73 protein-coding genes and 5 pseudogenes are annotated in these 85173 nt (G+C 60.5%); 32 read left to right on the top strand and 46 right to left on the bottom strand.

The window, feature by feature from the left end; all coding sequences use genetic code 11:
• Positions 1 to 303 (top strand): annotated as a pseudogene (locus tag HFO71_RS36100) (PIN domain-containing protein); the annotation flags it as partial.
• A gap of 680 nt (positions 304 to 983) precedes the next feature.
• On the opposite strand, the gene HFO71_RS34425 reads toward HFO71_RS36100, so the two are convergent.
• The 7 genes from HFO71_RS34425 to HFO71_RS34395 form a co-directional block, all read right to left on the bottom strand.
• On the bottom strand, positions 984 to 1856 hold the full coding sequence (locus HFO71_RS34425; protein WP_221989056.1) for a sugar phosphate isomerase/epimerase family protein: 873 nt from the start codon (positions 1854 to 1856) through the stop codon (positions 984 to 986).
• 72 nt (positions 1857 to 1928) lie between these two features.
• Positions 1929 to 2909, bottom strand: a complete 981-nt coding sequence (locus HFO71_RS34420) for a zinc-dependent alcohol dehydrogenase (protein WP_206113841.1) — start codon at positions 2907 to 2909, stop codon at positions 1929 to 1931.
• Between the two features lie 495 nt (positions 2910 to 3404).
• A complete protein-coding gene (locus HFO71_RS34415; RefSeq protein WP_245007081.1) occupies positions 3405 to 5609 on the bottom strand; it encodes a methyl-accepting chemotaxis protein in 2205 nt (734 codons plus the stop codon).
• A gap of 221 nt (positions 5610 to 5830) precedes the next feature.
• Positions 5831 to 6661 carry an N-acyl homoserine lactonase family protein gene (locus HFO71_RS34410; RefSeq protein ID WP_168340953.1) on the bottom strand — a complete coding sequence of 277 codons (831 nt, stop codon included), beginning with the start codon at positions 6659 to 6661 and terminating at the stop codon, positions 5831 to 5833.
• A 9-nt stretch (positions 6662 to 6670) separates the two neighbouring features.
• Positions 6671 to 7666 (bottom strand): ABC transporter permease, encoded by a 996-nt coding sequence (locus HFO71_RS34405; RefSeq protein WP_168340952.1) that lies wholly within the window; start codon positions 7664 to 7666, stop codon positions 6671 to 6673.
• Between the two features lies 1 nt (position 7667).
• Positions 7668 to 9215 carry a sugar ABC transporter ATP-binding protein gene (locus HFO71_RS34400; RefSeq protein WP_168340951.1) on the bottom strand — a complete coding sequence of 516 codons (1548 nt, stop codon included), beginning with the start codon at positions 9213 to 9215 and terminating at the stop codon, positions 7668 to 7670.
• A 32-nt stretch (positions 9216 to 9247) separates the two neighbouring features.
• On the bottom strand, positions 9248 to 10189 hold the full coding sequence (locus tag HFO71_RS34395) for a sugar ABC transporter substrate-binding protein (protein WP_168340950.1): 942 nt from the start codon (positions 10187 to 10189) through the stop codon (positions 9248 to 9250).
• Positions 10190 to 10368: 179 nt separating this feature from the next.
• Here HFO71_RS34395 and HFO71_RS34390 point away from each other — a divergent pair, with 179 nt between their 5' ends.
• Entirely contained in the window at positions 10369 to 11379 is a 1011-nt protein-coding gene (locus tag HFO71_RS34390) for a LacI family DNA-binding transcriptional regulator (protein ID WP_168340949.1), read from the top strand.
• A 43-nt stretch (positions 11380 to 11422) separates the two neighbouring features.
• On the top strand, positions 11423 to 11725 hold the full coding sequence (locus HFO71_RS34385; RefSeq protein ID WP_245007080.1) for an enolase C-terminal domain-like protein: 303 nt from the start codon (positions 11423 to 11425) through the stop codon (positions 11723 to 11725).
• Between the two features lie 193 nt (positions 11726 to 11918).
• On the opposite strand, the gene HFO71_RS34380 is transcribed toward HFO71_RS34385, so the two are convergent.
• From HFO71_RS34380 to HFO71_RS34370, 3 genes are read right to left on the bottom strand one after another with little or no spacing between them, the layout of a single operon-like run.
• Positions 11919 to 12929: an aldo/keto reductase gene (locus HFO71_RS34380; RefSeq protein ID WP_221989055.1), complete on the bottom strand. Its 1011-nt coding sequence runs from the start codon at positions 12927 to 12929 to the stop codon at positions 11919 to 11921.
• A complete protein-coding gene (locus HFO71_RS34375; protein ID WP_168340947.1) occupies positions 12926 to 13801 on the bottom strand; it encodes an amidohydrolase family protein in 876 nt (291 codons plus the stop codon). The genes HFO71_RS34380 and HFO71_RS34375 overlap by 4 nt, the downstream gene beginning before the upstream one ends.
• A 12-nt stretch (positions 13802 to 13813) precedes the next feature.
• Entirely contained in the window at positions 13814 to 14800 is a 987-nt protein-coding gene (locus tag HFO71_RS34370) for an aldo/keto reductase (protein ID WP_168340946.1), read from the bottom strand.
• Positions 14801 to 14943: 143 nt separating this feature from the next.
• On the opposite strand from HFO71_RS34370, the gene HFO71_RS34365 reads away from it, so the two are divergent.
• From HFO71_RS34365 to HFO71_RS34340, 6 genes are all read left to right on the top strand, one after another.
• Positions 14944 to 16155, top strand: a complete 1212-nt coding sequence (locus HFO71_RS34365) for an ABC transporter substrate-binding protein (RefSeq protein ID WP_168340945.1) — start codon at positions 14944 to 14946, stop codon at positions 16153 to 16155.
• Positions 16156 to 16258: 103 nt separating this feature from the next.
• Positions 16259 to 17128 carry an ABC transporter permease subunit gene (locus HFO71_RS34360; RefSeq protein ID WP_168340944.1) on the top strand — a complete coding sequence of 290 codons (870 nt, stop codon included), beginning with the start codon at positions 16259 to 16261 and terminating at the stop codon, positions 17126 to 17128.
• A 19-nt stretch (positions 17129 to 17147) separates the two neighbouring features.
• Complete coding sequence (locus HFO71_RS34355; protein WP_168340943.1) at positions 17148 to 18167, top strand: branched-chain amino acid ABC transporter permease; 1020 nt, start codon at positions 17148 to 17150, stop codon at positions 18165 to 18167.
• On the top strand, positions 18164 to 18886 hold the full coding sequence (locus tag HFO71_RS34350) for an ABC transporter ATP-binding protein (RefSeq protein ID WP_168340942.1): 723 nt from the start codon (positions 18164 to 18166) through the stop codon (positions 18884 to 18886). The genes HFO71_RS34355 and HFO71_RS34350 overlap by 4 nt, the downstream gene beginning before the upstream one ends.
• Positions 18883 to 19611 (top strand): ATP-binding cassette domain-containing protein, encoded by a 729-nt coding sequence (locus HFO71_RS34345; RefSeq protein WP_221989054.1) that lies wholly within the window; start codon positions 18883 to 18885, stop codon positions 19609 to 19611. The genes HFO71_RS34350 and HFO71_RS34345 overlap by 4 nt, the downstream gene beginning before the upstream one ends.
• A 2-nt stretch (positions 19612 to 19613) precedes the next feature.
• Positions 19614 to 20900, top strand: a complete 1287-nt coding sequence (locus tag HFO71_RS34340) for a nickel-dependent lactate racemase family protein (RefSeq protein WP_245007079.1) — start codon at positions 19614 to 19616, stop codon at positions 20898 to 20900.
• Between the two features lie 4 nt (positions 20901 to 20904).
• Here the strand turns inward: HFO71_RS34340 and HFO71_RS34335 are convergent, their stop codons facing one another.
• Positions 20905 to 21651, bottom strand: coding sequence for a FadR/GntR family transcriptional regulator (locus tag HFO71_RS34335; RefSeq protein ID WP_168340940.1), 747 nt, complete (start codon positions 21649 to 21651; stop codon positions 20905 to 20907).
• 121 nt (positions 21652 to 21772) lie between these two features.
• On the opposite strand from HFO71_RS34335, the gene HFO71_RS34330 reads away from it, so the two are divergent.
• From HFO71_RS34330 to larB, 4 genes are read left to right on the top strand one after another with little or no spacing between them, the layout of a single operon-like run.
• Positions 21773 to 22681 carry an NAD(P)-dependent oxidoreductase gene (locus HFO71_RS34330; RefSeq protein WP_168340939.1) on the top strand — a complete coding sequence of 303 codons (909 nt, stop codon included), beginning with the start codon at positions 21773 to 21775 and terminating at the stop codon, positions 22679 to 22681.
• Positions 22682 to 22691: 10 nt separating this feature from the next.
• Positions 22692 to 23969, top strand: coding sequence for a nickel pincer cofactor biosynthesis protein LarC (gene larC / locus HFO71_RS34325; RefSeq protein WP_221989052.1), 1278 nt, complete (start codon positions 22692 to 22694; stop codon positions 23967 to 23969).
• Positions 23966 to 24757 (top strand): ATP-dependent sacrificial sulfur transferase LarE, encoded by a 792-nt coding sequence (larE, locus tag HFO71_RS34320; RefSeq protein WP_168340938.1) that lies wholly within the window; start codon positions 23966 to 23968, stop codon positions 24755 to 24757. The genes larC and larE overlap by 4 nt, the downstream gene beginning before the upstream one ends.
• Positions 24754 to 25416: a nickel pincer cofactor biosynthesis protein LarB gene (larB, locus tag HFO71_RS34315; RefSeq protein ID WP_168340937.1), complete on the top strand. Its 663-nt coding sequence runs from the start codon at positions 24754 to 24756 to the stop codon at positions 25414 to 25416. Before larE ends, larB begins: the two co-directional genes overlap by 4 nt.
• 34 nt (positions 25417 to 25450) lie before the next feature.
• Here larB and HFO71_RS34310 read toward each other — a convergent pair whose 3' ends face one another.
• The 4 genes from HFO71_RS34310 to HFO71_RS34295 are packed head-to-tail and all read right to left on the bottom strand — an operon-like array spanning position 25451 to position 29254.
• Positions 25451 to 26296: a fumarylacetoacetate hydrolase family protein gene (locus tag HFO71_RS34310; RefSeq protein WP_168344178.1), complete on the bottom strand. Its 846-nt coding sequence runs from the start codon at positions 26294 to 26296 to the stop codon at positions 25451 to 25453.
• 28 nt (positions 26297 to 26324) lie between these two features.
• Positions 26325 to 27068, bottom strand: a complete 744-nt coding sequence (locus tag HFO71_RS34305; protein ID WP_221989050.1) for an SDR family oxidoreductase — start codon at positions 27066 to 27068, stop codon at positions 26325 to 26327.
• Between the two features lie 17 nt (positions 27069 to 27085).
• Positions 27086 to 27805, bottom strand: coding sequence for a FadR/GntR family transcriptional regulator (locus HFO71_RS34300; protein ID WP_168340934.1), 720 nt, complete (start codon positions 27803 to 27805; stop codon positions 27086 to 27088).
• A gap of 3 nt (positions 27806 to 27808) precedes the next feature.
• Positions 27809 to 29254: an FAD-binding oxidoreductase gene (locus HFO71_RS34295; RefSeq protein ID WP_168340933.1), complete on the bottom strand. Its 1446-nt coding sequence runs from the start codon at positions 29252 to 29254 to the stop codon at positions 27809 to 27811.
• Positions 29255 to 29414: 160 nt separating this feature from the next.
• Between HFO71_RS34295 and gloA the strand changes: the two genes are divergently transcribed.
• Positions 29415 to 29828, top strand: coding sequence for a lactoylglutathione lyase (gene gloA, locus HFO71_RS34290; RefSeq protein WP_094087919.1), 414 nt, complete (start codon positions 29415 to 29417; stop codon positions 29826 to 29828).
• 77 nt (positions 29829 to 29905) lie between these two features.
• Here the strand turns inward: gloA and HFO71_RS34285 are convergent, their stop codons facing one another.
• The 4 genes from HFO71_RS34285 to HFO71_RS34270 all read right to left on the bottom strand — a co-directional run bounded on the left by HFO71_RS34285 (position 29906) and on the right by HFO71_RS34270 (position 34623).
• Positions 29906 to 30874 (bottom strand): ABC transporter permease, encoded by a 969-nt coding sequence (locus HFO71_RS34285; RefSeq protein WP_168340932.1) that lies wholly within the window; start codon positions 30872 to 30874, stop codon positions 29906 to 29908.
• A gap of 10 nt (positions 30875 to 30884) precedes the next feature.
• Positions 30885 to 32387 (bottom strand): sugar ABC transporter ATP-binding protein, encoded by a 1503-nt coding sequence (locus tag HFO71_RS34280; RefSeq protein ID WP_168340931.1) that lies wholly within the window; start codon positions 32385 to 32387, stop codon positions 30885 to 30887.
• Between the two features lie 5 nt (positions 32388 to 32392).
• Complete coding sequence (locus HFO71_RS34275; RefSeq protein WP_245007078.1) at positions 32393 to 33433, bottom strand: ABC transporter permease; 1041 nt, start codon at positions 33431 to 33433, stop codon at positions 32393 to 32395.
• Positions 33434 to 33543: 110 nt separating this feature from the next.
• The gene (locus HFO71_RS34270; protein ID WP_168340930.1) at positions 33544 to 34623 is read right to left on the bottom strand and encodes a sugar ABC transporter substrate-binding protein; all 1080 of its coding nucleotides are present in this window, start codon (positions 34621 to 34623) and stop codon (positions 33544 to 33546) included.
• 221 nt (positions 34624 to 34844) lie between these two features.
• Here HFO71_RS34270 and HFO71_RS34265 point away from each other — a divergent pair, with 221 nt between their 5' ends.
• The 3 genes from HFO71_RS34265 (at position 34845) to HFO71_RS34255 (ending at position 39002) form a co-directional block, all read left to right on the top strand.
• On the top strand, positions 34845 to 36455 hold the full coding sequence (locus HFO71_RS34265; RefSeq protein WP_168340929.1) for a GMC family oxidoreductase: 1611 nt from the start codon (positions 34845 to 34847) through the stop codon (positions 36453 to 36455).
• Between the two features lie 26 nt (positions 36456 to 36481).
• Entirely contained in the window at positions 36482 to 37750 is a 1269-nt protein-coding gene (locus tag HFO71_RS34260) for a glycerate kinase type-2 family protein (protein ID WP_168340928.1), read from the top strand.
• A gap of 220 nt (positions 37751 to 37970) precedes the next feature.
• Positions 37971 to 39002 (top strand): aldo/keto reductase, encoded by a 1032-nt coding sequence (locus HFO71_RS34255; RefSeq protein ID WP_221989048.1) that lies wholly within the window; start codon positions 37971 to 37973, stop codon positions 39000 to 39002.
• A gap of 182 nt (positions 39003 to 39184) precedes the next feature.
• On the opposite strand, the gene HFO71_RS34250 is transcribed toward HFO71_RS34255, so the two are convergent.
• From HFO71_RS34250 to HFO71_RS34210, 9 genes are all read right to left on the bottom strand, one after another.
• Entirely contained in the window at positions 39185 to 40696 is a 1512-nt protein-coding gene (locus HFO71_RS34250; RefSeq protein WP_168340926.1) for an FGGY-family carbohydrate kinase, read from the bottom strand.
• Positions 40697 to 40716: 20 nt separating this feature from the next.
• Positions 40717 to 41733 carry a galactitol-1-phosphate 5-dehydrogenase gene (locus HFO71_RS34245; RefSeq protein WP_221989046.1) on the bottom strand — a complete coding sequence of 339 codons (1017 nt, stop codon included), beginning with the start codon at positions 41731 to 41733 and terminating at the stop codon, positions 40717 to 40719.
• A 30-nt stretch (positions 41734 to 41763) separates the two neighbouring features.
• Entirely contained in the window at positions 41764 to 42882 is a 1119-nt protein-coding gene (locus tag HFO71_RS34240) for a glycerol dehydrogenase (RefSeq protein ID WP_168340924.1), read from the bottom strand.
• 89 nt (positions 42883 to 42971) lie between these two features.
• Positions 42972 to 43730, bottom strand: a complete 759-nt coding sequence (locus HFO71_RS34235) for an SDR family NAD(P)-dependent oxidoreductase (protein WP_168340923.1) — start codon at positions 43728 to 43730, stop codon at positions 42972 to 42974.
• A 15-nt stretch (positions 43731 to 43745) separates the two neighbouring features.
• Positions 43746 to 44519 carry an SDR family NAD(P)-dependent oxidoreductase gene (locus HFO71_RS34230; protein ID WP_138331017.1) on the bottom strand — a complete coding sequence of 258 codons (774 nt, stop codon included), beginning with the start codon at positions 44517 to 44519 and terminating at the stop codon, positions 43746 to 43748.
• A 7-nt stretch (positions 44520 to 44526) separates the two neighbouring features.
• Positions 44527 to 46047: a xylulokinase gene (locus HFO71_RS34225; RefSeq protein ID WP_168340922.1), complete on the bottom strand. Its 1521-nt coding sequence runs from the start codon at positions 46045 to 46047 to the stop codon at positions 44527 to 44529.
• A 19-nt stretch (positions 46048 to 46066) separates the two neighbouring features.
• Positions 46067 to 47062 (bottom strand): ABC transporter permease, encoded by a 996-nt coding sequence (locus HFO71_RS34220; RefSeq protein ID WP_168340921.1) that lies wholly within the window; start codon positions 47060 to 47062, stop codon positions 46067 to 46069.
• Positions 47059 to 48570, bottom strand: coding sequence for a sugar ABC transporter ATP-binding protein (locus HFO71_RS34215; protein ID WP_338150509.1), 1512 nt, complete (start codon positions 48568 to 48570; stop codon positions 47059 to 47061). Before HFO71_RS34215 ends, HFO71_RS34220 begins: the two co-directional genes overlap by 4 nt.
• Positions 48571 to 48652: 82 nt before the next feature.
• Positions 48653 to 49582: a sugar ABC transporter substrate-binding protein gene (locus HFO71_RS34210; protein WP_372353430.1), complete on the bottom strand. Its 930-nt coding sequence runs from the start codon at positions 49580 to 49582 to the stop codon at positions 48653 to 48655.
• A 282-nt stretch (positions 49583 to 49864) separates the two neighbouring features.
• On the opposite strand from HFO71_RS34210, the gene HFO71_RS34205 reads away from it, so the two are divergent.
• The 7 genes and pseudogenes from HFO71_RS34205 to HFO71_RS34175 form a co-directional block, all read left to right on the top strand.
• Positions 49865 to 50491, top strand: coding sequence for a glucose-6-phosphate isomerase (locus HFO71_RS34205; protein WP_168340918.1), 627 nt, complete (start codon positions 49865 to 49867; stop codon positions 50489 to 50491).
• A gap of 15 nt (positions 50492 to 50506) precedes the next feature.
• Complete coding sequence (locus HFO71_RS34200; RefSeq protein ID WP_168340917.1) at positions 50507 to 51460, top strand: shikimate dehydrogenase family protein; 954 nt, start codon at positions 50507 to 50509, stop codon at positions 51458 to 51460.
• Between the two features lie 3 nt (positions 51461 to 51463).
• A complete protein-coding gene (locus HFO71_RS34195; protein ID WP_168340916.1) occupies positions 51464 to 52411 on the top strand; it encodes an NAD(P)-dependent oxidoreductase in 948 nt (315 codons plus the stop codon).
• Between the two features lie 3 nt (positions 52412 to 52414).
• On the top strand, positions 52415 to 53269 hold the full coding sequence (locus HFO71_RS34190; RefSeq protein WP_168340915.1) for an MBL fold metallo-hydrolase: 855 nt from the start codon (positions 52415 to 52417) through the stop codon (positions 53267 to 53269).
• A gap of 23 nt (positions 53270 to 53292) precedes the next feature.
• Entirely contained in the window at positions 53293 to 54186 is an 894-nt protein-coding gene (locus tag HFO71_RS34185) for an SIS domain-containing protein (RefSeq protein WP_168340914.1), read from the top strand.
• Positions 54187 to 54281: 95 nt separating this feature from the next.
• A pseudogene (locus HFO71_RS34180) lies at positions 54282 to 54410 on the top strand (IS6 family transposase); the annotation flags it as partial.
• Positions 54411 to 54417: 7 nt separating this feature from the next.
• A pseudogene (locus tag HFO71_RS34175) lies at positions 54418 to 55102 on the top strand (IS3 family transposase); the annotation flags it as partial.
• Here the strand turns inward: HFO71_RS34175 and HFO71_RS34170 are convergent.
• Positions 55087 to 56175: a LacI family DNA-binding transcriptional regulator gene (locus HFO71_RS34170; RefSeq protein WP_245007077.1), complete on the bottom strand. Its 1089-nt coding sequence runs from the start codon at positions 56173 to 56175 to the stop codon at positions 55087 to 55089. The pseudogene HFO71_RS34175 and the gene HFO71_RS34170 overlap by 16 nt on opposite strands.
• A gap of 191 nt (positions 56176 to 56366) precedes the next feature.
• Here HFO71_RS34170 and HFO71_RS34165 point away from each other — a divergent pair, with 191 nt between their 5' ends.
• Positions 56367 to 58556: an alpha-amylase family protein gene (locus tag HFO71_RS34165; RefSeq protein WP_168340913.1), complete on the top strand. Its 2190-nt coding sequence runs from the start codon at positions 56367 to 56369 to the stop codon at positions 58554 to 58556.
• A gap of 96 nt (positions 58557 to 58652) precedes the next feature.
• Here HFO71_RS34165 and HFO71_RS34160 read toward each other — a convergent pair whose 3' ends face one another.
• The 9 genes from HFO71_RS34160 to HFO71_RS34120 all read right to left on the bottom strand — a co-directional run bounded on the left by HFO71_RS34160 (position 58653) and on the right by HFO71_RS34120 (position 70826).
• On the bottom strand, positions 58653 to 59450 hold the full coding sequence (locus tag HFO71_RS34160) for an IclR family transcriptional regulator (protein WP_338150508.1): 798 nt from the start codon (positions 59448 to 59450) through the stop codon (positions 58653 to 58655).
• A gap of 83 nt (positions 59451 to 59533) precedes the next feature.
• A complete protein-coding gene (locus tag HFO71_RS34155) occupies positions 59534 to 60529 on the bottom strand; it encodes an ABC transporter ATP-binding protein (RefSeq protein ID WP_130794883.1) in 996 nt (331 codons plus the stop codon).
• A complete protein-coding gene (locus tag HFO71_RS34150) occupies positions 60529 to 61536 on the bottom strand; it encodes an ABC transporter ATP-binding protein (RefSeq protein ID WP_168340911.1) in 1008 nt (335 codons plus the stop codon). The genes HFO71_RS34155 and HFO71_RS34150 overlap by 1 nt, the downstream gene beginning before the upstream one ends.
• Entirely contained in the window at positions 61533 to 62417 is an 885-nt protein-coding gene (locus tag HFO71_RS34145; RefSeq protein WP_168340910.1) for an ABC transporter permease, read from the bottom strand. The genes HFO71_RS34150 and HFO71_RS34145 overlap by 4 nt, the downstream gene beginning before the upstream one ends.
• Positions 62417 to 63394, bottom strand: coding sequence for an ABC transporter permease (locus HFO71_RS34140; RefSeq protein ID WP_221989043.1), 978 nt, complete (start codon positions 63392 to 63394; stop codon positions 62417 to 62419). The genes HFO71_RS34145 and HFO71_RS34140 overlap by 1 nt, the downstream gene beginning before the upstream one ends.
• A 74-nt stretch (positions 63395 to 63468) precedes the next feature.
• Positions 63469 to 66036 (bottom strand): hypothetical protein, encoded by a 2568-nt coding sequence (locus tag HFO71_RS34135; protein WP_168340909.1) that lies wholly within the window; start codon positions 66034 to 66036, stop codon positions 63469 to 63471.
• A gap of 192 nt (positions 66037 to 66228) precedes the next feature.
• On the bottom strand, positions 66229 to 67845 hold the full coding sequence (locus tag HFO71_RS34130; protein WP_168340908.1) for an ABC transporter substrate-binding protein: 1617 nt from the start codon (positions 67843 to 67845) through the stop codon (positions 66229 to 66231).
• A gap of 244 nt (positions 67846 to 68089) precedes the next feature.
• Complete coding sequence (locus HFO71_RS34125; RefSeq protein WP_168340907.1) at positions 68090 to 69688, bottom strand: ABC transporter substrate-binding protein; 1599 nt, start codon at positions 69686 to 69688, stop codon at positions 68090 to 68092.
• A gap of 25 nt (positions 69689 to 69713) precedes the next feature.
• Positions 69714 to 70826 (bottom strand): enolase C-terminal domain-like protein, encoded by a 1113-nt coding sequence (locus HFO71_RS34120; RefSeq protein WP_168340906.1) that lies wholly within the window; start codon positions 70824 to 70826, stop codon positions 69714 to 69716.
• Positions 70827 to 71330: 504 nt separating this feature from the next.
• On the opposite strand from HFO71_RS34120, the gene HFO71_RS34115 reads away from it, so the two are divergent.
• Positions 71331 to 72365: a LacI family DNA-binding transcriptional regulator gene (locus tag HFO71_RS34115; protein ID WP_168340905.1), complete on the top strand. Its 1035-nt coding sequence runs from the start codon at positions 71331 to 71333 to the stop codon at positions 72363 to 72365.
• 114 nt (positions 72366 to 72479) lie between these two features.
• Here HFO71_RS34115 and HFO71_RS34110 read toward each other — a convergent pair whose 3' ends face one another.
• A complete protein-coding gene (locus HFO71_RS34110) occupies positions 72480 to 73391 on the bottom strand; it encodes a nucleoside hydrolase (RefSeq protein WP_168340904.1) in 912 nt (303 codons plus the stop codon).
• Positions 73392 to 73409: 18 nt separating this feature from the next.
• On the bottom strand, positions 73410 to 73712 hold the full coding sequence (locus HFO71_RS34105; RefSeq protein WP_338150507.1) for a TOBE domain-containing protein: 303 nt from the start codon (positions 73710 to 73712) through the stop codon (positions 73410 to 73412).
• A gap of 195 nt (positions 73713 to 73907) precedes the next feature.
• Here HFO71_RS34105 and HFO71_RS34100 point away from each other — a divergent pair.
• Positions 73908 to 74483, top strand: a pseudogene (locus HFO71_RS34100) (LysR substrate-binding domain-containing protein); the annotation flags it as partial.
• A gap of 156 nt (positions 74484 to 74639) precedes the next feature.
• Here the strand turns inward: HFO71_RS34100 and HFO71_RS34095 are convergent.
• From HFO71_RS34095 to HFO71_RS34085, 3 genes are all read right to left on the bottom strand, one after another.
• On the bottom strand, positions 74640 to 75803 hold the full coding sequence (locus HFO71_RS34095; RefSeq protein WP_168340903.1) for an SMP-30/gluconolactonase/LRE family protein: 1164 nt from the start codon (positions 75801 to 75803) through the stop codon (positions 74640 to 74642).
• 339 nt (positions 75804 to 76142) lie between these two features.
• The gene (locus HFO71_RS34090; RefSeq protein ID WP_168340902.1) at positions 76143 to 76442 is read right to left on the bottom strand and encodes a hypothetical protein; all 300 of its coding nucleotides are present in this window, start codon (positions 76440 to 76442) and stop codon (positions 76143 to 76145) included.
• Positions 76443 to 76761: 319 nt separating this feature from the next.
• The gene (locus HFO71_RS34085; RefSeq protein WP_168340901.1) at positions 76762 to 77325 is read right to left on the bottom strand and encodes a TetR/AcrR family transcriptional regulator; all 564 of its coding nucleotides are present in this window, start codon (positions 77323 to 77325) and stop codon (positions 76762 to 76764) included.
• 102 nt (positions 77326 to 77427) lie between these two features.
• Here HFO71_RS34085 and HFO71_RS34080 point away from each other — a divergent pair, with 102 nt between their 5' ends.
• Entirely contained in the window at positions 77428 to 78837 is a 1410-nt protein-coding gene (locus HFO71_RS34080; protein ID WP_221989042.1) for an amidase, read from the top strand.
• Positions 78838 to 79033: 196 nt separating this feature from the next.
• On the opposite strand, the gene HFO71_RS34075 is transcribed toward HFO71_RS34080, so the two are convergent.
• From HFO71_RS34075 to HFO71_RS34065, 3 genes are read right to left on the bottom strand one after another with little or no spacing between them, the layout of a single operon-like run.
• Positions 79034 to 79423 (bottom strand): limonene-1,2-epoxide hydrolase family protein, encoded by a 390-nt coding sequence (locus HFO71_RS34075; protein ID WP_168340899.1) that lies wholly within the window; start codon positions 79421 to 79423, stop codon positions 79034 to 79036.
• A gap of 21 nt (positions 79424 to 79444) precedes the next feature.
• A complete protein-coding gene (locus tag HFO71_RS34070; RefSeq protein WP_168340898.1) occupies positions 79445 to 80047 on the bottom strand; it encodes an NADPH-dependent F420 reductase in 603 nt (200 codons plus the stop codon).
• 29 nt (positions 80048 to 80076) lie between these two features.
• Positions 80077 to 80835, bottom strand: coding sequence for an SDR family oxidoreductase (locus HFO71_RS34065; RefSeq protein ID WP_168341018.1), 759 nt, complete (start codon positions 80833 to 80835; stop codon positions 80077 to 80079).
• Between the two features lie 108 nt (positions 80836 to 80943).
• Between HFO71_RS34065 and HFO71_RS34060 the strand changes: the two genes are divergently transcribed.
• The 4 genes and pseudogenes from HFO71_RS34060 to ampC all read left to right on the top strand — a co-directional run bounded on the left by HFO71_RS34060 (position 80944) and on the right by ampC (position 85051).
• A complete protein-coding gene (locus HFO71_RS34060) occupies positions 80944 to 81873 on the top strand; it encodes a LysR family transcriptional regulator (RefSeq protein WP_168340897.1) in 930 nt (309 codons plus the stop codon).
• Between the two features lie 441 nt (positions 81874 to 82314).
• Positions 82315 to 83166, top strand: a complete 852-nt coding sequence (locus HFO71_RS34055; RefSeq protein WP_168340896.1) for an SDR family NAD(P)-dependent oxidoreductase — start codon at positions 82315 to 82317, stop codon at positions 83164 to 83166.
• A 93-nt stretch (positions 83167 to 83259) separates the two neighbouring features.
• Positions 83260 to 83388 carry a zinc-binding dehydrogenase gene (locus tag HFO71_RS34050; protein WP_312883676.1) on the top strand — a complete coding sequence of 43 codons (129 nt, stop codon included), beginning with the start codon at positions 83260 to 83262 and terminating at the stop codon, positions 83386 to 83388.
• A 467-nt stretch (positions 83389 to 83855) separates the two neighbouring features.
• Positions 83856 to 85051: pseudogene (gene ampC / locus HFO71_RS34045) on the top strand (class C beta-lactamase).
• The last annotated feature ends 122 nt before the right edge of the window (positions 85052 to 85173 follow it).

The raw sequence follows: 85173 nt of genomic DNA, 5'->3' as shown, positions 1-85173 counted from the left end.
CGGATTGTCGGCAACCCCAAATATCCCAACTCTCCCGGTTCCCCGTCACTCGTGATGGAAATTGTCCGCAAATTGCGGTCGCTCCCCGGTCACAGTTTTTGGCCGGACGATGTGAGCCTTGTCGGGTGAGGTGATATCGCTCCCACGAAAATTCTAACATCGGGGCAGGTAACTGACACCTACCTGCTTGCGCTAGCCAAGGCGCGTGAGGGCCAGCTGGCGACATTCGATCGCAAGCTGTCAGCCGCAGCGGTTACAAGGGGCAATTCTGCCTTGCACCTGATCACCACGAGTAGATCGTGAGTTCCCGTCGATCCATTATGCGATCTGCCTGGCTTAAAACGTGAATCCCATAGCAACAAGTCGGACGCTGGCCTCGAAGCTCTCGCCCTGCCAGAATCATTGACCCGCTATTTTCAGGGTCAGTGGCGTAAAGGGTATTTATGGAACCCTTGATAATAGGGCTCCTGCTAGGGGACAATATCGTCCGACAGTCAACTCGCCCCGTCAGCAGGTTCCCGCCTACAAAACGGTACCATGGTACCTGCTCAGTACGGTTGTTTGGGGCGGTACATTCGATTGTTAGCGCTAAGGCGAGCGACTTCGATGGTACCCGTCGCACGCGCCAACCGAGCGTCTGAATGACGAGGGGACGATCGGAGGCGCCCTGAAGTTCATTTCTACGACGGCAACCGCGGTCCGCTCTACCATCTTGCTGCCAAGGTGGATGGTTTCGGACGAGGAAGTGCAGAGGCAGAAACCGGAATCGTGGTGGTAGACGGCGGAGTCTAGGTATTCTTGACGGTCCAGGATCGAAAAGAGCAATGAGATTGGTGTGATATGAGCTTTCAGCCGGCATCGGCCTGCCGCTCGTTCAGCGTGCTTCTCGATGCGTTCGGGTGTAAAAGCGAACGCTGGCGCGCCTAGTGGAGCACGGCCAGTCCAAGGGGAGTTGTCACGAGAGCTTTTGCAGGTCACCGCTTCTAAACAACCCCTGCGCTGCGTGCGATCGTCTTGATGTGCGCAAGGCCACGCCGATAGCCGGGCACATCGAAATGCTCGAGCATGAGCGGAACTTCGCGCCCGAGTTTGGCAATCTCGGTGACATAAGCCGTGTAGTCGAGATTACCTTCGCCAGGCACGACTTCATCCAAATGGAAAGAGATCGTTCCAGGTCCGCCTTTCATCACCAGATCCTTCGCGTGGCACGAAACGATCCAGGGTCCAAGAAGGGCGAAACAATCTTGGATCATCGTTCCTGTATTGAAATAGAGCCGCGGCGAGATGACCATATTTGCCGCATCGATATGGGCTCCGAATTGCGGCCGATCTATCGCCTTTAGCAATCTGAGGTAATTTTCGGGTGTATCCGTCACCAGCCACGGCACCATCTCTAACGAAAACTTGGTGCGTTTGGGCTTTACCATATCGATGACATAGCGGGCCGTATCGACCGCACGCTGGAATCCAGCCTCACTTTGATTGTCTGGATGGGGTCCATAGTCGTAATTGTCGCTCAGCTGCCACGGGTCACCTGGATGGCCGACGGTTCCGTGGTAGGCGACGATGGCGCCTGCTCCCATTTCGTCCCCTAGAGCCAATTGATGCACGGCATATTCAAGATTGGCTTTCCGCGTCACGTCATCATGGGCAATCAGGTTTTTCCAGGCACCTCCCTCGGCAATGACGAGATCGGCGGCGGCGAAGCTTTTCACCAGATCGGCGATTTCTTCGCGGTTCTCGAGCTTGATGTTCGGCATGTATGCCGCGTTGTACCCGAATTCCACATGTGCGCGTGCATAGGCTTCGGGATCACCCCCGTATTCAATCCCATAGCCACCGAGTCTGAACGTCATGAATAGTCTCCCAAATTGATTCTGTTGGCGGGCGGCGGCCGCTTCTCCGGCCGCATCTTGTCTCTGAGGCCTTCAAGCCTGAGCAATTTTGCCCGGATAGAGCAGCACCTTTCCGCAATTGCCGGTTTCCTGAAGAGCAAAGGCAGACGCGACCTCCGAGATGGCGAAACGATGCGTGGTCAATCTGTCGAGAAGCGGCCTGGCATCGCGCACGCGCTGCAACAACTCCTCGGCGAAGACGTCATGGTTCCAGTGCCAAGCGCCAAAGATGTCGATGCCCTTGCCCGTGATGCGGTTGACCGGTAGCGAACCGCTCCATGTGACGAAGGCAAGCCTTCCCCGCGCCCGCAACAACTCCAAGACAACCGCTGGAGCACCCTCATTGTTACTGGTGTCGAGGGCCGCATCCACGCCATAACCGCCGCTCGCGGCCCGCACCTGCTCGATAAGGTCCGGCGCGCGGGGGTCGATGACCAGCTCTGCTCCCAACTCCTGTGCCAGTGCAGCGCGATAACCGTTCAGTTCGAGCGCGATGACGCGCGCGCCAATTGTTCGCGCATTAATGATCGCCCCAAGGCCGACGGCGCCGCAGCCGGAAATCAGCACGGTATCCTGTGCGCTTACCTGCATGCGATGCATAGCGGTGAAGCTCGGGCCGAGAGCACACATCGCCATTGCGGCGTGATGCGTCTCGATGTCATCGGGAACCGCTTGCAATAGATAATCCGGCTTCAACAGGAATTCGGCGTAACAGCCGATGCCGGACGATGAACCCGTCTCGTCCAAAAGATCGCGCTGCGACGTGCAGTGGATATGTTCCCCCGAGCGGCAAGCCGGGCAGACGCCACAACCGGCATGCGGCATGACGATGACGCGGTCGCCGACCTTCAAGCGCTTTGATTGTGCGGCATCGACAACAACGCCGACCGCCTCATGACCGAGCTCACACGAAAGCTTGCCAGAACGCCAGGATTGCCATTCCGTGCACATCGGCGCGACCAGGACCTGGATCTTGACGATGTCGCCGGACGCTTGCGGTTCCGGCCGTTGCAAGACCTGCGCCTGGCGCGGCCCAAGAATTTCTACGCAAAGAATGTCCGTTACTCCTGCTTTTGAAAATTAGTGAGGACGCGGGTTGAGGCTAGCACTTGGCCGCGCCATCGGAAATCCGACCTGAAAGTGTTTTCTAAACAGAAGTAGAGGAGGAGCAGCGGTAAGCGGCCTCGATTGACTCGTTCGGGGTCGCCCACATGGGTTGCCGAACGGCTTCCAAACGCCCGACGTATCGCGGTGTCAGTGTCAAATAGGATCTGAGGATACTTAATCTTTCCCGTGCGCTGAATTCTGTCAAAAAGGCTGCCGCGGTCCGACGAAAACAAGAAAAAAAGGGCCCGAGAACAACTCTCAGGGCCCAAATTTTGCTTCGACAGCGTAGGGAGGAGAACGCGCCGATCTTTTCGTTTTATCCGCTTATGGTTAATGAAGCGTAACCGCGCGATGCGGTCGCAAGGCAAGCATGACCCTTTTTATCCTCTGGCATTCCTCGTTTTAGAACTCCTGCCAGTCATCCTTAGCGGCATTTGATCCGAACGAGCTCGCAACCCGTTTCATCATCGTGCGCACAGGCGATTGCTGAGGCTTTGTTTGACGCGGATAGACGGGCCCCGCGGCTGCGCTGAACGTTTCAGCTTTGAAGCGTGCTACGAGGCTCCTCAGGTTGCCCGCCTCGTTTGCCAGAGTGCAGCTGGCTGCGTTCGCCTCCTCGACCATGGCGGCATTCTGCTGGGTTACTTGATCCATCTGGTTCACAGCAGTATTGACCTCTGAAAGACCAATCGACTGCTCGCGCGCCGAGGTTGCGATCGAGTCCATGTGCTGGTTGATCGTAACGATAAAGGCTTCGATTGCCTTGAGCGCATCGCCAGTTTGGCTGACCAGCGTTACGCCAATTTCCACTTCCGCGCTGGAATTGCGGATAAGTTCCTTGATTTCCTTTGCAGCCTTGGCTGAACGCTGAGCCAGTTCGCGGACTTCCTGGGCAACGACGGCAAAGCCCTTTCCGGCCTCGCCGGCCCGCGCCGCTTCGACACCGGCGTTGAGCGCCAGCAAGTTCGTTTGGAAGGCGATATCGTCGATCACGCCGATGATATTGGAAATCTGGCCGGACGATTGTTTGATCTTGCCCATGGCGTCTACGGCGGAAGCAACGACAACGCCTGATTGGCGGGCATTCTCATTGGCTTGTATGGCGACGCCTCGCGCCTCGTAGGCGCGCTTGGTCGAGTTCGCGACATTTGTGGTGATCTGATCGAGAGCAGCGGCAGTTTCCTCAAGCGACGCTGCCTGTTGCTCGGTGCGCTTCGAGAGGTCGTCGGCGCTCGCACTGATTTCTCGCGAGCCGCTGTCAATTGCGGTAGTCGACCGCGCCACCGCGCTCAGTGTCTCGCGAAGCTGTCCGACAGCCTGATTGAAGTCCGAGCGGAGCGCCTCGAAATCGGCCGGAAGAGGATTTACGATCTGATAGGTCAGATCCCCGAGCGAGAGGTGCCGAAGCCCCTCGGCGAGCGACTGTGTCGCTAGAGCCATTTCCGCGGCCCGCTTGCGATCGAGTTCCGCTGTCTTCTGACGCTGCTCCTCCGACTGTTGGCGGTTTGCGGTTGCCTCGACTTCAAGATTGCGGGCCTTTTCAGCATTTTCCTTGAACACCTCGACGGCTGATGCCATTGCGCCAATTTCATCCGGGCGATCCTTGCCCTCGATGGCGACATCGAGATCATTTTCAGCGAGACGCGACATCGTGCCGGTCAGATTACCGATGATCTTGGAAAAATTGCGCGCGAACAGGAGGAAGCCGACCAGAGACAAAAGAGAGACGACCACGCTTCCTACAACAGTCGCCCACAGGGCGCTGGAGCTTGCAGCGAGTATCTCTGTTGAGTCGGCGCCGATTTCCAAGACGCCGAGCGGATCGCCGGAAAAGTTTGTGAACGGCACGGCCTGGACCAGGATATCCCGGCTGCCGGAGGAAATCTCATCGAATACCGGTTTGCCGGCGAACGCGGATTGAATCTGTTCGGGAGTCAGCATTGACTTGCCATCGAGGGTTGATGCCTGAAGCTGCAGTTTGCCATCCGCGATCACATTGACCGCGATCTCACCGCCTATACGATCGGCGATCGGCCCGAAGTATGGATTGGACAATTCCGTGCCAACATCGACGACGCCGACGACCCTGCCGTCCTGGATCACCGGTGCGGAAGCATACATGCCAATGCTCGCACGGCCCGGTTCAACTCCTGCCGCCACCTTGCCAGTCGATAGAGCCTTTACAACCATCTTGCGGCGTCCGGTCATGTCGTCGCCGAATTTATCAGGAGCATGGAGACGCGCCACGGCCGAGCCCTTCACATCGACGAAGGTCACAAACTGCAAACCGCCCTCCTTCGAGATCGCTGGCAGACCAGAACCATACTTGGTCAGGATGGCTTCTCTCTCCTTGCCTAGAATGAGTTTTGCGGTATCCGGATCGCTTGCGAGCGCCAACGCAAGAGCGGCGGCCGCCCTCTGGGTCGCGCCCATGTCAGTCTGGATCAGGGAGAGGTCGCTGCGAGCCCTGCTTTGGAGGGCATCGTCGTTCGCGATCGACTGCCGATACCATGCCTGCCCACCGATGGCGGCGCTCGCGAACAAGACAGCTCCGAACCCGTAGCCGGTCATTTTTACCCAAATAGGTCTGCGGACTTTAACGCTCATCTGGCCCTCTCGATAATCGTCGATAGAGGAGCGATAGAGGCAAAATTTTCAATTTTACTTAACAGCAGGCTATCAGGTCTCGCTCGGCGAGGCCTCAGTCGATCTGGGCGCTTGGCAAATATCGCCAAAGCTCAAGCTCTTTGACTGATCGTCCTTTTCCCTGGATTAGTAGCCGCAGGAGCAATCCAGCGACATCGGGATTTAGCCGCTATTCCCGAAGGTCAGGATGCCTTGAGGATCTTAAAGCCCTCGATTTCCCTGACGAGCGGCAAATGCGCCCAACGATCGTTGTCGTGCATCATGATCAATCGCGACATGTCGCCTGCTATCTCCTCGTTGATGCGATCCATGGTCTCCAACTGTTTCCAGATGCTGCCAATACCGTTGTTCAGGGGCGCAAAGACGCCGTCGTGCCTATGGCCGGTCAGGTTGAGCTTCGAATAGATGCAGTCGCCCGCCGCCAGCAATCGTCCGCGCGCCGTTTCGACAATTACGAACTGCTGGCCGAGCGTGTGGCCTTCGCCAAGGCGGACATGGATTCCAGGCAGGATATTGTCCTTGTCGCCATCGACCAGCATCAGCCGATGTTCGACGGCCGCGTCAAAAGCCGAGCGCATATTGTCAGGATTGATGATGGCGGTCAGGAAGCCGTATTGTGGCGGTAGCGCCATGGCCTCGTTCCAAGAGAGCCATTCGCGCTTCTGGATGAAGATCCGCGCCTTGGGGAATGCCGAGATCGAGCCCATATGGTCGAAATGGGCGTGGCTGAGGACGATATCTGTGACATCCTCTGCCTTGACGGCAAGCTCCTCGAGCATCCGCACCGGCGAGATCCAGTCGGGAATGCCAAACTTCTTCGAAAACTCCGCGCCACTGCCTTCATTGAGAAAGCCGGTGTCGATCAGCACATTCCTTTCGCCGTTCCGGGCCAGGACGAAACCGAAAGGCAGGTCGATGACCGCTGACGGCGGGGCTCCGTTGACAAGATCGATCAGCGGCTGGCCTTTCGACCGTGCAAATTCGATGACGTGGACCTCCCATTGATTGGACATCACTTGCTCCTAACGCTGTGAGAGAATGCGGCCGAGGCTGGAGAGCCCGACGGCGATGATCAGGATGGCGCCCTGGAAGATATACTGCGAGTAGGTCGGTGCGCCGAAAATATTGAGGCCATTGAAGCCAAAGGCGATGATCAGTGCACCGATGAAGGTACCGAAGACATGGAACTCGCCGTCGCGCAGCGTCGCCGAACCGAGGAAGACGGCGGCAAACGCGGTCAGGAGATAGGGATCGGCTGCACTTGTCGTGCCGCTGCCAAGCCGTGACGCAAGCAGGATGCCAGTCAGCGCCGCGCACATGCCCGATATCATGAAGCCTAGGATTTTGATGCGGTCGACATTGATCCCGGCGAGGCGCGCAGCCGAAGGATTGCCGCCGACCGCCTGAATTTCCTGGCCGAGCGCGGTTCGCTCGACAAGAAGCCAGAGAGCGCCAAGCACAATGACCATGATGACGATGTTGTTTGGAATCCCGAACAGCCAGCGGCCGAGCGAAACCTGCAGAAATGCTTCCGGCACCCCGGCGGTAATCGGTACGCCGGCCGAATAGGCGAACGACAGTCCTGTCAGGATTGTGCCAACGCCGAGCGTCGCGATGACCGAGTTGACCTTGACCTTGGTGACGATCAGGCCGTTGACGAGGCCAATTAGGCCACCCAGCAGGACGACGATCAGGATAGCCGCCCCGATCGGCAGTTTGCTGGAGACGATCAGGCCTGTCACCAATACTCCGTGCAAGGAGGCGGCAAAACCGATCGAGAGATCCAGCTCGCCGACAATGACGGCAAGCGTCAGACCGCCGGCGATGATCATCGCAAGCGAGGTCTGGTTCAACACGTTGGTGAAATTGTAGATAGTCGGAAAGGCGCGCGGCGACAGGATCGAAAAGGCGACGATCATCGCCAAGAGGCCTATGATCGTCGCATAGCGGGCAAACGCCCCGAGCGCCCGTTTCGTTGCCGGTGAAAGACGTTTGGTGGAGACGGTCAGGTCGCTCATCTCAGTTCCTTTCGGTGCCTTCGAAAGCATAGCTTGCTTCGACTAGCGCATTGCGGGTTATACCTGCGCCTGTCAGTTCGCGGACAACGCGACCTTCCGCCATGACGAGAACGCGGTCGCAAAGATCGGGCAGCTCGTCGGGCTCCGACGAGACGACGATAACCGCCATGCCACCTGCCGCGAGATTGCGGATCAGCCTGTGTATGTCAGCTCGGGCGCCGATGTCGACGCCTCGCGTCGGCTCATCGAGAACGAGGACCTTCGGCTGGCGCAGAAGCCAGCGGCCGATGACCACTTTTTGCTGATTGCCGCCGGACAGAAGGCCGACCGGGGTTTCGATCGATTGCGTCCTAACCGAGAGATCGCGAACGATCCGCCATGAAAGATTTTCGCGGCGACGATCATCGATCAGAGGCACCGCCGGGCTGCGGACGATATTGGCGAGGTTGGAGAGTTGAAGATTGAAGGCGACGCTCTTCGTCAGCACCAATCCGTCTGCACGCCTCTCTTCCGGCACAAGCCCCAACCCCGCCTTGACCGCGTGGGCGGGTGTCTTCGGCAGGAAGGCTTTGCCATCAAGGGTCATCAGCCCGGCATCAGCGCGATCGGCGCCGTAGATCAGCCGGATCAGCTCCGTGCGCCCGGCACCGACAAGTCCGCCAATGCCGAGGACTTCGCCGCGATGCAGTTCGAAAGAAACGTCTTTGACTTTCGGCAGCCGTGTCAGCTCTGCGACAGAGAGGATCACATCCTTGCGCGTATTGTCCTTTTCATGGCTCAGATTTTCGACCACGCCGCCGACGATCGCCTCGACAAGCGCAGCACGCGTGAGATCCGGCTTATCGATAACAGTGATGAAGTTGCCGTCGCGAAAGACTGTAACTTTGCCACACAGCCTGAGAATTTCGTCGAGCCGGTGCGAGACGTAGAGGATCGATACACCGGAATTTCGGAGGTCTTGGATGATCTTGAACAGCTTTTCGCTTTCGGCCGCGGATAATGATGCGGTCGGCTCGTCCATGACGATCAGTCGCGCCTTGCGCATCAGCGCCCGGCAGATGTTGATCAGCCAATTCTCCGCCGTCGAAAGATCTTTCACTTTGGCATTGAGCGGAGCACTGATGCCGACACGTCTGGCGAACGGCTCGACATCCCTGGCGATCGCCTTCCAATCGACGATTCCAAGCCATGTCCTTTTCGGCAGGCCCAGCATGATGTTTTCCAGGACCGTCATCCCGGGTACGAACGCGAGTTCCTGATGAATGAAACTCATGCCGAGATCAGCGGCGACGGCCGGCGTGGCGATGGTGACCGGATTGCCGTCTATCAGCACCTCGCCGGAATCGGCATGAGTCAGTCCTGCCAGGACCTTGATGAAGGTCGATTTGCCGGCGCCGTTGGCGCCCACAAGTCCATGGATTTCGCCAGCGCGAAGCGTCATCGAGACGCCCTTCAATGCCTGGGCGCCGCCATAGGCTTTCCGAACGCCACGGGCAACAAGAAACGGAGGCGTGACCGAAGCCTCCTTTTCTGGATTGGACGCAAGCATTGCTTCTCTTCCGATCTAAGGTTCAAGCCTGCTTACTGGACGGCTTCCGGGTGCTGTTTCAGGAAATCCTCCACCGTATCGCTGGTAATCAGGACGGCAGGCACTTCCACAGCCTGAGGCTTCCAGTCCGCACCGGCCTTTTTGATGTCCGCCAGCAGCTTAATCATATTGTAGCCCTCGCTGTAGCTGTCTTCCCAGGCCGTCGCGGTCATGTGACCGTTCTTTATATTTTCGATTGCCTGCGCGTTTCCGTTGACGCCATAGACAAGGACGTCATCGCGTGCCTGTGAGCGGAGCGATCCGATCGCACCGATGGCCGGATCGTCCCAGCAGCCCCAGATCGCCAGCTTTTCATCTCCCGGAGGATGCGAGGCGAGCCAAGCATTTGCATATTGCGCGCCGTCCTCGAAATAGCCTGGAATGCGCACCTCGTTCTTGGTCACCTTGATGTCCGCGTGGCTCTCCAGCATCTTGTCCATCAGCGCTTCACGATTTCGGCAGACTTCACCGGTGCGGTAGGTCAGCGCCAGAAGCTCGCCCTTGCCGCCCATATCGTCGATCATCTTTTTGATGACCGGCTCGGCGATCGGCGCTCCAGAACCGTTGGTTGCTGCCACGCTCAGTCCTAGCCCGCCTCCCCAGGTCACGACAGGGATATTGGCCTGCTTGGCCGCGTCTAGACCGGCTCCGATCGATGACGCCGGAAAAACGAGATCGACGATCGCAAAGGCGCCACGCTGGGCGAAGTTCTGGATAGCTGCGTTCGCCTGGTCGGCGCTACCCGCGGCGTCGACGACTGAGACCTCATAACCGAGCTCTTCGGCAGCCTTCTTGGCGCCATTGATGTAGCGGACATTGTTGGCCTCGGTTGCCGCGATCGAAACGAGACCGATCAGCGGCTTATCTTGCGTGTGCGCCGGCATTGCCGCCAAGATCGCGCCCGCGATCAACAAACTCATCCTAGTGAAATTCATAATTTCCTCCTCCATGCCCAATTTACCACCTTCGCCTGGCGAACAGCAGCTAACCGTTTTGCTAACATTCTCGATTTCGGCAAGCTCCGCAAGTAATTTTCCTTGCCATATGGACAAAACTCATGATTTGTCGCATCGATTCTGGCGAAACGATTAGCTAGTTAAACTGTGGATGGGCAATGGCGACCATTAGGGATGTGGCAACTCGGGCACGGGTGTCGACGGCAACGGTCTCGGCAGTTGTCAATGACTCTGCCTATGTCAGCCCGGAATTGCGCATCCGAGTGCTGGCGGCGATCAGCGAACTTAACTACGCACCCTCACAAGCCGCCCGCAGTCTGAAGCGCGGTCGCAGCCAACTGCTCGCGCTGGTCGTTTCCGACCTTGCGAACCCGTTCTTTGCGCGGCTTGTCTGGGCGGCAGAGGCGGCAGTGGCTGCTTGGGGTTATTCCCTCGTCCTGTTCAACAGCGACGAGAAACCGGAAAACGAGCGGCGCATCCTTGCCCGGATCCGAGCCCTGTCCTGCGATGGGATCATCCTGGTTCCGGTCGACGTCGCCTCCACCCAGCCGCAGCGCGACAGCGAAGGCGAAGCCATCCCGACTGTCCTTTTCGGCCGCACCGTCGAGGGGCAGAACACAGATACAATCACCATCGACAATGTCGCCGCCGCCCGGCAGGTCACAAACTACCTGATGGATCTTGGCCATACGCGGATCGGGACCATCACCGGCCCACTGCATCTGACAACAGGCCGCGGCCGTCTTGAGGGCATGCTGGAAGCCATGCGTGTGCGCGGATTAACCCCGACACCAAACCACGTTCGCGCCGGCGAATTTCGGGAAGATACCGCTTATTCCGTCGCTCGTGAGCTTCTGACCCAGCCTGAGCCCCCTACGGCCATCTATATCGCCAACGGCGTTATGGCTCTCGGCGTGATGAGGGCGCTGGCCGATCTCGGCCTTAAATGCCCGGATGATATTTCGATTGCGTCTACGGACACCATTCCCGGAATCGGGGGCTTGCGCCCACGTCTGACGCGTACGGAGCATCCGGTAATCGATATGACCAACGAAGCACTACGTTTGCTGGTTGACCGGATCAATCGCGGGTCTGGTACCGGCGCCCGCAACATAGTCTTCCAGCCCTCGCTCGTTGTCGGAGAGAGTTGTGCGCCCCACAAGAGTTGATCACTGTAGGTTAGCCTGGAATTCCAAGGAGGCGCTCGTCAAATTGACGGCGATCCACGATGCGGGCCATGACCTGCTATGGGTAGAGGATCCTATTCTTCGCCATGACTTCGAAGGGCTGCGGACACTCCGTCACGCCGTAAACTGGACGCAGATCAACAGCGGCGAATATCTCGATGCCAGTGGAAAGCGTCTCCTCATGGAGAACTTCGGAACCGATCTGCTCAATGTTCATGGCCAGGTCACGGACGTCATGCGCATCGGATGGCTGGCTGCCGAGCTTGGCATCCCTGTGAGCTTGGGAAATACCTTTCTGGAAGTGGGCGTTCACATGGCCGCTGGATAGGGCGCAACTTGGTGAACCACCTGAAAATTCACGCCTTCCTTGTTTAAATGGAATATGATGCGAAAGATCGCTGGACCGTGCGTATGCGGTAGTGTCTCCTGGCAAAGTTCTGACCTGTGGCGAGCCGTCGGCCGCGCACGATTCCATCGAAGCCCGCCATATCTGAGAGTGCCTGCACAGCGGAGGAGACGAGCTATTCCTGTTTCAGTTGTCGACGGACTGGCTCGAAAAGTTGCTCGATCTCGCCCCAGAGTGCTTCCGGGATCGACAGCTCGGCCCAGCCGAGGTTCTGCGCGATCCGTTCCGGGCGGCTCATGCCGATGACGGCGGCGGAGACTTGCGGATTGCGGAAGGGAAACTGGATCGCCGTTGCCTGCAGAGGCACGCCGTAGCGATCGCAGATCGCCTCGATTGCCTTCGCCCTGATGACGACATCTTCGGGCGGAGCACCGTAATCGAATGTCGTCCCTGAATTGCCCGGCCCGACGGCAAGAATTCCCGAGTTGAAAACGCCGGCAACAACGATCTCGACACCCTGACGCCTGGCCTCCGGCAGCAGATCCGCTTCGGCACCCCGATCAAGCAGTGTGTAGCGCCCGGCCATCATCAGGGCATCCAGGGAGCAGGCCTTGATGAAGCGCGTTGCCACATCGCCCTCGTTGACGCCAACGCCGATCGCCTTAATGTGCCCAGCCTTGCGCAGGTCATCGAGTGCCCGGTAGCAGCCTTCGATTGCCTCGTTGAAGCGCCGCTCATAGGCATCGCCATGCGTGAAGCGGTCGACGTCGTGGATGTAAATCAGATCGAATTCAGCAATGCCGAGGCGGCTTGCCGACTGTTCCAGCGAGCGCATCGTTCCCGCGTAGCTATAGTCGAACACCGGCTTGAGGCGCAGAGGCGAGGCCCATAGCCCATAATTCACCGTCTCTCCGTAGGGTGGCACCAAATAGCGGCCGACCTTGGTGGACACGGTGACGGTCTTCCTGTCGATCGTCCGCAGAAAGCTGCCGAGACGATGCTCGCTGAGACCATGACCATAGAGCGGTGCGCTGTCGAAATAGCGCATCCCACCGTCATAGGCCTCTGCAAGGACCTCCGCCGCCTGGGCTTCGCTGACGTCACGGTAGAGCGTACCGATGCCGCTTGCTCCGAAGCCGAGGCGAGAGGCAAAGCCGATCCGGCCTTGGGAAAGAGTGACGCTCATGCCTTTTGCTCCTGAAATCCCGGCAGGCGATAGACCTCGATGGCATTCACGCCAAAAATCCGCTGCTGCTCAGCATCGGAAAGATCCCTTAGGCATTCGCGAAGCGCATCGACCACCCTGTCATAGCTCGCGGCCACGAGGCAAACGGGCCAATCGGTGCCGAACATGCAGCGGTCCGTGCCGAATACGTCGAGCACTTCGTGAACGTAAGGCTTGAGATCCTCAGCCGTCCACGTCTGCCAATTGGCTTCCGTCACCATGCCCGATAGTTTGCACCAGACGTGATGGCGCTGACCTTTGACCTTACGGATCAGCGCCGCCCACTCGTCGAAGCCGCGATTGCGGATCTCTGGCTTCGAGATGTGATCGAGGACAAAGCGCGTTTCGGGGAACGCCTCGACGGTCGCGATGCAGGAAGGCAGCTGCGGCAGGTTCGGTACAAGGTCATAGACAAGCCCGGCCGCTTCGACTGCTTTCAGGCCCTTTTTGACATCATCGCGCAGCAGCCAGTTCGGATCGCTTTCCGTCTGGATCAGATGCCGGACACCAACCAGCCATTTGCCTTGCGGCGATCCCTTCAGATCTGCGAGCGTCTGACCGAGCTGCGGATCGGTCAGATCCACCCAGCCGACCACACCGGCGACGAAATCCGTCGCCTCTGCCGTCCTGATGAAATCCAAGGTCTCGCCAAGGTCGTTCCACGTCTGAACCAGAACGGTCCCCGAGACGCCATTCTTCTGCAGGGCCGGCTGCAGGTCATTGGGCTCGAATACCCTGTTGATCGGCGCGAAGGGTCCGCTCAACCAGCCATAGTCGCCACCGCTGGACGGATCCCAGAAGTGATGATGGGAATCGATGATCGGGCTTGTCATGTATAAATCTCCCTACCAGCGCTGATGTACGTATTGTTTGATGTAGGTGTCGTAGATCGCCTTGATCTCTTGCATCGCGTCACCCGGGATCGCTGGGAGAGCGGCAGCCTCGGCATTCGAACTTGCCTGTGCCGGATTGCGCGCGCCGGGAATGGCGACGGTCACCGCGTCGAACATCAGGATCCAGCGGAGCGCGAATTTTGCCATGGTGGTGTCGCCCGAAACCAACGGCCGAATCCTCTCCACCGCGTCGAGACCGATTTCATAGGGAACGCCCGAAAAGGTTTCGCCGACGTCGAATGCTTCGCCGTTGCGATTGAACAAGCGGTGGTCATTAGCCTCGAACTTGGTGTCCTTCTTGAATTTGCCCGAGAGCAGTCCGCTTGCCAGCGGGACACGGGCGATGACAGCGACCTGTTTTTCGCTGGCTTGCTTGAAGAAGTGTTCGATCGGGCGCTGACGGAAGGCATTGAAGATGATCTGGATGCTGGCGACGCCAGGGTATTCGATCGCCTTCAGCGCCTCCTCGACCCGCTCGACGCTGACGCCGTAGTTGCGGATCTTGCCTTGCTCCACCAGACGATCGAGCTGTCCGAAAACTTCCGGACGGTAGTAAAGATCCGTTGGCGGGCAATGCAGCTGCAGGAGATCAAGGCAGTCTGTTTCGAGGTTCTTCAAGCTCCGGTCGATCCAGTTGTTCAGGTTCTCGGCGGTGTAACCCTCCACGGACTGCTCGGGCAGACGTCGGCCTGCCTTGGTGGCGATGAAGGGCCTTTCGCCACGGCGTTGCTTCACGACCTTGGCGATCAATTGTTCGGAATGGCCGTCACCATAGACATCGGCCGTATCGATGAACGTTACGCCGGTGTCGAGCGCTGCGTGCAACGCGGCAAGCGCCTCCTCGTCGTTGACCTCACCCCAGGCCGCGCCGATCGCCCAGGCGCCAAAACCGATTTCGCTGACCTTCCGGCCCGTCCGGCCGAACTCCTTGATGCGCATTTCTCACTCCCTCTACGGTGACGGGACGGCCCGGTTCACCCTCGTTAGACTTGCTTGACATTATCCGTCAACCCAATTAACAGAAAACAGGGTTGTACGACAACCCGGTAAGTACGCAAAAATCTGATTGGGAGGATGAGATCGTGCGATCGCTTGTTTTCGGAGGCATTTCTCTAGCGCTGGGCCTCGGCGCGTCTGTGCAAATGGCATCGGCCGAAGACACCATCAAGATCGGTGTCGTGGCCGCCGAATCCGGCGCCTTCGTCTCGGCCGGTCATACCTTGCCGGCTGGCGTCGGCCTCGCGGTCAAGGAAATCAATGACGCGGGAGGCGTGAAGGTTGGTGACAAGACCTACAAGGTCGAGATGGTAAAACGCGACGATCGCACCGACATATCGACGGCAATTGCCGCGACCCAGGAATTGGTTCGCGACGAAAAGGTTTCGGCGATCTTCGGTTCGGAAACCCACGACTTCACCCTTGCCATGACAAAGATCACCCAGCCTGCCAAGGTGATCCAGTTTGCCGGGAACAGTACATTGGCAAAAATCCTGAACCCACAATCGATCGCTCCCGGCGCCGAAGATCATTACCTCTTCCAGTCCGAGCCGCAGGAATTCCAGCGCTCCGGCTCGACTGCTCGCGGCGTTCTCAGCCTGCTGACGCCGCTTGTCGGCCATCCGCTGAAGAAGTCCATCGTCATCGTCGGCAACGACGCGACCGGCCAGTTCCTGACCTCCTACTACGTCAAGGCGCTGAAGGCCGAAGGCCAGGAAGTGCCTGAGGTCATCTCCTATCCGCCTGACACGACCGACTTCTCGCCCTTCCTCACCCGTGCCAAGAGCCTCAATCCTGACGTCGTGCACTTCTGGTACAATGGTGACTCAACGCTGACGGCTCTGCCGCAGGCGCTCGAACTCGGCGTCGCGCCGAGCTATTTTCTGTTCGGCGTCGACCCGGGCATCTGGAAGGAGCGCAACCTCACCGCCGACGTTCCGGTTGCCATGAGCTGCGTTCCGATCTGTTGGGGAGAGTCCTCCAACGCCAATGCGAAAACCTATTTCAAGAACTACTTCGCAGCCGGCGCGCCGAAGGGCGTAACGTCCTCTGTCTCGCTGCTCTACTACGACTATGTCCACATGCTCGCCGAAGCCTGGACGAAGGCCGGTTCGCTTGATCCGGACAAGACCGTCGCAGCACTCGAATCGCTACACCATAAGGGCGTGGTCTCCGACGATCTCTCCTTCAACAAGAGCCACCAAGTGACACACGCGACCGAAGTCTGCGCCGCAGCACCCGGCGGCGACATCTCCTGCGCGATGCAGCAGCCACCGGCGGAAGCCCCCGCGGAATAAACTTCCGATGCATGCTTCCCGCCGGCCCCTGCGCCGGCGGGGCTTTCGTCATCGAAAACAGGCGGGCCGCCTCGTGTGGTCCCTGCAACAGCGGGATAGAGCTGTGGACATTCTCATTCAGCAAATCCTCAACGGTCTGTCGATCGCCAGCGTCATCACGCTGATCGCCGTCGGAGTGACTTTAATTTTTGGTCTGACCGGCATCATCAACTTCGCGCACGGCGAGTTTCTGATGGTCGGCAGCATCGTCACATGGCTTGCCGTCCAGGCCGGCCTCGGCTTCTTCGTGGCACTCATGCTTGCGGTTATGGCCGTCGGCGTCATGGGCTTCGTGCTCGAGCGCGGGCTATTTCGCTTCACGCTGACGCGCCCAACCAACGGCTTCATCGTCTCTCTCGGCCTGATCGTCGTGCTGCAGCACATCGTTATCTTCTTCTACGATCCGAACCAGAAGAGCATTCCACGCCCGCTGACCGGGATCTGGGACATTGGCGGCGTGCGTATCGCCTCGGTGCGGGTCATGGTCATTCTGGTCACCATCGCCGTCGTTGCGCTGACCATCGCAATGGTAACCCACAGCCGCTACGGCCGGGCGCTTCGTGCTGCGGTCGACGATCGCGATACCGCAGCGCTGATGGGCATTCCCGTTCGCCGCTATATCACCGGTGTTTTCGTTCTCGGCAGCGCCCTTGCCGGTCTCGGCGGCGCCCTGCTCATCGCGCTGTTTCCGATCACGCCGTTCACGGGTGGAACGATGGTCATGAAGGGGTTTGCCGTGGCGCTGATCGGCGGTCTCGGTAACCTGACGGGTGCGGTCGTTGCCGGCCTCATTCTCGGCATCGTCGAAGGCTTCAGCGCCGGCTACGGCTTCTCCGCGTGGACCGACGCCTATTCCTTCGCCCTGATGATCCTGGTTCTGCTCTTTCGCCCGAATGGTCTGTTCGGCGGCACGAGCGGGCCGAAAATGGCCTGACGCGCGAAAGGCACATGCTATGAACACCTCACTTTCGTCGCTCCGCTCGCTCCTCCCGGCCCTTGTGGTGCTTGCGATCCTTGCCTTCGTCCCGGCTCTCGGCGCCAGCAACCGCATGCTGTCACTGGCCATCTCGGCGGGCATCAACATCGTAGCCCTCTACGGCCTTTCGGTGCTTTTCGGCCAGACCGGCATCCTCTCTATGGGCCACGCTGCACTCGTCGGCGTCGGCGCCTATGCAGCAGCATTGCTTGCCCGCGACACAGGCATCGGTTTTTGGGTGGCGCTGCCGCTCGGCGGCATTGCCGCGGCAGCTTTCGCGGCGATCATCGGCGTGCCGTCGCTACGCGTCAGCGGCCACCACTTCGTCATCATGACCTTCGCCTTCGGTCAGTTGCTGACTATCGTGCTGACCAATGGGGGAGACTTCACCGGTGCGGCGACCGGCCTCGACCTGCAGCTTCCGGTGAGCTTCTTCGGCATGCGCGCCGATGACCTGACCGCCTATTACTTCGTTGTCCTGGCATTCGTAACGCTGAGCGCCATCGCCAGCTGGGGGATCATCAATTCCCCCTACGGCCGGACGCTGCGCGCCATCCGCGAAAACGAGAAGCTCGCCGCTTCGCTCGGCATCAATGTCGGTCGCCACAAGATCGGCGCCTTCATCGTTAGCGGCGTCTTTGCCGGCGTGTCCGGCGTGCTGCTTGCCTATTTCCTACGGCATATCTCGCCGACCCAATTCGGCTCTTACCCGAGCATCTACCTCGCCCTGATGGTGATGATTGGCGGGGCGCGTCTGCTGCTTGGGCCGATCGCCGGCGGCATTCTCGTCTCCTTCCTGCCTGAGGTCCTCAATCTGGATCCCGTCGAATCCCGCATTCTCTACGGTGTTTGCCTGATCGCCGTCATCCTGCTGCTGCCGAACGGCCTGATAGCCGGTCTGGCTGACGGCTGGAACAGGCTCGTTCGCGGCTCCGCACGAAGCCAGGCGTCGCGTCAGGCAGCAAGTGCCGAGCATGCTTCGGAGGCAAGCCGATGAATGCCATTCTCGAAATCAGCGGACTGAAGAAACTTTTCGGCGGCGTAGCGGCGCTTTCCGGTGTGGATCTTTCAATCGAAGAGGGGGAAATCCTCGGCATCGTCGGTCCAAATGGCTCCGGCAAGACCACGCTCTTCAACGTGATCACCGGCGTCTACAGGCCGACAGAGGGCCACGTGCGCTGGCGCGGGCGCGACATTACCAGTCTCGCCGCCCATGAAGTATCGGGCGCCGGCATCGGCTACACTTTCCAGCAGGCAATGGCCTTTCCCGGCCTTTCGGTCTGGGAAAACGTCCAGATTGCCTGCGAGCATGCGCACAACACGAGCCGCCCTTATCCGTGGACGACACCGGCGGCGCTGCTCGACTTCGTCGGCCTCACCGCACTGGCGAGCGAACGGGCGGGCGTTCTGCCCTTCGGCAATCTTCGTCTTCTCGGCATCGCGCTTGCCCTGGCGACGCGGCCATCGCTGATCCTGCTCGACGAACCGGCTGCAGGCCTGAATGACAGGGAAACCGCAACGCTGGTCGGTCTGGTCAAGCAGTTTCCCGACCACGGCATCAGCGTCTGCGTCATCGATCACGACATGAAGCTGATGCAGATGCTCTGCAAGCGCCTCGTCGTCCTCGACTTCGGCTCGAAAATCGCCGATGGTCCGACACAGGACGTTCTCTCCAATCCGAAGGTGCTCGAAGTCTACCTTGGAGGTGCGCTGTGAATCTGCTCGACATTTCCAATGTGACAACAGGATATGGCGCAACCGTCGTCAATCGCGACGTCTCCATGGCTCTTGGCGAAAACGAGGTGATCACCATCCTCGGGCCGAACGGCGCCGGCAAATCGACATTGCTGCGCACCATCGTCGGGCTAGTCAAACCGCGCACGGGGACAATCACTTTCGCCGGCGAAAATCTGACTGGCCGCACGCCTGATATCATGGCCAAGCGTGGCGTTGTCCTCGTGCCTGAGGGACGGCGGATCTTCGGCGATATGACCGTCGAGGAAAACCTTCGTCTCGGCGCCTACGCGCGGCGCGACACCGAATCCGTCGAAGCCGACGTGAAGACGATGGAACGCTTTTTTCCGATCCTCGCAGCCAAGCGCCAGCAGAAGGGCGGATCTCTGAGCGGCGGACAGCAGCAGATGCTGGCAATCGCCCGCGGCCTGATGGCGAGGCCGCGCGTGTTGCTCCTTGATGAACCATCGCTCGGGCTTTCGCCGCTGCTCGTCAAGGAAATCCAGGCAATTATTCTCGATATCGGCAAGACCTTCAACGCGTCGGTTCTGCTCGTCGAGCAGAATGCCGGTCTGGCTCTGTCCGTCGCCACCCGCGGCTATCTGATGCAGAACGGCCGTATCGCCACCTCCGGGCCGATCTCGGATCTCAAGGACATGTCGCTGATGCGCGAGCTGTATCTTGGCGGCGTGGCGCAAAAGGTATGACGATGGACACGATCGCTCTTTCCTACGGCCGCGGCCATCTCGACATCACGCTTCCACCCGGCGCGCGGCCGACCGTGATCCGTAAGCAGCAGCTTCCGAAGCTTGCCGACAGCAAGGAAGCGATAATCGAGGCGCTGCACAATCCCGTTGCATCGAAACCTCTGGCCGACCTCGCGAAGAACCGCGAAAGCGCCTGCATCCTGATCTGCGACATCACCCGGCCGGTGCCGAACGGTCTGTTCCTGCGTCCGATGATCGAGACGATGATCTCATCCGGCATCCCGCAAGAGAAGATTTCGGTGCTCGTCGCCACCGGCCTGCACCGGCCAAATCTCGGCGACGAACTGGCGGAGCTCGTTGGCGATCCCTGGGTTCTGGCAAATGTCCGTGTGGAAAACCACTATGCCCGTGACGAGGCGGCCCATGTCGATTTCGGCTTTACCAGGACGCGCCACACGCCCGTCAAGCTCGACCGGCTGTTTGCCGAAGCCGATCTGCGTATTGCAACTGGCCTTGTCGAGCCGCATTTCATGGCGGGCTGGTCGGGCGGACGAAAAGTCATTGCTCCCGGTGTTGCCCATCACGAGACAATCCGGACTTTTCACTCGGCGCGCTTCATGGAAGATCCGCTGGCGGTCCAGTGCAACCTCATCGGCAATCCGCTGCACGAGGAGCAACTGGAAATCGTTCGGATGCTCGGTGAGGTCTATGCGCTGAACACCGTGCTCGACGAGAACCGCGACCTCGTCTGCGTCACCTTCGGCGAGATCATCGCCAGCCATCAGGCGGCCGTCGATTTCGTCAGCAGCGCGACGCAGATCCCGCTCAGCCGGAAATTCTCCACAGTCGTCACCTCTTCGGCCGGTTATCCGCTCGACAAGACCTATTACCAGACGATCAAGGGCATGGTGACACCGCTCGATATCCTGAAACCCGGTGGCACGCTGATCATTGCCTCGGAATGCTCGGAAGGTTTCGGTTCACCGGAATTCCGCGAGGCACAGGCGCGGCTGGTCGAACTCGGCCCCGAGCGTTTCCTGGCGACCCTGACGGCAAAGAGCCTCGCCGAGATCGACGAATGGCAAACGGAGATGCAGTTAAAGCCGATGCGGCTTGGCAGCGTCGAACTCTATACGACGGGCCTTGCCGGCGAAGACCGCAGGCTGACCGGCGTCGGCATGATCGACAACCTGCAACATGCCATTGCTCGGAGCATCACGGCAAGCGGAGACCCGGATGTCGCCGTCATCCCGGAGGGGCCGTATGTCGTACCGCGATACGCCGCATAAGCGACTAGCGTTTAAGGTTGGCGTCGCGCAGCTTCTCAAAGCGCGCGGTGCTCCTCGACAGGTGATTGCGCAGCGCCTTGCGGGCGGCGGCTTCGTTGCCGTCGCGGATCGCGACAAAAATCGCGTAATGTTCCTTGCGCATTCGCTCGCCATGTTTCTGACGTTCGGCCGCCGTCATCTGATCGAGATGCGCCCACTGACGCGGTACCATCGTCGTACCGAACGTGTCGAACAGCCGTCCGTAATAGGAATTTTGCGTGGCGACCAGAATGGAACGATGGAAGGCAAAGTCTTCGTCCGCCCCATAGCCGCCTGCTGCGATTGCTTGGTCGAGGGCGTCAAGCCGATCCTGCATGCGGACAATGTCCTCCGGCGTCCGGCGCCGTGCTGCAAGCCCGGCGGCCTCGTATTCTACACCGAGCCGCAATTCGAGAACCCGCAGCACTTCGTCGATCGATTCAAGATCGTTCGGAATGATGGAAAAGGAGCGCGGAACCGAATTGCTCGAAACAAACGCGCCGAGGCCTTGGCGCGTGGTGATCAGGCCCTGGGCGCGCAGAGTCGCGAGCGCTTCGCGAACGATCGTCCGACTGACGCCGGTTGCTTCCATGATCTCCTGTTCGGTGGGCAAGCGTTGGCCGGGCTTCAGATCGCCGGACTCGATATGCGCGATCAGACTCTCGGCAAGTCCGCTGCGCAGGCTGGACGTCTGCGGGATCATGTTGAAAATGGCCTTATCCCTGTCCTTCATTCGGTCTCGAAGTCCAATCTCGCCGTCCGGCGGCGGCCTGCCAATAGTGCCGTTGCTACCCCATACCAGTAGAAAAAGCAAAGCCGCGCGCAGCGGCGTCGAAAGCAACCGGGAGGAAAGCATGAAAGAGAAAATCGGATTCATCGGTATCGGCGCAATGGGCTCCGGCATGGCAGCTAATCTTCTGAGCAAGGGCTGGCCCCTGACGGCTATGGCGCACCGCAGGCGCGAAGCGGTCGACCGGCTGAGGGAGCTCGGCGCCACCGAAGCATCAACGCCGAAGGCAGTGGCACTGGCATCCGACACGGTGATCCTCTGCGTGACCGGATCCGAAGAGGTGCAGCAGCTCATTTCTGGCACCGAAGGTTTGCTCGCTGCTCGCAAACCGCTGCTGCTCATAGATTGCTCGACGTCCAACCCTGCCATAACGATCAAGCTTGCCGCCGAACTTTCACAACAGGGCATCACGCTCGTCGATGCGCCGCTGGCCCGTACGCCGAAGGAAGCGGCCGAAGGCAAGCTGGACGTGATGGCGGGCGGATCTCCCGATGGTATTGCGCGTGCCCGGCCGATCCTCGAAGCTTTCGCCGCCCGCATCATCGAGACCGGCCCTGCCGGAACCGGCCATACGATGAAGCTGCTCAACAATTTCGTGTCGATGGGTTACTCGGCGATCTACTCGGAGGCATTGATGATCGCCGCCAAGGCAGGCCTGACGCCCCAAGTCTTCGACAGCGTGCTGCGCGGCAGCCGCATGGACTGCGGTTTCTACCAGGCTTTCTTCGAATTCGTGCTGAACCGCAATGAGAACGCCCAGCGTTTTGCCATGGCCAACGCGCTGAAGGATATGTCCTATCTGGCATCGCTGGCCCAAGCCCTCCAGGCGGTCAACCCGGTCGGCGCGGCCGTGCGCAACAGCTTTGCGACGGCGGTCGCCGCTGGCCACGGCCAATCCTTCGTACCCGCCCTTTCGGATGTCATCGCGACCGCAAACGGTGTTTCGCTGACCGAAACGGCGAACAAGAAATAGGATGGATGACGTGCTGGAACTTCATCTCGATCCCGTTGGCGGCGTTGCAGGCGACATGTTCGTTGCAGCTGTGCTCGATCTCAGGCCGGAGCTGAGTGCCGGCTTGCAGGCGGCGCTGAAACTCTGCCCGCTGATCGAACATGTCGAGTGCAAACTCCTGCCGCATCACGACGGCGTGCTGACCGGCAGCCGTTTCACGGTGCATCATGCCCTGCTCGGCGCGGATGACCCGCATGACCATCATCATGACCCTCACCACCACGTTCATCGTACCCATGCGGAGCATGATCACGGTCATGCGGACCGTCACCGCCACGTTGCCTGGGAGGACATCCGCAGTGCGCTGAGCCGTTCCGCGCTCGACGGTGACACCATCCGCCATGCGACCGGCATCTTCGAAAAGCTGGCGGAAGCGGAAGCGAGGGTCCACGGCACGACGCCCGAAGACGTTACCTTTCACGAGGTCGGAGCATGGGATTCGATCGCCGATATCGTCTCCGCCGCCTGGCTGATAGCGCAGCTTGGCGCCGCGCATTGGAGCGCTGGTCCCGTTCCCCTTGGAAGCGGCCGGGTGAAGACCGCCCATGGGCTGTTGCCCGTTCCGGCTCCGGCGACAGTGCATCTGCTGAAGGATTTCGATGTCATCGACGATGGAATCGGCGGCGAGCGCATCACCCCGACGGGCGCTGCCATTCTCGCCTATCTTTGCAAGGGCACGGCGTTGCCGGGCCGGCGGGTGCTGAAAGCGTCAAGCCATGGCTTCGGCAGCAGGCGCCTGCCCGGCATCAGCAATTGCCTGCGCCTGCTGGCCTTCGAACGTCGTGAAGAAGTATCCGCTTTCAACGATGCTGTTGCCGTGCTCGAATGCGAGATCGACGATCAGACCGGCGAAGACATCGCCCAGGCGGTGGACCGGCTGCGCGACCGCCCGGATGTGCGCGACGTCGTGCAGATGCCCGTCTTCGGCAAGAAGGGCCGGATGATGACGCATCTCCAGGTGCTTGCCGACCCATCGAAAGGCAGGGATGTCGCCGCCGCAATGCTCGACGAAACGACAACGATCGGCGTCCGTGCCATGACCGCGGAGCGGATGACGCTGAGCCGCGAGCAGGAAACAGTCGAACACGCGGGAAAGATCTACGCCTTCAAGCTCGTCGACCGCCCCTCGGGTCGCACCGCCAAGCTCGAAGCCGACAGCCTGACATCGACCCCGGGTGCCGCGGCACGCCGCAGCCTGAGGAGACTTCTCGAAGGCCTGTTGAAACAGAAGAGAGGAGACCTGTTGTGAGAAAGGCTCTGGAGGAATGTCTCGCCTCGCTCGGCGACGTCTCGATCGCCGTTAGTGGGGGTGTCGACTCGCTGACGCTGGCGGTTATTGCGACGCGGCTCCTCGGACCAGCGTGCGTCGAGATCATGCATGCAATATCGGCGGCGGTGCCCAGGGAAGCCACCGAGCGCGTCGCGATGCTGGCACGAAGCGAAGGCTTTGACCTGACGATCATCGATGCCGGTGAATTTTCCGATCCGGATTATCTCAGAAACCCCGTCAATCGCTGCTTCTTCTGCAAGGGCAATCTCTACGGCGCGATTGCCGCCCGCTCCAGCCGTCAGGTGCTTTCAGGGACCAATCTCGACGATCTCGGCGAGTACCGTCCGGGTCTTGAAGCCGCGAAGAACTTCGCCGTCCGCCATCCCTTCGTCGAGGCCGGCATCGGGAAACAGGGCGTGCGCCAGCTGGCGCGCGATGCAGGTCTCGGCGCGCTCTCGGAAATCTCCGCCTCCCCATGCCTGTCCAGCCGCATCGAAACCTCGATTGCCATCCAGCCGGAAATGCTGGCGGCCGTACACCGGATCGAGACGTTTCTGACCGAGACCCTCAAGCCGCAGACCGTGCGCTGCCGCGTGCGGCGCAGTGGTGTCGCGATCGAGCTTGATCGCGAAGCGCTGGCAAGGGCAAGGGGCATGACTGATGTCGGCAGGGACCTTCGTGGCATGCTGCCCGGCGCCTACAAGAACTGCCCAGTGACCTTCGAGCCCTATCGCAATGGCAGCGCGTTTGTCGGAGTCCGGCCATGAGTGGCGATGTGGTCTTTGATTTCGCCCGAGCCGACCGCATCGGCCTCAGCGAGGCTGTCTTCTGCGCCGGCAAGACGCCGCAGCAGATTGCGACGATCCTTCAAAGCGCGAGCCAACGAAAGGCCGGTCTGCTTCTGACTCGTCTCGATAGCGAAAAATTCGAAGCACTTCCGGCCGAGCTGAAAGCCGCCATAGAGTGGTGTCCCCTGTCGCAATGCGCATTCTTCGGAGAGGTTCCGCCGGTATCGTCTACCGGGGACATCGCGATCGTTGCCGCAGGGACGTCGGATGCACCGCCCGCCCGGGAAGCAGAGCGTACACTTCGGCACGCAGGCGTCGAAGCGTCAGTTATCATCGATGTCGGTGTCGCCGGCCTCTGGAGACTGATGGACCGCATCGAGGAAATCCGTCGCTTTCCTATTGTCATTGCGGTCGCCGGCATGGACGCAGCGCTCGCAAGCGTCCTGGGCGGTCTTTACGGCGGCAGCCTGATTTGCGTGCCGACCTCTGTCGGCTATGGCGCGGCCGAACAAGGCCGCACCGCGCTCAACGCCATGCTTGCAAGCTGCGCCCCTGGCCTGCTCGTCACCAATATCGACAACGGCTATGGCGCAGCCTGCGCGGCGCTGCGGATAATAAAGCTCAAGAACTATCGCTGATCAGGGAGCCGCCGGGGCGGCTCCCTGTATTTCCTCAGGCAGCGTCAACAGTCAGCTGCGTCTGTTCTCCGAGACCCTCGATACCAAGCTTGATCGTCTGCCCGGCCTTCAGGAACAGCGGCGGCTTCATGCCGAGGCCTACGCCCGGCGGCGTGCCTGTCGAGATGATATCGCCCGGCTGCAGGCTCATGAACTGCGAGATGTAGTGAACGAGAAAGGAGACACCGAAGATCATCGTCTTCGTCGAGCCGTTCTGGCGCATCGTCCCGTCGACGGAGAGCCACATCTTCAGGTCCTGGGGATCGGCGACCTCGTCGCGCGTCACCATCCAGGGGCCGATCGGGCCGAAGCTGTCGGCCGACTTGCCCTTGGTCCACTGTCCGCCGCGCTCGGCCTGGAATTCCCGCTCCGAAACGTCGTTGATCAGGCAATAGCCGGCAACATGTTTCATTGCGTCGGCTTCTGTGACGTAACGGGCTTCGTCGCCGATGACGATGCCGAGCTCGACTTCCCAGTCGGTCTTCTTTGACTTGCGCGGGATAATGACGTTGTCGTTGGGGCCGGTGATAGCGCTGGTGGCCTTCATGAACAGGATCGGTTCTTCGGGAATGGCCGCACCGGTCTCGGCGGCGTGGTCGGCATAGTTCAGGCCGACGCAGATGAACTTGCCGGTGCGCGAAACGCAGGGACCGAGACGGCCGGGTTCTGCAACGACGGGCAGGCTCCCGACATCGATCGCGGCGATTTTTGCCAGGCCGGCGGCCGTCAGGCTCTCACCGGCAATGTCGTCCACCTGACCGCTCAGGTCTCTCACCTTGCCGCTCTTGTCGAGGATGCCGGGCTTTTCGGCGCCGCGCTGGCCGTATCTCAGAAGCTTCATATCGATTGTCCGATTGTGAGGTTTGTCTTCAAGCGTTCGCCCAGCCACCGTCGATGACGATGGCGTTGCCGGTCATGAAGGCTGATTCCTTGCTGGCAAGATAGACCGCCAGCTCGGCGACCTCCTCGGCCGTCCCAAGGCGCCCCATCGGCTGTCGGGCGATAAAACCGGCCCGCGCCTGGTCATAGTCCCCGAACGCGCGCATGCGATCCTGCAACGAAGGGCTTTCGACCGTACCGGGGCAGATGGCATTGGCGCGAATACCCTGCCCGACATAATCGAGCGCCACCGATTTCGTCAGCCCGATCACCGCTGCCTTCGTCGTGCCGTAGATGAAGCGGTTGGGTGCGGCGATAACCGTGGAGGCGACCGACGCCATGTTGACGATCGAGCCGCCGCCGCGGGCGATCATGCCCGGCAACAAGGCGCGGATCATCCGATACATGGCGCGGATGTTCAGATTGACGGAGAAGTCGAAGGCGTCCTCGTCGCATTCGAGGATCGAACCGTGGTGGACGAAGCCAGCGCAGTTGAAGAGGATATCCGGCGCATCGATGTCTTTGGCAAATGCGCTGATCTCTGCCGGGTTCAGCACGTCGAGCTTGCGTGTGGTGACGCCAGCCTGATCGCGCAGCGTATCGAGCTTTGCAGCATCGATATCGGTTGCGCAGACGCGGGCACCTTCACGCAGAAAGGCCAGCACGGTGGCGCGCCCCATCCCCTGTCCGGCTGCCGTCACGACAGCGGATTTTCCCTCAAGTCTTCCAGTCATGTGAGATCCTCAACAGATTATTCGGATTGTTCTCCGGCCAGCCCGACGCGGTTTGCGGCACCATGGAGGTGCGCTCGCATGGCATCGCGGGCTTTGTCGCCATCGCCCGCTTCGATGGCGTCGAGAATGCGTTGATGTTCGCCGAGCGTCACGGCAGCAAGATCCTCGGAGCGCTGCTGGTTGCCTGACGCCAGGATGCTTTCGCGCACCCGCTCGGAAACGAAGGTCAGAAACTGGACCATGTAGAGATTGCCGGTCGCGGCGGCGATAGTCTTATGGAATTCGAGATCGGCCTTTAGCCACATGACGCTGCCGTATGGCGCGTCACCCATCGTCACCAGCGCATCCTTCATCGTCATCAGGTCGTCGCCCGTCCGGCGCTTGGCGGCAAGTGCTGCCGCCTCGACTTCAAGGATGCCGCGCAGCTCGAACAGCGACTGGAAAGCCGCAGCCTGCTGCAAGGCTTCGTAGTCGATCGTCAGCGTTGTGGCATTCGGCTGGTCGGCGACGAAGGCGCCGCGACCCTGCTGCGACCAGATCCGGCCCTCGGAACGCAACCGCGCAATCGCCTCGCGCACTACGTTGCGGCTGACGCCGAATGTCTGCGCCAGCTGCTGCTCGGTCGGAAGTTGGTCGCCCGGCCTCAAGCGTCCCTGCGCAATTTCACGCGAGATCGAGCTTGCGACCAGCGTGGACAGATGCGGGCTCCGATTGACCTTGTCGAGTTTCAGCGTCATTCCCTACCCCTCTGCCATGCCATCTGCACTTGCCAGTATACGCCCCGCGCTTAACAGGTGCTTCGGGTCGAATGCATCCTTGATCCGTCGCGAGAGCTCCAGCGTCAATGGGTCGGCACGTTTCAGAAACGCCTCCTGCTTGACCCGGCCGATCCCATGTTCGGCGCTGATCGAGCCGCCATGTTTGTCGACGACGTCGAAGATCACCTCTTCCGTGGCATGAAACAGACCGTCGAACTGGTCGGCCGGCATGCCGTCCGGCGGGACGATGTTCAGATGAATATTGCCGTCGCCGACATGGCCATAGGTGACAGCGATCGCTTCGGGGTGCGTCTGCGACAGGGCCTCGAGCGTGTCGCTCACGAAGGCGGCGAGGCTCGATATCGAGACCGAGACATCGGTCCTGAGATATCGCCCACCGCGGCCCTGGGCCTCGACCATCATCTCGCGCAGCAACCAGAGCCGGTCGCCCTGCGCCTTGCTGCTGGCAATCACGCCATCTAGAACCAGATCAGAAGCATCACCGAGAAACCCTTCGAGCAAGGCGCGAAGATCGACGCGTCCGGCTGCCGAAGCTTCGATTAGTACATAGACGGGATAGGCTTTGCTCAGCGGGTCTGGAAGATCGTCGCGGGCATTAATAGCGATCTCGATGCCGCCCCGTAGGATGAGCTCGAATGCCGTCAGCAGATCGCTGCATTGGCGCCGCGCCCGCGCATAGAGCTGCATGGCGTCGTCCACCGAGGCGAGCCCGACCAGCGCCGTTTCCACTTGCTCGGGCTTCGGAAACACCTTGAGTGCAACGGCGGTGACGATGCCGAGCGTGCCTTCGCTGCCGATGAAAAGCTGTTTCAGATCGTAGCCGCGATTGTCCTTGCGAAGGGTGCGCAGGCCGTTCCAGATACGGCCATCGGCAAGCACGACCTCTAGGCCGAGCACCAGATCGCGCGTCATGCCGTAGCGCAGTACGTTGAAACCTCCGGCATTGGTCGAGACGTTGCCGCCGATCCTGCAGGTACCCTGCGCGCCGAAAGTGATCGGCAGGATACAGTCGGCCGCATCCGCATGGCGCTTGGCATCTTCGAGAATACAGCCGGCCTCGACGACCATGGCGAAATCGATCGGGTTGACGGAGCGCACCCTGTTCATCCGCTCGAGCGAGACCACAAGCTCGCCGACCGGGTAACTCGGCACCGCTGCGCCGACGAGACCGGTGAGGCCGCCCTGCGGAACGACATGGATCTTCTGCTCATGGCAAAATGCCATCAACAGGCTGAGCTCGTCGGTCGAACGCGGTCTCGCGACTGCCAGTGGACGGCCGTAATGCTCTCCTGACCAGTCGCGGCTATAGCGCTCCAGCGCCTCGCCTTCCGTTAGGATCAGGTCCGCCGGCATTGCGGCGCAAAGGGCTGCAAGCGCTCGTTCCTGAAGGGGGGGGAAGGCATTCATTCTGTTGCTCCGGTTAGGCGGGAAACATCTGGACAACTGGGACGGTTACATGGTTATCATACAACACTGGTCTCGAACATCAAGTGCGGCGAACTTTTCCAATGCTCGCCTCTCGCTAAAAACCAGTGTGAAAACGATAACTTGCAGGAGGATCCGTATTATGACCGCCGCGTCCGGCCAATTTCGAAATATGCACACCATGATCCGCGTGTTCGACCTCGACAGGTCGATCAAGTTCTACACCGAACTGCTCGGCATGACGCTTCTCCGCAGGGATGATTATCCGGGCGGAAAGTTCACCAATGCCTTCGTCGGTTACGGTCCCGAGGAGACGGACACCGTCATCGAACTGACCTACAATTGGGGCCGCGAGGAACCTTACGAACTTGGCACCGGATTCGGCCATCTGGCACTCGGCGTCAACGACATCTACGCCGTCTGCGCCGCGCTCGAGAAGCAGGGTGCCAAGATCCCGCGCCCGCCAGGCCCGATGCAGCACGGCACCACGCATATCGCGTTCGTCGAAGATCCGGATGGCTACAAGATCGAGCTGATCGGTCTGGACACAATGTGACAGTCGCTTCGTCTTTCGAAGGCCGCGCTGCAATGCGCGGCCTTTTTTGTGTGCTGGTGCCGTCTGCGCGCGGCCCATCATTTGATGATCGCAATCTTGCTGCGGTCGATGGTGATGGCGACGGCGAGGATCAGCACCGAACCGAAGACGACGTTTTCGGCGAAGATGTTGATACCGATGAAGGTCATGCCGATACGCACGATCGAGATGATCAGCGCGCCCACGGCCGTGCGGGCGACACCGCCGAGACCGCCGGTGATGGCGGTACCGCCGACGATGACGGCGGCGATTGCCGGCAGCAGCAGCTGATTGGCAAGATTGGGCGAACCGCTCGATAGACGCGCAGCCAGGATGACCCCGGCAATTGCGGCCAGCATGCCGGAGATCGCAAAGGCGACGATCTTCGTGCGTTCGACGTTGATGCCCGCGGCAATCGCGGCCGGTTCACCGGCGCCGATTGCCAGGCTATGACGGCCAAAGCGCGTGTATCTGAGGCCGAAAAAGGCGAGGATCCCAATGATCGCGGCAATCCAGATGACGGTCGGCAGCCCGGCAAACGTCCCGTTGATCCAGGCGGTGTTTTCGCGTCCGCCCTCCTCGATGGTGATCGCCCGGCCGGCAGCGGCCCACAATGCGATACCGGCCACGACGCCGCCCGTCGCCAGCGTCGCCACGAAGGACGGCACCTTGAGGCGGACATGGACATAGCCACTCAGCGCTCCGAAAACGAGACCCGACAGGATTGCCACGGGAAAGGCGAGCATGCCGATCTGCGGCAGAAGCTGTGCCAGGATGACGCTCGACAGCGACGCCACCGATTGGATCGACAGATCGATGCCGCCGATCAGGATAACGAAGGTGACACCAGCCGCCAGGATGAAAAGCACGGCGGTATTGGAGAGCAGAAGTAGCAGCGTGTCGCCGGTCAGGAAGCCCGGTGCCGCAAGCTCGATGATCAGCACCAGCACCACCAGCAAGGCAGGCGGTATCGCCCCTTGCGTCCAGCCCGCGGCGAGGAGAGTTTTCATGTTGTTGACGCTTGTCATGACGCTCTCCTCACACCATTGCCCGAACGAGATCGACCTGATCCGGTTTGTTTCCCGGCACCGCATCGAAATGAGCGGTAACGACGCCGTCGCGCATCACCAGCACGCGATGCGACAGGCCGATCGTTTCCTCAAGCGTATCGGAAATCAGCAGGATCGCGACACCCTGGGATGAGAGGTCACGGACCAGCTCGTAGACTTCTTCCTTGGCCCCGACATCGAGCCCGCGCGTCGGGTGATCGAGGATCAGGATCCGCGATCCCGCCGTCATCCAGCGCGCCAGAACCACCTTCTGCTGATTGCCGCCGGAGAGTTTCCGGCAGGCGATATCGGGTCCCGGCGCCTTGATGCGCAGGCGCTTGATCCAGTCGGCAGCCAGCTGCCGCTCACGGCGGTAGTTGATCGCGCCGCCGCGCATCACCGAGGATAGATCGGCAAGCGTGATGTTTTCGGCGATCGACAGGAACATCACCAGCCCCTCGACGCGACGCTCGCGCGGGACGTAGCCAATGCTTTTGCGAACCGCCTGTTCCGGGGTGCGGAAATGCACCGCCTCGCCGTTGATCTTCAGGGTTCCGCCGGTATGGGGCATGAAGCCGCCGATCGTTCGCGTCACCTCTTCGCGGCCCGAGCCGACTACACCAGCGATGCCGACGATCTCGCCCGCATGGATCTGCAGATCGACGTCGTGAAAGGCGCCAGCGATCGCCAGCCTGCTGGCATCGACGACGATCTCGCTCTTCGGCGGCAACTGCTTGTCTTCCTTGTAATAGGCCGATTGCAGGCCGCGACCGACCATGATTTCGTGCAACTCGGGACCAGTGACATCGGTTGCCAGATGCTCGGCCACCATCTGTCCGTCCTTCATCGTGTAGACGCGGTCGGAGATACGCAGCACTTCATCCAGCCGGTGCGAGACGAAAACGAAGCTTGCCCGCGATTTCAACGAGCGGACGCGCTTGAACAACACGTCGATATCGCTGCCGCTCAAGACCGAGGTCGGCTCGTCGAGCAGGATCACCAGCGGTCGCGAGACGGCCTCCTCCAGCGTCAGAGCCTTAGCGAGTTCGACCATCTGGCGCGCGGCAAAGGTGAGTTCCGACGTCCGTGCGGTCACGTCGATATCGACGCCGATCTTGTCGAGCTGGCGCTTTGCCGCTGCTCGCATCGCTTTCCAGTCGACAATGCCGAAGCGGACGAACTGGCCTTCCTGGCCTAGATAGATGTTTTCGGCAACGGAGATGTTGAGCAGCAGAGACTGCTCCTGAAACACCATGCCGATGCCTTGGGCGGCACCATCGCGGGCATTGCGCAGCTTCAACGGCTGGCCGTCGAGCTTAAGCGTTCCGCTGTCGGGCTGATGTGTTCCCGCAAGAATGCGCATCAATGTCGATTTGCCGGCACCGTTTTCACCGATGAGGCCGACGACCTCGTTCGGTCTGATTTCAAGCGAGACGTTCTTCAATGCGTGAACGCCGGCGAAGGATTTGCTGATCTCGTTGACTGAAAACATGCCGGTCACTTCACGATCTGGAGGCGCAGGCGGTCGAGCGACAGCGCTACGGCAGCGATGATCATCACTCCCTGCGCGGTCTGCTGCACGTAGGGCGAGACGCCGAGCAGGATCATGCCGTTGCTGAGAACCGTAACGATCAGCACTCCGACGAGGGTATTCACGACACCACCTTCACCGCCTGTCAGGGCCGTGCCGCCGACCACGACTGCGGTGACCGCGGCGAACAGGCGCCCATCGGCAATAACGGCATCTGAGCGGCCGAGTTGGGCGGCCGCAAGGACGCCGGCAATACCGAAGAAGAAACCGGCTAGGCCGAAGGCCATGATACGTACACGGCGAAGATTGATTCCGGACAGTTCAGCGACGTCCTCACCGCCGCCGATCGCGATGATGTGACGGCCGAGGCGGGTGTAATATTGGACGGTGCAGGCGATGAGGAATGCCGCAAGCGCCACCCAGACGGCGAAGGGCAATCCGAGAAAGCGCGAGAGCGCCAGATCGCGGATCGCGGGATCCATGAGGCGTACGGCGGAACCGCCAAGCATATAGACGGAAATGCCGAGCCCGATAAACCACACGCCGAGCGTCGCCATGAACGACGGTATTCTAAGATATGTCTGGATGATGCCGGTTGTGAGACCCATTGCAGTGCTGGCGGCGATCGCCGCGATGACCGCAAGCCAGCCATAGGCGTTGGCATTTGCATCATTGGTGGCGAGCAGGACAGTCACCATAGCCGCTACCGAAAGCGAGCCTTCGACCGAGAGATCGATGCTGCCGAGTAGGATGATGAAGGTTAGGCCCATCGCCAACGTCAGCGGCACCGAAGCAGAATTGGCAATGCGCACCAGATTGCGGGGCTCGATAAAATTGGGATTGGCGATAGTGATGAGAATGCACAGGGCGATCAGCACCAGCGCCGGAGCGTAGGCGCGCAAGCGCTTGAGCATCGGCCCGCTGAAGAGGCGGCTTCCAACAGTCGGCATGGCACCTGCCCGCTCGCTTTTTGTCATAGTCTTGATGTGTTCGGCATTGATGGTCAACAGACGGCACCTCGTTGCGTCATCCGGAAAAGCTGGCAGGCGCGGTTAGGCCTGCCAGCGAGGAGGCAGCCGCGGGAGGAGCCGCCGCTGCGGGGGAGACATGATACTTGTTATGCGCGGATGGCGCCCGTCACGCGACCCCAAAGATCGTTCCAATCGAGCGTCGGATGTGCTTCGATATTGGTCTTGTAGTATTCCTCGACGTTCTCCTTCGCGATCAGCACGGCCTTGCCGTAGAATTCGCGATGATCGGCCGGCTCCTTGGCCGGGTCGAACTTCTTCTGGAGAGCCGCGAGGCCGATGGCGAGACCCATGCCGCCCTGCCAGTATGGATCGGAGGTGACGGTGCAGGCGAATTCGCCCTTGCGCACGGCATCGACCGCGGCCTTGATACCGTCGACGCCGACGACCGGGACCTTGCCGGCGAGATTTTCGGCGCGCAACGCTTCAAGCGCACCGGTGCCCATATCGTCGTTGGCCGCCCAGATGCCCTTCACGTCGTCGCCGAAGCGCGTCAGAAGGTTGCTCGTCAGATCGTAAGCCTCCGACGACTTCCAGTTGGCAACCTGGAAATCCAGGAGCTTGATGTTGGTATTGGCCGCAAGTGCGTCTTCAAGACCCTTCTTGCGCTCGATTGCCGCCGTGTTCGAGATCTGGCCGCCCAGCGCGATGATGCCGCCGGAACCGCCGATGCTCTTGAAGAGAATCTCGGCGATCTGCTTGCCGCTCGAGACGCCGTCGAATTCAATATGCGATACGTAGTTGGGGTTGAAGTCCTTCGGGTGCAGATCTTTCGGCTTGTTCCACTGGGTGACGACATAGGCGCCTGCCTTGGCGCAGGCCTCGACGATCGGGCGCGCATCCGGCGTGTCGTTGGGGTCAGAGTTCAGCACCATGTTGCCGCCGGTCTTGGCCAGCATCGCCTTGATGTCAGCAATACCCTTTTCACTGTTGCCTTCAGAAACCAGGGTGACGTGATCGAGGCCAATCGCAGAGGCAAAAGCTTCGGCGCCGGTTTTCCAAACGGCGTGATAGGGGTTGGAGAGAGAGCGGATGGACGTGACAAGCGTCGGCTTATCGGCTGCAAAGAGCTGCCTGGGCAGAGCGGCCACAGTTGCACCGGCTGCCACAGTTGCGAGAAACGATCTGCGGTTCATGCCGCCGAAACGCGAATTTATCCTATCGATCATTCGAAAACCTCCCGTTGAATGACGAAGATGGCGATGCCGTCCTTCTTTCCCCGGCATCTCCATCTGAAGCGACGTCGTCATAGCATTTGTACGACAACCCTTCAAGACGATAACCGTACCCTTTCTCTTGACGGGGGGCAATAGACTTGAGATTGTGATGATGAATTGATGCCGGGACGACGAGGAGATTCCGGTTTCAGGATTTTTTTACGGAGGAGAGAATGCCCGATTACATCATCGTCGGGGGCGGCTCGGCGGGATGCGTGCTTGCTGCGCGCCTGAGCGAGGATCCGGATGTATCCGTGACCCTGCTGGAGGCGGGCCCGCGCGACAGCAACATGTACATCCATCTGCCCGTTGGCTTTTTCAAGATGACGGCAGGTCCGTTGATCTGGGGTTACGAGACGGTCGCCGGGCGCGAGATTGCCGGGCGCAAGATGGTCTATCCGCAGGCCCGCGTACTGGGCGGCGGCAGCTCGATCAATGCCCAGGTCTTCACCCGCGGCTGCCCCGAAGATTATGACGGATGGCGCGATCTCGAGGGATGCACGGGGTGGGGCTATGAGGATGTGCGTCCCTATTTCCGCAAATCCGAAGGTAACGACACGTTCGGCGGCGCCCATCACGGCACCGAAGGGCCGCTCGGCGTCAGCTCGCAGGCCCCGCACGCCTTGACACGCGTTTTCGTGCGCGCCGCGCAGGAGGCTGGCCTGCCTTTCAATCCCGATTTCAATGCGGGCTCGCAGGCCGGTGCGGGCTTTTACCAGACGACGACGAAAAACGGTAAGCGCAGCAGCACGGCCGTCGGCTATCTGAAGCCCGCCGCGCACCGCAAGAACCTGACTGTCCGCACGGACACCGCCGTCAATCGCATCGTTATCGAAAATGGCTGCGCCGTCGGCATCGAGATCATCGAAAACGGCCGGCCGGTGCTGTTGCGCGCCGAGCGCGAAGTGATCCTGACATCGGGCGCCATCGGTTCGCCGAAGATGCTGATGCTCTCGGGCCTCGGGCCCGCCGATGAACTGCGGGCACTCGATATCGACGTGATCAGAGATCTGCCGCAGGTGGGCAAGAACCTCCAGGATCACATGGATGTCGACGTTCTTGCCGAACTCACCGGCTCCCACGGCATCGACCGTTACAAGAAGCGTCATTGGCAGGTGGCAGCCGGTATCGAATACGCGCTGTTCGGCAAAGGGCCGGTGGCATCCAATATCGTCGAAGCTGGCGGGTTCTGGTGGGGCGATCGCGCCGAGACGACACCTGACCTGCAGTTCCATTTCCTGCCCGGGGCCGGCGTCGAGGAAGGTATTGGCGGCGTGCCGGGTGGCAACGGCTGCACGTTAAATTCCTACCACGTGCGGCCGCGTTCGCGTGGGCAGGTGACGCTGCGCTCAAAGGATCCGGCTGTGCCGCCGGCTATCGATCCGAACGCCTTTGCCGAACCCTACGATCTCGAACGCGCCGTCGATGGCATCAAGATCAGTCAGGAGATCCTATCGCAGCCTGCCTTCCGGCCATTCGTCAAACGGCTGCATCTGCCAGACGGCAACATTCGCACGCAGGAGGAATACCGCCAGTTTGCCCGGCAATATGGCCGCTCCGCCTATCATCCCGTCGGGACCTGCCGAATGGGTGGCGGCGAGGACGCCGTCGTCGACCCGGAACTCAAGGTGCGCGGCATAGATCATCTCAGGGTCTGTGACAGCTCCGTCATGCCACGGCTGATTTCCTCCAACACCAACGCCGCAACGGTCATGATCGCCGAAAAGTCGGCCGATATTCTCAAAGGCGTCCTGCAACTGCAACCGCAGCACGATTACGCATGACGATCCTTCCCAGGGCAAATCATTCCATGACCCATTCCATCCCCTCGCCCCGTATATTCCTGACCTCGCTTTTCAATGCTGCCGTCAAGGCAGCCGATCCGCTGACCGGGATCGCGGCGCATCTGCCGGAAAGGCCGAAAGGCAAAACCGTCGTCATCGGCGCCGGCAAGGGGGCAGCACAGATGGCCCGAGCCTTGGAGAGCCTTTGGGACGGCCCGCTCGAAGGCGTCGTCGTCACCCGCTACGGCTATGGCTGCGAGACAGAACACGTCGAGATCATCGAAGCCTCGCATCCTGTGCCCGATGAAGCAGGCCTTGCCGCGTCGAAGCGGCTGGTCGAGACAGTGAAGGATCTTTCCGCTGATGATCTCGTCATCGCACTCGTCTGCGGCGGCGGCTCGGCGCTGCTGCCATCTCCACCGCAAGGACTGACGCTCGAAGACGAGATTGTGCTGAACGAGATCCTGCTTGCCTCGGGCGCTCCGATCTCGGCGATGAATGTCGTGCGCAAGCATCTCTCGACCATCAAGGGCGGCCGGCTGGCGGCGGCGACCGAGGCCCGCGTCGTCAGCCTGATCGTCTCCGACATCCCCGGCGACAACCCCGCCCATGTGGCATCGGGACCGACGGTGCCGGATCGCTCGACCCGGCACGAAGCGCTTGAAATCGTCGCCCAGTACGGCCTCGAGCTGCCGCAGGCAGCAATCGATCACCTCAATTCGGCCGCAGCCGAAGCGCCTCTTCCCGACGATCCGGCCTTTGCCCGCAACAGTCACCACATCATTGCCTCGGCCGGTGTATCGCTCGAGGCCGCAGCCGCGCTTGCCCGCGCGCGCGGCATGGAGGCGGCGATCCTGTCGGATGCGATCGAGGGCGAGTCCCGTGACGTGGCTCTCGTCCATGCGGCCATCGCCAAGGAAGTGTCCGGCCGCAACCGGCCGTTCGCCAAGCCCGTCGTCATCCTTTCCGGCGGCGAGACCACGGTGACATTGCGCTCAAAGGGCGGCAAGGGGGGACGCAACGGCGAGTTCGCGCTGGCAGCAGCACTTGCCTTCGACGGTTACGATATCCATCTGCTCGCAGCCGACACGGATGGTATCGATGGCTCGGAAAACAATGCCGGAGCCTTTGCCGACGGTTCGACCGTCAAGCGGCTGCGCGCCGCCGGTCTCGATCCGCGCCACATTCTCGATGCTAATGACAGCTATTCCGGCTTCAGGGCGATCGGCGACCTGTTCGAAACAGGGCCCACCGGGACCAATGTCAACGACTTCAGGGCGACCCTGATCCTTTAGTCGATAGCGGCCATGCAACATCTACTCTTCATCGGTACGCTCAACCAGCCGACCTCCTATTTCCGTAACACCCACGGCGATTTACAAGAACGGCTCGGCGCAATGTGTATGGTTACAGTGTTGTACGACAAGTAGTTTACATCTATGATGATCGCTATGGGCCGTGGCGGGTCTTTAAACAGAAACCCAAGCCGTACAAAAAAGAAGGGGCAGGAGATCAATGTCGAAGATGCAGACGAGAGCGGTGACCGCTCAGGGATTGCAGATCACCACGATGGGGTTGGGAGGAACTGGCCTCGGCAACATGTATCGCGCCACCGACCCAAAGGCTGCGCATGATACGGTCCATGCCGCCTTCAACAATGGTCTGCGTTACTTCGACACCTCTCCCGTCTACGGCTTCGGCTTGGCCGAAGCCCGTCTTGGCGACGCCATTCAGAGCCTTCCGCGCTCGGAGATCGTCATATCCTCAAAGGTCGGCTATGATCTGGTCCCTATTCCCGATAGTGAAGTAAAGCCGGTCCTGTGGGATGGGGCACCACCATTTCGCGCCGATTTCGATTATTCCCGTGATGCGGTGCTGCGCTCCATCGAGGGGTCGTTGAAGCGCCTGCAGACCGATTACATTGATATGCTCGCCGTCCATGATCCCGATGAAGCAATCCATTTTCAGCCGGGCGAAGACCCCTTTGCCCGCAGCCGCTTCAAGGAAGCGATGGAAGGAGCATATCCGACGCTTGATGACCTGCGATCCCAAGGCGTCATCAAGGCGATAGGCGTCGGCATCAACCAATGGCAGATGCTGTCCGACTTCGTCGAAGCAGGCCGTTTCGACTACTTTCTTGTGGCCGGGCGTTACACCCTGCTTGAACAGGAGCCGCTGGCGACCCTCTTTCCGGCCTGCGAAAGGAAAGGAACGAAAATCGTCATCGGCGGACCCTACAATTCCGGAATTCTTGTCACCGGGCCTGTCAAGGATGCGACATTCAACACCAAAATCGCCCCCCCGGCGGTCCTGGATCGCGTCGCCCGCCTCCATGCTGTTTGCGAGAAGCACAATGTTCCCCTCCCCGCTGCCGCACTTCAGTTCCCTCTGGGGCACAAGCAAGTCGTCAGCGTCATTCCGGGCGCGCGTTCCGTCGCCGAATTGGAGCAAAATCTCGAATTTATGCGATGGCCTATCCCGACAGCGCTATGGTCCGAGCTGAGGGAAGAGAACCTCATCGACCCGGCAGCGCCGCTGCCTAGTTGAGAAGCCGGCATAGACTTTAGGAGATAAGTACTGGTTGCAAGCCCGAGCCCCACATAAAGGCAATCGGCGCGCCATGACGCTTGAGAGGTGGCTGCCGTTCATGTGGCGAAGAAAAACGAGCTACCCGGTAGCGAGCGAGCGGGACTCGAAGTCGCGTTCGATGCAGTCGGGTTTCATTCGGCCTACCCCCTGAGCTGGCTGGCCGCCAGCCGCCGCGATTGCGGCATCAGCAGTTCTGTAGCCTCAAGATATTCGCCGAGCAATTGCTTGTAGATTTCATGCGCCGCGAGATCGGGCGCGATGACCGTCGCTTCCTGTTGAACTGCTTCGGCCGCCGCGAAGAGATCAGGTACGAGGCCGACGCCGGTGGCAGCCGCTGCAGCCGCGCCGATGATGGTGAGATTGGCCTCGCGGGGCAGCTCGACCGGCATACCGATCGCATCGACCGTTGCCTGCAGCCAGAGCCGATTCTTGGCATAGCCACCGGAGGAGACGATGCGTTCGACAGGGACCTCCAGTTCAGCCACGCGCTTGAGAACATTGGCCGAGGCGAGCGCCACGCTTTCGATCGCCGAGCGATAAAGGCTCGCCCTGTCATGGCCGAGCGACAGGCCAATGACGGCGCCGCGCAGCAGCGGCTCGCGATAGGGCGTGCGGTTGCCCATGAAATAATCGAGCGTCACGAGACCGGTGCCGCCGACGGGTATTGCGGCAGCTTTCTCGCGGAGTGCTGCACTACCAGCCGCATCGAGTTCGAACAGGTTCTTCTCAAACCAGGTCAGCACCGATCCGGCGGAGACCTGGCCGGCTTCAACCAGCCAGTGATCATCGACCAGCGCATGCGGATATGGACCCCAGAAACCATCCATCGGCCGCTGGCTGTCGAGCTGGAAGAGCTGGACGATGGAGGTACCGCCGATCATCAGCATCTCGCCGGGCTTCATGGTGCCGGCGGCGACCATGCCGATATGCGCATCGACGCCGCCCTGCGACAGGATCGGGCGGTTGGCAAGGCCGAGATGTTCGGCGGCGGCGGCGCTGACGATCTCGACCGGCGCGCCGACAGCGAAGATATCGGGCGGCAATTTCGCCTCCAGCCCCTCGACGCCGAATTCGGCATAGAGTTCGGCGGGAAACCGCCTCTGGACGGAATCGTAGTTCCATTTGCAGGTGGCGTTCATGCGCGAGCCGACCCAGCGGCCCGTCAGCATGAAATTGATATAGTCGAGGCATTCACAGATAATGTCGGCATCGGCATAGACCGCCGGCTCGTGACGGGCCAGCCACATGGCCTTGGAGATCAGCCATTCCGAGGCATTGGCACCGCCGACATAATCCATGACCGGGTTCTTCGACCGGCTGCTACGCTCGGCTTCGTCCGCGGCGCGGCAATCCATCCAGAGCAGTGCGGGGCGAAGCGGCGCGCCATCGCGCTTGCAAGCCACCACGGTCGATGCGGTGGTGGCGGCGCAGACGCCTAATATCTCGGGCGAACCGAGGTCGCGCATCAGGGCGCGACAGGCCCGGCCCAGCGCCTCCCACCAGTCGAGCGGCGATTGCTCGGCCCAGCCGGGGCGCGGATACACGGTCTGGTACTGCTGTTCGCGTTCGCCCAGCATGCGCCGCGTTTCGAGATCGAACACGCCGACCCGGATGCCGCCGGTGCCGAAATCCAGGCCGAGGAGTTTGGCCATATGCGCGGGACTCCCTTGGCTTACGGCCGGAACATGATCTTCGAGAAGAATTCGCTTCTGTTCTTGATCTTCTCGAACATTCCCGGCAGCGCCTCCAAGCCAAGCTCATGGGTGATCATGAACTCCCACTTGAGCCTGCCGCTCGCGAGACTGTCAAGCGTCACCGTCCATTGCTTGCCGGGATAGGGCGCGCCGAAGGAATTCCATGCGCCGTGCAGCGACACCTCCTGGCGGAGGAAATGCTGGAAGGTCTTGTTCTCTAGCGTGATGTCGCCGACCGGAATGCCGATGAAGACGACATGGCCGCCGGGTGCCGCCAGCTTGGCCGCGACGTTGATCGAGGAGTTGTGCCCGGCCGCCTCGACGATGATGTCGCATTTGAGATCGGCCGGAATCTGGTCGGTCACCAGGAAGGTCTGGTCGGCTCCGGCCTCGCGTGCCTGGGCGAGCTTCTCCTCCGAGATGTCGATCGCGACGACTTCCGTGCAGCCCATCAGCTTCATCCACTGGATGGCGAAGAGGCCGATCGGGCCACAGCCGATGACCGCACCGCGCTGGCCGGCGGTCGGCGGCGCTTTCCAGATGGCGTGGAGTGAGATGGAGGCCGGGTCGATCATCGCCGTGGCGCGCGGGTCCATGCCTTGCGGCGCGCGGAGCAGGTTGCTGAAGGGAACCGCGACGAACTCGGTGTAGGCGCCGTCGCGGCGCGAGCCGAAATAGTCGTAATCCCGGCAGCGGGAGAAATTGCCGGTCATGCACTGGTCGCATTTGTAGCAGGGCAGCATGGGCGGCACACCCATCAGCTCGCCGACCGAGAAGCCTTCGACGCCCTCGCCGATCTCGGTGATGTGGCCGGAGAATTCATGGCCGCAGACGATCGGCATCTTGTGGGCGCCCTTGATCAGCATGCGGGGGATGTCGGACCCGCAGACGCCGACCGCCGCGACCCGGAGCATGACATGGCCGGGCTTGAGTTCGGGCTTCGGGATATCTTCGAGGCGGATGTCGCCGGGTGAATACATGACGGCTGCGCGCATGGGTTTGGTCCTGTCTTCCAAGAAATTTCGTCAGCCCTTGAAGCTGGTGGTGAAGGCGTCGGTGGCGATGATCGCATCGCGGACGATGGCTACGGAGAGCGGCACCGCTACTTTCCAAGTCGGCGAACCCTCGGCGAGGGCCGCTCCCGCCACCCGCTCGATGTCGGCCCGGCTGACATTAGCGAGGTTGAGATCGGCGAGGCGGGTGGGAAGTCCGAGCGCCCGGCAGAATGCTGTCATCTCGCTGATCTCGGCGAGCGGCCGGCCTTCGAGCATCAAAAGGCAAAGCACGCCGAAGGCGACCTTTTCGCCATGGAAGAAGCCGTGGGTCTCATCGAGCACCGTCAGGCCGTCGTGGATGCCGTGGGCGGCCGAGACGCCGCAATTCTCGAAACCGAGACCGGAGAGCAGCGTGTTGGCCTCGATGATGTTTTCGACGGCTGATGTCAGCGCGCCCTTCTCGGCCGCGAGCTTGGCGGCCAGCGCATCACGCATCAGCACGTCATGGCAAGCGCGCGCGATGGCGATGCCGGCGGCGGGCGGCAGCATATTGGGCCGGACCAGATTGTTCGAGTTCGAGTCGAGATTGGACCGGGCCTCGAACCAGGTCGAGAGGGCGTCGCCGATGCCGGCCACCAGAAAACGCACCGGCGCACGAACGACCACGGCGCTGTCGACCACGACGATATCGGGATTGCGGCCGAGAAAATGCGCTTCTTGATAGACGCCCTCATCGCTGTAACGGACGGCGATGGCGCTGCAGGGCGCATCGGTGGAGGCGATGGTTGGGACGATCGCGATGCGGCCACCAGTGGCGATTGCGGCCATCTTGGCGGTGTCTGCCGTCTTGCCGCCGCCGATGCCGACGACGACACCCGCACCGGAGGATTTCACCAGTGCGGTAACACGATCGATCTCGCCCTGCGAGCATTCGCCATTGAAGCGTTCGAGTTGGTAGGCGAGGGCTGCCTTCTCCATGCTTTCCTTGAGAGTCGGGCCATACTGATCGAGCACGAACGGATCAGCGAGCAGGAATGCCTTGTCGCCAAGTCCCGATACATGTTCGCCAAGCCGGGTCAGTCCGCCAGCGCGCTGGATGTATGTGTTCGGTCCTCCGAACGATCGGCCACCAGCGTTTTCCCTGGACATGGAGATGCATCCTTTATGCACAATCGTATGTGAACTTTACATTTGTAGACGAGCAGGCGTGGTTCGCCCGCTCGGCTGTCGTTTCGTGGTTACCAGCCGCCATTCACGTATCCGCCATCGACGGGAAGCGTGGTGCCGGTGACGTAGAGCGCGGCAGGCGATGCAAGGAAGAGGCATGTGCCGACGAGGTCATCGACGGTGCCCCAGCGCTTGAGCGCGGTGCGATGTTCGATCTTGCCGGCATATTCCGGTACTGACCAGAGATCCTGGGTCATCGCGGTCTTGTGGTAGCCGGGCGCGATGGCGTTGACGCGGATGCCGTCGGGTCCGAACTTGTGCGCAAGTGCCCGTGTCAGGCCGACGATGCCCGTCTTGCTCGCGCAATAGGCCGGCACCCGGTCATCGGCGAGATAGGAGAGCATCGAGGCCGTATTGATGATCGCGCCCTTGGATTGCTTGAGCAGCGGGTGCGCTGCCATGGCCAGTCGCATGGCGCTGTTCATGTTGATGTCGATCACTTCGAGATAGGCGTCTTCGTTGAACTCCTCGTCCGGCTTGACGATGCCGGCGGCATTGACGAGGACTTCGAGCGAGCCGAGCGCCGGCACGAACTTGTCGATCGCCGCCCGATCGCGCACATCCAGATGCTCGAACCGGATGCCGGAGAGCGCGGGATCGTTCTTGATCTTGTCCAGCTTCGCCTGCGACGTGCCGGTGGCAATGACGTCTGCACCCATGCCGGCAAAGCCCTGTGCGATCGCCAGGCCGATGCCGCTCGTGGCGCCCGAGACCAGCACCTTCTTGCCGGCATAGAGATCCTTGCGGAACGTATCCAATATCTCTTTCATGAAATCCTCCTTGAATTACCAGGCAGTGTAGCCGCCATCGGCCGTCACGATCGAGCCGGTCATCAGGCTCGACGCGTCGGATGCGAGGAACAGGATGACAGCGGCGACTTCCGGCGGCTGGCCCATCCGGTTCATCGGCGTGTTGCCGACCCAATGTTTCATCATTTCGGAGTCGTCATAGACATAGCGGGTCAGTTCGGTCTCGATGTATGTCGGGGCCACGGCGTTGACGCGGACGTTGCGCGTCGCCCATTCGGCGGCGAGCGAACGCGTCAGGTGGTGCACGCCGGCCTTGGAGGCATTGTACTGTGCCTGCTCCTGCGGCCGGTTGACGATCTCGGCGGACATTGAGCCGACATTGACGATGTTGCCGCCGCCCTGCTCCAGCATCGCCTTGCCGAATGTTCGGCAACACCAGAACAGGCCGTTGAGATTGACGTCGATGACCTTGAGCCAGGTCGGGTCGTCCATGGTCTCGGCCGGACGGTTGGAAATCGCGATGCCGGCATTGTTGACGAGGATATCGACGCGACCGTGTTTTGCGACGATCGCCGCGTGCACGCGTTCGACCGCGCGGGGATCGGTGACGTCGAGCGTTTCGCTGTCGATCGACCGGCCCTTGGCGCGGAGTTCCTCGGCGGCCTTCGTGGCCGCCTCTCCGTTCATGTCTGTGATGATGACCGTGGCGCCGGCCTCGCTGAGCGCATCGGCCGTGGCAAAACCAATGCCGCGCGCGGCACCCGTGATAACCGCCGTCTTGGCCTTGAGGCTGAACAATTCGAGATACATGCTTTCCTCACCCGTCCTGCAATGATGGATCGGCCAGCGCATCGAGATCATCATAGAGCGACTGGCTGTTGAAATAGAGCTTGTCGAAAATCGGCTGCATCCGGCTGTAGCGCTCCTGCCAGGCTGGATCGGGCCGGATTTCGTCGGTATAGCGGACATAGACGGAGATCGCCTCGTCGAGCGAAGACCTTGCGCCCGTGGCGACCGCGCCCATCGCGGCGCAGCCGAGGATGCCGCACTCCTGTTCCTCTGGCACCACGATCGGCACGCCGTAGATGCTGGCCTTGATGCGGAGCCAGAGTTCGGTCTTGGCACCGCCGCCGGATGCGATGACGCGTTCGATCTTTTGTTCGGATGCGTTTTCCATGATCTTCAGATGGCGGGCGCCGGCAAAGGCTACGCCTTCGAGAATGGAACGATTGAGATGGCTCAGGCCATGCGCCGCACCGAGTCCGAAGAACTGGCCGCGGGCATTGCGATGCGCGCCGAGCCGTTCGCCGGTCAGGAAGGGCAGGAAGAACAGGCCGTCGGAGCCCACGGGCGCAGCATCAGCGCGGGCGACGAGTTGGTCGTAGCTCTCTTTGCCCTCGTGCAGTGCACGGCGTGCCCAGCGCATGGCATCACCGCCGGTTTCGAGCAGCACGAAGGGACCCCAATTGCCTTCGACCGTCGCAACATTGGATATATCGGGGTCGAGCAGCGGTGCGCGGGCGATCAGGGTCAGGATGCAGGATGTGCCGGTCACATCTGAGACGAGGCCGGGTCGCGACGTGCCGGAACCGAGAAGTGCCACGGGATAATCCGCGCCGCCGACCAGCACCGGCGTGCCGCTGGCGAGGCCGGTCTCGGCGGCAGCGGTCTCGGTGATAGTTCCAAGGATTTCCAGCGGGTTGCGGATCGGCGGCAATTTCGATGCGTCGAGGCCGAGGCGCTTCACCATGACAGGGGACCAGGCCCGCGTGCCGGGATTCATCAGGAAAGAACAGGAAGCATCGCCCTCATCCATGGCGATCTCGCCGGTCAGCCGGAGATTGATGTAATCCTTCGGCATGATGACATGGGCGGCCCTGGCATAGGCTTCCGGATCATGATCGCGCAGCCAGGCGAGCTTGAAGCCGGGCCAGGCCGGCGTCGGCGGATTGCCGCTTTCGGCGAGATAGGTCACGGGCGCGTTGTCGCGTTCGAAATCGCGGACGAGATCAATCGTGCGCTTGTCGTTCCACAGCGGAACCGTATCGCGCGTCAGGCGGCCATCGGAATCAACCAGCACCGTGCCGTGCATCTGGCCGCAGGCGACGATGACGGAAATGCGGCTCTTCGCGTCTGGCACTTTGGCGAGGACGCTGCGGATGGTCGCCACCACACCTGTCCACCAATCCGCCGGGCGCTGTTCGGCCCAGCCGAAGCGCGGCACGATCTGGTCGTGCTCGCGGGCAGCGATCGTCACGATGCTGCCCTTCCCATCGACCAGGGCGGCGCGGACACTTCCCGTGCCGACATCGATGGCGAGCGTGAGGGCGGAGATCATGCGGATTGCCTCTCCGGCTTCAGCGCTTCAGTGAACCGGTGCTGTATTGCAGCAGCATGGCAACGACGATGATGGCGCCCATATAGACCTGCTGGTGGTAGCCAGGGACGCCGGCGAGGTTCATGATATTGGCGATGATGCCCATGACCAGCGCGCCGAGCAGCGTGTTGATCACCCCACCCTTGCCACCCATGAGGCTGGCGCCACCGATGACGACCGCCGCGATGACATTGAGCTCGGCGCCGACGCCGACCTGCGCCGAACCGACACCGGTGCGGCTCGACGAGATGATGCCGGCAACAGCGGCCAGCACGCCGGAGATCATGTAGACAGCGAGAATATAGCGCGGCACGGCGATACCGGAGAGACGGACGGCCTCCTCGTTCGAACCGATTGCCGTGATGATGCGGCCGAAGCGGGTGAAATTGAGCACCACGCCGGCGACGATGAAGACGGCGAACATCAGGAGCACCGGCTGCGGGATGCCGAACAGGAAGCCGGAACCGAACCGGCTGAAGACGGCACCCGCTTCATCGAGCGGTATCGGCCTGCCCTCGGAGATGATCAGCGACAGGCCACGCGCGATCGCCATCATCGCCAGCGACATGACGAAGGACGGGAGCCGCAGATAGGCGATGAAGCCGCCGGTCACAAGGCCGCAAACCGCGCCACAGGCGAGGACCATGAGAATGGTTGGCGCGGTTCCATAGCCTGATATGGCGCAAAAATATCCCGTGAGGACCGAGCCGAGCGCCATGACGGAACCGACGGACAAATCGATGCCGCGCGTCAGGATGACGAACAGCATGCCGACCGCCATGATGCCGGCGCTGGAAGCCACCTGGCGCAGCACGTTGAGGATATTGCCACGGCTGAGGAAGTTTTCCGACCACATGGTCGCGACCACGACCAGGACCAGGAAGATAGCCAGCGTGCCGAAGCGCTGGATGATCGAGCGATAATCAACCTTGATCTTTTCTTCCGGCTGCTTGGCGGTGTCTGTCGTGCTTGTCATGCCTGGCTACCCTGATTTGCTGTTCGTGCGCCGCCCGTCATCGACAGGCCCAGCAGGTTTTCTTCGCTGTAGGTCTCAGGCGTCAGGTCGCCGCGGATTTGTCCCTGCCCCATGGCGAGCACGCGATCGCAGAGACCGAACAGTTCCTGGTGTTCCGACGAGATCACCAGCACGGCCTTGCCATCCTCGGCGAGCTTATTGACCAGCGCATAGATCTCGCTCTTGGCGCCGACGTCGACGCCGCGCGTGGGTTCATCAAGGATGATGACATCGCCATCGGCATGGAACCACTTAGCCAGCACGACCTTCTGCTGGTTGCCGCCGGAGAGGCTGGAGACCGGCGCATCGACGCTCGAGGCCTTCAACCTGAGGCTCTTGCCGAGTGCGGTGACATCGGCACGTTCCTTGGTGCGTTTGAGAAAACCGAAGGCATTCACGACCGACGACATTTTGGCCATAGTGGAATTGACTCGGATCGGCTTGTCGAGAATGACGCCCTGCTGCTTGCGGTCCTCAGGCACCAGGCCAATTCCGGCTTCCACCGCGTCCTTGGGCGATCTCGGCTTGAGCACCTTGCCCTTGAGTGTGATCGTGCCGCTTTCGAGCGGATCGGCTCCGAAGATGACGCGGGCAACCTCCGTGCGGCCTGAACCGATCAGGCCGCCGAGGCCGACGATCTCGCCCGCGCGGACTGAAAAACTCACATCACGCACCATGCGCCCAGCATTGAGATGTTCGACCTTGAGCATTTCCTGGCCGATGACGCGCTTGCCGCGCTCGGGGAACATGGCTGATATCGGCCGGCCGACCATCATGCGGATGATGTCGTCGATCTTGACATCACCGGTGGCAACCGTGCCGACAGTTTGGCCGTCCTTCATCACGGTCATGCGGTCGGCAATGTCGAAGACCTCGTCGAGGCGGTGCGAGATATAGACGATGCCGACGCCCCGATCGCGAAGGCCGCGGATGATCTCATGCAATTTCATCGCATCCTGCGCGGCGAGCACGGCTGTCGGCTCGTCGAAGACGATGATCTTGATATCCTGCGACAGCGCCTTGGCGATCTCGACCACCTGCTGGTGGGCAACCGCGAGCGTGCCGGCTATGCGGCCGGGATCGATCTTGAAGCCGAGGCGATCGATAAGTTCCTTGGCACGCTTGCGCAGGCTGGCATGGGAAATGACACCTGGCAGTTCGCCCAGGAAGATATTTTCCGCCACCGTCAGGTCGGGCGCCAGCGCCAGTTCCTGATGGATGACGACGATGCCCAACGCACGTGCATCCCGGGGATCGCGGAAGACGACTGGCTTGCCGTCGATGACGACTTCGCCATGGCTGGGGAGCATCTCGCCGCCGAGAACCCGCATCAGCGTGGATTTTCCGGCGCCATTTTCGCCGAGCAAGGCGTGGACTTCGCCGGGCCGGACATCGAAATCCACCGATTTCAGGGCATGGATGCCTCCAAACGACTTCGAGATGGACTTGAGTTTGACGAGTTCGGTCACAGTGGTACTCCGGACAGAAGGCAATGAGACGACGGAGGTTGGCCCCGCCGTCTCATCTTCACGACTTGCGGAAGGAAAGGCATCAAAAGACAGCGTCAGCGCGATAGTACTTGTCGACATTGTCCTTGGTGATAACGTCAGGAGTCGTCAGGTTGAGCTTCGGGAAGTTGTCCGGCAGTTCGCCCTTCACTGCCTTAAGGCCGATATCGACCGCCGTGCGGGCCACGAGATCGGGATCGTTGAGGCCGGTCGCGCCATACTTCCCATCCTTGATGAGGGCGAGCGCTTCCTTCTGGCCGTCGGCAGCGGCAAGCGCCAGCACGTCGGTCTTGCCCTGGGCTTCGAGCGCCTTCATCGCTCCAAGCACCATGGAGTCGTTCTCACCGAGCACGACATTGGCGTCGGGATGCGCGGTCAGCAAGTCTTCCATGGCAGCGAGACCGCCTTCATGGGCCCAGCCGCCCCAGCCCTGGCCGACGACTTCGAAGCTGACCTTGCCGTCGTTGACCAACTGGCCTTCGACGAGCCCCTTGAAGACGCCGAGACGGCGATCTCGACCGACTTCATTGCCCTTGTCGCCCGAGAGAAGGATGATCTTCATCGGCTTGCCCTGCATGGTCTTGGCAAGCCACTGGCCGACGAGGTAGCCGTTCTGGTCATTCGACGAACGAACCTGGGTGATGACATTGGCCTTGGTGCTGATCGAGGAATCCATGACCACAACCTTGACGCCGGCAGTGGTGGCAGCATCAGCGGCGGCAACGAGACCTTCCGGATCACGCGGGTTGAGGATCAGCAGATTAACGCCCTTGGCAACCATGTCTTCGACGTCGGCGATCTGCTTGGCCATGTCGTTCTGACCGTCGGCGCTGGTCACTTCGCAACCGGCCTTTTTGGCCTGGTCCTCGGCGGCGGCAACCTGTGCGGCAAAATAGGGAGCGCCGAGCGTGTACATCGCGATGCCGACCTTGCAATCGGCAGCCTGTGCAACGCCGAACGAGCCAACACTCATGACAGCAGCCAGCACGCATCCTGATAGGGTAATCTTCATGGGTTTCTCCTCCGATTCCATGACATGGAAGCAATGCGGCCTCCTTTTTGTAGTTAAAATACATTTTTCGCGCAGCGTCAAGCCGCCACTTCCCCCACCTTAATGAATTTGGCACACTTATTGCGGTGCAAACCGACATTTTGCGCCGCAACGGTCAAAAATGAACGGTTTGGCGGGTTCCAACACTTGCGCTTCAATCGTCGTTATGTAGTATAACTACCGAAAACGAATTGGAGGATAGCAATGGCTTTGTTCGAGCCGGGCATCGGATATGTCGACATCGCAGCCGGCCAGCTAAAAGGCGCTACCAACCGCTATGTGAAGACATTCCGCGATCTGGAAGGGCTTTATGAGGACGCCGAAGCGTTTGCGGCGGTGGTCGCCGCGCGCGGCGATGAGGTTGCCTATGAAGTCACCGACTACAAACCTTCGGCAAATGCCGGCGACATCATCATCGGCGTCACCCGCATGGAACCTGGCAAGGTGGGCCGAGAATATTACATGACGCGCGGCCATATCCATGCACGGCCGAACCGGCCGGAAATGTATTACGGTGAAAGCGGGCTCGGCGTCATGCTGCTCGAAAGCCCGGCAGGTGATATCCGCACCGTCGAGATCGGCCCCAAGGCGATGTGCTATGTGCCGCCATTCTGGATTCATCGTTCTGTCAATGTCGGCAGCGAGCCGCTGGTCATGACCTTCGCCTATCCCGCCGATTCTGGCCAGGATTACGACGTCATCGCCAAGGCAGGCGGCATGAAGAGCCGCATCGTCGATGACGGCAAGGGCGGATGGAAGACCATCGACAACACGGCCTATTTGGCCCGGCCGCAGGCGCTGGTCGACAGCATCATGGCTAGGCTCGACTGATCGAGGGGGATCACGATGCACTTCTATGCTACGGCAACCCGGCCGACGCTCTATTTCATCGGCGTGACCACCGGCAAGAGTTCGATCATGAAGGTGTTTCCAGCCTGGGCCGATCATCTCGGGCTGAAAGACGCTGGTATCAGGGGCATCGATTTCCCCTTGCATGCCGAGCCCGAAGCCTATCGCAAGGCCGTCGCCTTCATCCGCGACGATCCGATGTCGCTGGGCGCGCTGGTGACCACCCACAAGATCGATCTCTTCAATGCCTGCAAGGATATGTTCGACGAGATTGATCCGAATGCGCGGCTGATGGACGAGACGAGCTGCATCTCCAAGCGCGACGGCAAGCTTATCTGCCACGCCAAGGACCCGATCTCATCGGGCCTGGCGATGGATGCCTTTCTGCCGGACGGCTATTTCGAGCGCACCGGCGCCGATCTTTTCTCGATCGGTGCGGGTGGCTCGACGATCGCGCTGACATGGCACATGATGCATAAGCGGCGCGCGGACGACAGGCCATCGCGCATCATCGTTTCCAATCGCAGCCAGCACCGTATCGAGGAGATCAGGCGCATTCATAATGCGATGGGCAGGACCGTGCCGGTCGAATATGTCCTGGCGCCACAGCCCTCGGACAATGACGCGATCGTGGCCGGATTGAAGCCGGGCTCCGTGGTGATCAATGCCACCGGGCTCGGCAAGGATGCGCCCGGTTCGCCGCTGACGAATGCCGTGGTTTTTCCCGAAAACGGCGTCGCCTGGGACCTTAACTATCGCGGCGAGCTGATCTTTCTCGACCAGGCGCGGGCGCAGGAGAAGGCGCGCAACCTCCAGATAGAAGATGGCTGGGTCTATTTCATCCACGGCTGGACGGAGGTGATCGCGGAAGTCTTCCATATCGACATACCGCAAAGAGGACCGGAATTCGACGCCATCTCGAAGATCGCGATCGATGTTACGAAAGGCTGAACCATGGGCCACAAAGTGCTCGTCACGCCGCGCTCGCTGACCGAAGCGCCGCATCCCGCAATCGAGGGCATGGCCCGCCAGGGCGTCGAGATCGTCTATGCGACATCCGGCAAGCTGCCAGATGAAGCGGAATTGCTGCGGCTGGTGCCTGATGTCACAGGCTGGCTTGCAGGTGTGGAGCCGGTGTCTCCGAAGGTGATCGCCGCTGCGTCGAGGCTTTGTGTCGTGAGCCGCAATGGCACTGGTCTCGACAACCTGCCGCTCGGCGAGTTGAAATCGCGCGGCATCGCAGTCCGCACGGCAGACGGCGCCAACGCGCGGGGGGTGGCGGAGCTCGCCATCGCGATGATCTTCTCGGCCATGCGCCATCTGCCCTATACAGACCAGGGACTGAAGGCCGGCAGCTGGCCGCGCCGACGCGGCATCGAATTCTTCGGCCGCACGATCGGCATCATAGGTTGCGGCGCGGTCGGCGGCACGGTTGCCCGGCTGGCGGCCGCAATGGGCGCACACGTGATGGCTTTCGATCCCGCCCGTCCCGACGTTGGCATCGATCCCGCACGCTTTCGCTGGGCAAAGCATGACGAGATTTTCCGGGAAGCCGATATCCTGACGCTGCATTGCCCACCGAGCAAGGACCGCGCGCTGGTCAATCGCGATATGCTGGCGGCGGTGAAGCCGGGCCTGATCCTGGTCAACACGGCTCGCTCCTCGCTGGTCGATGAGGCCGCGTTGATCGAGGCGCTCGACGCCAAGCAGTTGCGGAGCTATTGCGTCGACGTGTTCGATCCCGAGCCGCCCGCTTTTCCCGGCCTTGCCTCGCGGGCGGACGTCATCGCCAGTTCGCATATCGGGGGCTATACCGAGGAAAGTGTCAACCGCGCGACCGAGATGGCGGTCTTCAACCTGATGGAATCCTTCGGCCTGAAACAGCATGCCCTGACGGCCTGACCCATGATCACGCTTCGCACGATCCCCTTCGACGAACCGCTCGCGGCTAGGCTCGAGATGGGGCCGGGCGACGGCGTCTCGCTCTACTGGCTCGGACAGGCCGGTTTCGTGATCGATGCGGATGGCTGGCGCATCGTCATCGATCCCTATCTCTCGGATTCGCTTGCGGTCAAATATCGCGGTGCTGTTTTTTCGCATGAGAGGATGGCCCCTGCACCACTGACGCAGGATCAGCTCGGGCCGGTCGATCTTGTGCTGTGCACGCATCATCACACCGACCACATGGACGGCGAGACGCTGAGCTTGCTGGCAAAACGCCTGCCTGAGCTGAACTTCGTGGTGCCCTCTGCTTCGCGCGAGCTCGCCATACAGCGGATCGGTCTGAATGCCAGCCGGTTGATCGAGGTCGATGCCGGTGATCGTAAGACGATTGGAAGCCTGGAGCTCCATGTCATGCGTGCCGCGCACGAAACCCTGGAGCGCGACGAGGCAGGAAAACACCGGTTTCTCGGCTACGGCATGGTCTTCGGCAATGTGAGAATCTTCCACTCGGGCGATACGATACCATTCGATGGGCAGAGTGAGGAGATCAAGGCCTTTGCGCCCGATCTGGCACTTCTGCCGGTCAATGGCCGCTCGGAGGCGCTGAGAACGTCCGGCTTTGCAGGCAACCTGACGCTTGCCGAAGCGATTACGCTTTCCGGTCGCTGCGCCATCGCCGCGATGATCGCCCATCACTACGGCATGTTCGCATTCAACACAATCGCGCCCGATGAGATCGACAATGCGGCTGAGCAAGCACCCATCACGCTTCGTCGCGCCCGCTACGGCATCGAGTTTCGTCTTGACGGTGCGTAGTGCACGGTGGCAGGAAATCTCAGATGGCATATGACGAGATATCCAGCCGCAATACCGGGCAAAACATACTCGAAATCGTGCGGCAGGCACTGCCTGGCCTTCGCAAATCCGAGCGCAAGGTGGCCAACCGCGTGCTGGAGGATCCCAACCGCATTCTCAACGCCGCGCTCGCGGAGGCTGCGGCACTTTCCGATGTCAGCGAGCCGACGGTGATCCGCTTTTGCGTGGCGATCGGCTGCAGCGGCTACCAGGAATTCAAGCTCCGGCTTGCCCATAGCTTGGCGCTCGGTACGACCGCGACCCATTCCGTGCTTTCGAAGAATGACAGCACTGCGGAATTGGTCGAGAAGATCTTCGGCTATACGATGACCAGCCTCGATTGGGCCCGCAGCCATCTCGATACGCAGGCGCTGGGTGAAGCCATCGCCCTGCTTAGCGGGGCTCGGAGTATCGAGTTCTTCGGTCTCGGTGCCTCCGGCATCGTGGCACTCGATGCGCAGCAAAAGTTTCCGCTGTTCGGCGTGCCTTGCGGCGCACAGGCCGACACCCACCAGCAATTGATGACGGCATCCATGATGCAGGCCGGCGACGTTGCGGTGATCTTCTCCAATACCGGGCACACGATCGCAATGATTGAGGTGGCCAAGGTGGCCAAGGATGGTGGCGCCAAAGTGATCGCGGTTTCCGGATCGCGCTCGCCACTGCTCGACCATTGCGACGTGGCGATCCTGGTCGAGACGCTCGACAATACCGATATCTATACGCCGACGATCTCGCGCATCGCGGCCCTCGTCGTCGTCGATATCCTCTGTACGGCTGTCGGATTGCGTCGCGATGCAGAACACGGCAAGCGCTTTGAAAACATGAAGCAATTGCTTCGAAACCAGCGGGTGAACGGCCCAGTGAAAACGTCGTAAGTGTACCGCGATCTCGTCTTGCCGTCTGATTGAGGGAACTTGCGAGGAACTCCGACTGCGGCATCAACTTAACGAAACACGGACATCGACATAAGATAACGGGTCATGACGACCGTGATCCGCTTTATCGCCGCCACCGTTTTCCCGTCGAAATCATCGCCCACGCTGTGTGGCTCTATTTCCGGTTCCCTCTCAGCCTGCGGATGGTAGAGAACTTGCTGAGCGTTTGTTCTGAAGCAGGGTGACGAAGGTGTGCCGGTGGCGGAGATCTGCCGGATCAGCCGGGCGACCTACTTCAATTGGAAGAAAGATATGCCGGCATGTTGCCGCCGGAGATGAAGAAGCTGAAGGAACTCGAGGACGAGAACGCACGGCTGAAGAAGATCGTCGCGGACCTGACACTCGACCGCGAGATGCAGCAGGACGTCATTCGCCGAAAGCTCTAAGGCCTCGCAAGCGGGAGGTGGTGAAGGGCATGTGCCGCGATTGGGCGATCTCGATCCGGCGTGCTTGTGGGGCGCTGAACTTCGATCGTTCAAGCTACCACTACACCTCTCGCCGTGCCGATCAGGCCGCCTGGAATGTCGTATTCGCGAGATCTGCGAAACCTAAGTGCGCTACGGCTATCGCCGGGTGCATGTGCTCTTAGAGCGTGAGGGTTGGGGCACCAACATCAAGAGAACCTATAGGATTTACAGGGACTTGGGCCTTCAACTGCGGAACAAAACGCCAAAGCGCCGAGTCAAAGCCAAACTGCGGGAGGATCGGCGAATGGCGGTTGGACCGATGTCTAGGCCATGGACTTCGTTCACGACCAGCTGGCGACCGGAAAGAAGTTGCGGGCGTGATGGTGATCGAGACCTTCTCGCGCTATGTGCCGGTGCTTGATCCGCGTCACAGCTATCGCGGTGAAGACGGTAGCTTGCCGTTCCGATCGGTGCTTTCGCGCGTTTTGACTTTAATACCGAGATCGACGATCTTTTCGCCGCTATTGTCGCCAGCCAGCCGGCGACGGAGCCTCGTGACAGCTTCGTAGCCGCATTCCCAGCGCGGCGTATACACGCTGGTGATCGCCGGATAGGCGGCCTCCATGACCTCGAAATCGTTGAACCCGGCGATCCCCATGTCCTGAGGTACGCGCCGACCGCGCTGCATGCATTCAAAGAGCGAACCGAGCGCCATTACGTCGTTGTTGCAGAAGACGGCATCAATTTCGGGCTCAGCCTCGATCATGTCCGCCAGCAGTCGGCGGGCGGCGAGCGGCGTGACAAAGCGGCGCGCTTCGGAACTTGCACCGCCACGTGGCTGATGGGTCGTGTCGATCGGTGTGATGAGACGAGGATTAAAAAGGCCGGCTTCCGTCAGCACGTCGCGAAGGCCGGAAAGGCGCGACAGCGATCGGCCATTCATCCAGCCGGCGACGAAACCGATATTGCGATAGCCGGATTCGAGAAGATGCTCGGTGATCGCACGGCCGGCCTGATAGTGGGAGAAGCCGATGATCGTGTCGATCGGGTCGTCGCTCAGATCCATGATCTGGATGACCGGACAGCCGGCCTCTTTCAGCATAAGTCGCGAGGCCTCGTTCTGGTCGACACCGGAGATGATCATGCCGGCCGGCTTCTGACGCAGCATCTGGGCGATCAGCCGCTCCTCCTCCTCCTGGTAGTAGCGGGTATTGCCGATCTGGACGTGAAGCTCGGTGCTTTCGACGCCGTCATAGATACCGCGCAACACGTCGGAAAAAATGTTCTGTGTAAGCGAGGGAACGAGCACGCCGATCACGTCCGTTCGGATCGAGGCAAGCGCGCGGGCGCTGAGATTGGGAATATAGTTCAACTGGCGGACCGCATTGTCGATGCTTTCCCGCAAGGATGCCGACACCAGCGACGGATCGCGCAGCGCACGCGAGACAGTGATCGCGCCGACGCCGGCCAGGCGTGCGACATCGGCGATCGTGGGACGTCCATCTGTCCGGCGGCTGCGCAAGATATCTCCCCCGTGACGTGAAGTCGACGGCCTGATCGCTCCTTCCCAAGAAAGCCTGGCGAAGTCAACCGGAAGGGTAGGAGCAGCCCATACACTTTTCCGCATCGCGGAATTCTCGCCGAAGAACCGAGACGCGGGCCGCAAATTCTCTAACCTGTCGGCAGATCAATCGAAGAGAAAGCATTTATCGTATGGGATCGGAACCTTGGTACCACACGGCCAGACGTTGGGGCCAGACCAACTTGGTGGAGATCGACCCGGCACGCTACGATGGCGACTGGTGGCGGGAACACTGGCGCCGCACCCGTATCAACGGCGTGATCGTCAATGCCGGCGGTATCGTCAGCTATTATCCGACGAAATTCCCGCTGCATCACCGCGCCGAGGCGCTCGGCGAACGCGACCTTTATGGCGAGATCGTCGCAGCGGCCCGCAAGGAGGGCCTGAATGTCATCGCCCGCATGGATTCCAATCGCGTGGCCGAGGATTTCTACCGCGCTCATCCGGACTGGATCTGCCTCGACATCGAGGGTAAGCCATATCGACAGGCCGACAAATACCTCACCTGCATCAACTCGCCCTATTACAGCGAATATCTTCCGTTGATCATGGAAGAGATCATCGAGCGAAGCCGGCCAGATGGTTTCGCCGACAACAGCTGGGCAGGGATTCCGCGCAAGAACATCTGCTATTGCCGGTATTGCGAGGAGAAGTTCTTCACCTCATCGGGCGTTGATCTGCCGCGCCGCCACGACTGGGGCGATGAGAATTACCGGCTTTGGATCCGCTGGAACTTCCAGCGCCGCACAGATCTCTGGGAGCTGAACAACCGGGTCACGACCAAGGCCGGCGGCAGGGACTGCCATTGGATGGGCATGATCAGCGGCGACGTGCTCAACAATTGCAATCGCTTCATCGACCTGCCGGCTATCCTCAGCCGCAGTCCGATCGTGATGCTCGACCATCAGCGCCGGAACGGCGTCGACGGCTTCGAAGACAACACAGAAGCTGGCAAACGGCTCCACGAGGTCGGCGGTTGGGACAAACTCATCCCGGAAAGCACGCCGCAATATCAACTTGGTTCGCCTGCTTTCCGACTTGCCAGCATGCCGGTTGCCGAAGTCAGGCTCTGGTCATCGGCAGCTTTTGCAGGTGGTATCCAGCCATGGTGGCACCATATCGGCTCTTCGCATGAAGATCGCCGGCAATACACGACCGCCGAACCGATATTCACCTGGCACGAAGCGAACGAAGACGTTCTCTTCAACCGCCGGCCGGAAGCTGATGTCGGCGTCGTCTGGTCACAGACGAACCACGACTTCCACGGACGCGACCATGCCAACGACCGGACGATGAACCCCTATCGCGGTGCATTGAGGGCACTCGACCGAGCCGGCATCCCTCATCTTCCGGTGCATGCCGACGATATTGCCAAGGCGGCCGGTCGCTTCCGCGTCTTGATCCTGCCCAATCTCGCCGCCATCTCAGACGAACAGGCCGATGCCATCAGGGCCTTTGCCGCGCAGGGCGGGTCGGTGATCGCTACGTCGGAAACCAGCCTCTACAGCCAGCATGGCGACAAGCGCCCCGATTTTGCGCTTGCCGATCTGTTCGGCCTGCATAGCGAGGGCGCCAGCCTTGGCGGACAGGAACTGGCCAATGCCGATATCGAGACCAGCGCCCGTCATACCTATCTGCGGCTTTCACCTGAGCTTCGCGCCGGCGTGCACGGACCAAAAGACGAAACGGCGCCGAAGGCCTCAGGGGAGCGGCATCCGGTTCTCGCCGGTTTCGAGGAGACCGATACCCTGCCCTTCGGAGGCTTCCTGCCGGTCGTCGCTGTCGAAAGCGATGTTACGGTACTTGCAACCTTTATCCCGGATTTCCCGATCTATCCGCCGGAAACATCCTGGATGCGCAAGCCGCATACTGACCTGCCGGCGATCACCGTCCGAGAGGGTGCGAATGGGAGCAGTTTCGTCTGGTTCGTCGCCGATCTCGATCGGTGCTTCGCACGCGACGAGCAGTTCGAGCATGGCCAGCTGATTGCCAATGCAGTCAAGTGGATCCTGGCCGATCGCGCGTTTCTCGCGCTGGAGGGTGGCCATGGGTTCATCACTGCCGCGGCCTATCGGCAGGGTGAACGGCAGATTGTCCATCTCAACAACCGCATCCTCACCTCGCGTATCCCCGGCCGGCAAGCGGAACTCCTGCCTATCGGCCCGGTAACGCTGCGGCTACGGCGAAAGACGGCCTCGCGCGCCGCGCCTGACGTCGCCCTGAGGGTCAGTGGCCTTCAGCCGAAGGTTAAGGTCGAAGGCGAGGAATTGGTGATCGAGATCAGCCAGGTGCTCGATCATGAGGTCATCGTCGTAGGCTGATCGCCGACGCGAAAGGATCGGCCCGTTTTGCCACCGGGGCGGGCGATGCGGGCCGTCCACCATCCGAAAGGGTAACGGCACCGAAGACGGTGTCACTCACTCGGCCGCAATGTGACCAGGCAGAATTCCACCGAGACCGAGCGTTAAGCGGTCGGCGGCCTCGGCGACCAGCGACCCGAGCACTGCAATGCGATCCCCGGTGATCCGCGTGGCAAGACCCGAGACCGAAATGGCGCACAGTGCCTCTCCCTGGTGATCGTAGACGGTGGCGCCGACGCAACGCAATCCTGATTGGCACTCTTCATCGTCCACGGCGTGACCGTTCCGGCGGACCGTCTCAAGCTCTGCAACGAGGCCGGCACGGCGTGTGAGCGTATTTGCTGTCAGGCGCCGCAAGCCGTGGCACGCGAGGATCGCCGTGACGTCTTCATCTGCATAGGTTGCGAGAATGGCTTTGCCCATGGCAGAGGCTGCCATCGGCACGCTGCCCCCGACATGGGTGACGGCACGGGCGATCTCGCGGCTTTCGATCTGGCTCACCACCAGCATCTCGCCTTCATCGGCAATGCCGAGATTGACGGTCTCGCGGCTCTGATCTCGCAGACGGCGCAGAAACGGCAGGGCCGTGGCGGCAATATTGCGCTGGCGCGCGAAAGCGGAACCGACAGCGAAGGCCTGTCGACCGATATGCCAGAGACGGCCGGCGGGATCGAACCGGATGAACTGGCGTTGCTCGAGCGTCGTCAGCAGGCGGTGAACCGTCGAAGGTGCCAGTCCGGTGCGGCTGGCGAGGTCGCTGAGGCGGTTGCCCTCCTCATCTTCGCCCAACACTTCGAGCAACATCATCGCGCGATCGACGGACTGGACGCGGCCATGAAAATCCTTCTCTTCCACGGGTTTCATTCTCCTGTGTCAGACCGAGCTCAAGGATTTTGATGTCGTTACTAATAACGACGGCAAGCGGCGCATCCGCCGTCTCACGCCGGCACCGGAATCGGTTTGGGCTTGGCGAAATGGCAAGAGGCGAACTGGGCGGCAGCGACCTCGCGAAGCGGTGGGCGCTCGACCTTGCAGATATCCTGTGCGATCGGACAGCGGGTGTGGAAACTGCAGCCTGCGGGGATGCGCGTCGGGCTTGGCACATCCCCTTGGAGCACGATGCGGCTGGCCTTGCGATCCGGGTCGGGCTCGGGAGCTGCCGACAGCAACGCCTGCGTATAGGGATGCTGGGGAGCGTTGTACACGGAGCGCTTCGGGCCGATCTCGACGATGCGGCCGAGATACATGACGGCGACACGATCGGCGATATGACGCACCACGGCAAGATCATGGGCGATGAAGAGAAAGGAGAAGCCCTTCTTCTTCTGCAGATCCTGCATCAGGTTGATGATCTGCGCCTGCACGGAAACGTCGAGCGCGGAGACCGGCTCATCGGCGACGATGAAGCTTGGTTCAAGCGAGATTGCTCGGGCAATGCCGATGCGTTGGCGTTGGCCGCCAGAAAACTGGCGCGGATAGCGGTCCATGGCGCTCGGTGACAGACCGACCTGGTTCAGGAGGTCGGCGACACGCTCCCGCTTCTCCCGCTTGGAGCGGGTAAGACCGAAAGCATCGAGAGGCTCGCCGATGATATCGGCAACGCTGCGGCGGGGGCTGAGCGAGCCATAGGGGTCCTGAAAGATCATCTGCAGCTTCTGCCGCATCGCCCGCATCTTCTCATGCGAGAGCGTGGTCAGGTCGATCCCGTCGAAAACGATACGTCCGGCGCTCGGCTCGATCAGCCGCAACAGCAGGCGGCCGAAGGTGGATTTTCCGCAGCCGGATTCGCCGACGAGCGCCAACGTCTCGCCCTTCATCACTTCCAGGCTGATGTCGTCAACGGCCCTCACCTCTTGCTTCAGCTGCCCGAATGAGAGACCTCCGCCACTCGAGAAGACCTTCTGGATATTGTCGGCGCGCAGGATAGCCGTCATCACATTTTCTCCCCGATGGCTTGCAAGGGCGCCACTGCTTCTCCGGTGACCCAGCAGGCGGCCTTGTGCGAGGCGCCGAAGGAAAACATCGGCGGCATCTCGCGCGAGCATTTCTCGACGCGAAGTGGGCAGCGCGTATAGAAGGGACACCCCACTTTCACCGAGCCGGCGGCCGGGACCGAGCCAGGAATCTGGTAGAGTTGGCCACCGTCCTCGTCGCTAAGGCGCGGTATCGAGCGCAGCAATCCCCGGGTGTAGGGATGGCTGGGATTGGCGAAGATCGAACGGACGTCGCCGTTTTCGACGACATGACCGGCATACATGACGACTACCCGGTCGCAGACCTCGGCAATGACGCCTAAGTCGTGCGAGATAAGCAGCACGGCCGTGTTCAGCGTGCGGCGGATCTTCTGCACCAGGTCGAGCACCTGCGCCTGGATCGTGACGTCGAGAGCGGTGGTCGGCTCATCGGCGATCAGCAGCTTCGGATTGCACGCGACTGCCATGGCGATCATCACCCGTTGGCGCATGCCGCCTGAAAACTGGTGCGGATAGGCACCGAGGCGACCTTCCGCGTCGGGTATGCCGACGAGTTTCAGGAGCTCGATCACGCGGGCGCGGCGCTGCTCCCGGCTCATGTTTTCGTGCAGCTTGATCGCTTCGCCAATCTGGTCGCCGATCGTCATGACCGGATTGAGCGAACTCATCGGCTCCTGGAAGATCATGGCGATGTCGCGGCCGCGGATCTGCGGCATGCTGCGCGCCGGCAGCGTCAGGAGATTGGTGCCGTTGAACTCCACGCTGCCGGCGGAAATCCGGCAGATCTCCGGCAGCAGGCGCATGATGGCAAGCGAAGTGACCGACTTGCCCGAGCCTGATTCGCCAACGATGCCGACCGCGCCACCAGCCTCGACCTCCAGGCTGACGCCGTTGACAGCGCGAATGGGGTTGGCCGGGGAACCGAAATCGACCGTCAGGTTTTGGATTTTCAGCAAGGGTGCAGTCATTGGGCGGTCTCCGGGTCCAGTACGTCCCGCACGGCATCGCCCAGCAGGTTGAAGGCTAGCACGACGCAGGTGATGGCGATGCCCGCACCGATGACCGGCCACGAGGATCCGAACAGGTTGTTGAGGCCATCACGAATGATATTGCCCCAGCTCGGGTTCGGGGGCTGTGTGCCGATGCCGAGAAAGCTCAGCGAGGCTTCGAGGCGGATGGCAGAGGCAACCCAGAGCGTCATAAGCACGACGATCGGCGCGGCGATATTCGGGATGATGTGACGGAAGATGATGACCGGCGTACGCACGCCAACGGCGATCGCCGCCTCGACATAGGGCTCCTGCTTGACAGCGAGCGTCGATGCGCGTGCCACGCGAGCAAAACCCGGAATGAAAGCAACGGTGATAACCGTGATGATGTTCCAGAAGCCGCCGCCGAGCACGGCCGCGATGATGATCGCGAGCAGCAACTCCGGAAAGGCTAGGAGCAGGTCGATGACGCGCGAGATGATGCGGTCTGTAATGCCGCCGAAATAGCCCGCGACGACGCCGAGGATCGTGCCAAAAATCGCCGCCAGGATCGGCGAGGTGATGCCGAAGATCAGCGAATTTCGCGAACCGTAGATCATGCGAGAGAGTACGTCGCGGCCGAACTGGTCGGTGCCGAGCCAATGCTGCATGGACGGCGTCTTGTTGATCGCGAGGATGCTTTGGGCCAGCGGGTCGTAGGGCGCCAGCCACGGCGCAAAGACCGCCACGAAGATAAAGCTGACAGCGATGACAAGAGCAAAGCTTGTGGAGATTCGGCCGTAGACGATCCATTTTATGGCATCCGCCAGACGATGATCATCGGCAATGACAGGGGGAGTTGGTTCAAATGTCGTAGTCATCACTTCACCCGAATTCGCGGATCGACAACGATGTAGAGGAGGTCCATCAGCAGGTTGACCAGCACCACGAGCATGGCGAAGACCACCACGCCGCCTTGGATCACGGCATAGTCGCGCTCGGCGATGGCGCTGATGAGAAGCTTGCCGATGCCTGGGCGGTTGAAGACCAATTCGATGGCAACCGAGCCGGAGAGCGTCGCCAGCATGCTCAGTCCCATGCCTGTCGTCAGCGGCAGCAAGGCATTGCGCAAACCGTGGCGATAGATCACGCGCGTCTCGCGTGCACCCTTGGCACGGGCGGTACGCACGTAGTCGCGACCGAGCACCTCGAGCAGCGATGTTCGTGTCAGGCGGCCCATGAAGGCGGCTTTGACAAAGGCGAGCGTCAGCGCCGGCAGGAAGACATGGTGCATCCGATCGACGAAACCCGTGCCGCCGCCATTGATCGGGAACCAGCCGAGATTGAGCGAGAAGACGATCAAAAGCAGCGCGCCGAGATAGAAGTCCGGTATGGCATAGCCGACCAGCGAGAAGGCCCGCATGGCCGAGTCCGGCGTCTTGTTGCGGTTCGTCGCGGCATAGACGCCGAAGGGAACGCCGACGGCAAGACCCATCACCATGGCGACGATGGTGAGCTCGATCGTATAGGGCAGATTGTAGGCGATCAGGCCGAGGACGCTCTGGCCCGTCATCAGCGACTTGCCAAGATCGAGCGTGAAGACCCCGATGACGAAGTTGATATATTGGTGCCAGAGGGGCACGTTGAGGCCCATCTTTTCGCGGAACAGAGCCAGCTGGTCGGCCGTCGCCATGTCGCCGAGCGCCGCAATCGCCGGGTCGCCCGGCAGGATGCGCATGGCAATGAAGACCAGCGTCAGCACCAGCAGTATCGTCGGGATGGCATCAGCCAGCCTGAGCAACAGGTATCGGGCCATGTAGAGCTCTTCCTCCGTTTCCGCCGCGATCGGCGGCGTCATTTCGTTTTCTCCACGTCTGCTGCTTCAGGCAGTAGACGTGGAGAGGTGAAGGCGCGGCCACCTGGCCGCGAACCTCAGCTTTGCAGGACCGTGTAGTATGGCTCGTTGGCCAGCTTGCCATCGAGGCCAGGCGTCAGCACGGCCTGTCCGTTCTTCTTCGAGCTGACAAAATATTGCAGGTGGAACTCGGACTGGGTGTAATCGCCGGAAATTGAGGCCGCGTAACCTTCGCCGGTTCGCGACATCGTCGTCGATTTCCACCGTTCGGCCTGGTTGACGTGGCGGTAGTGCAGGATCGGTTCGTCGTCCATTTCGCCGCTGACGCGGACATCGAACCCGGCGCCGGCATTGAAGGACACGGCCGCCTCGACTTGCAGACTGCCCGCGACGACCGCCCGGCGTGCCTTGATGGCATCGATCGCCGCTTGAACCGTCTCGTCTGCTTTGACGGATTCATACTTTCCGCCGCCGCGCAGCGATTCGAGATCGAGAAGCTCGGCCTGGATCTGCGGCAGACGCGTGTGCCAGGAGCCGCGCAGCCAGGATTGCGGCCCATAGGTCAAATCGTCCTGGTACAAATCGCGCGAGATGTCGGCGACCCGTTCCCAGGCCATGACGGAGCGGCGCGCGTGATCGAGAAGCGGCTCCACCAGCGATGAGACCTTGGTGGCGACGAAGAGCTCCGCCCAGCAGGCAGCCCGGAACTTCTCGGCAAAGAAGCGCGCGAGCCCGCCGCAGATTTCGACATCGACAATGATGCGCTGCACGGCCGGGGTCGCAAAACTGGCCGTCTTCTTGGCGTCGAGCACGGCCTGGTCGCAGCCTTCCGCAAGCTCTTCCAGCCAGTCGGCGATGTCGAACGGCGTATAGCGGTGCGACGCCTTGCCGGCCAAGAGCAATTCCGCATATTCGCGCGCCGTCACGAAGAGGGCGGAATCGAAGGTCGGCGCATTGCCGAAACGAACCGGCCCGTCCATGTCGAAGCCATAAGCGCGCTGCCCCGTGCCCTCGATCAGCGGCAGGTTGGTATAAACCTCCGGCCAGTAGTGATTGTTCGAGACAGAGGGACCGTGGGTGAGACTGACGAGCGGCAGCACCTTGCCGGCAAAAGACAGGCCCTTTTCGCAATATTCGGCCGCATCGCCGCATTCATGCGCGAGGTAGCGCATCCAGCTATCGCGCGGGGCTTCCGGATAATAAAGCAAGCGGCCCCAGACGCGGTACTGATAGTCGTATTTCTGCCAGTCGTAGCGCGTTGCCATGCCTTGTTTCTGGTAATTGAAGCGGCCGCCTGGGATACCGGTGCCCATGCGCCCCTTGAAACTTTGCGGCTCGCACCACTCCACGCCATCGGAGCCGGCGAACATCGAACTGCGGCCGTAACCTGCTGCAAGATCGGGATCGCCCCAGAGGAGCACGCGCTGCGTGCCGGCCCAGATGCGGTAAATGACCTTGTAGTCCTTGTCCTTGGTCAGAAGGTCGCCGTAGCTGTAGCGCAGGAACTTGCGGGAACCTTCGCTCAGCTTCTCGCGCTCGCTACGCGCCACTTCCGGCGGATATTCGCGGTCGCGGATGGCGGACTGGTGGTAGGGCAGCCCCATATGCTCGGCGAGATATTTGGGCGAAGCGGCAAAAGGCATGCCGGTTTCGCGGGCAATCTGCAGCATCGCGTGGTCGAGGCCCTTGCCGTGCATGTCGATCTCGATCGGCCGCCCGGCGGCGGCAACACCCGCAAAAGCTTCCTTCCAGAAGCCATAGTCGCCTTCTGCAATGCCGCCTTCCACATGGACGCGGAAAGTCAGACCGGTGATCTCCGGAACCTCAGTCAGCAGCTGCGTCAGCGCCGCCCGGCAATACGGTGCCAGATTGGCGTCGGTCACGCCCGCCACGGTGTAGTTGGCGCGTGGCACATCGTCGAAGTCATACCGCTGGGTCCATAGCGCGAGCTGGAATTCCAGTCCGCGCTTCGCCGCCTCGCGGGCAATGAACTTCAGCATCTCCAGATTGGTGTCGCGCTCCTCTTCGGAAAGCTCGACAATCTCGACCTCGAAACCCTGCACCTTCATGAGGAAGGGATAGGGGAAGTAGAAGTAGACGTCTGTGATCCACGGATTGTGATAGGGGTAGTTATAGCCCATGCCGAGCGTCAGCGAGAAACGATTGAAGCGGTTCGAAGCGAGCATGGTGAGATAGTCGCGCCATTGCTGCTTGTCGTAGAACCAGGCCTTGTCCTCTTCCTCGCTGCAAAAGAGACGGGCCATGCTGCGGATGCGCGCCGAGGGCTTTTCAACCACCGGAAAGGTCCCCTCGAAAATATCCGCCCCTTGCGCATAGCGGGCCCGGTCGGCGAGCTCCGTCAGAGCGAAGACGAGACCACGGTCATCGCGGCCCCAGGCAACAATGTGCGCGCCCTCGCGATAGAGCGTGAAGGACTCTTCCTTCCCCGGCAATTCGACCGGCGAATTCAGCGATGGCCTGTCATTTCCCGTAACGACCTCGACCAGCGGGCCCCCATTGGTCGCGCTGCCTTCGGTCGAAGAAACGCCGCGGCGTTTCAGGGCCGCCCTCAATTCCGAGGCGGCCCAGCGGACAGAATCTGATGCTCCTGTCGGGAGGGCGATGGTGACCGACGCATATGTCATTGCCTGCAAATCCTTTGCGATTAGACCTGATGGAGGCCTGGCGCCTCCGTTCAATTCGAGCCGGCTTCACCCTGGGGCAAAGCCTCGCCCCCGCCGCGAGCGGGAGTGACACGACCACCCTCCCCGGAACAAACAGCCCCGGGGATCTTTCAGAGCGGCGGATGAAAGGCGCGGATAACCGCTAGTCGCGTCTCAGACGAACTTTGCCTTGGTAAGGCGCCAATGCGCATAGCCCGACTTCAGCTCGTAGCCGAGATCGACCGAAGGCGAACGAACGACCAGATAGCCGTTGTCCGAGATCGGCAGCAGCGGCATGTCGCTGAGGAACTTCACCTCGATCTCCTGCACCAGCTTCATGCGCTTACCGAGATCGGGCTCGTCCATGGCTTTGCCGAGAAGATCGTCAATGCCAGGGATCGCGACGCCGTAATGACTGAAGTTCGGGCCCCCTGATCCATCCGACTTGACCTCGGCATTGGCCGACAGCTGTTCGATGATCGCCTGAGTCGGGACCGGCGGATAGGCCGCCGAGCGCTGGTACATGGTATTGGTGCCCTTGCCCTGGTCGGCATGAAAGGCCGTGTGGTCCTTGATGTTCAGCTTCATGTCGATGCCGCCGGCGCGAAGCTGCTGCTGAATGATCAGCATCACCGAGGAATAGTCCTCGCGCTGAGAGGTGTCGGCCGTGAAGCTGAAGCCGTTCGGGAAGCCCGCTTCGCCGAGAAGCTGCTTGGCCTTCTCCGGATTGTAGTCGTAGCGGACTTCTTCGGGGATGCTGTCCTTGGTAAAGCCGCCCAGATAGGAGGGCGGATTGATGCCGTAGGTCCGCTGGCTGACCGGCGACATCGCAGCGGCGATTTCATCGCGGTTGATGAGATAGGCGACGGCATGGCGGACACGGATATCGTCGAAGGGCTTCACCTGCAGGTTCATCTGGATGGTGAAGAAGCTTCCAGGCGATGCGACGTCGAAGAGAAGCGCGGAATTGCGCTGCTGCATGGAGGGAACCCAGCCCGGAGAGCGCACGCCCTCGATCATGTGGACGTCACCCGAAAGCAACGCCAGTGTGCGCGCCGTCGTATCGGCGATATACATGACCTGCATGTTCGGGATGTTCGGAGCGCCGCCAAAATAATCCGCATTGGCCTTGAGCTTGACGCCCTGAGACGGGTCGCTCTCGACGCTTTCGAGCTGGTAAGGCCCCGTGCCGATCGGATCCTTCTCGATCGCTTCCTTGCCCTTTTCCTTGTAAGCCTTGGCCGAAATGACGCTGGCCGAATAGTGGCTGAGCGGCCCGATCGGGAATAGCGGATCCGGCTGCGACAGCGTGAAGGTCACCTTATACGGCCCGTCTGTCTTCACGTCGGCGATGTTGTCGAAAAGGACGCGGTTGGCGCTGATCTCCTTGGTATCGCGCAGACGGTCAAACGTGAACTTCACGTCGTCGGCCGTCATCTCGCCATAGCCTTTGTGGAACTGGACGCCCCTGCGAAGCTGGAAAGTCCAGACCTTTGCATCGGGGGACATGGTCCAGCTTTCGGCAAGGCTCGGCTGAACCTCGCTGATGTTATCGGGGAAATGGCCGAGCGGCAACTCCACCAGCAGGTCGTGAATATGGATGATTGCCCATTCGTCGGCGCCCTGGATGGATTTCGCCGGGTCGATCGTCCGGACGCCGCGGGCAGCAAAAGCGAGCCTCAGCGTATCCTGGCTCTGCGCGAAGGCCTTTGTGCCCAGCGTCGTCATCAGGCTTGCGCTGACCATCGCGGCGGCGGAATTTCCAATGAATCTACGTCTGCTAATCGCCATGCTTCGATCCTCCCTTATCGAGCTGCTTCCCAATGCCAGCGTGCTTCCAAGATCCGGAACGGCTGGATATTGCTCAAGTATGGTAGCGCTACCACCTACCCTGGTCAAGTTTTGGCAAGGCAGTTATTCTTGCGAAACTGGAACTTCACTTGTGCAAAAATCGCTGCGGCAACCCGCAAACCCAAAGGGCGGATATAGCCAACCGCAAGCCGTTCTGCGTGCTGCCAAAACGATGTCATCGTCGTTACACCGTCTTCGCGGCACGGTGGAACCGCCAGCGTGCATAGCCACTCTGCACCTTGTAGCCGAGGTCGAGACGAGCGTTGCGCGCCACCGTGAAGGACAGGTTGGCCAAGCCGACCAGCGGCAGGTCGCGCAGCACCTGCAGCTCGATCTTCTTGCAATTGTCCACATAGGTGTTGAAGTCGGTCGACTGGAGCGCCTTGCCCAGGATATCGTCGATGCCGGGGATCGCTACACCGTAATGGCTGTAGTTCAGGCCGCCTGAACCATCAGATTTCACTTCGGACTTAACCGAAAGCTGCTGGAAATAGAGCTGCGTCGGGATCGGCGGATAGCTCGACGAATGCAGGGCAAGCGTATTCTTGTCCATCTTGTTGTCTGCGTGATAGGCCGTATGGTCGCCGATCTTCAGGTTCATCCGCATGCCCACGGCGCGCAGTTGCTCCTGCACGATCAACATGATCGAGGAATAATCCTCGCGCTGGCTGCAATTGCTGTCGAAGTCGAAACCATCAGGGAATCCCGCCTCCGCCAAAAGCGCCTTCGCCTTCTCCGGATCCGGCTTGTATTGCAGTTCCGGCGGCAGGTCTTCGGTCTTGAACCCGGCCGGGAAGAAATCGGGCTGCAGTCCGGCTGTAAAACCGCCCATCGGCTTCAGCGCATCGGCGATCGCATGCCGGTCGATCGCATACATCAGCGCCTGGCGCACCTTCAGATTGTCGAAAGGCTTGCGGTTCAGGTTGACATGCAGCGTGTTGAAGGAGCCCGGCGATGTCATGTCGATGATCAGGGTCGGATCACGCTGCAACATGGAATCCACCCATCCCGGCGCGCGCACAGCCTCGATCATGTCGACGTCACCGGACAGAAGCGCAAGCGTGCGCGACGTCGTGTCCGCCATATAGACGCATTCGACATTTGGCGTCTTTGCCTTGTCTCCCCAATAGGCTTCGTGGCGCTTCATCGCGGTCCCCCATTGGGGATCGAAACGTGTCAGCTCGTAGGGTCCGGTGCCGACGGCATCGGTCTGGAATTTCTCAACGCCGATCGCATCGACGGCCTTCTTTGAAACGATCGAGGTGTTGTTGGAGAAGATGGTCGTGCCGAGCAAGTTCACATCGGCCGTCTTCAGCGAGACCGTCACACTATAGGGGCCGTCAGCGACGACGTCGGCGATATTGCTGAGGATCGCCATGTTGGTGCCGCCGGCGATCGCCCGCTTGTATGAGAAGACCACGTCATCGGCGGTCATCTCGCCGTAACCCTTGTGAAACTGCACGCCTTCGCGCAGCTTGAAAGTCCAGCTCTTGGCGTCCGGAGACATCGTCCATTCGGTGGCGAGCGTCGGCAGATACTGGTCGGGAGCCGTCGCGAAAGTGCCGTCAGCGGGACGAACAAGCTGCTCGTACATCTGCTCCGTCGCCCAGTTGTCGCCGCCCTGGGTCGTCAGGTTCGGGTCGCTGGTGCGCGGTCCGCCGGCGGCGATGCCGATGCGGATTACATTGGGATCGCTGGCAGCGCGCGCGCCCTTAATGCCGATCATCGTTAGCGCGGTGGAAGCCACCGCAACTTCAAGAAACTGGCGTCTCTTCAGGTTCATTTCCTTTTCCTCCCGGGGGTCGGCGTTACACGCGCCGTCTGTCAAGTTCAGCATCGATGACGGAAAGGCCGAGACCGGGGCCGGACGGCACCGTGAACTTGCCGTTTGACGGTTTCGGCGGATTGGCGAAGGCGACATGCATACGCGTTGACGGATCGGCAAATTCAGCCGGCTTCGTCATATGCATGATGGTCGCAAGCACATGCAGGTTGGCGGCATGGCCGATGGTCGGCTGCGTCTGGTGCGGCACCAGCTCGACACCGTGCGCGGAGCAGATCGCTGCGCATTGCATGAGGCCGGTGATGCCGCCCATCTTGATGATATCAGGCTGCACCATGCGCACGCCGGCATTGATCATGTCGACAACAGCCTGGGTTGTGTAGGACTGTTCGGCGGCCGAAACGGTGATATCCAGTCGTTGCGCCACCTCACCCATGGCGCGGACATTGTAATGCTGTACCGGCTCTTCGAACCAGATATAGCCCAAGTCTTCCAGCGCTCGTCCGACACGGATCGCGCCGCCAACCGAATATTGGTTGTTGGCGTCGAACGCGAGCGGGAAATCGTCGCCGACGAGCTCGCGCACGGCCCGTGCTTTGGCGATATCGCCGGGGATATCATAGTCTTGACGGGTGCGATCCCCATCCCAGCGGATTTTGATGGCCGCCGGCGTCTCGGCCTTTAGCCGCGCCTCGACAACCCGCACAGTCTCCTCGACGGTTCGGCCAAAATTGTTTCCGATCGAGGCGTAAAAAGGAATTTCGGTTCGCCACGCGCCGCCAAGCAGCTTGTAGATCGGCAGGTTGAAATACTTACCCTTGATGTCCCAAAGGGCAATGTCGAGCGCGGCGAGTGCGCCGGTTACAGCACCTTCCGGACCGAGCTTGACGTATTTGTGCAGAAGCCGGTCGTTGAGGATTGAATGATCGAGCGCATCGGAGCCGATTAGCGAAGGGGCGAAATCTCTGATCACACCGAGGGAGTGCTCGCCGCCCATCATTGGTGAAGCCTCGCCGTGGCCGACGATGCCGTCTTCGGTCACCACACGAATGAACGCCGTGCGCCGTCCCGGCGCATCGTTTGCTTCCCAGCTGACTTGAAAAGCTTCCACGGATTTTATGACGGTCGGCTTGGACACATTCACTCCTTGTCTTCTTGCATGCAGCAGCGGGCTGAGCGCCAACTACCGGCGGCTTTAACGCCGCGCCTTGCGAAGGACATACGAAAGGGATCGGAGCCACGCCTCCGCGCAACATCTATCCTCGCGATATCCTCCCAACAGCCGCGGACAAATACGTTCCTCGGGGCCGTTCGAGAGGAGATTACGCGTTTTGCATCCGTATGCAATAGGAAATTTCAATATCTCTTCGTGAAGTGAATCTCTAACCTCAAACTGACGGCTGCGCGGAAGGTGCCTTCAAATTCACGCTATAGCACAGACTTTCTTCCACTTTTTGTCCGTCATTTCCGCGCTTTTTACACATCTCACCATTCGATTGAATGATTGAAAAAAATGAATGCGCATGCAACATCGTGGGTGAGACATGGTCCGTTGAATTGTCAGAACGGACAACTTACGGTCTGGGAAGGAAAGCGGTCAGGAGAGATGACACTGCGCAAGGCTGGATCGCCGGATGACGGTATGAAACGCAAGCCTATCACGGCGCGCGAGCTTGCTCGCATGATCGGCGTCAGTCAGTCCGCCGTTTCGCGCGCCTTCACGCCAGGCGCTAGCATCGCCGCGGATCTGCGGGAAAAAATTCTGCAGCACGCGGCTGAAATGGATTACCACCCGAATGCCATCGCCAGCATGCTTTCAAAGAGCAGGACGAATATCATCGGCATCGTCGTCTCCGATATGCAGAACCCCTTTTATCCGGCGCTCATCGAAAAGCTTTCACGCGCACTGCAGGAGATCGGGCAACAGAGCCTGCTCTTCAACATCGCCAGAGGCTCCAATCTCGAGGATCAGCTTTCGGCGTTGCGCCGCTACAACGTAGACGCTGTCATCGTCATCTCGGCGACGATCCTCTCCGCCCAGACACTCCTCTGGGCGACGGAAGGCCGGGCGGCGATCCTGATCAACAGGATCATCGAAGATGTCGATCTGAGCTGCGTGGCCTGCGACAATGCCCAGGGCGCACGGGCTGTTGCCGACCATTTCAATGCGCTCGGACGCCGTCACGTCGCCTATGTCGCCGGTCTCAGCCATACGAGCACCAACAGCGAGCGCCGGAACGCCTTCATCACCCGCGTTGCCGAACTCGGCATGGTTCTTTCGACACAGATCGAAGGCAGCGAATATAGTTATGATGCTGGTCGTCGAGCGGCGATGAAGGTGGTCGACAACGCGCCGAAGACCGATGCGATCTTCTTCGCGAACGACATTCTTGCCATCGGCGGCATCGACGCGCTGAAAGAACAGGCCGGGCGTCGTGTTCCCGAAGATATTGCCGTTGCAGGCTTTGACGATATCGCCATTGCCGGCTGGCCTCACTATGACCTCACCACCTTCCGCCAGCCGGTCGATGAAATGGTCCGGGTCGTTGTCCGGATGGTCGAAGAGGGCTCCTGTGCACCGGGCAAGCCACCGATCGTCAAGCGGCTCTCAGGCGAGCTCGTTATACGCGGGTCGACCGCCCCAGCCCATCATGGCTGCTCTGCAACGCCCGGCTGACCGTAGTGACGGAAATACCGAGGTGTACGCGAGCTTGCGTAGCGTCGCTCTAGGAAGCATGGCGCGGTGAGGCGGATTGAATAACACAATTGCGCCCGCTTCGACGGGACACGATTATCGAAGTGCGTCCACAAACAGCCGACGGAATTCCTCCGCAGTAACGTGCACGGCAACCGTGCAATTGATTGTCCGTCCGGCTAGATGCCGCTCGCTGACTGCTGCAACCACCTGCCCGGCGGCCGGCCCGCTATCGGCGCAGATGCTAACATGCGCCTGCACGGTCTCAAACATTTCCGGGTTCAACATCCAGGCGATAGCCGCCGGATCATGCAGGCAGGGGTCCCTTGAGCCATAGTTGATCAGCAGATGCGCCGCTTCCCTGGCGACGGGAGTATCGATCGTCTGGACCTCGCGAATCATATTATCCGTCACGGTCGCCTGGCGAGAGACATCGAGGCCGATCATGGTGACCGGGATACCGCTGTCGAAGACGATAGCGGCTGCGTGCGGGTCGACTGCAAAATTGAATTCGGCGAGCGGCGTCGTATTGCCGGGGCAGAAGGCGGCGCCCCCCATGATGGTGATGGCGCTGACGAAGTCCGGCAGATCTGGATCGAGCAGCAGCGCCAGCGCCAGATTGGTCAGCGGGCCGGTGGCGCAGATATGCAATCTCCCCTCCTCCCGGGCAATGCGGGAAATCTCTTTTGCCGCATGCCCATCCGCCAGCCGCATTGTCGGGAAAGGCAGCATGCTGCCGGCAAGTCCATCTGCGCCATGCATGATGGAGGTGCGGCCACGCGAGGCCATGATGGGTCGTGCCGCACCCGAATAAATCGGGATATCCCGCCGGCCGCACAGTTCGAGAATACGCCTTGTATTGTTGACGACGGGCTCCAAGCCGACATTGCCGGCAACGCAGGTGAGCGCGATCATGTCCAGCGCGTCGGGTCGGCCGAGCGCCAGAAGCATCGCCAGCGCATCGTCGGCGCCAGGGTCGCAGTCATAAAGAAAACGCAAGGCCCCCATGTCTCGGTTCCTTGAAGCTCAGCCCTTGTCGGCGAGGAAACGGGCGGTGTCCGGCGCCCATCCGAAGCGCACCAGTGAGCCAACCGCCGCGTCGCCAGCCTGAGCGGGAGCTCGGGCGATGATTTCCTGTTTGCCGGCGTCGATGATCACGCGCAGTTCCGAACCGCCATAGACGGTTTCGCGCACTCGGCCCTCGCAGAAGCCTTCACCGAGCGTGACGACTTCCTGTCGAACGACGATCGCACCCTTCGTACCGTTGGCCGGAACCTCACCGGCGATCGGCAGCCTCCCGATGGCAGTTTCGAGCGCGCTGGCCCTCACGGTGCCACGGATGATCGACGAGACGCCGATGAAATCTGCAACGAACAGGTTCTGCGGCTCCGATCTTGGATTGGCAACAAGTTCTCTGGCGAATTTGCCCTGGAGCAGCCGAGCCTTTTGCTAAACGCTGCTCTGAAGGCGCAGGCGGATCCGTAGCCAGTGGCGGATCGATCAGCTCGAGCGATTTCCCGCCGCTATGAGCTTGCACCGGAGATCAGGCTGCGCCTCACGCCCTTCGGCAATGATCTGGTCGAAACGGGTGCCATCTCAGGAGCAACAGAGATGCGCTCGGCAGGATCGTCGATGCCCCTGACAATATGTTGGTGCAGCATCTCATGGACGATGGACTGGCCTGCGTGGTGCGGAAGGATCATCCGGAGGTCGGCGACAGCCTGTCCCAGGAGCAGTATGAACGCATGAAGCACGTCAACGTGCTTCCGCCCGGCCGGATGCGGGCGGGCCTATTCCAGGCGCTTCAGCAGCAGGGACTGAAGCGTGACGTTGCCGTTTCGGTGACGCATTTTCTGGCTGTCCCGGAAATGGTCGCCGTCAGCGATTACTGCGCAACATTGCCACGCCTGATCTGCCAGCGCCTGGCGCGGGGCGAGAGGCTTAAAGCGCTACCGGCACCCGTCAACCTGGGCAGTTTTCCCGTGGAGCTTGCCTGGCAGGGGGCGTTACGGCAGCGACCCGGCACATCGGTGGCTGCGCTCATTGATCGCCGACATCGCGAAGGAGCATAATATTCCTCTGTCAGACAGCCATTCTTGACTGCGGTTGGACCTCAAAGTGAAGATCAGCCAGACCGCGGCGGAAGGCAGTGAAGAGCGGTGACGTATCCTGTGACATGAACAGTTCCCTGGCTTTCAGCGAGAAACTCTTGATATCGAAGACATCAACAAGATTTCGTGCGTCGCTCAACACATGTCATTTCGGCGGAGCAAACTTGAAGAGGGTGAAGGACTTATCAGTCCAAGCTTGACTGAACCAGGGCGAGTCCTGAATGTGAGATGCGGTGACGTACATCGTCCCATCAGGACCCTGGGCAAACGTGTCCGGCCAGCGTAGCCGGCTATCTTCGAGCAAAGGCGTTACCTTGCCATCGGGACTGAGGATCTTGATACCATTGTTCGCCATCGTGCTGAGATAGATGCGGTTCTGCTGGTCGATCCAAAGGCCATCCGTCGGCTCGGTCTCGGCAACCTTCTCAGGCCGCACTGAACCGGGATCAGTTTCCGCCTTCTGCAGGGCCTCGGTCGAGACCCGGTACATCGTCTTACCCGTCAACGCCTTCCAGTAGAGGGTCTTACCATCAGGCGTGAGCGCAATACTGTCGGCGTTGAACTGGGGCTGGCGACCGTCCGGGCGGCGCAGTGGCTTTCCATCGGTTTCGACAGTAACGTCCTTTTCGGCTTGCGTGGAGGGATCGTCGCTCAATACCCGCCACGCCTTGCCGGATCCAAGATTGAGAACAACGAGGCCACCCGGAGAGCCGGAGTCGGTGAAGTAGGCAAAAGTGCTGTCAGGCGCGATGCGGACGTCGTTCAGATAGCTGGCGGGGCCGGCGATGTCGGGCGAGAAGGGATAGACCTTCTTTACCGCGTTAGTTTTGAGATCGACCTGGACCAGCTTTGGCCCGTCCTTGATTGTCTTTTCGCTGTTGGGAGCAGCCGGATCGACAACCCAGAGAGATCCCTTCTGATCGGCAACGACACTCTGCACCGTTACAAAGTGATTCTTCGGCGACAGTTCCGACATCTTGGCGTTGCGCCAGGCGTTCCAGTCGTTGTTGGGATAAGGTCTGATCGAGCCATCTTTCATAACTTCGGCGACCGACACTGGCACATCTTCCGACCACCGTGGGAAGTTCACGAAGATCCGGCCATCTTCGGACACCGTCACGCCGGTCACCTGGTGATCGAACGTCGCAACCTCCTGCAGGCGCTCGTCGGTCTGGCCGGTGATTGGAGCAACCAGTTCTTTGGCTTTGTTCGTCAGCTTGTCGAGGGTTTGGGCGCTTGCGGGGTTTGCGAGCGAGATAATCGCGGCCGCAACGGCGAGGCGCGAAACAAGGGGAGCTTTCGGTTCCATCATTTCCTCCTTTTCGAGAATTCGATAACAAACTTGGCTTCGACGGTGAGGTTCCGTGTCTTAGCCTCATTGAACGCTCTCGAACGAGCAAGCGGAGGGGATACGCCGTGCCGGCGAAGCGTTTGGTCGCGCTTTAGATCGGCACACACGGAAACCGTCGTGTCGGGGCGCTGGCTCACGTGGGCATCCGTGAGATGGAATGCCATCTCGGTGCTGTTTCCGTCAGCCAAGCACCTCGCACTGAAGGTCCGCACCATCATTGCGTTTCTGAGGTCTTCGAGGAACGACCATAAGCTATGGCGCCGGCGAAACTGCACACCCCTGCGGATCCTCTGGAATTTACGAGAGGTTGTCTCGGTAGAAAACCAGGACCATGGCGAAAGTGATGACCCCGATCGCAGTCAGGACAAGCGTATGCCTTGACGATGAGCGGTCTCGAGACAACAAGGCGGCCGCGCACGTGCAGAGTGACCAGACACCTGTGACAATGACCAGCAGCCAGGAATACAAAAACGGACCAAGATCGTAGCCTCCACCCCCGATCGAAGGTCCGGAGGTCGTGTCGATCTGCGCGCCCATCAGGACAACCACAGGCAAGGCGAGCGCCGTCAACCATACCGCTATCGTCTTGTTTTTCATTATCAGTCACCTTGTTCCGCTGCGGGCTGCTCCGCGAGAAACGATATTTCTCCGTTCTGGTAGAGATTTCTCTTTACTCAATCATCTCGGAGAGCCTGGGCGCCGATGTACGAAAAAGGCCGGAGACAATGTCTCACGGCCCAGGCTTTTCTTCGACAGCGGAGGGAGGAGAACCGTCGGTAACTTGAGAGTGGCAGTTCATGGTTAACGAACCGTAACCGTTCAGTGCGACACGGCTAAAGGGTGCGAATTCTGCGGCCACAAAGGGAGCGCTCTTCGCGCACCACCGTTACGACCACGCAACATTGACGTTGGCATTTCACATTGGAAGGAGCCCGGCCGCACGGTAGCTTTGGATCATTGAGTCAAAGATGGAAATGTCCGAGCGGCTGCGGGCCAGAAGCTGAGCACCGGCAATCGCCGCAAAGATCGCACGCGCTCGCTCCTCGGCATCCTTAGCGTTTAGCAGTTCGGCTTCGATCAAGCGTTCACGGAGCCAGGCGACGTTGACGTCGGTGAAGGTCTGGACTTCCTTTCTGACGTGTTCGGGTAGATCGTCGTATTCCGCCCCCAAAAAGCTGCCCAGGCAAAGGCGATTGCCGTTTTCGAGCGACATGCGGAATGTCTTTGGATACTCGCGCAAGCTTTCCTTCGGGTCACTATTACGGCTCGCCACCTCGTCCAGCCATGCCTTCGTGTCCTGCCAGTAGCGCTCGGCGATCGCCGCCGCCAAATCAGCCTTGTTTGGGAAATGATAATAAATGCTGGCGGCCTTAATCCCGACTTCGGTGGCCAGGTCGCGCATGTTCAATCCGCCGTATCCATGCGCCTGAGCACTTAGTTTGCCCGCCGCCAAAATAGCTTCTTTCGCATTCGCACTCATAACGCCGCTCCAACTTTACCTACCGAATGTTAGATAGGGGTTGAGGGATCAAAAAGAAAGACCTAACTCTTGCCTACCATTTGTTAGTTAGGGACGCACATTATGACAAACGACCTGATCTATTCCGACGCAACGAAACTCGCGGAGCTCGTCCGAACAAAGGAAGTCTCCCCTGTTGAAATCATACAGGCGCACTTCGATCGCACCGAAGCGCTAGACGGCGACGTCAATGCAATCGTCACCATCGCCGACAACGCACCGGAAGCAGCCAGGCGCGCCGAATCTGCCGTTATGTCGGGACAGGAACTCGGTCCGCTGCACGGCGTGCCATTCACGGCCAAGGATTCGATCGACACGGTTGGCGTTCTGACCCAACGCGGCTCGCCGATCTTCAAGGGAAGACTTCCAAACGAAGATGCAACCAGCGTGGCCCGCATGAAGAAGGCAGGGGGGGTCCTGCTGGCAAAGACCAACCTGCCGGAATTTTCCTACTGGATCGAGAGCGACAACCTTCTGTCCGGGCGTTCAAACAATCCATGGGATCTTGAGCGCACGCCGGGTGGGTCAAGCGGAGGCGAATCTGCGGCAATCGCCGCCGGGATGTCGCCGATCGGTCTTGGCACCGACCTCGCTATCTCCATTCGCGGCCCTGCAGCGCAGACCGGAATCACCTCGATGAAAGCGACCCACGGTCGCGTCCCGATGACCGGCATCTGGCCCCGCGCGCCGCGCCGCTTCTGGCATGTTGGGCCAATGGCCCGCTCGGTACGAGATATCGCGCTCGCCTTTTCGCAACTCGCAGGACCCGACGGCAAGGATGCGTTTTCCAGCAGCACTATTCAGTTCGACGCCGGCATTGGTCGCCAGCCGTTTCGTCAACTGCGCGTCGGCTGGATGGTTGGACCCGGCTTCGGTCCGGTCGATCCGGAGGTCACCGCAACTGTCAAGGCGGCCGCCGAGGCTCTGAAGGACATCGGCGTTTCCGTCGAGCACGTCGGTATCCCGGCGCTTGAGCGCGACTTTGCGCTCGACGTCTTCAACCGGCTGCACGTGATGGAGATGAAGCCGGCATTTGAGGAGGCGACCGCTGGCCGTCGTGACGATGAACTATATAAAATGGCGAAGACGATGTTGTCTCTGCCGGATACGTCGATGAAGGACTACATTGATGCTGAGCAGGCGGCGGAACGGCTTCGTGATGGTTATGCCGAGTACTTCTCTCGCTATGACGCTCTCATCACCCACGTCCTGCCGATCCCAGCCCACAGGCACGGGGTCGAGGAGTTCGTGATCGACGGGCAAACGGTAGATGCGACCTACCTGCAGGGCGCGACCGTGCCGTTAAATGTTACCGGCTTACCAGGCTTGTCGATGCGGTTCGGCACCAGCACCGAGGGCATGCCGATTAACGTTCAGCTCGTCGGCGCGTGGCAGGCTGAATCCACAATCCTGCACATCGCGTCGTTGCTGGAAAGCATAAGCCCAGTTCGTGGACTTCATCCAGACCTGTGAGCAGCAGGTATAAAGTGTAACGGCGACGAGCTGCCGTCGTTAGGCCTGTTCAACAGCAACACCGCAGCGGATGGCTGCGATGTTGCTGGGTTCTCCCTACTTAGCAAAGCGCTGCGATGGAAAAACGGTCGGGGCCCTATTTCCATACAGGTCACCAAGCTTGATCGCCAGTAACGACGGCAAAGTTTGAGCGTTGCTACCGTTTGATAAGCGAAACCTGCCTTTCGAAGTCGCCTAGATCGAAATAGTCACGCCAGACTGTGATCAACCCATTCTCAACGGTGACAGTCCCCATAACCGGCAAAGTTATCGTCCCGCCGCTTTCATGGGAGAAGACATCGATGCGCTCGTTAAGAACGACGTTTCCCGATGCCGCGATGTTGGTGACTGTCCAGTCTACCGTGAACGCCGTCCCCACTCCGAAGTCCTCGTGAAACTTCCGGACGTTCTCTCTTCCGACGATGTTTGGCAGGGGCACGTTGTCGTAGAGGACGTCATCCGACAGCATCGCAAGGGCGTCCTCGATGCGATTGGCGGTCCAGTGGCCGAAGAACGTGGTAGCGATATCGATGGGATCTGTGGACATGATTGTTTCTCCAGCGAGTATTTAAGCGAACTTGACGAAATTGATGGCCGGCAGTGGTCCGCCAGGGAACTGCGTGAGCTTGCCGCCAACCGAGATCGGCCCAAGATCGACGCCGGCAAAACCGAGCTGTGTAATCAGGGCGGCAACCTCTGCTTTGGCGCCCTCGTCATCTCCCGAGTAGAAGAGGACACGTTCCCCACCTTCGGCATTTGGGCCTTTGGTCAGAAGGGCAGCGAGAAGATGATTGAATGCCTTGACCACCCGCGCACCCGGCACCAGACCGGCGACGATCTCAGTCGACAGCCGTCCATTCAGATCCGCAGGCTTGAAGAGCGGCGCCTCAATTGGGTTGTTCGCGTCGATAACGATACGACCATTCCAGTTCGGCAACCCGGCAAGCGCCGATGGTAGTTTAGACCACGGAACGGCAATCAAAACGATATCGGCTTGTGCCGCTGCTTCAATGGTGCCGGCTGTGATATGAGGAGCAAGCTCCTGTGCCAAGCCTGCAAGCGTCTCCGGCCCACGGCTGTTGGCGATGGTCGCCGCAATTCCATTACGGGCGAGGATCCTTGCAAATGCAGCGCCTATGTTTCCAGCGCCGATGATGCCGATGGTGGTCATGTCGTTTCTCCTGTTGGTTTAGGCAAGGGTCAAGCGGACTGGCCGCCATCGACGTTCAAGGTGGCGCCGGTAATGTACCCGGCGTCCGGTCCTGCGAGGAAGGCGACGGCGGCGGCAATATCTTCCGGCTGTCCGTAGCGGCCAAGCGCAGCAAGCTTGTTCAAGCTTTCGGCGAACGGACCGTCCTGTGGGTTCATGTCGGTGTTGATCGCACCGGGCTGGATGATGTTGACGGTGATGTTCCGTGGGCCAAGGTCGCGAGACCATCCACGGGTATAGGCAGCGACCGCAGCTTTGGTGGCGACATAGTCAGCAGCACCGGCGAAGGGAACGTGCACAGCGCCTGTGGTGCCGATCGAAATGATCCGGCCGCCATCGGTCATCAGCGGCACCGCGGCACGCACAGCGGCGGCGACGCCTTTCACGTTGACGTCGATCTGACGGTCAAAAGCGGCCACGTCCGCCTGGGTGTCATCGACCATGCCGGTGACGAAAACACCAGCAGAGTTAACCAGGATATCAAGCCTGCCAAAAGCATCATGGGCCGCGCGGACCAGTGCCGCGACCTCGGCCGGAATAGCCTGATCCGCCTTGACAGCGAGCCCACGACAGCCGGTGCCTTCGATTTCCTTGACGAGCTCATCGGCACGATTGGCCGAAGCGGCGTAGCTAAATACGACATCCGCGCCGTCGCGAGCCAGGCGCCGGACAATCGCGGCGCCGATACCGCGCGAGCCGCCGGTGACAAGCGCAACTTTGCCAGCGAGTGGTTGGTGCGTCTGGGTCATCATCTTCAATTCCTTTTGTTTGATGACGTGAAGATGGCCCAAAGAATTCACTTTGATTAGCCGCCAATCGACGCTATCAGTTTCAAGTGATTGTTGAAGGTGGAAACGATGGAGAGCCTGGCGAACCTGGAGTCATTCGTGCGAAGTGCCGAACTTGGCAGCTTTTCGGCTGCGGCGCGGCGGCTCGGTCTTACGCCAGCGGGCGTCAGCCGCAACGTTGCGGCCCTCGAAAGCAACCTGCAGCTTCGGCTGTTTCATCGCAGCACCCGCAGCCTCAAACTCACGGAGGCCGGCGAACGGTTCCTCACCTCCATCCGCAATCATCTCGAGAACCTGCAGGGTGCGATCGCGGAGGTGTCGAAGACAGATGGGCAACCGGCCGGCATTCTTAAGGTTAGCATGGGTCCGACCTTCGGTATGGGCTACATCCTTCCGATGCTCCCCGAGTTCAGACAGCGATATCCTCTCATACGGCCGGAATGGACGTTCGAAAACCGGCAGGTGGATCTTATCGCCGAAGGATATGACGCCGCCATCGGTGGTGGCTTCGAGCTTGCGCAAGGCGTTGTCGCCAGGACGCTGGCACCTGCCCATTTGATTGCGGTCGCCTCCCCCACTTATCTTGAAGGCCGGCCGAGGGTGGCTGCTCCGAGTGACCTTGCTGAGACGGATGGGATCGTCATGCGATCGCTGCGCACCGGCCGCGTCACGCAAAGACAAATGCGCAACGCCGCGGGCGAAGAACATGCCGTCTCTCTCAAGGAAACCATTGTCGTTAACGACCCCGCCGCCATGCGAGCGGCCGCTATCCTGGGGCTGGGGGTCACGCTGCTAGCCAAGCCGGACGCACTGCCGCATCTGGAAAGTGGCGAGCTGGTGCGCCTGCTGCCGTCATGGTGGGTCGATGCCGGGCCGATATCGATCTACTATGCCAGCAAGACCCTGCTTCCCGCAAAGACACGCGTGTTCATCGACTTCGTCGTCGAATGGTTTCAGCGCGAACGGTATCCGGAGCGCTTTGCAGGTAGCTTAGGGTGAAAAAAGTATCTCATACCCTCGAAAGTCTTAGCCCAAACTTCCACAGCGTTGATAGCCTTCCGACACTCTCACCGCGCGACAACGCGGCCCCCGATCACAACAGCGGTTGTGCGCGATGTTCATCGAGACACTGATGAAATGAAGGGCGCCATCCAGGTCGAACGGTCCTTGCCATATCGGATGCGATGCCTGATAGGATTGCAGTCGGCGCTGCCTCACGGATGGTCGCAATAGCCTGCTGAACGCGCTCTTCCGTTCGACCGTTGGCGACAACCTCCGCGCCTGCTGTTGCGATGGCAAGTCCATTGCCGGCCGTGGATCCGCTGACGACGGCGCGCTTTCCGCTTAGATCTATCTTCATGTTTGGCTCACGACAAAAAGCGGTACGGTTGCAACCCCGGTGCGTTCCCCCTATGTTCCTATGAACACAAGGAGGATGCTATGGACCTCAAGGGTGAAGTCTGTGTTGTAACCGGCGCAAGCCGCGGGATCGGTCGCGGCGTGGCTCTCGCATTGCTCGAGGCTGGCGCGACCGTACACGTCAGTGGGCGTACCCGTACCGAAGCAGAGGCTTCGGTCCATCCGCAAGGGACTGGTTCGCTGGAAGGCCTCCTTGAGGAGGCAAAAGGCTTGCCCGGAGAGTTGGGCATTCATTATTGCGACCACGCAGTTGACCGCCAAACCCAATCTGTCATCGCCGATATTTTGCACCGGCATGGCAAGATCGATATTCTCGTCAACAACGCCTGGCCAGGCTATGAAAAGATGGTGGAAAATGACGAATTCACATGGGCGCGCCCGTTCTGGGAGCAGCCCATGTGGCGTTGGGAGGCGATGATCAATGTGGCGTTGCGCGCCGCTTTCGTCGCATCCTCCGCTACAGCGCCTGCCATGATCGCTCGACGTCGTGGATTGATCGTCAATATCTCGTTTTGGGCAGCCGAGGTTTTTGAAGGGAACGCGATCTATGGCGTCGCCAAAGCTGGGGCTAATAAAATGGCGGCCGATTTCGCGCACGATCTGGAACCCCATGGCGTAGCTGCGCTGGCGCTTTATCCGGGATTGGTGCGCACCGAGGCGGTGTTGCGCGCCGCCGAATATCTTGATCTGTCGAACTCTGAATCGCCGCGTTTTATTGGCCGAGTGATAAAAGGCCTCTGGCAAGACCCGCAGCTGATGAACAAATCTGGATCGGTACATGTCGCCGCGAAACTGGCGGAAGAGTATGGGATATCCGACATAGATGGCAGGCACCCGCGGCCGCTTGCCCGAGATGATTTCAAAGCCCATTAGGACCCTGCGGAGCCTGCTTTCGTTCGTCGATGTCGTGATCCATCCTACCGGCATCGATATGGCGTCACGCCGCGCCAGGACGATGTGCTGCCAATGATGGGCAATGAACTTCAGCCCGTCGTCGGAGCGCTGTATCCGCTCTCAGCTACGTCGGATGCCCATCGCCGGTTGGAAGCCGGCGGAGAGTTCGGCAAAATCGTTCTTGGCGATTTTCATGAGTGATGTCGGAAACTCTGTTCACGCCTTGATGGGAATCGAACAGCCGACCTCGAAGAACTTAGTGCAGCTTCAAACACTTAGGGTGACGTCATGCAGTTTATGGAATTTTTGAGTCCGCTTTCAACCGGGTGAGATGGAAGGTCGACCACCCGCCTGTCAACACCGACCGATGGTCGTCTGCCCGCCGCCTTCTCCTTGATGATCCGGTGGACAGGTGGATGTCCGTCAGCGCAGGATCTTGGCTTCATGTGCCTGCGCAGCTTTGCAGATCCGGATGCTCATATCTTCGAACCCGCCTACATGGACATGAACGCGGCAGGTTGAAACTGGGTCGAAGCGGCGCGGGGAAGGCCAAGAATTTCTCATGCCTCGACCGAGAAGTCTTCATTTGCTCGATGCAGCAGTGGCCGGTAAATCGACTTCAGGTCGAGGACCGGCCGACGCCACTCTTACGGAGAGAGCCTCTAGCTATGAGATTTTCTGGTTCAGCAAACCGCACGGTCGCTGCCGGCCATGCCATTGCCGTAGCATTGGTCGCCACGGTCAACCCTGTCGGCGCGAAAACGGATGAAACGGAGCGGCGGATTGCAACCGTTGTTGACAAGGCCATAAAGCCACTGATGTCAGAAAATGACATCCCGGGAATGGCCGTCGGCGCCACAATCAATGGACGCAGCTTTGTCTGGAACTATGGGCTCGCCGACCGGGAGGGGTCAGTTCCTGTCGGTGATGACACCCTGTTCGAAATCGGGTCTATCAGCAAAACCTTTACTGCCACTCTCGATGCTTACGCGCAGGCTGAGGGCAGGCTATCATTTTCCGACAAGGGCAGCGACCATATGTCTGTCCTTCGGGGCAGCGCCTTAGACCGCGTCAACCTGCTCGACCTCGGCACCTACGCTGCGGGCGGGCTGCCACTCCAGTTCCCAGACGAGGTAGCCGACAATCGCGACATCATTCGCTTTTATCGTGGTTGGCGTCCTAGCTACGAGCCGGGCACGCACCGCGTCTATTCCAATCCCAGCATCGGGCTGTTCGGGTATCTCGCAGCAGAAAGCCTTGGAGAGCCATTTCCGTCATTGATGGAGGAGAAACTTCTGCCGGCCCTCGGGCTGAAGAGGACTTACCTGAACGTACCAACGGCAAAGATCCAGAGCTACGCCTTTGGCTACAACAAGGCTGGCAAACCGGTTCGGGTAACGCCTGGGGCGCTCGACGCACAGGCCTACGGCATAAAAAACCACGGCCGCGGATCTGCTCCGCTTCCTTGAAGTGAATATCGATCCCTCCCGGTTGGAGCCATTCCTTCGAAAGGGCCATGGAATCGATGCAAATCCGGTCTTGCCGGTTGGGCAACATGTACCAGTCACTCGGATGGGAGCTTTACGCCTGGCCCACGACGCTTGACACCGTGCTTGAGGGCAACTCGTCCGATATGGCGCTTAAACCCCAACCAGCTGTCAGGCTAAATCCGCGGGAAAAACCCGGGGATGAGATCCTTCTCAATAAGACGGGATCCACGGGCGGCTTCGGGGCGTACGCCGCTTTTGTGCCAGAGCGGCAGATCGGAGTCGTGCTCTTGGCAAACCGCAACTTCCCCATTCCGGCTCGCATCAAGGCGGCTTTCACGATCCTCAAAGCCGTCGAGACCATACAGGAGCATTAGAAGCCGGGAGCAATAGGTAGCCGCCATGGGACCTCCCTTTCCACGCAAATTGTCTGTGGAGGATCTGCAGGCGAGTTCAGAAGGAAACGCACGGCGGCCACTATGGAAAACATCATGAAGCC

It is taken from the genome of Rhizobium laguerreae (assembly GCF_019778565.1).
Classification (GTDB): Bacteria; Pseudomonadota; Alphaproteobacteria; order Rhizobiales; family Rhizobiaceae; genus Rhizobium; species Rhizobium laguerreae.
This window is presented reverse-complemented; position numbering and strand designations above follow the sequence as displayed.

Bases quoted from the DNA above. Each gene is read 5' to 3' on its own strand.
- HFO71_RS34080 (WP_221989042.1), top strand. From the start codon at position 77,428: ATGACAAACGACCTGATCTATTCCGACGCAACGAAACTCGCGGAGCTC.
- HFO71_RS34090 (WP_168340902.1), bottom strand. From the start codon at position 76,442: ATGAAAAACAAGACGATAGCGGTATGGTTGACGGCGCTCGCCTTGCCT.
- HFO71_RS34055 (WP_168340896.1), top strand. From the start codon at position 82,315: ATGGACCTCAAGGGTGAAGTCTGTGTTGTAACCGGCGCAAGCCGCGGG.
- HFO71_RS34330 (WP_168340939.1), top strand. From the start codon at position 21,773: ATGAAAGAGAAAATCGGATTCATCGGTATCGGCGCAATGGGCTCCGGC.
- HFO71_RS34370 (WP_168340946.1), bottom strand. From the start codon at position 14,800: ATGCGCATCAAGGAGTTCGGCCGGACGGGCCGGAAGGTCAGCGAAATC.
- HFO71_RS34135 (WP_168340909.1), bottom strand. From the start codon at position 66,036: ATGACATATGCGTCGGTCACCATCGCCCTCCCGACAGGAGCATCAGAT.
- HFO71_RS34335 (WP_168340940.1), bottom strand. From the start codon at position 21,651: ATGAAGGACAGGGATAAGGCCATTTTCAACATGATCCCGCAGACGTCC.
- larB (WP_168340937.1), top strand. From the start codon at position 24,754: ATGAGTGGCGATGTGGTCTTTGATTTCGCCCGAGCCGACCGCATCGGC.
- HFO71_RS34245 (WP_221989046.1), bottom strand. From the start codon at position 41,733: ATGCGCGCAGCCGTCATGTATTCACCCGGCGACATCCGCCTCGAAGAT.
- HFO71_RS34115 (WP_168340905.1), top strand. From the start codon at position 71,331: ATGAAACGCAAGCCTATCACGGCGCGCGAGCTTGCTCGCATGATCGGC.
- HFO71_RS34280 (WP_168340931.1), bottom strand. From the start codon at position 32,387: ATGTTTTCAGTCAACGAGATCAGCAAATCCTTCGCCGGCGTTCACGCA.
- HFO71_RS34150 (WP_168340911.1), bottom strand. From the start codon at position 61,536: ATGACTGCACCCTTGCTGAAAATCCAAAACCTGACGGTCGATTTCGGT.
- HFO71_RS34190 (WP_168340915.1), top strand. From the start codon at position 52,415: ATGATCACGCTTCGCACGATCCCCTTCGACGAACCGCTCGCGGCTAGG.
- HFO71_RS34425 (WP_221989056.1), bottom strand. From the start codon at position 1,856: ATGACGTTCAGACTCGGTGGCTATGGGATTGAATACGGGGGTGATCCC.
- HFO71_RS34085 (WP_168340901.1), bottom strand. From the start codon at position 77,325: ATGAGTGCGAATGCGAAAGAAGCTATTTTGGCGGCGGGCAAACTAAGT.
- HFO71_RS34380 (WP_221989055.1), bottom strand. From the start codon at position 12,929: ATGAGCGTCACTCTTTCCCAAGGCCGGATCGGCTTTGCCTCTCGCCTC.
- HFO71_RS34165 (WP_168340913.1), top strand. From the start codon at position 56,367: ATGGGATCGGAACCTTGGTACCACACGGCCAGACGTTGGGGCCAGACC.
- HFO71_RS34235 (WP_168340923.1), bottom strand. From the start codon at position 43,730: ATGAAAGAGATATTGGATACGTTCCGCAAGGATCTCTATGCCGGCAAG.
- HFO71_RS34410 (WP_168340953.1), bottom strand. From the start codon at position 6,661: ATGTCCAATCAATGGGAGGTCCACGTCATCGAATTTGCACGGTCGAAA.
- HFO71_RS34230 (WP_138331017.1), bottom strand. From the start codon at position 44,519: ATGTATCTCGAATTGTTCAGCCTCAAGGCCAAGACGGCGGTTATCACG.
- HFO71_RS34340 (WP_245007079.1), top strand. From the start codon at position 19,614: ATGGACACGATCGCTCTTTCCTACGGCCGCGGCCATCTCGACATCACG.
- HFO71_RS34310 (WP_168344178.1), bottom strand. From the start codon at position 26,296: ATGAAGCTTCTGAGATACGGCCAGCGCGGCGCCGAAAAGCCCGGCATC.
- HFO71_RS34205 (WP_168340918.1), top strand. From the start codon at position 49,865: ATGGCTTTGTTCGAGCCGGGCATCGGATATGTCGACATCGCAGCCGGC.
- HFO71_RS34095 (WP_168340903.1), bottom strand. From the start codon at position 75,803: ATGGAACCGAAAGCTCCCCTTGTTTCGCGCCTCGCCGTTGCGGCCGCG.
- HFO71_RS34195 (WP_168340916.1), top strand. From the start codon at position 51,464: ATGGGCCACAAAGTGCTCGTCACGCCGCGCTCGCTGACCGAAGCGCCG.
- HFO71_RS34405 (WP_168340952.1), bottom strand. From the start codon at position 7,666: ATGAGCGACCTGACCGTCTCCACCAAACGTCTTTCACCGGCAACGAAA.
- HFO71_RS34225 (WP_168340922.1), bottom strand. From the start codon at position 46,047: ATGATCTCCGCCCTCACGCTCGCCATCGATGTCGGCACGGGAAGTGTC.
- HFO71_RS34240 (WP_168340924.1), bottom strand. From the start codon at position 42,882: ATGTCCAGGGAAAACGCTGGTGGCCGATCGTTCGGAGGACCGAACACA.
- HFO71_RS34250 (WP_168340926.1), bottom strand. From the start codon at position 40,696: ATGGCCAAACTCCTCGGCCTGGATTTCGGCACCGGCGGCATCCGGGTC.
- HFO71_RS34390 (WP_168340949.1), top strand. From the start codon at position 10,369: ATGGCGACCATTAGGGATGTGGCAACTCGGGCACGGGTGTCGACGGCA.
- HFO71_RS34260 (WP_168340928.1), top strand. From the start codon at position 36,482: ATGACCCATTCCATCCCCTCGCCCCGTATATTCCTGACCTCGCTTTTC.
- HFO71_RS34355 (WP_168340943.1), top strand. From the start codon at position 17,148: ATGAACACCTCACTTTCGTCGCTCCGCTCGCTCCTCCCGGCCCTTGTG.
- HFO71_RS34375 (WP_168340947.1), bottom strand. From the start codon at position 13,801: ATGACAAGCCCGATCATCGATTCCCATCATCACTTCTGGGATCCGTCC.
- HFO71_RS34200 (WP_168340917.1), top strand. From the start codon at position 50,507: ATGCACTTCTATGCTACGGCAACCCGGCCGACGCTCTATTTCATCGGC.
- HFO71_RS34075 (WP_168340899.1), bottom strand. From the start codon at position 79,423: ATGTCCACAGATCCCATCGATATCGCTACCACGTTCTTCGGCCACTGG.
- HFO71_RS34110 (WP_168340904.1), bottom strand. From the start codon at position 73,391: ATGGGGGCCTTGCGTTTTCTTTATGACTGCGACCCTGGCGCCGACGAT.
- HFO71_RS34300 (WP_168340934.1), bottom strand. From the start codon at position 27,805: ATGACGCTGAAACTCGACAAGGTCAATCGGAGCCCGCATCTGTCCACG.
- HFO71_RS34350 (WP_168340942.1), top strand. From the start codon at position 18,164: ATGAATGCCATTCTCGAAATCAGCGGACTGAAGAAACTTTTCGGCGGC.
- HFO71_RS34395 (WP_168340950.1), bottom strand. From the start codon at position 10,189: ATGAATTTCACTAGGATGAGTTTGTTGATCGCGGGCGCGATCTTGGCG.
- HFO71_RS34255 (WP_221989048.1), top strand. From the start codon at position 37,971: ATGTCGAAGATGCAGACGAGAGCGGTGACCGCTCAGGGATTGCAGATC.
- HFO71_RS34145 (WP_168340910.1), bottom strand. From the start codon at position 62,417: ATGACTACGACATTTGAACCAACTCCCCCTGTCATTGCCGATGATCAT.
- HFO71_RS34270 (WP_168340930.1), bottom strand. From the start codon at position 34,623: ATGATCGATAGGATAAATTCGCGTTTCGGCGGCATGAACCGCAGATCG.
- HFO71_RS34065 (WP_168341018.1), bottom strand. From the start codon at position 80,835: ATGACCCAGACGCACCAACCACTCGCTGGCAAAGTTGCGCTTGTCACC.
- HFO71_RS34130 (WP_168340908.1), bottom strand. From the start codon at position 67,845: ATGGCGATTAGCAGACGTAGATTCATTGGAAATTCCGCCGCCGCGATG.
- HFO71_RS34265 (WP_168340929.1), top strand. From the start codon at position 34,845: ATGCCCGATTACATCATCGTCGGGGGCGGCTCGGCGGGATGCGTGCTT.
- HFO71_RS34285 (WP_168340932.1), bottom strand. From the start codon at position 30,874: ATGACAAGCGTCAACAACATGAAAACTCTCCTCGCCGCGGGCTGGACG.
- gloA (WP_094087919.1), top strand. From the start codon at position 29,415: ATGACCGCCGCGTCCGGCCAATTTCGAAATATGCACACCATGATCCGC.
- HFO71_RS34305 (WP_221989050.1), bottom strand. From the start codon at position 27,068: ATGACTGGAAGACTTGAGGGAAAATCCGCTGTCGTGACGGCAGCCGGA.
- HFO71_RS34220 (WP_168340921.1), bottom strand. From the start codon at position 47,062: ATGACAAGCACGACAGACACCGCCAAGCAGCCGGAAGAAAAGATCAAG.
- HFO71_RS34050 (WP_312883676.1), top strand. From the start codon at position 83,260: ATGATGGGCAATGAACTTCAGCCCGTCGTCGGAGCGCTGTATCCGCTC.
- HFO71_RS34295 (WP_168340933.1), bottom strand. From the start codon at position 29,254: ATGAATGCCTTCCCCCCCCTTCAGGAACGAGCGCTTGCAGCCCTTTGC.
- HFO71_RS34070 (WP_168340898.1), bottom strand. From the start codon at position 80,047: ATGACCACCATCGGCATCATCGGCGCTGGAAACATAGGCGCTGCATTT.
- HFO71_RS34060 (WP_168340897.1), top strand. From the start codon at position 80,944: ATGGAGAGCCTGGCGAACCTGGAGTCATTCGTGCGAAGTGCCGAACTT.
- HFO71_RS34140 (WP_221989043.1), bottom strand. From the start codon at position 63,394: ATGACGCCGCCGATCGCGGCGGAAACGGAGGAAGAGCTCTACATGGCC.
- HFO71_RS34400 (WP_168340951.1), bottom strand. From the start codon at position 9,215: ATGCTTGCGTCCAATCCAGAAAAGGAGGCTTCGGTCACGCCTCCGTTT.
- HFO71_RS34185 (WP_168340914.1), top strand. From the start codon at position 53,293: ATGGCATATGACGAGATATCCAGCCGCAATACCGGGCAAAACATACTC.
- HFO71_RS34415 (WP_245007081.1), bottom strand. From the start codon at position 5,609: ATGAGCGTTAAAGTCCGCAGACCTATTTGGGTAAAAATGACCGGCTAC.
- HFO71_RS34155 (WP_130794883.1), bottom strand. From the start codon at position 60,529: ATGACGGCTATCCTGCGCGCCGACAATATCCAGAAGGTCTTCTCGAGT.
- HFO71_RS34210 (WP_372353430.1), bottom strand. From the start codon at position 49,582: ATGAGTGTTGGCTCGTTCGGCGTTGCACAGGCTGCCGATTGCAAGGTC.
- HFO71_RS34125 (WP_168340907.1), bottom strand. From the start codon at position 69,688: ATGAACCTGAAGAGACGCCAGTTTCTTGAAGTTGCGGTGGCTTCCACC.